Annotated in this window: 94 protein-coding genes and 2 riboswitches (2 of these 96 cut by a window edge); of the genes, 59 read left to right on the top strand and 35 right to left on the bottom strand. The window is 65.1% G+C overall.

All coding sequences use genetic code 11. The annotated features are described in order from the left end of the window. A protein-coding gene (locus tag VO57_005940) for a TIGR01244 family sulfur transferase (protein ID XBL70876.1) crosses the window boundary here: on the top strand, positions 1–106 show its 3' end. The gene continues 224 nt to the left of window position 1, outside the view; only the last 106 of its 330 coding nucleotides appear in the window; its start codon lies beyond the left edge, outside the window; its stop codon occupies positions 104–106. A 42-nt stretch (positions 107–148) separates the two neighbouring features. On the opposite strand, the gene VO57_005945 is transcribed toward VO57_005940, so the two are convergent. The 4 genes from VO57_005945 to VO57_005960 all read right to left on the bottom strand — a co-directional run bounded on the left by VO57_005945 (position 149) and on the right by VO57_005960 (position 7,922). Further along, complete coding sequence (locus tag VO57_005945) at positions 149–3,532, bottom strand: FG-GAP-like repeat-containing protein (GenBank protein XBL70877.1); 3,384 nt, start codon at positions 3,530–3,532, stop codon at positions 149–151. 146 nt (positions 3,533–3,678) lie between these two features. After that, positions 3,679–4,839: a glycosyltransferase family 1 protein gene (locus VO57_005950; protein XBL70878.1), complete on the bottom strand. Its 1,161-nt coding sequence runs from the start codon at positions 4,837–4,839 to the stop codon at positions 3,679–3,681. A gap of 192 nt (positions 4,840–5,031) precedes the next feature. After that, positions 5,032–6,618 carry a hypothetical protein gene (locus tag VO57_005955; GenBank protein XBL70879.1) on the bottom strand — a complete coding sequence of 529 codons (1,587 nt, stop codon included), beginning with the start codon at positions 6,616–6,618 and terminating at the stop codon, positions 5,032–5,034. Further along, positions 6,615–7,922, bottom strand: coding sequence for a Coenzyme F420 hydrogenase/dehydrogenase, beta subunit C-terminal domain (locus VO57_005960; protein XBL70880.1), 1,308 nt, complete (start codon positions 7,920–7,922; stop codon positions 6,615–6,617). Before VO57_005960 ends, VO57_005955 begins: the two co-directional genes overlap by 4 nt. Positions 7,923–8,147: 225 nt before the next feature. Between VO57_005960 and VO57_005965 the strand changes: the two genes are divergently transcribed. Genes VO57_005965 through VO57_005975 form a run of 3 tightly spaced genes read left to right on the top strand, consistent with a single transcriptional unit; the run spans position 8,148 to position 11,795 of the window. Beyond that, positions 8,148–9,137, top strand: a complete 990-nt coding sequence (locus tag VO57_005965; protein XBL70881.1) for a glycosyltransferase family 2 protein — start codon at positions 8,148–8,150, stop codon at positions 9,135–9,137. A gap of 28 nt (positions 9,138–9,165) precedes the next feature. Then, positions 9,166–10,104, top strand: a complete 939-nt coding sequence (locus VO57_005970; protein ID XBL70882.1) for a lysylphosphatidylglycerol synthase transmembrane domain-containing protein — start codon at positions 9,166–9,168, stop codon at positions 10,102–10,104. Then, a complete protein-coding gene (locus VO57_005975; GenBank protein ID XBL70883.1) occupies positions 10,101–11,795 on the top strand; it encodes a hypothetical protein in 1,695 nt (564 codons plus the stop codon). Before VO57_005970 ends, VO57_005975 begins: the two co-directional genes overlap by 4 nt. Positions 11,796–11,832: 37 nt before the next feature. Here VO57_005975 and VO57_005980 read toward each other — a convergent pair whose 3' ends face one another. From VO57_005980 to VO57_005990, 3 genes are all read right to left on the bottom strand, one after another. After that, the gene (locus VO57_005980) at positions 11,833–15,417 is read right to left on the bottom strand and encodes an ABC transporter permease subunit (GenBank protein XBL70884.1); all 3,585 of its coding nucleotides are present in this window, start codon (positions 15,415–15,417) and stop codon (positions 11,833–11,835) included. A gap of 14 nt (positions 15,418–15,431) precedes the next feature. Continuing rightward, positions 15,432–16,325: an ABC transporter ATP-binding protein gene (locus VO57_005985; protein ID XBL70885.1), complete on the bottom strand. Its 894-nt coding sequence runs from the start codon at positions 16,323–16,325 to the stop codon at positions 15,432–15,434. A 119-nt stretch (positions 16,326–16,444) separates the two neighbouring features. Then, positions 16,445–16,852: a nuclear transport factor 2 family protein gene (locus tag VO57_005990; GenBank protein ID XBL70886.1), complete on the bottom strand. Its 408-nt coding sequence runs from the start codon at positions 16,850–16,852 to the stop codon at positions 16,445–16,447. Positions 16,853–17,028: 176 nt separating this feature from the next. Between VO57_005990 and VO57_005995 the strand changes: the two genes are divergently transcribed. The 4 genes from VO57_005995 (at position 17,029) to VO57_006010 (ending at position 19,375) form a co-directional block, all read left to right on the top strand. Then, positions 17,029–17,490, top strand: coding sequence for a VOC family protein (locus tag VO57_005995; GenBank protein XBL70887.1), 462 nt, complete (start codon positions 17,029–17,031; stop codon positions 17,488–17,490). Positions 17,491–17,493: 3 nt separating this feature from the next. After that, the gene (locus tag VO57_006000) at positions 17,494–17,844 is read left to right on the top strand and encodes a Rieske (2Fe-2S) protein (GenBank protein ID XBL70888.1); all 351 of its coding nucleotides are present in this window, start codon (positions 17,494–17,496) and stop codon (positions 17,842–17,844) included. Positions 17,845–17,931: 87 nt separating this feature from the next. Next, positions 17,932–18,360: a nuclear transport factor 2 family protein gene (locus tag VO57_006005; protein XBL70889.1), complete on the top strand. Its 429-nt coding sequence runs from the start codon at positions 17,932–17,934 to the stop codon at positions 18,358–18,360. A 4-nt stretch (positions 18,361–18,364) separates the two neighbouring features. Continuing rightward, positions 18,365–19,375 carry an NADP-dependent oxidoreductase gene (locus tag VO57_006010; protein XBL70890.1) on the top strand — a complete coding sequence of 337 codons (1,011 nt, stop codon included), beginning with the start codon at positions 18,365–18,367 and terminating at the stop codon, positions 19,373–19,375. A 72-nt stretch (positions 19,376–19,447) separates the two neighbouring features. On the opposite strand, the gene VO57_006015 is transcribed toward VO57_006010, so the two are convergent. Together VO57_006015 and VO57_006020 are read right to left on the bottom strand one after the other, a co-directional pair. Continuing rightward, complete coding sequence (locus VO57_006015; GenBank protein ID XBL70891.1) at positions 19,448–20,215, bottom strand: glucose 1-dehydrogenase; 768 nt, start codon at positions 20,213–20,215, stop codon at positions 19,448–19,450. 66 nt (positions 20,216–20,281) lie between these two features. Further along, on the bottom strand, positions 20,282–22,570 hold the full coding sequence (locus VO57_006020) for a TonB-dependent receptor (GenBank protein XBL70892.1): 2,289 nt from the start codon (positions 22,568–22,570) through the stop codon (positions 20,282–20,284). A gap of 142 nt (positions 22,571–22,712) precedes the next feature. Between VO57_006020 and VO57_006025 the strand changes: the two genes are divergently transcribed. Next, a complete protein-coding gene (locus VO57_006025) occupies positions 22,713–23,726 on the top strand; it encodes an NADP-dependent oxidoreductase (protein ID XBL70893.1) in 1,014 nt (337 codons plus the stop codon). 28 nt (positions 23,727–23,754) lie between these two features. Here VO57_006025 and VO57_006030 read toward each other — a convergent pair whose 3' ends face one another. Further along, on the bottom strand, positions 23,755–24,516 hold the full coding sequence (locus VO57_006030; GenBank protein ID XBL70894.1) for an SDR family oxidoreductase: 762 nt from the start codon (positions 24,514–24,516) through the stop codon (positions 23,755–23,757). A 144-nt stretch (positions 24,517–24,660) separates the two neighbouring features. Between VO57_006030 and VO57_006035 the strand changes: the two genes are divergently transcribed. Continuing rightward, positions 24,661–25,464, top strand: coding sequence for an SDR family oxidoreductase (locus VO57_006035; GenBank protein XBL70895.1), 804 nt, complete (start codon positions 24,661–24,663; stop codon positions 25,462–25,464). A 22-nt stretch (positions 25,465–25,486) separates the two neighbouring features. Here the strand turns inward: VO57_006035 and VO57_006040 are convergent, their stop codons facing one another. Continuing rightward, positions 25,487–27,106 carry an AMP-binding protein gene (locus VO57_006040; GenBank protein XBL70896.1) on the bottom strand — a complete coding sequence of 540 codons (1,620 nt, stop codon included), beginning with the start codon at positions 27,104–27,106 and terminating at the stop codon, positions 25,487–25,489. A gap of 147 nt (positions 27,107–27,253) precedes the next feature. Here VO57_006040 and VO57_006045 point away from each other — a divergent pair, with 147 nt between their 5' ends. The 3 genes from VO57_006045 to VO57_006055 all read left to right on the top strand — a co-directional run bounded on the left by VO57_006045 (position 27,254) and on the right by VO57_006055 (position 30,359). Further along, on the top strand, positions 27,254–28,441 hold the full coding sequence (locus VO57_006045; GenBank protein ID XBL70897.1) for an SRPBCC family protein: 1,188 nt from the start codon (positions 27,254–27,256) through the stop codon (positions 28,439–28,441). A gap of 155 nt (positions 28,442–28,596) precedes the next feature. Further along, a complete protein-coding gene (locus VO57_006050) occupies positions 28,597–29,955 on the top strand; it encodes an aromatic ring-hydroxylating dioxygenase subunit alpha (GenBank protein ID XBL70898.1) in 1,359 nt (452 codons plus the stop codon). Then, positions 29,952–30,359, top strand: a complete 408-nt coding sequence (locus VO57_006055; protein XBL70899.1) for a nuclear transport factor 2 family protein — start codon at positions 29,952–29,954, stop codon at positions 30,357–30,359. The genes VO57_006050 and VO57_006055 overlap by 4 nt, the downstream gene beginning before the upstream one ends. Before the next feature lie 33 nt (positions 30,360–30,392). On the opposite strand, the gene VO57_006060 is transcribed toward VO57_006055, so the two are convergent. Genes VO57_006060 through VO57_006070 form a run of 3 tightly spaced genes read right to left on the bottom strand, consistent with a single transcriptional unit; the run spans position 30,393 to position 32,748 of the window. Continuing rightward, positions 30,393–31,169, bottom strand: a complete 777-nt coding sequence (locus VO57_006060) for an SDR family oxidoreductase (GenBank protein ID XBL70900.1) — start codon at positions 31,167–31,169, stop codon at positions 30,393–30,395. Then, on the bottom strand, positions 31,166–31,969 hold the full coding sequence (locus VO57_006065) for an SDR family oxidoreductase (protein ID XBL70901.1): 804 nt from the start codon (positions 31,967–31,969) through the stop codon (positions 31,166–31,168). The genes VO57_006060 and VO57_006065 overlap by 4 nt, the downstream gene beginning before the upstream one ends. After that, positions 31,966–32,748 carry an SDR family oxidoreductase gene (locus VO57_006070; GenBank protein ID XBL70902.1) on the bottom strand — a complete coding sequence of 261 codons (783 nt, stop codon included), beginning with the start codon at positions 32,746–32,748 and terminating at the stop codon, positions 31,966–31,968. The genes VO57_006065 and VO57_006070 overlap by 4 nt, the downstream gene beginning before the upstream one ends. Positions 32,749–32,899: 151 nt before the next feature. Here VO57_006070 and VO57_006075 point away from each other — a divergent pair, with 151 nt between their 5' ends. Next, positions 32,900–34,333, top strand: coding sequence for an aromatic ring-hydroxylating dioxygenase subunit alpha (locus tag VO57_006075; protein XBL70903.1), 1,434 nt, complete (start codon positions 32,900–32,902; stop codon positions 34,331–34,333). Beyond that, positions 34,330–35,130 (top strand): ThuA domain-containing protein, encoded by an 801-nt coding sequence (locus VO57_006080; GenBank protein ID XBL70904.1) that lies wholly within the window; start codon positions 34,330–34,332, stop codon positions 35,128–35,130. The genes VO57_006075 and VO57_006080 overlap by 4 nt, the downstream gene beginning before the upstream one ends. A gap of 27 nt (positions 35,131–35,157) precedes the next feature. Here VO57_006080 and VO57_006085 read toward each other — a convergent pair whose 3' ends face one another. Beyond that, positions 35,158–36,255, bottom strand: a complete 1,098-nt coding sequence (locus tag VO57_006085) for an acyl-CoA dehydrogenase family protein (GenBank protein XBL70905.1) — start codon at positions 36,253–36,255, stop codon at positions 35,158–35,160. Between the two features lie 127 nt (positions 36,256–36,382). On the opposite strand from VO57_006085, the gene VO57_006090 reads away from it, so the two are divergent. Then, on the top strand, positions 36,383–37,156 hold the full coding sequence (locus VO57_006090; protein XBL70906.1) for a LuxR C-terminal-related transcriptional regulator: 774 nt from the start codon (positions 36,383–36,385) through the stop codon (positions 37,154–37,156). Between the two features lie 15 nt (positions 37,157–37,171). Here VO57_006090 and VO57_006095 read toward each other — a convergent pair whose 3' ends face one another. After that, entirely contained in the window at positions 37,172–38,782 is a 1,611-nt protein-coding gene (locus tag VO57_006095) for a GMC family oxidoreductase N-terminal domain-containing protein (GenBank protein ID XBL70907.1), read from the bottom strand. 127 nt (positions 38,783–38,909) lie between these two features. Here VO57_006095 and VO57_006100 point away from each other — a divergent pair, with 127 nt between their 5' ends. The 10 genes from VO57_006100 to VO57_006145 are packed head-to-tail and all read left to right on the top strand — an operon-like array spanning position 38,910 to position 49,232. Next, positions 38,910–39,305 (top strand): OB-fold domain-containing protein, encoded by a 396-nt coding sequence (locus VO57_006100; GenBank protein ID XBL70908.1) that lies wholly within the window; start codon positions 38,910–38,912, stop codon positions 39,303–39,305. Next, positions 39,302–40,447: a thiolase family protein gene (locus VO57_006105; protein ID XBL70909.1), complete on the top strand. Its 1,146-nt coding sequence runs from the start codon at positions 39,302–39,304 to the stop codon at positions 40,445–40,447. Before VO57_006100 ends, VO57_006105 begins: the two co-directional genes overlap by 4 nt. Next, positions 40,448–41,656: an acyl-CoA dehydrogenase family protein gene (locus VO57_006110; protein ID XBL70910.1), complete on the top strand. Its 1,209-nt coding sequence runs from the start codon at positions 40,448–40,450 to the stop codon at positions 41,654–41,656. Between the two features lie 19 nt (positions 41,657–41,675). Further along, complete coding sequence (locus VO57_006115) at positions 41,676–42,647, top strand: thiamine pyrophosphate-dependent dehydrogenase E1 component subunit alpha (protein XBL70911.1); 972 nt, start codon at positions 41,676–41,678, stop codon at positions 42,645–42,647. 13 nt (positions 42,648–42,660) lie between these two features. Continuing rightward, positions 42,661–43,671: an alpha-ketoacid dehydrogenase subunit beta gene (locus tag VO57_006120; GenBank protein ID XBL70912.1), complete on the top strand. Its 1,011-nt coding sequence runs from the start codon at positions 42,661–42,663 to the stop codon at positions 43,669–43,671. Between the two features lie 13 nt (positions 43,672–43,684). Continuing rightward, a complete protein-coding gene (locus tag VO57_006125) occupies positions 43,685–45,124 on the top strand; it encodes a 2-oxo acid dehydrogenase subunit E2 (GenBank protein ID XBL70913.1) in 1,440 nt (479 codons plus the stop codon). 39 nt (positions 45,125–45,163) lie between these two features. After that, positions 45,164–45,697: a VOC family protein gene (locus VO57_006130; protein ID XBL70914.1), complete on the top strand. Its 534-nt coding sequence runs from the start codon at positions 45,164–45,166 to the stop codon at positions 45,695–45,697. A 25-nt stretch (positions 45,698–45,722) separates the two neighbouring features. After that, positions 45,723–46,931, top strand: a complete 1,209-nt coding sequence (locus VO57_006135; protein ID XBL70915.1) for a cytochrome P450 — start codon at positions 45,723–45,725, stop codon at positions 46,929–46,931. A gap of 40 nt (positions 46,932–46,971) precedes the next feature. Beyond that, entirely contained in the window at positions 46,972–48,165 is a 1,194-nt protein-coding gene (locus tag VO57_006140; GenBank protein XBL70916.1) for an acyl-CoA dehydrogenase, read from the top strand. Continuing rightward, positions 48,162–49,232 (top strand): phosphotransferase, encoded by a 1,071-nt coding sequence (locus tag VO57_006145; GenBank protein XBL70917.1) that lies wholly within the window; start codon positions 48,162–48,164, stop codon positions 49,230–49,232. Before VO57_006140 ends, VO57_006145 begins: the two co-directional genes overlap by 4 nt. Positions 49,233–49,258: 26 nt before the next feature. Here VO57_006145 and VO57_006150 read toward each other — a convergent pair whose 3' ends face one another. Continuing rightward, positions 49,259–50,617, bottom strand: coding sequence for an alkaline phosphatase PhoX (locus VO57_006150; GenBank protein ID XBL70918.1), 1,359 nt, complete (start codon positions 50,615–50,617; stop codon positions 49,259–49,261). A 276-nt stretch (positions 50,618–50,893) separates the two neighbouring features. On the opposite strand from VO57_006150, the gene VO57_006155 reads away from it, so the two are divergent. From VO57_006155 to VO57_006185, 7 genes are all read left to right on the top strand, one after another. Beyond that, the gene (locus VO57_006155; protein ID XBL70919.1) at positions 50,894–51,379 is read left to right on the top strand and encodes a DUF1826 domain-containing protein; all 486 of its coding nucleotides are present in this window, start codon (positions 50,894–50,896) and stop codon (positions 51,377–51,379) included. Continuing rightward, positions 51,376–51,783 (top strand): MerC domain-containing protein, encoded by a 408-nt coding sequence (locus tag VO57_006160; GenBank protein XBL70920.1) that lies wholly within the window; start codon positions 51,376–51,378, stop codon positions 51,781–51,783. The genes VO57_006155 and VO57_006160 overlap by 4 nt, the downstream gene beginning before the upstream one ends. 66 nt (positions 51,784–51,849) lie before the next feature. Beyond that, a complete protein-coding gene (locus tag VO57_006165) occupies positions 51,850–53,982 on the top strand; it encodes a S9 family peptidase (GenBank protein XBL70921.1) in 2,133 nt (710 codons plus the stop codon). 143 nt (positions 53,983–54,125) lie between these two features. Next, the gene (locus tag VO57_006170) at positions 54,126–54,758 is read left to right on the top strand and encodes a TetR family transcriptional regulator (GenBank protein XBL70922.1); all 633 of its coding nucleotides are present in this window, start codon (positions 54,126–54,128) and stop codon (positions 54,756–54,758) included. After that, positions 54,751–56,436 carry an MFS transporter gene (locus tag VO57_006175; protein ID XBL70923.1) on the top strand — a complete coding sequence of 562 codons (1,686 nt, stop codon included), beginning with the start codon at positions 54,751–54,753 and terminating at the stop codon, positions 56,434–56,436. The genes VO57_006170 and VO57_006175 overlap by 8 nt, the downstream gene beginning before the upstream one ends. Positions 56,437–56,585: 149 nt before the next feature. After that, positions 56,586–57,551, top strand: a complete 966-nt coding sequence (locus VO57_006180) for an HlyD family secretion protein (GenBank protein XBL70924.1) — start codon at positions 56,586–56,588, stop codon at positions 57,549–57,551. A gap of 4 nt (positions 57,552–57,555) precedes the next feature. After that, positions 57,556–58,920, top strand: a complete 1,365-nt coding sequence (locus tag VO57_006185) for an efflux transporter outer membrane subunit (protein XBL70925.1) — start codon at positions 57,556–57,558, stop codon at positions 58,918–58,920. A 23-nt stretch (positions 58,921–58,943) separates the two neighbouring features. On the opposite strand, the gene VO57_006190 is transcribed toward VO57_006185, so the two are convergent. The 4 genes from VO57_006190 to VO57_006205 all read right to left on the bottom strand — a co-directional run bounded on the left by VO57_006190 (position 58,944) and on the right by VO57_006205 (position 61,536). Continuing rightward, positions 58,944–59,606 carry an SCO family protein gene (locus VO57_006190; protein XBL70926.1) on the bottom strand — a complete coding sequence of 221 codons (663 nt, stop codon included), beginning with the start codon at positions 59,604–59,606 and terminating at the stop codon, positions 58,944–58,946. Further along, entirely contained in the window at positions 59,599–60,144 is a 546-nt protein-coding gene (locus VO57_006195; protein XBL70927.1) for a copper chaperone PCu(A)C, read from the bottom strand. Before VO57_006195 ends, VO57_006190 begins: the two co-directional genes overlap by 8 nt. A gap of 74 nt (positions 60,145–60,218) precedes the next feature. Beyond that, a complete protein-coding gene (locus VO57_006200) occupies positions 60,219–60,629 on the bottom strand; it encodes a DUF2946 family protein (GenBank protein ID XBL70928.1) in 411 nt (136 codons plus the stop codon). 67 nt (positions 60,630–60,696) lie between these two features. Beyond that, entirely contained in the window at positions 60,697–61,536 is an 840-nt protein-coding gene (locus tag VO57_006205) for a LysR family transcriptional regulator (protein ID XBL70929.1), read from the bottom strand. A gap of 98 nt (positions 61,537–61,634) precedes the next feature. Between VO57_006205 and VO57_006210 the strand changes: the two genes are divergently transcribed. Then, positions 61,635–62,615: an aldo/keto reductase gene (locus VO57_006210; GenBank protein ID XBL70930.1), complete on the top strand. Its 981-nt coding sequence runs from the start codon at positions 61,635–61,637 to the stop codon at positions 62,613–62,615. 4 nt (positions 62,616–62,619) lie between these two features. On the opposite strand, the gene VO57_006215 is transcribed toward VO57_006210, so the two are convergent. The 4 genes from VO57_006215 to VO57_006230 are packed head-to-tail and all read right to left on the bottom strand — an operon-like array spanning position 62,620 to position 68,335. After that, complete coding sequence (locus tag VO57_006215; GenBank protein ID XBL70931.1) at positions 62,620–63,918, bottom strand: TolC family outer membrane protein; 1,299 nt, start codon at positions 63,916–63,918, stop codon at positions 62,620–62,622. Next, positions 63,911–66,328, bottom strand: a complete 2,418-nt coding sequence (locus tag VO57_006220; GenBank protein XBL70932.1) for an ABC transporter permease — start codon at positions 66,326–66,328, stop codon at positions 63,911–63,913. The genes VO57_006215 and VO57_006220 overlap by 8 nt, the downstream gene beginning before the upstream one ends. Positions 66,329–66,341: 13 nt before the next feature. Then, the gene (locus tag VO57_006225; GenBank protein ID XBL70933.1) at positions 66,342–67,022 is read right to left on the bottom strand and encodes an ABC transporter ATP-binding protein; all 681 of its coding nucleotides are present in this window, start codon (positions 67,020–67,022) and stop codon (positions 66,342–66,344) included. A gap of 17 nt (positions 67,023–67,039) precedes the next feature. Then, positions 67,040–68,335 carry an HlyD family efflux transporter periplasmic adaptor subunit gene (locus VO57_006230; GenBank protein ID XBL70934.1) on the bottom strand — a complete coding sequence of 432 codons (1,296 nt, stop codon included), beginning with the start codon at positions 68,333–68,335 and terminating at the stop codon, positions 67,040–67,042. A 99-nt stretch (positions 68,336–68,434) separates the two neighbouring features. Between VO57_006230 and VO57_006235 the strand changes: the two genes are divergently transcribed. The 4 genes from VO57_006235 to VO57_006250 all read left to right on the top strand — a co-directional run bounded on the left by VO57_006235 (position 68,435) and on the right by VO57_006250 (position 74,049). Continuing rightward, complete coding sequence (locus VO57_006235; GenBank protein XBL70935.1) at positions 68,435–69,697, top strand: response regulator; 1,263 nt, start codon at positions 68,435–68,437, stop codon at positions 69,695–69,697. Continuing rightward, positions 69,694–70,845: a HAMP domain-containing sensor histidine kinase gene (locus tag VO57_006240; protein XBL70936.1), complete on the top strand. Its 1,152-nt coding sequence runs from the start codon at positions 69,694–69,696 to the stop codon at positions 70,843–70,845. Before VO57_006235 ends, VO57_006240 begins: the two co-directional genes overlap by 4 nt. Before the next feature lie 90 nt (positions 70,846–70,935). Further along, on the top strand, positions 70,936–72,018 hold the full coding sequence (locus VO57_006245; protein XBL70937.1) for a DUF2855 family protein: 1,083 nt from the start codon (positions 70,936–70,938) through the stop codon (positions 72,016–72,018). A gap of 78 nt (positions 72,019–72,096) precedes the next feature. Beyond that, positions 72,097–74,049, top strand: coding sequence for a diguanylate cyclase (locus VO57_006250; GenBank protein ID XBL70938.1), 1,953 nt, complete (start codon positions 72,097–72,099; stop codon positions 74,047–74,049). 3 nt (positions 74,050–74,052) lie between these two features. Here VO57_006250 and VO57_006255 read toward each other — a convergent pair whose 3' ends face one another. Further along, positions 74,053–75,048, bottom strand: coding sequence for an NAD(P)H-binding protein (locus tag VO57_006255; protein XBL70939.1), 996 nt, complete (start codon positions 75,046–75,048; stop codon positions 74,053–74,055). Positions 75,049–75,107: 59 nt separating this feature from the next. Continuing rightward, positions 75,108–76,340, bottom strand: a complete 1,233-nt coding sequence (locus VO57_006260; protein ID XBL70940.1) for an FAD-dependent oxidoreductase — start codon at positions 76,338–76,340, stop codon at positions 75,108–75,110. A 237-nt stretch (positions 76,341–76,577) separates the two neighbouring features. On the opposite strand from VO57_006260, the gene VO57_006265 reads away from it, so the two are divergent. Further along, positions 76,578–77,873: an Nramp family divalent metal transporter gene (locus tag VO57_006265; protein XBL70941.1), complete on the top strand. Its 1,296-nt coding sequence runs from the start codon at positions 76,578–76,580 to the stop codon at positions 77,871–77,873. Between the two features lie 111 nt (positions 77,874–77,984). On the opposite strand, the gene VO57_006270 is transcribed toward VO57_006265, so the two are convergent. The 3 genes from VO57_006270 to VO57_006280 are packed head-to-tail and all read right to left on the bottom strand — an operon-like array spanning position 77,985 to position 82,587. Continuing rightward, a complete protein-coding gene (locus tag VO57_006270; protein ID XBL70942.1) occupies positions 77,985–78,947 on the bottom strand; it encodes a hypothetical protein in 963 nt (320 codons plus the stop codon). Then, on the bottom strand, positions 78,944–81,238 hold the full coding sequence (locus VO57_006275; protein XBL70943.1) for an AAA family ATPase: 2,295 nt from the start codon (positions 81,236–81,238) through the stop codon (positions 78,944–78,946). Before VO57_006275 ends, VO57_006270 begins: the two co-directional genes overlap by 4 nt. 5 nt (positions 81,239–81,243) lie before the next feature. Further along, complete coding sequence (locus VO57_006280; GenBank protein ID XBL70944.1) at positions 81,244–82,587, bottom strand: hypothetical protein; 1,344 nt, start codon at positions 82,585–82,587, stop codon at positions 81,244–81,246. 175 nt (positions 82,588–82,762) lie between these two features. On the opposite strand from VO57_006280, the gene VO57_006285 reads away from it, so the two are divergent. Then, on the top strand, positions 82,763–83,998 hold the full coding sequence (locus VO57_006285; protein ID XBL70945.1) for a patatin-like phospholipase family protein: 1,236 nt from the start codon (positions 82,763–82,765) through the stop codon (positions 83,996–83,998). Positions 83,999–84,137: 139 nt separating this feature from the next. Here the strand turns inward: VO57_006285 and VO57_006290 are convergent, their stop codons facing one another. Then, positions 84,138–85,232: an oxygenase MpaB family protein gene (locus VO57_006290; GenBank protein ID XBL70946.1), complete on the bottom strand. Its 1,095-nt coding sequence runs from the start codon at positions 85,230–85,232 to the stop codon at positions 84,138–84,140. A gap of 155 nt (positions 85,233–85,387) precedes the next feature. On the opposite strand from VO57_006290, the gene VO57_006295 reads away from it, so the two are divergent. The 8 genes from VO57_006295 (at position 85,388) to VO57_006330 (ending at position 97,649) form a co-directional block, all read left to right on the top strand. After that, positions 85,388–86,062 carry a TetR/AcrR family transcriptional regulator C-terminal domain-containing protein gene (locus VO57_006295; protein XBL70947.1) on the top strand — a complete coding sequence of 225 codons (675 nt, stop codon included), beginning with the start codon at positions 85,388–85,390 and terminating at the stop codon, positions 86,060–86,062. A gap of 207 nt (positions 86,063–86,269) precedes the next feature. Further along, the gene (locus tag VO57_006300) at positions 86,270–86,800 is read left to right on the top strand and encodes an RNA polymerase sigma factor (GenBank protein XBL70948.1); all 531 of its coding nucleotides are present in this window, start codon (positions 86,270–86,272) and stop codon (positions 86,798–86,800) included. Between the two features lie 38 nt (positions 86,801–86,838). Next, positions 86,839–87,771, top strand: a complete 933-nt coding sequence (locus VO57_006305; GenBank protein ID XBL70949.1) for a FecR domain-containing protein — start codon at positions 86,839–86,841, stop codon at positions 87,769–87,771. A gap of 35 nt (positions 87,772–87,806) precedes the next feature. Beyond that, a complete protein-coding gene (locus tag VO57_006310) occupies positions 87,807–90,152 on the top strand; it encodes a TonB-dependent receptor (protein XBL70950.1) in 2,346 nt (781 codons plus the stop codon). A gap of 93 nt (positions 90,153–90,245) precedes the next feature. Continuing rightward, positions 90,246–93,446, top strand: coding sequence for an autotransporter outer membrane beta-barrel domain-containing protein (locus VO57_006315; protein XBL70951.1), 3,201 nt, complete (start codon positions 90,246–90,248; stop codon positions 93,444–93,446). Between the two features lie 197 nt (positions 93,447–93,643). Next, on the top strand, positions 93,644–95,758 hold the full coding sequence (locus tag VO57_006320) for a TonB-dependent siderophore receptor (protein ID XBL70952.1): 2,115 nt from the start codon (positions 93,644–93,646) through the stop codon (positions 95,756–95,758). Continuing rightward, positions 95,758–96,336, top strand: coding sequence for a hypothetical protein (locus tag VO57_006325; GenBank protein ID XBL70953.1), 579 nt, complete (start codon positions 95,758–95,760; stop codon positions 96,334–96,336). The genes VO57_006320 and VO57_006325 overlap by 1 nt, the downstream gene beginning before the upstream one ends. After that, positions 96,333–97,649 (top strand): PepSY-associated TM helix domain-containing protein, encoded by a 1,317-nt coding sequence (locus VO57_006330; GenBank protein ID XBL70954.1) that lies wholly within the window; start codon positions 96,333–96,335, stop codon positions 97,647–97,649. Before VO57_006325 ends, VO57_006330 begins: the two co-directional genes overlap by 4 nt. Positions 97,650–97,673: 24 nt before the next feature. Here the strand turns inward: VO57_006330 and VO57_006335 are convergent, their stop codons facing one another. Genes VO57_006335 through VO57_006345 form a run of 3 tightly spaced genes read right to left on the bottom strand, consistent with a single transcriptional unit; the run spans position 97,674 to position 100,179 of the window. After that, positions 97,674–98,969 (bottom strand): cobyrinate a,c-diamide synthase, encoded by a 1,296-nt coding sequence (locus VO57_006335; GenBank protein ID XBL70955.1) that lies wholly within the window; start codon positions 98,967–98,969, stop codon positions 97,674–97,676. Beyond that, positions 98,966–99,580, bottom strand: a complete 615-nt coding sequence (gene cobO, locus VO57_006340) for a cob(I)yrinic acid a,c-diamide adenosyltransferase (GenBank protein ID XBL70956.1) — start codon at positions 99,578–99,580, stop codon at positions 98,966–98,968. Before cobO ends, VO57_006335 begins: the two co-directional genes overlap by 4 nt. Further along, positions 99,577–100,179 (bottom strand): hypothetical protein, encoded by a 603-nt coding sequence (locus VO57_006345; protein XBL70957.1) that lies wholly within the window; start codon positions 100,177–100,179, stop codon positions 99,577–99,579. Before VO57_006345 ends, cobO begins: the two co-directional genes overlap by 4 nt. A 208-nt stretch (positions 100,180–100,387) precedes the next feature. After that, positions 100,388–100,597, bottom strand: a riboswitch (cobalamin riboswitch). Between the two features lie 72 nt (positions 100,598–100,669). Beyond that, positions 100,670–100,862: riboswitch (cobalamin riboswitch) on the top strand. Positions 100,863–101,033: 171 nt separating this feature from the next. On the opposite strand from VO57_006345, the gene VO57_006350 reads away from it, so the two are divergent. The 9 genes from VO57_006350 to cobU are packed head-to-tail and all read left to right on the top strand — an operon-like array spanning position 101,034 to position 109,505. After that, positions 101,034–102,953, top strand: a complete 1,920-nt coding sequence (locus tag VO57_006350; GenBank protein XBL70958.1) for a TonB-dependent receptor — start codon at positions 101,034–101,036, stop codon at positions 102,951–102,953. A 2-nt stretch (positions 102,954–102,955) separates the two neighbouring features. Then, a complete protein-coding gene (locus VO57_006355; GenBank protein ID XBL71301.1) occupies positions 102,956–103,360 on the top strand; it encodes a DUF1636 domain-containing protein in 405 nt (134 codons plus the stop codon). After that, positions 103,357–104,373, top strand: coding sequence for a nicotinate-nucleotide--dimethylbenzimidazole phosphoribosyltransferase (gene cobT, locus VO57_006360; GenBank protein ID XBL70959.1), 1,017 nt, complete (start codon positions 103,357–103,359; stop codon positions 104,371–104,373). The genes VO57_006355 and cobT overlap by 4 nt, the downstream gene beginning before the upstream one ends. Beyond that, positions 104,370–104,945: a histidine phosphatase family protein gene (locus tag VO57_006365; GenBank protein ID XBL70960.1), complete on the top strand. Its 576-nt coding sequence runs from the start codon at positions 104,370–104,372 to the stop codon at positions 104,943–104,945. Before cobT ends, VO57_006365 begins: the two co-directional genes overlap by 4 nt. Beyond that, complete coding sequence (locus tag VO57_006370; GenBank protein XBL70961.1) at positions 104,942–105,652, top strand: adenosylcobinamide-GDP ribazoletransferase; 711 nt, start codon at positions 104,942–104,944, stop codon at positions 105,650–105,652. The genes VO57_006365 and VO57_006370 overlap by 4 nt, the downstream gene beginning before the upstream one ends. Continuing rightward, a complete protein-coding gene (gene cobD, locus VO57_006375) occupies positions 105,649–106,632 on the top strand; it encodes a threonine-phosphate decarboxylase CobD (protein XBL70962.1) in 984 nt (327 codons plus the stop codon). Before VO57_006370 ends, cobD begins: the two co-directional genes overlap by 4 nt. Then, complete coding sequence (gene cbiB, locus VO57_006380; GenBank protein ID XBL70963.1) at positions 106,625–107,560, top strand: adenosylcobinamide-phosphate synthase CbiB; 936 nt, start codon at positions 106,625–106,627, stop codon at positions 107,558–107,560. The genes cobD and cbiB overlap by 8 nt, the downstream gene beginning before the upstream one ends. Next, positions 107,548–109,005, top strand: coding sequence for a cobyric acid synthase (locus VO57_006385; GenBank protein ID XBL70964.1), 1,458 nt, complete (start codon positions 107,548–107,550; stop codon positions 109,003–109,005). The genes cbiB and VO57_006385 overlap by 13 nt, the downstream gene beginning before the upstream one ends. Then, positions 109,002–109,505 carry a bifunctional adenosylcobinamide kinase/adenosylcobinamide-phosphate guanylyltransferase gene (gene cobU, locus VO57_006390; GenBank protein XBL70965.1) on the top strand — a complete coding sequence of 168 codons (504 nt, stop codon included), beginning with the start codon at positions 109,002–109,004 and terminating at the stop codon, positions 109,503–109,505. The genes VO57_006385 and cobU overlap by 4 nt, the downstream gene beginning before the upstream one ends. Before the next feature lie 228 nt (positions 109,506–109,733). Here cobU and galE read toward each other — a convergent pair whose 3' ends face one another. Beyond that, a complete protein-coding gene (galE, locus tag VO57_006395; protein XBL71302.1) occupies positions 109,734–110,747 on the bottom strand; it encodes a UDP-glucose 4-epimerase GalE in 1,014 nt (337 codons plus the stop codon). A 533-nt stretch (positions 110,748–111,280) separates the two neighbouring features. Here galE and VO57_006400 point away from each other — a divergent pair. Further along, positions 111,281–111,775 carry a GAF domain-containing protein gene (locus tag VO57_006400; protein ID XBL70966.1) on the top strand — a complete coding sequence of 165 codons (495 nt, stop codon included), beginning with the start codon at positions 111,281–111,283 and terminating at the stop codon, positions 111,773–111,775. Between the two features lie 3 nt (positions 111,776–111,778). Then, positions 111,779–115,343: the 5' portion of a PAS domain S-box protein gene (locus tag VO57_006405; GenBank protein ID XBL70967.1), read on the top strand. It continues 821 nt past the right edge of the window; the window shows 3,565 of its 4,386 coding nt (coding positions 1–3,565); its start codon is at positions 111,779–111,781; the stop codon falls past the right edge of the window.

The following is a 115,343-nucleotide window of genomic DNA, read 5'->3' on the forward strand; positions in this document are numbered from 1 at the left end:
CAAAGACGATTTCGCGCAGGCACTGGCCGAGATGCCGGGACCGGTGCTGGCCTTCTGCCGCTCCGGCGCGCGCTCTGGCCGCCTCTACGAAGCGGCGCAAGGCTAAGCGACAGGTCCTAAGCCTGCGCACCGCGCAGGCCCGCGGCGATCAGTACATTTGCAGATGTTCGAGGCCTGCGTCCGGCAGGGTTACTCGCAGCATGGGCCAGTCGCCTGATCCGTTTACGGCAGACTGCGCGAAGGCTGCGGGGAAGTTCTGCATATCAGGGCCGCCAGCCCCGGTCGCATCATCGAACTGCGCCAGCGCGCGGACCGCATCATCATACGCGTGTCCGCTCCAGCCATCGTCGAAGCGATATTCGTACGCAGCCTCCTGCGACACGACTGCGGCGGAGCCCGACCCATCGGGGGCGTAGCCCAGTTCGGTCGCGCTCAGGCTGTCCGGTGAGACGCCGACCAGCCTGAAGATGGTCGCAAAGGCGTAGTTCTCGCCCGAAGCACCATCGCGGTCGTACTGGATCAGCGTGTCCTCGCCCTCAGCGACCAGTTGCAGGTGCCCGGTGGCGAAGGGATTGGAACCGGTCGGCAAGTTCTGCGATGCCGAGTTCAGGAAGCCTGTGAGCGAGAGCCGGTCTTCTCCCACGGTGAAATCGGTCACCACGACCTCGCTACCGAGGCTGTAGGCAATCGTGTTGAGCAGCGACTGGACCGTGATGGCGTCGCTTCCGGCCCCCAGGGTCACGCTCTGCGAGCCCCCGAATATGCTGATATTGACGGAATCATCGCCTTCGCCAGCATCGATCAAGCCCAACCGGACCCCGCCGACATAAATCTGGTCGGCGCCCGTCCCATCGACCACCGTGACATCATCAATGTAGCGCACGGAATTGAAAAAGATCCGGTCTTCGCCCTGGCCGCCATCGAGAAGGAGGACGCTGGAGGCCTGAGTCAGGCGTGAGACGAACAGGGTGTCATTGCCCCGCTGGCCGAACAGCCGGTCGTTCCCACCGCCGATGTCGTCGAGAATATCGTCCGATATATCCGGCCCAGCGTCGTTGAAATTATTGCCGTAGAGCGTGTCGTTGCCCAACCCACCGTTGAGCTGGTCCGCACCTTCGCCGCCTTCGATAAGGTCGTCGCCCGCTCGGCCCCAGATCGTATCGTCTCCGGCAAGACCGCTGAGAGTATCGGCTCCATTGCTGCCGCTCAGGATTTCACGCGCGGATGTACCGGTAAACGTCTCCCCGACCGGGGCGTCGCCATTTATTGGGTAACCCAGCTCGCGCGCAGTCATTGTGGCGGCGGTTCTGCCGGTGAAGCTCACCACGGACTGCGGACTATAGGCGCTCTGGGATGCACCGTCCCGGTCGATCTGGAGAGTCGCGGTGCCGTTCACATCGACCAGTTGCAGGTGCCCGCTCGCGAAGGGGTTGGTCGCCGGATCCCAGCCGATCAGGTACTCGGGGAGATATTCCTCAAGAGCCAGGCGATCCTCACCGGCAGTCATATCCGTGATGATAATCGTTGCGTCGGGTGAGGCGACCGGGTCTCGGCGCCCCAGCCAGATGATATCATTCCCCGTCCCGAGAGTGATCGTCTGCACCCCCCCACTCGGATTGATCACGACGAAGTCGTCACCCGACCCAGCGTCAACCGTGCTTTGCGAGACGGCGTTGACGATGATCTCGTCATCGCCGGATCCGCCGAGGATGGTGACGGTATCAACATAGCGGGTGCTGGAAAAAACGATCGAATCGTTTCCGGCTCCGCCATCGAGCAGCAAGACATTGGCCGTCTGGCTGGAGCGACTGACACCGATATGATCGTTTCCGTCCTGGCCGTAGAGGCGGTCATTTCCGCCCCCATCGTCGAAAAGGACGTCGTTACCGCCATCGTCGAAACCGGCGGCGTCTCCATAGAGGATGTCATCGCCCGCTCCGCCGTAGAGCGTGTCGTTTCCTGCACCCCCTTCGAGGAAGTCGTCCCCGCTACCGCCATATATGAAGTCCCCCCCTCCGAGTGCGCGGATCAGGTCGCCCGCTTCGGTCCCGTACAAGGACTCGAATTCAGAGGTTCCGGTAATCTCGTTGAGATTGGTGACATACAGCGTGACGGCGAAGGAACTGGCAAGCACGCCGTCGGTGGCGGTCACTATGATCTCGTAAGTATTGTCGCCGTTCCCATCAGCCGGGGCCTCGAAATCGGCGGCTTGGCGGAAACTGACCGCGCCGGTTCGGGCGTCGATCGAGAATGCCTCCGCATCCTCGCCGCTCAGCGAAAAGAACAGCGTGTTGTTGTCCGGATCGCTCGCCGTAACGGTATATGCGAGCACCGATCCTTCGAGGAGCGTCACGGCATCGCTGCTGGTGATCGTCGGCGCGCGATTGCCGCTGAGCGAGACATAGGTGAAGTCGCCACCGAAGCCGACGATGTCCGCCTGGCCGTCTCCATTCACATCGGCCAGCGTGCGGTAGAACCGGTCGTTCGAAAACCAGCCGCCGCCCGCATCGCTTGCGCCGAAGGACCGCAGCGCGAGGGTGGGATCCGCGAAGGTTCCGTCGCCATTGCCGATCGCGACGTAAGCGCCGAGCCCGCCGAAGCCGACGATGTCGGCATACCCGTCGCCGTTCATGTCGGCGAGGCGGCGCGGATAGGTATCGCTGCTGGTCCAGCCGCCGCCTTCGGGTGCGAAGCCGAAGCTGGCGAGGCCGAGAATGGTCGGGCCGAAGCCGCCACTCTCCTGCGCCAGCGCAACGAACACGCCATTTGCACCGAAGCCGACGATGTCCGCCCGGCCATCTCCGTTCACGTCCGCCATTTCGCGCGGATAGTGCTCGGACGAGGCCCAGCCGCCGGCAACATCGCTTGCGCCGAAACCATTATAGGCGAGCGTCGCCTGAGCGAAGGTGCCGTCCTCCCGGGCGAGGGAGACGTAAACCCCAGCCGATCCGAAGCCGACGAGATCTGCCCGTCCGTCGCCATTCACATCGGCCGCGGTGCGCGGATAGATGCCTTCGTTGGTCCAGCCGCCTGCCTCGTTCGCGGGGCCGAACCCGTTATAGGCGAGCGCAACGTCGCCGAAGCGGACCGGCTGCTCAGCCGTCGGCGCGAGGCCGAGCGCGACATAGACGCCCGCCGATCCGAAGCCGAGCAGGTCTGCGCGGCCATCTCCGTTCACATCTGCAAGCATTCGCGGATAGAAGGAGTTGTCAGCCCACCCACCGGCCTCGGCGCTGGCCCCGAAGCTGTTATAGGCGAGCAATGTCTCGCCGAACCCGCCGGCCGGATCGGCCAGCGCGACGAAGACGCCAGCAGCGCCGAAGCCGACGATGTCCGCGCGGCCATCGCCGTTCACGTCGGCCATGCGGCGCGGAAAGGTGGTGTCGTCGGTCCAGCCGCCGGCGACGGAGTTGTAGCCGAATCCGCGATAGGCAGACACAGGCGGGCCGAGGCTCACCTCGCCGCTTCGGGCGAATTCGGCATCCCGCACTTCGTTACGCGCAAGCATCCGCGCATCTCCGCGATACGTCATCCCAGAACCCCTCGTCTCGCCTCCGGAGCGCAGGATGAAGCTTCTTGCAGCCAACCGCGTTCACGATCCGATAACGGTTTAACGCCTGCCGGATCATGAGAACAGGATTTTCGGCAAGTCCGGGGAGGGTGTCCCCCCGGTCGGCGTCAGGCCGCGAAGGCCGCGCGGCGCTTTGCCGCGACGGCGGCGACTTTGGGGTCGCGCAGGTGGGGGCCCTCGGCAATCGCCTGGCGGTAGCTGGCGATCACATTGTCGAGGATCGCCGACCAGTGATAGCGCTCGCTGAACGCGATCCCCGCATCGGCCAGGGTTTTCCGGTAGGCGGGATCGTCCGTCAGCCGCTCGATCGCATCGGCATAGGCGCTGGCATCGCGGGGCGGCACGATCAGCCCGTTCTTGCCATCCTCGATCAAGGCCCGTGCTGCCGGAGCATCCGCGCTGACCACCGCCAGGCCGGAGGCCATCGCCTCCAGATTGACGTTGCCGAACGCCTCGGTGGTGCTCGGATTGACGAGGATGTCCGCGCTGCCGACCGCGCGTGCCAGTTCCTTACCTTCGACATGGCCGGTGAACACCGCCTCGCCGATCCGCCCGGCGAGATCGTCGCCCGCAGGCCCGGCGCCGACGATCAGCGGGCGGACCTTGCGTCCACGCTCGCGAAGGGTCTTCACAACCTCTTCGAACACGTCGATGCCCTTTTCCTTCACCAGCCGCCCGAAGAACAGCAGCACCGCTTCGTCATCGGCGTAGCCCTTGGCCCGGCGCCATTCCGGGTCGCGGCGCGAGGGGTTCCACAGCTTGTGGTCGACGCCCCGGCTCCAGGTGTGGACATGATCGCCAAGCTGCGTCGTCTGGCGCAGTTCATCGACAAGATAGGGGTTGGGGGCGAGCACGATGTCGCACCGGCCATAGAAGCGGTCGAGATAACGCTCCGCATAGCCCCGGAAGATGTCGAGCCCGTAATAGGTGAAGTAGGTCTGGAACAGCGTGTGCAGGCTGGCCACCACCGGCACTTCGATCTCGGCGGCGAAAGTCTGCATCTGGCGGCCGAGCCGGTCGGGCGCGGACAGGTGGACCACGTTTGGCGCGAAGGCGCGGATGTCTTCGCGCACAGCCTTTGGCAGGCCTAGCGCCAGGCGGTATTCCTTGCGCGTCGGGATCGCGAAGGAGGGGACCGAGACAAGATCGCCCGCAGGCGCGAAGGCAGGCTCCGCAATGGTCGGCGAATAGACCCGCACCTGCGCGCCATGCTCCAGCAGGTAGCGGACCAGCCGGTTGAGCGCCTTGTTCGCGCCATCGCGAACCATGTTGTAATTTCCCGAGAACAGCGCGACCCGCAGACCGGCGGCCTTGCCACCCGTCGGGTCTGAATCGAAGACCGCGGTCTTCGCGCTATGCTCGGTCTGTGCGATCGCTTGTTCCCTCGTCCCGCAATCTTCCTGGCGGACCCTACGCGCCCTGAACGGGCCGCGCGGCGGTGCGCCTGTTTGGCTGCGCGGTTAGCACGGGGTGATGCGCGTGACGATAGTGATTGCGTCGGGCGTAGCCGAGCGCTCTTCGGACAGCTCGAATTCGCGGATCGGCCCAAGATCCTGCGGATGATAGCTGTCGGCACTGGCGACGTGGCGCTTGGATGCGCGCGGCGCGCGCAGCAGGCGGTCGGTGGTGCGCAGGCCCTCGATCCGGTCTGTGATCTCGACGCTGCCGTCGCGATGCGTGATCTTGCGGTTCAAGACCGGCTCTGATTGCCCGCCGCGCTTGAAGATCAGCACGCGCTTTAGGATCGGGATCAGCCGCTTGCCGAGCACGAATGCGAGGCAGCGCAGCACGATATGCTGGAACGGGTTCGACAGCTTCTCGCTGTGGGAGAACATCCGTCCTGCAATCGCGATACCGCCATCGACCGGCTGGAACGACCAGTCCGCGCTCCACCAGTGCGACACATATTGCGTATCGCCGCGCTCCACGATCCAGCCGAAATCGCTCGCCTCGCCGGAGGGGCCGCTGAGGGTGAGGATGCCGCCCTTGCGCGGCGAGACGATCAGCCCGTCTGCCAGATAGTGGCCCGATCCCTCGAACAGGCGCGGCGCGGACGTGGCGGCATCGCTGGCCAGCGATGCCCGGCCTTCGAGCAGGGCGAGCGCGCGCATCACCGAGTGGCCGATATAGTGGCAGATATAGCGGTCGTCGGTCGCGGCGTAGGTGTGATCCTCGCTGTCGGCGCTGGCGAACGCCCACTGCGCGACCCGCGCCGCGTCCGCGCGCTCAGCGTCAGTGCCCTCGATTGCGGAGCGGATGATACCGTAGGGCACGAGGTAATCGGTGTTGCGGCTGTTGTGCTGGCCGACCCCCTTGGGCGCGGCAGCGGGAAACGCGGCCATGAACCCGAGCGCGCGGGCGATGGCGTCGCGGTAGTCCGCATCGCCGGTCGCGTCGTAAAGGTCCCACAGGCAATCGATGGTGACCGCGAGATAGCCCAGGTCCGGCCCGTCATATTCCCAGAACCAGCCTTCCGCGTGCTGCAAATCCAGCGTGGCGGCCTTTACCTGCGCGAAGGCTGCAGGATCGGCATCCTGCGGCAGCACCTTGTCGATCCATGCAAGCGCGGCGAGCCCGGCGACCTGCTGGTTGCCCGCCTGCGCTTCGAACCGGGTGCGTAGCTGGCGCGCCGCGATCCGCAGACCGTCGCGCACGTCCTCCACCGCAACCACGCCCTGATCCGCCAGCTTGGCGACTGCGAGGGTGGCGAAGGCGAGCGGGGGGTATCCCTGCTCCCACGGGTAATATTCCTCGAACGCATAATGCTTTTGCGCGCGCGCGTTCCAGAACCGGGCGCTGGCGGCAGCGATGGCTTCCAGCGCCTCTCGCTGGTCGTGCCACTGCGGGAGGCGCGCGGCCTCGTGCAGCGCGTAGCCGGCCTGCTGGAGGATGATCGAGGGGAAATCGCGGATCTTGTAGTGCCACCAGTTGCGGTCCGCGCAGCCGAACAGCGGGGAGGTGGGGTCGCGGCACACCTGGGTCAGGATGCGCGGCATCCAGCGCTGCGCCACGCGAAGCAGTGGGGCATGCAGATCGGGCGCGCTCATTCCTCGTCCACGATCATGCGGAAATCGGCCAGCCCCTTGCGCTTGGTCGGCTTGCTCGCCTTCTTCCAGCTGAGACGCAGCTTGTTGAAGACCGGGCCGATCACGCTTTCGGGGATCTGCCGCAGCACGAAGCGGGCAGGGGCCGTGCTGCCGATCACGAACAGGGTGGAGATGACCAGTTCGGCAATCTTGCGCGAGGGCGGAATTGTCGCTGGCTCCATGCCGTAATCGGGGGCAGCCAGCCCGATCTTGCGCCGCCACTGGTTACGGATGAAGCCGCCGCGCTTCTTGAAGTCGATCATGTGGCCGTGCATCTCGGTCGCCTTGAGATCGTCCTCGCGCTCCAGCACCAGCGCGCCTGCGGCGATCATCTCCTCGACCAGCGCCTCCATCTTCGCACTGCGCGTGACCACCACCGAGTGCCCGCCGCCCTGCGCTTCGAACGCGGGGCTCCATGCATCGCCGACCGAGAGGTCGCAGAACTCGTTCGCGAAATCCATGCTCTGCAGGCTGGCGCGGGTGACGAAGAAGGGGATCAGGAAGTTGTAATAGACCTTCTTGGATCGCAGCACCTTGCCGCTCTGCGTCTTGATCTCGAGATAGCCCGGCCACTCGCCCGCGCGCCATTCGAGACTGGTGACGGGATCGCTCTTCGCCACGCCATGCGCGCGCACGAAACTGTCGATCGCGGCGGGGTAGAGCGCGGTGCCGGTATAGGGGCCGAGGACGTAGTCGATCTGCTGCGCCTGCGGGTGCCCCGAATGCTGCAGCCGCCGAAGTGCCGCCGCCTGTTCGGGCACCAGCGTGATCGCATAGCGCTTGCCCGGCTCCAGCCGTGAGAGGATGTCGAGCATCGCGACCGGGATATAGACCGATTGCGCAGCGTCGAGGATCTCCTCCGCCGTGCTCGCAATAACCGGGCTCGCTTCGAGTGGGGCGGGTACGCCCTGCCGCGCGACGATTGCCGCGTCGATCCGGCCCGATTGCAGCAGGTGGAGCAGCACCGCCGTGGTCACACCGCCCGATGCACCGCGTGCGCGCACCGACGGGTCGCCCGCATAGCCGGTGCGGGTCGCGACGATGTGCCCGACCAGCCAGGAGTCCGGCATCCGCCCGTAATGGTCGAGGTAGAGCTGCGGGTAGTCGATGCCCTTGCCGGGGCACGCGTCCCACGCGAGTTCGGGCAGCGCGGTGCCGGGCGCGAAGACCGGCTTGGGCCCGGTCGCGGTGCGCTCCATCGCCGAGCGCCCGCTGGCATCCAGCGCCACGCAGGCCCCGCAGCCCACGCAGATGGCGCGCCGCACGACCTTGTCGCGCAGGCGCTGGGCGACCTCGGCGATCGGTGGCGTCGGGCTTTGTGATGGCGCTGGGAGAGAAATCGTGACTACCTTTGTCCGGTTGAGCCAAACTGTGCGAGCCCATAGAGGGGGAGCGCCGATCACGGCAACATTTCTTCTGGCCATCAACGGGTCTAGGGGCTTTAGCGCCCCGCACAATCCCGTGAGACCCATCGATCAAAGAGCGCGCCTGTGAAGCTGATCATTCAAATCCCCTGCTACAACGAGGAAGAGACGCTTGGCGAGGCGCTGAGCGATCTGCCGCGCGAAGTGCCCGGCATCGACGTGGTCGAATGGCTGATCATCAATGATGGCAGTACCGACCGGACGGTGGAGGTCGCCAAGGCGCACGGGGTCGACCACATCGTCGATCTGCCGGTGAACATGGGGCTGGCGCACGGCTTCATGGCCGGTGTGCAGCGCGGCCTTGCCGAAGGCGCGGACATCATCATCAACACCGATGCGGACAACCAGTACGACGCGTCCGACATCCCCCAGCTGGTCGAGCCGATCCTGAAAGGGCAGGCGCAATATGTGATCGGCGCGAGGCCGATCCCCGATATCGAGCATTTCAGCAGCACCAAGCGGTTCCTGCAGAAGCTGGGCAGCCGCGTGGTCCAGATCGTTTCAGGGACGGACATCGCCGACGCGCCGAGCGGTTTTCGCGCCCTGAGCCGCGAGGTTGCACTGCGGATCAACGTGTTCGACAGCTATACCTACACGCTGGAATCGATCATCCAGGCGGGGCTGAGCGATTTTCGCATCGTCTCCGTACCGGTCGGCGTGAATGGGGAGACGCGTCCCTCGCGGCTGGTCCGCTCGATCCGCGACTATGTACGCCGCTCGATGATGTCGATCCTGCGGTCCTTCTTCGTCTACAAGCCGGGCAAGACGTTCTTCCTGCTCAGCCTGCTGCCCGCTTTGCTTGGGACGGGTCTGATGATCCGCTGGCTGGTGCTGTTCTACATGGGGACCGAGCGCGCGCATGTGCCCAGCCTGGTCGTCGCGGCGGTGATGCTGATCGCGGCGCTGATTTTCTGGGTGGCGGGCCTGCTGGGCGAGCTGTTCGCGATCAATCGTCGGCTGCTGCAGGACCTGCAATATATGAAGCGCAAGGAACTGGCGGACGCGCACCTGCGGCTGCGCGATCGGGAGCCGCCCGCCCCGCCGCCTGCGGGGTGAGCACCCCTCCGATGAGGGAGACGGCACAGTGAAAAAGGCGATCGGGGCACTGGTCAGCCTGATCCTGCTCGCGCTGATCTGGTGGCAGGTCGATCTGTCGTCGATCCGCGCCGCGCTGGCGGCTGCGGATGGCTGGTGGCTTGCCGCGGGCCTCGCGACGATCGTGCCTCTGACGCTGGTCACCGCGATGCGTTTCGGCATGCTGACCCAGACGCCGATAGGCCTGTGGTCCGCCACCCGGCTGATCCTGGGCGCATCCTCGCTCAACCTCGTGCTGCCATCCAAGCTTGGCGATCTGGCCAAGGCGGTCGCGCTGACCGGTCGCCACGGGTTCGACCCGAAGCTGGCGGTGGGCGTGGTGGTAATGGAGCGCTCGCTCGACATGGCGGCGCTGCTGTTCTGGGGCGTGCTTGCGCTGCTGTGGGTCGGTTGGGGCGATGCCTGGCTCATGCTCGGTGCGGCGGGGACTGGCGCATTACTGGTGTTGCTGGTGATCCTGCTCTCGCCGCTGCGGTTCGCGAGCCGGCTCCTCGCGCTCGCCGGGCGGATCGCGCCGGGTCGGATCGGGCGCTGGTTGTCGGGCTTTGGCGAGACCTGGCAGCAGGCGGTCGGCTGGTTCTGGAGCGACCGCAGGCGCGTGGCCAAGGTTGCCGCCGTAAGCCTGCTGATCTGGGGCGGGCATCTCGCCCAGTTCTGGCTGTTCGCGCAAGGATTGGGCAGGGTGCCGTTCCTCGACAACATGGCCTTCGCCACGCTTGCCATCCTGGCCGGATTGCTGCCGTTCACCATGGCCGGGGTCGGCACGCGCGATGCGGCGATCGTGCTGCTTTACGCGCCCTATCTCTCGGCAGGGTCCGCCGCCGTGCTCGGCGTGCTGGCGACCTTGCGCTATCTCGTGCCCGCAATCGCGGGCCTGCCCTTCATGGGCGACTATCTGGTCCAGGTCCGCAAGGAGCGCGCCGCATGACGATCCTTCCCGCACTCGACGACGCACGCGGCTGGCGCACCCTGCTGTTCGCCGCGACCGGCGTGACCGCGCTGATCTATCTCTACCTTGCCTTCTTCGTGCCCGGCACGCTGACTTACGCGCCGCTCACGATCCAGGACGATGCCCGCCAGTTCCTCACCTGGATGGCGCGGCTGAATGCCCCGGACGCGACGCGCGGCGACCTGCTGGCGGATTACTGGCAGTCGGTCGGGCCGTGGGCCTACCGGATGCTGTTCACGGCGGCGAACATGCTCGGCCTCGAACCTCTGGTCTTCGCCCGCCTGCTGCCGGTGCCGCTGCTGTTCCTTTCCGTCTGGATGGCCTGGCGCATCGCGCTGCTGCTGACCCAGCGCCCGCTCGCGGCCTTTGCTGCTGCCGCGCTGCTGGCGGGCTTCGTGCTGCACGAGGATTCGATCTACTCGGCCACGCCGCGTGCATTCTCGGCGCCGCTGCTGCTGGTGTTCCTCGACGGGCTGCTGCGCAATCGCGGGTGGCAGATGATCCCGACGCTGTTCGTGCTCGGCCTGCTGTACCCCACCACCGCGCTGGTCGCCCTGACGATGATGGGCCTGTCGCGGGTCGGCTGGCGGCCGTTCCGGATCGATTTCAGGCTCAGGACATGGGTGCTGTGCGGCCTCGGCGCGATAGCGGTCGGCGCGGCGGTGATCCCTCTGGCTGGCGCAACCGATGGCTGGGGGCCCACGCTGACGATCAGCGATGCGCTGGGGATGGAGAACATGAACACCGGCCTCGCACGCAGCGCGGTGGTCGGCCTGTCGGGCAAGGTCGATCTGGTGTGCCAGGCGCGCACCGGCCTGCTGCCCGAAATCGTCCCCTGCTGGTCGACCCGGTGGGCCTGGCTGCCCAACCTGCTGCTGCTGGTCCCGATGCTGTGGCTCGCCTTCGCGGCAGTGCGGCGCGGCACTTTTCGCGTCGACGGGGAGCCGGGCAATTTCATCTATGCCTGGGTGCTGATCGCGGGGATCGCGTGGTGGGCGGTGGCGGTCGCCTTCGCCTTTTCGCTCCACCTGCCCAGCCGATATACCCAGCGCACGCTCTCGGTGCTCGAGTTCATCGCGATCGGGCAGGTGGCCGGCATGTGGCTCGATGCGCGGCTGCGGGCAGGGGCGATCGACGCGCGCGTCTATGCGGGCGGCGGCCTGCTGGCTGCCTTCCTCGTCGCATCTTTCCTCTCGCCCACCCCGGGGCTGACGCGCCCCGCCGATCCCGGCGCGATCGCGCGGATCGATAGCCTGCCCGATTCAGCGGTGATTGGCGGAGTGAGCGAGGAGCTGGACTTCATCCCCGCGCTGACCGGCCATCGCACGCTCGCCAGCGCAGAGCATTCAATTCCCTATCACATGGGCTATTTCGGCCCGCTTCGGGACCGGCTGGAGGATGCGCTGGCGGCGGTTTCTTCATCCGATCAGGCGGCGCTGGAACAGTATGTCGAGAAATATGGTGTCACCGTCATCGCGGTCGACCGTGCCTTCCTGACGCAGGGAACCTTGCCCGAGCGGTGGGATCTGGTCGTGCCCACGGCGTTCCGCGCGGCACAGGCGCGGCTTGCACGCCAACCTTCAGCCCTGCGCCGCGCTGCGCCCGGCTGCATCATCCACGACGGCGAACTGATGCTGCTCGACGCCGCCTGCCTCGTCCGCAGCCCGTAAGGCGGGAGTGGAGAGGCAGGCTGAGCGCCGCATATCGCTAGTCGATCGCGACGATATTATCGTCCGAATTGCGGTCGATATACTTGTTGTACGGATCGATCCCCGCGAAGCTCGGCCGTGTGTCGGTGACGATCCGGATCGTCTGCGAGCCGGAGTGGACGGGGTAGCGGCGCAGCGCCAGCACGTCCTTGCGCTCGAACGCGCCCAGACCGGGCTTCTGCGCAAACACGCCCACTTCGATCTCGTCGCTCAGCAGCGCCTTGCGCTCCTTGCCCTGACCATCGGCGTAGAACTTTTCCGCATCCACGGTGATCTCGGTCTCGAACTTGCCGTCCGCGCGCTTCGTCACCTTGGCCTCGTCCGCCTTCAGATCGTACAGCGTGATCCGCTGAAGCAGGTCGGTCACCAGATCGCGTTCCTGCTTGTTGCGCGCCAGCGACAGGTAACCGCCGACCAGATCGTTGGCGTTGGCGTAGGGCGGCCCCTTGAACTTGAAGCGATCGAGCAGGCCGGAAAGCATCGTATTGACGCGATCCTCGCCCAGCCGGTCCTGCAGCAGGTAGGTGACCACCGCACCCTTGCGGTAGTGGATGTAGCCCTGGTCTTCGACCCGTTCGAGCGGCAGTTCCTCGATCGCCTCGCTGCCGCGCGCGGCAAGGTAGTTGTCCAGCTCGTATTTCAGGAAGCGGCGGATGTTATCTTCGCCGTACAGGTGCTTCATCACCATCAGCGCAGAATACTGGGCCATCGTTTCGACCAGCATGGTGCCGCCCTGCTGGTCGGAACTGATCAGCTGGTGCGCCCAGTACTGGTGGCCCAGTTCGTGCGCGGTGACATAGGTGACGTAGTCAATGCTCTCCGCATCGCCATTATCCGCGATGAAGCCCATGTCTTCGGAATAGGGGATCGTCCCGGCAAAGGCCTGCGCGAAGGATGCGTAGCCCGGGAATTCGATGATCCGCGCATAGTCGAACTGGTAGGGGCCGAAATTGGCCTCGTAATAGTCGAGGCTGACCTCCATCGCGTCCAGCATCCGCTCCACGTTGAAGTCGTGGTTGGGGTGGTGGTAGATTTCCAGCGTGGTGCCGTTGTGCACGCGCCGGGTCACTTCGTAATCGGCCGACTGGATCGAGAAGAACGCCAGGATCGGCTGCTTCGACACGAACCGCGCCACGCGCCGGTCGCCGCGGACCTCGTCGGACACGCGGTCGCCGGGGGCGACCGGGGTCTGGCCGGCGACGGTCGAGACCGTGATGTCCGAAGTGACCCACGGCGAATTGCCCACGTAATTGCGGTTGCGCGCGCTCTCGTCCTCCAGCTTGGCCTGCCGCAGTTCGCCGGGCAGGTCGTATTTGCGCCGGGTTGCCCGGTCGCTCAGCAGGCCGGAGCGGCTCATGCCGATCTGGGGCACGAACTCGCTGTTGCTGAGGAACGTGCCGTTGCGCACCAGCCGGGTGTCGTCGCCACCGGCACGCATGCCCTGCTGCCAGCGCCGCGTGGCGAAGGTGAACGTGCCTGTCGCACCCGGGGCCAGCGGCTGATCGAAGCGATAGATGCGGTACTTGTTCTCCTCGTCATCCATGTCGAGGGTTGCGCCCTCGACTTCGATCGAGCGGATTTCCGCGTCGGAATCGGCCATTCGCAGATGCAGCTGCTCCAGCGGCCTGCCGGTGTTGTTGACGAAAGTGATCGTCCCGCGCGCTTCCATCCGGGTTTCTTCCGGATAGAGGTCGACGGCGAGCTTCATGTCGGTCGCGGTCGGCTGGGGCAGGTTTTCGTATTTGAGATATTTCTTCTCGTACGCAGCCAGCTGCGCCTCGACGTCGTCCTGCGTGCGGTACTCGTCGACCACATTCATCTGGTAGAAGATCCATCCGCCCGACACCGCGGCCACGGCCAGCGCACAGACAAGGATGGCACCCGACGGCGAGGCGAGCCTGCGCGGCAATTGCCGCAGGCGGGGCAGCAGCGCCCCGTCCGCTCCGCGCCGCCACAGCATATGGGCGAGCACCGCCAGCACCAGCGCGATCGCGCCCCAGTACAGCCGCAGCCACCAGCCGGTCGACCAGCCGACATTCGCGCCGTTGATATCGGACACGCGCATCGTGCCGGTGCTGCCGTAGAGGTAGAGCGGATGCTCGAAGCCGAGGCTGGAAAGCACGATGGTGCCGATCAGGTAGATCACCATGATCCCCCAGCCGACGAACTTGTTCGGGCTCAGCGCCTGGATGAAGATCGACAGGATCGCGAGCAGCACCATGTCGACCGACATCGGCAGCACGTACCAGGCGAGATACTTGCCGATCTCGAAATCGGTATAGCCGCGGAAGGCCTGGATCAGCATCGCCGCGACCACGGAGATCAGCAGGGTGGCGATGAGCACGAAGGCGACCGCAATCGTCTTGGGCACCATGTACGACCACCCGGGGACCGAGGTTGAATCGATGATCTCGTTGAACTTGCGCTCCCGGTCGCGCCAGACCAGCTCCCCGCCGTAGTAGATCGCGATGATGATCGGGATCAGCGCGAAGGTGCCCATCAGCGGCTCGATCAGCGCGAAGGTGAGGGGGCGTGCGGGCGTGCCGTAAATCTCGTTACCGAAGAACAGCCCGGCGAAGGCGTTGAACAGGCCTATCAGCAGGAGCACGAAGAAGGCGGGGCTGCGCAGCACCTGACCCATCTCGAACCGGGTGCGTGCGACCAGCCGGGCCCAGCCGGCACGCTCGGGCGTCGGCTGGGGCAGGGTGTCGACCAGCCGCGGCTCCTTCGCCGCCAGTTTCGCCTGCTTCCTGTCGGCCTTGCGCGCCTTGCGTGCCGAGATCGATTTGCTCGCGAAGCTGAACCGCCAGTAGGCGAGTGCCAGCATGAGGGCGGAAAAGCCCAGCCAGATCGCCCGGTTGGCCAGCAGAACACCGTCGATCGGCGGGATCAGCGTGTTCGATTCCGCAGCCGTCCAGTAACGGGTCGCATTGCCGAACGCGGCCAGTCCGAAAGGCTCGATATAGCTCGCCAGGTCGCGGTATTCGGGCTGGCTCGACATCACCGAGTTGAGGACGATGTAGAGCACCAGAAACAGCACCACGGCGACGTAGGTGTACATCATCGAGCGGGTGATGGTCGCCACTGCAAAGAACAGCGCGCTGACCATGAAGATGCTCGGCAGGGCGAACACGAAATAGGCGAACGCGTAGTAGGAGAAGCGGTTGGGCCCGATCGTTTCGGGGTCGAGCCACGGCATCAGCGAGCCGATCCAGATGCCCAGCGGCACCACCAGGAAGGCGCATGCGGCGGCGACGAAAGCGCCGGTGAAGCGCCCGAACAGGTAGCTGAACTTGCTCACCTGGGTGGACCGGATGAGCGGACCGAACCCGCTTTCCTCGTCGCGAACGATCACATTGGCGACGAAGGCGGTGGTCACGAACATGAAGAACAGCGTCAGGATCATGTGGGTCGTGACGATCGCGACGGGGCTGTTGGCGTTGACATTGCCACCCCCGCCGATGGTGATGTCGTCACTCGCCATCGCGCCATAGGTCAGCAGGAAGAAGATGACCGTGGCGACCCAGAACACCGGGTTGCGCAGCTGGTAGCGCAGTTCGAACAGCGCGATTTTTGCAAACATGGTGCTGCTCCCGCTCAGGCGGCGATGTCGGCAGGCGCGCGGCGCGAGCTGGCGAGGGCGGAGAAGTAGACATCCTCAAGCCCGCCTTCGACGGCCTGGAAACCAGGCCCCGGCGCACCGTCGGACAGGACGTGGATGATCGTCTGGCCCGCGAACAGGCGGGTGGAGATCACCTCGTATTTCTCGCGCATCTCGTCGAGTTCGGAACGCTCGATGGTCTTGGCCCACACGGTGCCGCGTGCCTTGTCGATCAGCTCCTTGGGTGCGCCTTGCAGGCTGATCTTGCCGTCGATCAGCACCGCCATGCGCGGGCACAGGTCGGCGACATCCTCCACGATGTGGGTCGAGAGGATCACCACCACGTTCTCGCCGATCTCGGCCAGCAGGTTGAGGAAGCGGTTGCGCTCTTCGGGGTCGAGCCCGGCGGTCGGTTCGTCGACGATGATGAGGTTGGGGTTGCCGATCAGCGCCTGCGCAATGCCGAAACGCTGGCGCATCCCGCCGGAAAAGCCTGCGATCGCCTTCTTGCGCACGCCCCACAGGTTCACCTGATTGAGCAGCGTCTCGACCGTCGCCTTGCGATCCGAAGCGGAGGAGATGCCCTTAAGCACCGCCATGTGATCTAGCATGTCGTATGCGGAAACGCGCGGGTACACGCCGAAATCCTGCGGAAGGTAGCCGAGCTGCTTGCGCAGTTCCTCGGGATTTTCGAGGATGTCGATCTCGCCGAAGCGGATGCTGCCCGAACTCGGCGTCTGCAGCGTCGCAACCGTACGCATGAGGGTCGACTTGCCCGCGCCGTTGGGGCCCAGCAGGCCGAACATCCCCTTCGGGATCGACAGGGTGACATCGTCGAGCGCGCGCACTCCATTGGGATAGGTGTGCGTGACGTTTTGCAGTTCGAGCATTGGTAAGCTGACTCCCCTCAAGCTGACCAATGCCTAGCATGAGATCGGGCAGCGTGCCCTGACGCCAATCGAAGCGCTGATGTCGCTGGTCGATGAGGCGGCTGACCGCCCGTCGGCTCTCAGGCGTTGCCCGCCTTCTTGGCCGCCACCGCAGCATCGAACGCGGCGGGGTTGTAGTAATAGGGCTTGATCTCGCACACCTTGCCGTCGCGGAAGCGGAACATCTCGCAGGTCTCCGCCGGGGCCAGTCCTTCCTGCGCGAACTGGATTTCGAGGATCACCACCGCGTAGTCGCCGCCGGTGGTGGTCTCAATCCGCTTGATCCCGCTGGCATCGACCATGGTGAAGACCAGCGTGTAGAGCTCTCTCAGCCCGCCGCGACCGGTGAAGCGGCCCTTCATCGGCAGGTGATCGGCCTCGCTGGCGAAGAAGTCTTCGGTCAGCATGGACTCCGCGCGTTCCCAGTCGCCCGCTCCGGTGGCGGCGTAAAGGTCGTCGATCAGCTTGAGCTTTTCATCGTGCGTCATCACTCTCTCCCGGTTTCTCATCGGGGGCATTCTTTCGATCAGCCCGCGCGGGGGCACCTGCCGAAATGGTTAGCCTGCGCCGCTCAAGCGTGGCTGCTAGGCCGGTGGATATGGGAGACGTCGCAAGTCCGGTTCGACAAATCGCGTATTTCTGTGAGGATGTCCGCGCAGCGGCGATGGACCACCATCGGCTGTTCGGCTCCGGCCCGTTCTTCGTGCTCGACCGGATTACGCTTGCCCATGCGACCTATCGCGGGGCCGACAGCGATCTGGTCCACAGCTCCGCCTATGGCCAGTGGGGGCCGGTGATGGTGGAGTTCGTCCAGCAGGATAGCGCTGGCGTGTCTCCGTTCCGCGAGATGTTCGCGGAGGGGGAAACCGGGCTGCACCATATCGCGCTGTTCGAGGACGATCTGGAAGCTGCGGTCGCGCGATTTGCCGACCAGGGCCACGCGGAGGCGTTTCGCGGGACGATGGAGGACGGCTTCCAGTTCGTTTTCATCGACACCGTCGCCAGCCTTGGGCACATGGTCGAACTTTACCGGCCTGTGTCCGCGCTGGTCGGTTTTTACGACATGGTTGCGGACGCGGCGGCCGGGTGGGACGGCAGCGACCCCGTTCGTGTTCTGGAAGGGTGATGAATGAGTGCCACGTGGTTTGAGGCTGTTGCGATCGACGCGTTCCCCGAGGATGGGAAGCTCGCGACGAAGCTGGGTGAATGGAATGTCCTGATCGTGCGCGAGGATGGTGCGTTCACCGCGTTCAACGATTGCTGCACCCACCAGGCCTCTGCCCTTTCGACAGGGCGTGTCCGTCGCGGCACGATCATGTGTCCGCTCCACGGCGCGCGGTTCGAGGCGCGCACGGGCAAGTGCATCGGCGGGGCCTATCCTGCCCTGCGCATGTTCGAAACGCGCGAGAGCGAGGGCATGCTGGAGGTCGCCGTACCGGATCAGCCACCCGCGATTGGCGAGCGGCCCAAGTTCGGCTGAGGCCTGCTACCCCCTCCAATATTGCACAGCTGGCCCGCGGCCTCGCAGGCTGTAGGGTCCGCCGAACAATAATGGAGAGGAAATTTCATGAGCTATACCGGCCCGGTCGAGGACCGGCTCGCTATTCGCGAGCTGATCGAAGCCTATGCGGACGCGGTGACGCGACGCGATGCGGATGATTGGGGCGCTTGCTGGGCACAGGATGCCAAGTGGGAAATGCCCGATTACCCCGAATTTCCGCCGCAGGAAGGTCGCGATAACATCGTCGCCCTGTGGAAATCGGCGATGGAGCAATATCCCGGCATCATGTTCCAGGCCTGGCCCGGCGCAATCGAGATCGACGGCGACCATGCCAAGGTCCGCAGCTGGACCGCGGAAGTCTACGACCAGGGCGACAACACCGTGCGCGATCGCGGCGCCTATGACGACGAATGCGTGAAGGTGGACGGACGCTGGGTGTTCTCGCGCCGCAGCTTCCGCAATATTCACAAGCAAATCCAGCCGAAGGGGTGCTGAGGCGATGAGCACCCGTCGCCACTGGCGTCTCGATGCGCGGCCCGAAGGGCACGATTACGAAGCAGCACTGTCGCTGCAGGAAGAAACCCTGCCCGAACTGCCCGAAGGGCAGGTGCGGGTTGCCGCACAATACCTCTCCATGGATGCGGGCGTGCGCGTGTGGATGAGCGCGCGGGAGGATGGCTATTCACCGCCGATCCCGCTCGGCGCCACGATGCAGGGTCAGTTTATCGGCCGCGTCGAAGCCTCGCGCAGCGATGCCTTCGAAGAGGGCGATCTGGTTCGCGGCTTCGGCGACTGGGCGACCCACAGTACGGTCGACCCGGCGCTGGCCGGGCTGACGAAACTGGACGCGGATATCGACGATGTCCGCCAGCATTTCGGCGTGCTCGGCCTCAATGGCATGACCGCGCTGTGCGGGCTGACCGATGTGATCGGCGGTCTTGAGGAAGGGCAGACCGTGCTCGTCTCCGCAGCTGCCGGGGCGACCGGCGGAGCGGCCTGCCAGATCGCGCGCAACATGGGCTGCAAGGTCTACGGCATCGCGGGTTCGCCCGAGAAGTGCGAGTGGCTGACCGGCACGCTCGGCATCGACGGTGCGATCGATTACAAGCGGCAGAATGTCGCCGAGGAGATCGCGAAGATCGATGGCGGGATCGACGTCTATTTCGAAAATGTCGGCGGCCCGATCCTTGATGCGGCGCTACCCAACATGGCGCTGGGCGGCAGGATCGGCATTTGCGGGCTGCTTTCGGGCTATACCAGCGAAAGCGGCGAGGCTGGCCCGGCGCGGTTCGACCAGATCCTGATGAAGCGGCTGACCGTGAAGGGCATCTTCCTGCCCGACTATCTGGCCCAGGGCTACGACTACTACCCGCAACTGCGCACCTGGTACGACGAGGGCAAGCTGGTCGGCGATATCGACGAGACGCGCGGCATCGAAAACACGCTGCAGGCGTTCCGGCGCATGCTGACCGGCGACAAGTCGGGCAAGGTCATCGTCGCGATCGACTGATCCTGTGCGAACAGGAAAAAGGGGGCGCAGCCGAACCCGGCGCGCCCCCTTTTTTGTGCTTGATCTGATAGCTTACTGCGCGGTCATCCCGCCATCGACCACCAGTTCGGTCCCGGTGACATAGCGACCCTCGTCGCAGCTGAGGAACAGCACCGCATTGGCGATATCGACCGGATCGCCCATCCGGCCCATCGGGATCGAATCGACCACCTTGTCGAAGAATTCCGCATTATCGGACCGCGCGACGTTCTGCATGTTGGTGTCGATCATCCCCGGGTGGATCGAGTTGACCCGGATGTTGTCGCGCGCGCATTCGATCGCGATGGTCTTGCCGAACATCCGCACCCCGGCCTTGGCCGCAGCATATGCCGAACAGGCAGGCACACCGACGAGCCCGGCGACCGACGACAGGTTGACGATCGATCCGCCTTTCCCGGCCTTGCGCATGATCTCCACCGCCCGCCGCGTGCCGAAGAACACGCTGTCCAGATTGACGGTCAGCTGCTTGTTCCAGTCCGCGCTGGTAAGGTTCTCGATCGGGCGCAGTACGGCGATCCCGGCATTGTTGACGAGGATGTCGAGCGAGCCCCATTCCTGCGCAATCCGGTCGAGCACGCTGTCCCAGTCGGCTTCATCGGCGACGTCCTGCTTCAGCGCCATCGCGGTGCCGCCCGCATCGCGGATGCCTTTGGCGACCGCTTCCGCGCCGTCGAGATCGATGTCCGTCACGCAGACCTTCGCACCCTCTTCGGCGAGGCGCTGCGCGGTTGCACTGCCCAGACCGGGTACCGACGCGCCGCCGGTGATGAGTGCGATCTTGCCATCAAGGCGTTTGGTCATGATTTCATCCTGCCTGAATAGAAAAGAGGCCGGGCGTGATGCCCGGCCTCGATGGAATGGCGATGCTCAGAAGTCGAAGCCGACCGATGCGCCGAAGATGCGCGGTTCGCGCGCCGACGAGAAGGAGAACAGCCCGGCCACGGTGAACGCGGCGTTCGGTCCGCGATCGTCGAGCAGGTTGCGCACGAAGACCGAGGCATAGGCGCGTGCGCCACCGATTTCGAAATTCGCGCGGATGCTGGCGTCGAGCAGGGTCTGCGCATCGGAGCGAACCCGCGGGTCGTTTCCGTTCACGATCACCGGCCCGTTGGCCAGGTCGCCGCTGAGCGGCCCGAGCGAAATCTGCTGATCGTACGGATCGATGTACCGGAAGGTGACGTTGCCGACCATGCTGCCGAAACTGGTCGGCTGGTCGTACGTCGCGCCGATCGATCCGGTGATCTTCGGGTTGTAGATCAGGTTGTTGTTCGAATAGTCGAATGGGATGATGTTGCCGTTCACCGGCGAGACGTTGCCCACGATGAACCCGTCGACCTCGTTGTTGAGGTAGCCCAGGGCACCATTGATGGTCAGCTCGCTGGTCAAACGCGACGTGAAGTCCGCTTCCAGGCCCCAGATGGTTGCCGAGGCGACGTTATCGGTGATCGTCTGGTTGCCCGTCGGACCGCCGGGGATGGTCGTGTTCGCCTGCAGGTCATTATACTTCGAATAGAACCCGGCGAAGTTGAACTGGGTGCGGCCGAAACTCAGTTTGGTGCCCAGTTCGAAGCTGTCGACGACCTCGGGCTCGTAGGGGCGGCTGGCGGTCGCGGCCGTCGCTGCACGCGGGGAGAACCCGCCCGAGCGGAAGCCCTGCGAATAGCTGGCATAGACCATCAGATCTTCGTTGGGCCGCCAGTCGACCCCCAGCTTGGGGGTGAACTTCTTGAACGTGGCTTCGCCCTGGCCGACGAGCCCGGTCTGGGCGAACCCGTTGCTGAGCTCCTTGGTGTCGGTCGTGTACCGTCCGCCGAACGACACGCGGACCGTATCCGACAGGCTGAGGTTGAAGTCGCCGAACACGGCGAAGCTTTCCACCGAGCCGATAACCGATTGCGGATTGTTGTCCGTGGTGCTCGCATCGACCCCCGGCTGGAACCCGAAGACCGAGGTGTACTGGATCAGGTCGTAGTTCGAGTTGAAATAGTACCCACCGATCACGAAATCGAAATTGTCGGTGAAGTTGCCGGCGGCGCGCAGCTCCTGGCTGAACTGGTCGTAGTTCTGAAGGCGGCGGACCTTGTACAGATCTACGCTGGAACCGTCGAAATCCTGGCCCTGGTTCTCTTCCGATTTGCGATAGCTGGTGATCGAGGTAAGCGCGAGGCTGCCCAGATCGAGGTTCATCTCCAGCGTACCTGCCGGGGCCTTGTAGGTCGATTTGAAAGGCTCGGTGAAGACCGTGTACAGGTCGCTCGTGGTGTTACGATTGCATTCGATCGCGGGCATGAAGCCGCAGAAGACTTCCCCCGTCTCGGTGATTGGCGCGTTGACCACGTCGAAGGACTGTTCCTGCTGTTCCAGCGTCAGCAGGGCTTCGAAGGGGCCGCCATCGCCAACCTTGATCGCTACGCCATAGTTTTCGTTGTTGCTCCCGCCGCGACGGTCGCCGGTGTAGTAATCGGTGTAATAGCCGTCGGATTCGGTGTGGAAGTAGAAGAACTTGCCCGACACCGTATCGCCGAGCATCGGCGTGTTGACGACCGCGCGGGTCGCAAAGGTGCCGTACTCGCCATAGCTTGCTTCCGCCTTGACGCCGAACTGGCCGGTCGGGCGGGTGCGGCGGATGTTGATCACGCCGCCGATCGTGTTGCGGCCGAACAGCGTGCCTTGCGGGCCGCGCAGCACTTCGACCTGTTCGATATCGAAGAAGTCGAGGAACTGGCCGGTGCTGGTGCCGATGAATACGCCGTCGATCACGACGCCCACGGTCGGTTCGGCGGATTTCTCGACGTCGGCATAGGTGAGGCCGCGAATGGAGAGGTTCGCCGCAGCCGCGCCGCTGTTCTGGTTGGTGATCAGCAGGTTGGGCGACAGCCCCTGAATATCGCCGATGGTCGTGGTGCCGCGATTATCCAGCGTCTGGGTATTGATCGCGGTGATCGCGACCGGCGTATCCTGCAGCGCTTCGTCGCGGCGGCGGGCGGTAACGATGATCTCGCCGTCCATGTCGCTGTCATCGGCCTGGTTGCCGACATAGCCATCGGGCGAATCGTCCTCCGGCGTCTGCGCCTGTGCCTGCGCGGGCATCGCCCACATCAAGGCGGAGGTGCCCAGCGCGGTTGCCAGGACCGTACGATAGGTCGAAACAGTCATCCTCTAATCCCCTCGTGAGTTCGCCATTCACCGATGGCTTCAACCTCAGTGTTTTCCCTGAGCTGCCGTCCGACTTGAACTGACAATTGGTAGAGGTGCCGTTGCACAGCCTATTTGTGAGGAATGGGAAGGGGAGATATTCATGACCGATAACAAGCGTTTTCTTCTCCGCCGCCGCCCTGAAGGCGAGCCGGTGGAGACCGATTTCGAGCTGGTAAGCGCCGCAATTCCGGCCCCGCCCGCGGGTGGTTTCGTGCTGCGCAACCGCTTCGCCTCGCTCGATCCCGCACAGCGCGGGTGGATGGACGACGCGCCCAGCTACATGCCGCCGATCGCGCTGGACGATCCCGTCCGGGCGACGACCGTGGGGCAGGTGCACGCGAGCGACCATCCCGATTATGCGCCCGGCGATTGGGTGATGGGATTGAACGCGATCGAGGAATATTCCGCCGTGGTGCCCGACGGGTTCACTGCCAAGGTCGATGTCTCGGCAGTCGACAGCCCCTCTCGGTTCCTTTCTGCTTTCGGCGCGGTCGGGTTGACCGCTTATTTCGGGCTGCTCGAAGTCGCGAAGCCCCAGCCGGGCGAGACCGTGCTGGTCTCCGGCGCGGCTGGCGCGGTCGGGTCGGTGGTCGGGCAGATTGCCAAGATCCACGGCTGCCGCACGGTCGGCATCGCTGGCGGACCTGAGAAATGCGCAAGGCTGGTCGAGCGCTATGGCTACGACGCGGCGGTCGATTATCGCGGCAAGTCCACGGAGCAGCTGGCCGACGCGATCCGCGAGGTCACACCCGATGGAGCGAATATCGTGTTCGAGAATGTCGGCGGAACCGTGTTCGATGCCGAACTGATGAACCTCGCCAAGCATGCCCGGATCGTGCTGTGCGGTCTGATCAGCGAGTATAACAGCGAGACCAAGCACGGTGCGCGCAACCTGTGGCAGGTGCTCGCGCAGGAGGCGACGCTGCACGGATACCTGATCTCTGCCTATGTCGATCGCTTTGCCGAGGGCGGGGCGCAGATGGCCAAGTGGATCGCCAGCGGCGAGGTGGTGATGGACGAAGACATCCAGCACGGGATCGACAATGCCTATCCCGCATTCATGCGGCTGTTTTCCGGCGCCAACACGGGCAAGCTGATCCTCGCACTCGACTGAGGATCAGCTCGCCCGGCGGTGCGCGCAATCAGAACTGGTTGCGCTTGGTGATCCCGCTGTCGACCACGATGTTCGCGCCGGTCATGGTGGAGCATACCGGCGAGGCGACGAAGGCGATCGCCTTGGCCAATTCGGTGCCGTCGGTCATCTTGCCCAGCGGCATCTGGCCCATGATCTGGCCGAAGAAATCGGGCATGCCTTCCTTGATCTGGGGCCACGGGCCGTCCTCGGTCCACACCGGGCCAGGGGTGATGCAATTGACCCGGATGTTCTTGGGCGCGAGCGCCTGCGACTGGGCGGAGGAATAGGCCATCACCGCCGCCTTCAACGCGTTGTAGGGCTGCACGCCCATGAACTCCTCGACCGCGCCGGTAGAGCTGATGCACAGCACGCTACCCGCGCCGGATTTTTCGAGATGCGGAAGAGCCGCCTCGATCCCGCGCCGCATCGGGAGCACGTCGGTCGCCAGAATGGTCTGCCATGCCTCGTCGGTATCCTCACCCGGGTTGGCCGAGGTGAAGCTGACGAAGATGTCGCACCCGCCCAGCGCGTCTGCGGCATTGCTGACGAAAGCGGGCACAGCGCTCGCATCGGTCACGTCGAGCGCTTCGGAATAAACCTTCGCGCCCTTGCCTTCGCATTCCTTGGCGGTGGCGGAAACCTTGTCCGCGCTGCGTCCGCAAATCGCGACGTCGCAGCCTTCTTCGGCGAGCACGTGTGCGACTTGCCGCCCGATGCCGCCGTTTGCACCGACCAGAATCGCCTTCTTGCCCTTGAGTTGCAGGTCCATTGTCGTCTCCCGGAAAATTGCTTGAGATTATCTCCATCCCACCGTGTTCGAGCGGACCGGTGCACACCACTGCGTTTTGTAACAGGCCCGGCGCTTCCGGGGCTCTGATACGCTCGATCCGATAACTAAAGCAGGAGAGCGGATATGAAACGGCTGGAAGGCAAGCGGGCGATTATTCTGGGCGCGAGCAGCCGGGACAACATGGGCCAGGTGATGGCGCGCAGGTTCATGAATGAAGGCGCACAGGTAATGGTCTCGGGCCGCAAGGCCAATGTGCTGGAAGACTTCGCGAAGGACACCGGCGCTGTATGGCACGCGTGCGATATCACGCAGGAAAGCAGCCTTGCCGAGCTGGCCGATGCGGCGATGGAGCAGATGGGCGGGATCGACATTGCGGTCAATTCCACCGGCTGGGGCCTGCTGGAGCCGTTCCTCGACACGACCCGCGAAACGCTCGACCAGATGACAGCGCTGCAATTCATCGGGCCATACCAGTTCTTCCAGGCGATGCTGCGCAAGATGGCCCGCAGCCATGGCGGGCAGGGCGGCTCGATCATCCAGATCAGCTCCGCCACCGCCGTCATCATGCTGGAAAATCACGCCGCCTACATGGGCACCAAGGCCGGGACCGATCATGTCGTGCGGTGCGTCGCCAACGAGTTCGGCGTCGAGGGCGTGCGCGCCAATTCGATCTCTCCCGGTCTCACCGACACGCCGATGAACGCGGACGCTGCCAAGGTGCCCGGCCTGTTCGAGAGCTTCCGCAAAGGCTATCCGCTGGGCCGGTGGGGGACCTCGGAAGACGTTGCCGAAGCGGCTGTTTTCCTCGCCAGCGATGCCTGTTTCATGACCGGCGAGAACCTGCAGGTAAACGGCGGGCTGTGCCTGCGCCGCAACCCGACGCAGGAAGAGATGCAGGCCTCGATCGAGGCGGCCTCGGCGGACTGAGACGCGCCGCCCGCAGGCCCGCCTAGGCGTCGGCGAGCTTGCGGGCGATGTCCTTGCGCAGCTGATCCTTGCGCACCTTGCCGCTCGCCGTGCGCGGGAAGTCGGTCACGAACTCGAACCGCTCGGGGATCTTCTGTTTGGCGAGGCCTGAATTGATCACATGATCGACCAGATCGCCGATTGCGGGCGGTTCGTCCCCGGCGATGCAGTAGGCGCACACGCCTTCGCCAAGGCGATCGTGCGGCATTGCCACCACGCTCACATCCTGCAGGCCGGGGTGGGTGCGCAAGACGTCCTCGATCTCGACCGCGCTAATGTTCTCGCCGCCGCGGATGATCAAATCCTTCTTGCGCCCGGTCACGGTCAGCGCGCCGTCGGCGGTCAAGCGGCCCAGATCGCCGGTGCGGAAGAAGCCGCGCTCGTCGATCGCGGCGCGGGTCTGCTCCTCGTCCGAATAGCCGAGCATCATGGCAGGGCCATGGGCGAGGATCTCACCCTCTTCGCCCGGCGGCAGATCGCGGCCCTCGTCGTCGACGATGCGGACCTGATAATCGACGACCTCGCCATCCGTGGTCGCGGCGAGTTCGGGATTGTCGGGCCAGCCATAGGTCACCAGCGGCACTTCGGAGGCACCGAACACGCGAAACGCGACGAGATTGTCGAACGCTTTGCGCGCGCTCGGGATCAGTTCGGGCGGCACCGCCGCGCCGCCGCAGGCGAACCAGCGTAGCGAGGGCAGGCGAGTGCCCGCCTTGCGTGCGGTATCGGCGAGCTCGACCAGGAATGGCGTTGCCGCCACCGTGCCGCTGACCCGATGCCGGTCGATCAGCGCAACCGCCTCGGCCGCGTCCCAGCGCTCCATCAGAATGGTTCGCGTGCCCCGCACCAGCGGCATTTCCAGCCCGTTGGCGAAGCCCGAAATATGCGTGACGGGCGAGGGCATGATCAGCGTATCGCCCGCGTCCACCCCCCAGTGCGCTGCGCTATGATCGAGCACATGATCGAGCGTGGTGTGCGAATGGAGCACGCCCTTGGGCCGGCCGGTGGTGCCCGAGGTGTAGAGCACCATCTTGACCCCCTTCGGGTCGACCTCGACCTCTTTGAGGTCGAGCTGTGCACCTTGCTGTACTAGCGAGGCGTAGTCTTCGCCGACGGTATCGTCCCCGCGCACGACGAAGATATCCTCCAGCTGGGGCAGGTCCTGCTGCACGCGCGCGGCCATTGCGGCGAAGTCGTAATTGCGGAACTCGGCGCAGGTGAACAGCGCGCGGGCTCCGGAATCCGCCAGCATCAGGCCGACTTCGGCATCGCGGTAGATCGGTACGATCGGGACGATCACCAGTCCTGCCAGCGCCGCGGCGAGATCGATCACCGCAGTCTCGTGCCAGTTGGGCAGTTGGAAGGCGATGACGTCGCCCGCCGCATAGCCGCGGTCCTGCAACGCAGCGGCCAACGCGCGCGCCTCGTCCAGCCACTCGCGCCGGGTGAGATCGCGGTGTTCGTCGCTGATCGCGATGAAGCCGGGGTCGGCCTGCGCCAGTCCTTGCGCGCGATTGGCGATTGTCGTGTCCCGCCAGTCGCTGTCTGCGTGATGCGCGGGCGGAATGGCGAGCCAGTTCCAGGCTTTGCGCGGGTCGGCCATGAAAGCCCCTCTCTGTTTCGTTCTTATAGTTTCGCGTCGAAATCTAGCAGCCGGGCGAAGGGCGGCACCTGTTACCTCTCCCAGCTTGTCCACGTGCGCGTAGGGCGGCACTGTGGCTGGCAAAACCATAAAGGCTGGAGAGACCCCATGGGCAAGATCGATCGCATTGCGAAGGTTGGCGACGTCGCCGAAATCATGCTCGATTATGTCGAGAACAAGAAGACCCACCAGACCTCCGAGGTCATGCGGGTCCCGGCGGCGGCCTATGTCGATCCCGAACAGTACCAGCGGGAGATCGACCTGATCTTCAAGAAGGTGCCGCTGATGCTGGCCTTCACTGCGGAAATGCCCGAGCCGGGCGACTACAAGGCGATGGATGCGGTCGGCATGCCGGTGCTGATCGCGCGCGACAAAAAAGGCGCCGTGCGCGCCTTCCTCAACGTATGCGCCCACCGCGGTGCGCCCGTTGCAGAGGCCGGGCGCGGCAATTGCTCGCGCTTCACCTGCAAGTATCACGCGTGGACCTACGGCCAGGACGGCAAGCTCCTGGGCGTGGCGGAAAAATCGCTGTTCGGCGATGTCGACAAGCAGGACCGCTCGTTGCGCGAACTGCCGTGCGAAGAGCGTGCGGGGATGATCTTCGTCAGCCTCGACCCGGAAGCGACGATCGATCTCGACGAGTACTTCCAGGGTTACCTCAATGATTTCGCCGATCTCGACCTTGGCAGCTGGACCTATATGGGCAGCCGCGAGATCGAAGGCGCGAACTGGAAGATCGCCTTCGACGGCTATCTGGAAGGCTATCACTTCGGGTCTCTGCATCCCGAGACCATTTTTCCGCGGACCCCATCCAACCGGATGCATTACGAGGCATTCGGCCCCAACCTGCGGATCGGCTTCCCCCACCATGCGATCGCAGAGAAGCTGCGCGAGCATCCGCGCGACAAGTGGGGCGAACAGGAAAACAACGGGTTCGACTTCGTGCGCATCCTGTTCCCCAATGTCTCCGCCTTCATCGCGCCCGAGATCACCCAGATCGCGCAGCTGTTCCCTGGGCCGACGCCCGACAAGAACCGCACCGTGCTCAACTATCTGCGCCGCGAACCGATCAAGGACGATGCGGATCGCGAGGCGGTGGAAGGGGCGATGAACTTCTTCCGCAACGTAACCTACGAGGAAGACTATCTGATCGGGATGGAAATCCAGAAGGGCCTGGCGAGCGGCGCGCACGAAGACCTGGTCTTCGGCAAGAACGAGCGCGGCAACCAGTACTTCCACGAGTGGGTCAACTGGTATCTCGCCAATGATCCGGACGCGCCCAAGCCCGAACTTTAGGGGCAGGGGCCGGGCGGGCCGCTCGCGTCCGCATTATCCGGCGCTAGCTGGATAAACGGTTAGTGGTCCCGCCCGCCCAAACGGCGCATCAAAGCGAAAACGGGGAAAACCCTGACAAGCCGGACCGCTACGAGTCAGGACATGAAGAGGACGCTATGAACATCGAGAAGGGCATCTCGCGCTATTCCGAAGGCTTCGATCAGGAAGTGCGCGGCGACACGATCACCGCGGATCGGTACACCTCAAAGGAGTGGCTGGAGAAGGAATTCGCCAACCTGTGGCCCAAGGTCTGGCACCTGGGCGCGGTGACCGCCGAACTGGAGGAGGAAGGCGACATCGTGCGCCACAACTTCGCCAATGAATCGGTGATCATGGTCAAGCAGGCGGATGGTTCGATCCGTGCCTTCTACAATGCCTGCCCGCACCGCGGGAACCGGCTGGTGCTGGGCGATGTCGCTGCGGTCGATCGGATCGTGTGTTCCTACCACGGCTGGCAGTTCGATCCGGCGGGTACGCTGGTCGAAGTGCAGGACGCGGACGATTTTCCCGGCGGCAACCCGTGCGGCAAGGTCCACCTCACCGAACTGCGCTGCGAGACGTGGGGCCCGTTCGTCTTCTGGTGCATGGACGACGACGTGCCACCGCTGCTCGAATGGCTGTCCCCCTATCCCGAGCGGCTGGAGGGATATGGCCTCGAAAACTGGGTCAGGGTGCTCAACATCTCCGCCGACGCGGAGTTCAACTGGAAGATCATCCGCGACAATTTCAACGAGAGCTATCACCTGCCCACGATCCATCCCGAACTGGCGACCTTCATTAATGACGGCCTGCCCGACACCGTGTTCGAGATGTACGATAGCGGTCACAATGCGATGTGGATGAAGGGGCATCAGGCGACCACGCGCCAGCACTTCGAAGCGGTGCCGACCCCGCTGGACGAGATTGCCAGGCAGTGGGATGTCGATCCTGACGAATACGAGGGTCGGCCTGCGGAAATCCGCGAGGCGATCATCGAAGCCAAGCGGCGGCTGGGGCCGGGGCGGGGCTTCACCAATTACCACCAGATGTCGGACCAGCAGCTGGTCGACTATTTCCACTGCACGATGTTCCCCAACCTGACACTGACCATGTCGCCCGAGCAGTGCCAGATCCTGCGCACCGAACCGCACCCGACCGACCCGGCCAAATGCGTGTTCCAGCACTGGTGCCTCTATCCGCCGGTCGAAGGTATGGAGACCGTGGTGACCCCGGTCGGCGAACTGCCGCTGCGCCATGATGCCGAGGCGCGTCATTCGGTCTATGGCGATGGGCAGTCGCTCGGCTTCGTGGCCGATCAGGATCTCTCCATCGGGACCACGCAGCAGCAGGGCCTCAATTCGCGCGGGTTCAAGGGCTGCATCCTGACCCACCAGGAAAAGCGCATCCAGCGCTTCCATGAACTGCTCAACGACATCGTCCTGGGCGGGCCGACCGAGCCGCAACAGCATTTCGGCGGCATGGACAAGGCGAAATGAGCGGAACTGGGATCGAGGAACGTCTCGCCCTGCAGGATATGCTGGTCGGCTATTGCCGCGCGATCGACCGCCGGGCGAGCGCGGACGATGCGGCCGCCTACTACGCCGAGGATGGCGTGCTCGACAATTCAGCGGTTGGCGCGCCCGTTGCCGAAGGTCGCGCGGCGGTACGCGCGATGATCGACGGCATGTTCACGAGCTTGGCCTCCTTGGAGCACTACCTGTCCAACTTCCTCGTCGAGACCCGCGATACGGAGACCGCGCAGCTGAGCGCCTACGTGGTCGCGCATGGCATGCCGAACGGGGGCGATGCCTTCTCGATGCGCGGAGCCTATGCGGTGGATGCGAGCAAGGTCGATGGAGCCTGGCGGATAGCGCGACTGACCTTCACGCCTTTCGGCTGAGGGACCGGGCCGCTCGCGCGGCCCGGTAGCCGATCAGGTGAAGACGTAGCCCCCGTCGATGTTCAGTTCCTCGCAGGTCATGAAGCTCGCTGCGTCGGAGCACAGGAAGACGACCCCGCCGGCCAGTTCGTCGGGTCGGCCCATCCGCCCGATCGGGTGGCGTGTGGCGACATTGGCCAGCGCGGTGTCGACGTCGGGGGCAGCGCCCAGCTCGACATAGCGGGCCGCGATCGAGCGCATCATGCCGGTATCGATCCCGCCGGGATGCACGCTGTTGACGCGGATATTGTAGCCTAGCGCGGCGAACTCCGCGCCGGTGCACTTGCTGAGCATCGCGACCGCGGCCTTGCTGGTGCAATAGGCCGCGTTGAACGGCGCGCCGCGCTGCCCGCCGACACTGGAGAAGTTGACCACCGCTGCGCCGCTTTCGCGCCGCTTGCCGCCCGCCTTGAGCATCTCCATCAGGGCCTGTGTGCCGATCACGGTACTGTCGAGATTGACCGAATTGATACGGTGGAACTCGCTCAGCGGCGTCTCCTCGAACGAGGCTACGGTCGAGATGCCGGCATTATTCACCAGCGCATCGAGGTGGCCGAACTCCGTCTTCACGAAAGCCGCGATCTGCTGCCAGTCTTCCGGCTTGGAGACATCGTGGCGGAAGTAGTGGTCTGCGCCGCTTTCGTCGGTATCGGCCAGATCGCTGGCGATCACGGTGGCGCCTGCCGCCTTCATTGCCTTGACGACTTCGCGGCCGATGCCGCCGTTCGCGCCGGTGACCAGCGCGACGATTCCTTCGAGTGCGATTGTCATTGTGCGGTCCATCCCCCGTCGATCACCATTTCCGATCCGGTCATGTAGCTGGCGTCCGGCCCCACCAGAAAGGCGATGCCCGCCGCAATCTCGCGCGGCTGGGCGAGCCTGCCCATCGGAGTCGCGGCATTCATCGCGTCGACCAGATCCTGCGGCTTTTCGGCCACGCCCTTGTCGACCCAGCGCTGGAAGCCTGCCTTGAGCAGCGGCGTCTCGACGAAGCCGGGATGCACCGAATTGGCGCGGATCGGCATGCCCTTGGTCGCGAACTCGATCGCGATACCCTTGGTGAACAGCCGCACTGCGCCCTTGCTGGCATTGTAGGCGGAGACTTCGGCATATCCGACCAGCCCCATGATCGAGCTGACGTTGACGATGCTCGACCCGCCTTCGACCGCGCTGCCGCTTTCAGCCATCAGCGGGACGAAGCGCTTGGTGCCCATGAACACGCCATCGACATTGATCGCCATGATCCGCCGCCAGTCTTCCAGCTCGAGCGTCTCGACCGCACCGGTCAGGTCGATCCCGGCATTGTTGACCAGGATGTGGCACGCATCGTGCGCCTGCTTCACATGGTCGAGCGCGCGCGCCCAGTCGCCTTCGTCGGTCACGTTGGCCTGCACGTAGCCGACCCTGTCGGCCAGATCGCCAAGCAGGTCGTGCGCGTCGCTTTCGGAATCGAGATCGCTGACGATCACGGTTGCGCCATCGTCAAGCATCCGCGCGGCAGCCGCATGGCCGATTCCGCGCAGGCCCCCGGTGACGAAAGCAACGCGGCCCGCGAGCCTGCCCGCGCTCACAGCCCCATCATCCCGGCGGTGCTGGCACCGTCGATGGTCAGGTCTGCGCCGGAAATGAACGCTGCCTCGTCCGATCCGAGGAACGACACCAGGGCCGCGATTTCCTCGACCTCGCCCATGCGCTTGAGCGGGGACATGCCGGCGTAACCGGCACGCATTGCGTCGGGGTTTTCGTTGCTGGCGATCAGGTTGGAAATCAGCGCAGTCTCCACCACGCCGGGCAGGATCGCATTGACGCGGATCTTGTAGCCCTGGTTGCCGCAATGGATCGCGGCAGACTTCGCCAGCGCCACCACCGCCGCCTTGGTCACCGAATAGGCGACGAAATTGCCCATCGCGCGGTTCGCGTTCATCGAGGAATTGATGATGATCGAGCCGGTCGGCCCATCGGGATTGTCGCGCATTGCGCGGATCGCGTGCTGCACGGTCAGCATCACGCCGGTCTGGTTGACCGCGAGGATGCCGTTCCACCCGTCGAGCGAAATGTCCTCAACACTGCTGTCGCCGCGTTCCATGCCGGCATTGGCAAAGGCGATGTCCAGCCGGCCATGCGCGTCGCGAATCTGCGCGATCACATCGGCCCAGCCGTCCACATCGGACACTTCGTGGCGGATGAATGTTGCGCCGGTCTGCCCTGCGATCTCGCTGCCGGCGTCTTCGTTGCGGCCGGTGAAAAATACCTGCGCCCCATCGTTGCGAAGGCGCGCAACCGTGCCTGCGCCGATGCCGCTCGTCCCGCCGGTAACCAGCGCGACCTTGCCTGCCAGCCGTTCAGTCAAATCCTACTCTCCCATTTTCTTATTCAGGCGATCCTGCCGCGCACGCCATGCTCTGTAACCTATGATTTCGGCAAGGTGACGACATGGGCCCCGGTCGGCATTACGGATGCAAACGAGAAGCCGCACGCAGACGGCACGAGAGGACACTGACATGGCCGAACAAGACCCTCAGGTAGCTCCGGGCCAGGATCGCAGCGAAGGCGATACCTGGGTCGATTTCATGAAGCGCGATTCGCGCGAGGTGCCCGATTTCCTGATTGAGGAAAGCTACGAATATCGTGGCTCCGAACCGATCCCGGCGGAGCGTTACACCAGCGAGGAATTCGCCCGGCTGGAGCGAGAGCGGATGTGGCCTTACGTGTGGCAATTCGCCGCGCGCGAGGAAGACCTGCCCGAACCCGGCGATTACATCGTCCACGAGATTGCCGGTCGATCCTGGCTGGTCGTGCGTCAGGAAGACGGATCGGTCCGCGCGATGCACAATGTCTGCCTGCATCGCGGCCGCAAGCTGCGGACCGAGGATGGCAGCGCGCCCGATGGCTTTACCTGTCCGTTCCACGCGTTCTCGTGGAACAAGGACGGCAGCTTCAACAAGGCGCCGTGCCAGTGGGATTTCCCGCATCTCAAGGACAAGAACCTCGACCTGCCCGATGCCGAAGTCGGCCATTGGCAGGGCTATATCTTCATCCGCGAGGAGAAGGGCGGCCCGAGCCTGGAGGAATACCTCGCGCCGCTACCCGATCACTTCAAGCGCTGGCGGCACGACGAATGCGTCACCGTGATGCGCGTGGCGAAGGAGGTTCCAGCCAACTGGAAGGTAACGGCCGAGGCCTTCATGGAGGCCTGGCACACGGTCGTCACGCACCCGCAGCTGCTGCCCTTCACCGGCGACTGCAACGGTGCCTACTGGACTTATGGCGATCACGTGAACGTCAACCTGGTGCCGTTCGGGGTGATGAGCCCGCACGTTGCCGAGGGGCAGGGCGAACAGTGGATCGTCGACGAGTTCATCAAGTATAACGGACGCAGTTCCGACAACTACGACCCCGATGCCGATCCGATGGCGATCGAGGTGCCCGAGGGGAAGACCGCGCGCGAGGCGCTGGGCGACCGGATGCGCGAGGTCTATACCGAACAGACCGGCTACGACCACTCGCACGCGACGGACGCCGAAGTGCTCGATGCGCTGGTCTACAACGTGTTCCCCAACTTCGCGCCCTGGGGCGGCTACATGCCCAACATCGTCTACCGCTGGTATCCCGGAAAGACGCCCGATACCTGCGTGATGGAAGTGCGTGTGCTTGCCCGCGTGAAGAAGGGCGAGCCCAAGCCCGCAGGCGCGCCGCTCAAGTATCTCACGATCGACCAGAAATGGACCGAGGCGCCCGAGCTGGGCGGGCTGGGCGAAGTGTTCGAGCAGGACATGGACAATCTGCCCTACGTTCAGGAAGGCCTGAAGGTGCACAAGACGGGCGAGGTCCAGCTGGGCAATTATCAGGAAATCCGCCTGCGCCAGTTTCAGGATACCATGATGAAATATATCGACGGCGAACTGGGCGGCGCTGCGCCGGGCAAGACCGCATGAGCGATACCGATCACGGACCCGATCCGCTGGCCCACGCGACCGAGGACGACCACCCCCAGCGCATCGACTGCGTGCTGGTGGCCGGCGGGCTCTATCACGATATCGACTTCGCCCGGCTCGAACTGCTCAAGCTGCTGGCCGAGCATCCCGAGATCCGTACCCGCGTGTTCGAGGATTACGAAAATCTCGACGCCCTGCGCGAAGCGGACATGATCATCTCGTATACCTGCGACGTGGTCCCCTCGCTCGCCGCGCAGGAGGTCTTGCGCGACTGGCTGGATGCGGGCGGGCGCTGGTATGCGCTGCACGGGACCAATTCGATCCTGCGCCTGATGGACGACGGCGTGTGGGAGGCCCCGCGCTGGGCCCCGCTGATGATGGACCTGCTGGGCAGCCAGTTCGTCAGTCATCCGCCGATCGCGCCCTATACGGTGACGGTCGCCGATCCCACGCACCCGCTGGTGGAAGGAGTGGAGCCGTTCGAGACCACCGACGAGCTCTACCATCTTGAGACGCACGGCGACCTGCATGTGCTGCTGGAGACCGAGACTGCAGAGGAAGGCACCGGCTTTCGCGAGGCGTCGGATGCGCCGGGCAAACATCCGGTTTTCTATCTGAAGCCGCGCGGGAAGGGCGGGGTGCTTTACAACACGCTGGGCCATTGCCGGGGGCATTACGACCTTCAGCCGCTGGCGCCGTGGTGGCCCACGCTCGATCGCTGTGCGTGGGATCTGCCGGTGTTCTACGACCTGCTGCGGCGGGGTATCGGCTGGCTCAAGGATCGCGAGCCAGCCTGATCTTCAAGGCTCCCGGGGAACCCCGGCCTAGCTGGCCAGGGCGAACCGGTCGAGCGCGGCGTCGGGCGCTTCGGGCCAGCGCGACAGCACCATCAGCCGCTTGTGCCCCTGGCCGATCGACAGTTCCTGCGTGATTCCCATCGCGCCGTGCAGCTGGATCGCCTCGTGGCCCAGCTCGATCCCCGTTTCCGCGATGAAGGCGCGCGCGCCGTCCAGGCGTTTTGCATAGTCCGGCGTCCCCTCGCTCACGATCGCGAAGTCCAGCAGCGACTTGGCCTGTTCGAGCTTGGCGTACAGCGCGGCCATGCGATGCTGGATCGCCTGGAAACGGCTGAGCGGCTGGTCGAACTGCTCGCGCTGACGCAGGTAGTCGAGAGTGTGTTCGAACAAGCGCTCCATGATCCCGACCATCTCGGACGAGCGGGCGAGCGAGGCAGTCTGCTCCACCTGCGCGAGCAGGCGCGCGCCGTTCTCGATCCGCGCGATCGGGCGCACGTCGGTCAGCCGCAGCATGGCCGCCATCGACCCGTCGGCGACCCGCCAGGTTTCGACATCGAGGCCATCGGCATCGGCAGCGACGAGATAGAGCGCGCCGGCGTCGGCGGCATCGTCATCGAGCGCGCTGACCAGATAGAGATCGGCCCCGCAGCCGCCCATCGTGAACGGCTTGGTGCCCGTGATCTGCACGGTGTCGCCCGCCTTGCGCGCCCGGGTGCGCAAGCCGCTCCAGCCGCCCGGGGCGTCGAATTCGTTGTGGGCGAGGGCTGCGCGCTTTGCCCCGCTCGCGAGATCGTCCGCCCATTGCCCGGCAATCTCGTCCTGCGCGCGCACGAGAATGCCGCCTGCCAGCAGCGCGCAATCGATCAGCGGCTCAACCGCGAGACCGCGCCCCATGGCGTGATGGATCAGCGAGATCGACGTCGCGCCGAGGTCCAGCCCGCCAGCCTCTTCGGGATAGCTGGCGGCGAGAATCCCCAGTTCCCCCAGCAACGCCCAGTTGCTGGGTTCGAAGCCGCACGGCTGTGATTGATACTCGCGTCGTTCCTCCCCCGCATACTGGTTGTCCAAAAAGCGCTCGGCGACGGCCTTCAGCATCTGCTCGTCTTCCGTCAGGTCGAAATTCACGTTTTCTCCTTCTCCCGTCAGCTGCTGAAAATAGCCGAGCCGCAATCGCGCTGCCTCTCCCCAAAAGGCTAGCTGTGCGAGGTTGCTGGGCGGGGCCGCAGGCCGTATTGGGGGTGTCGGAGAGAACATGTCTGAATTTCAATTGAAGGATCTGGCTTCGGTCAGGATCACCGACCAGGACGACATCCGCCCAGCGGCGGAGGCCCTGCACGCAGTCGCGCTGGAGCGTGGCTATCGCGTCGCCCCGGCGCACGATATCGCCGACAAGCGAACCCCTGTGGACAAGGACGGCAATGTCCTCGCCATGGAGGTGTTCGGCTGGGCGGGTGATGAAAGTGCGTGGTGGCGCAATTCACGGATCGCGCTCGACAGTCCGATCACCACCGCGTGCCGGTTCGAGAACGAACCCTACTGGGTGAACGAGGACGGTTTCCGCACCCGCCTGCCCAACGCCTATCTCGAGAAGATCGACCTCACCAACTTCACCAAGCGGGCGATGACCCGCGCGGCGATCGTGGTGCCGGTGCACATGGCCTTCGGGCGGATCGGCGCGGTCAGCTTCAACCCGCTGGATGAGGACAGGATCGATCTGGCCGCAGATTACGAGGAATATGCCGATCTGTTCGCGATCCTCTCGCGCGCGTTCATCTCCAGCTACACCGTGGTGATGACCTCGCCCGAGCCGCTTCCTGCGGGCTCGCGCCTGTCGAAGCGGGAGGTCGAATGTCTGCGCTGGGCGGCGATCGGCAAGACCGATCTGGAAATCAGCATGATCATGTCGCGTAGCCGTGCGACCGTGCGGTTCCACATGCACAATGCTTCGATCAAGCTGAACGCCGTCAATCGCAGCCAGACGGTCTTCAAGGCCGCGCAGTTGGGTTATATCTCCCAGAACAACTGAGCCCCGCCAGCCGGATCAGGCTCCCATCCGCTCCGCTGCCAGCAGGCCGAGCGCCATTGCCGGTGCATTGGTATTGCCTGTGACATGGCCCGGAATGACCGAGCAGTCGACGATGCGCACACCCTCGACCCCGCGCACGCGCAGGTCCGGATCGACCACGGTATCGTCGCCCGAGCCCATCCGGCAGGTGCCGATCCCGTGCAGTCCGCAACTCGAATAACGGCGGAAGAAGGCTAGGATGTCCTCGTCGCTGTCGACTTCGCGGCCCGGCAGCATTTCCTCGCCCACCTTGTCGCCCAGCGGTGGCGCGTCCACGAAAGCGCGCATCTTGCGGACCATCGCTATGGCGCTCGCCCGGTCGTGCTCGGTCGAGAGAAAGTTGGGCGTGATTTCGGGCGCATCGTCGAGGTCCGGCCCACCGATCGCAATACTCCCCTCGCTGGTCAGGCGCAGCAGCGAGCCATAGATGGTCAGCCCTGGGCGCCGGTCGATCTTGTCGAGCGGGACGGGGTTGTTCTCGTCTCCGACCTCGAAGGTGTAGCCCCCGAGGTAGAACTGCGCGTCGGTTCGCCCGTCGGGGTGGTGGACGTTGAGGAACGCGCCGACCTCGAACGGGCCGGTCGCCATGATCCCACCGCCGGTCAACAGATAGCGCGCCATCGCCAGCGCCGCGCCGGTTCCGTAGAAATGCCGGTTGGTGCCTTTCCCGCGGTCGAGCCGGTAGGGCATGGAGAGCGAGAGATGTTCGTTGAGGTGCTGCCCGACATGGGGATTGTCGACTAGCGGCGCGACGCCTCGTTCCTGTAACATGGTGGCATCGCCGATCCCCGAACGCTGTAGCAGCAGGGGGCTTTCGATGGCGCCTGCGCACACGATCACCTCGCCCGCGCACGCGAAATGCCGAAGCTCTCCGTCCACAGCCACTTCGATCCCGTTTGCGCGGCGTCCGTCGAAAGTAATGCGCTGCGCGCGCGCGCCGGTGGCCACGGTCACGTTGTCACGCTTGCGGGCAGGGTGCAGGAAAGTCTGCGCCGCACTTTCCCTTTTGCCCTTGCGGATATTGTGGCTGTAATAGCCGACCCGCGCGCCGGGGCGGGCATTGAGTTCACGCACGCGCGACAATTGCAGGCTTTCACCCGCCGCAATCATGTCTTCGGCCAGCGGATAGGTGAAAATCTCGGGCTCGACATGGACCCGCCCGCCTGAACCCAAGCGGTCGGTCGGGCCATCGGCGTGATCTTCCAGCCGCTTGAAGGCACCCAGCATTGCGGCCGCGTTCCACCCGGTTGCGCCGTGATCGCGTTCCCACGCGTCGTAATCCTCGTCCTCGCCGCGGCTCCAGATCATGCCGTTGACCGAGCTCGATCCGCCGACGCCCTTGCCGCGAATCCAGAATTCGCTGGCCTCGCCTTCCGGAATGCGTGGCTGGGTGACCTTGTAGGCCCAGATCTTGTCGGGATTGGTGACCAGCTTGGCGACCCCCTTGGGCACGCGGTTCCAGAACCCGCTCTCGCCGCCGGCCTCCAGCACCAGCACCCGATGGCGGCCGCTCGCGCTCAGCCTTTCGGCCATTACGCAGCCGCTCGAACCTGCGCCAACCACGATGTAATCCCACTCGCCGGCCATGCCGCTCTCCCTTTTGTGGTGTCATCCCACGCATGGCGGCCTGGTGTGACCTAGCACTTTGGGGAATGGGATAGGCTGCGAAGACACGACTATCGTTGCCTCCAAGATGAGAGGGAAAGAGGTGTCGATGCGCGCGATAGCCGAAGGGCTGTTTACACAGGACGTGCCGCCGAGGCTGATCGGCGGGCGCAATCGCCATACCGGCCGGATCGTGTTTCCCTGTCCGGAAAACGGAGATTTCGAGCCGCATCCGCTTTCGAGCGAGGGCAGCTTGTGGTCGTACACGATCCAGCGTTTCCGCCCCAAATCTCCGCCTTATGAAGGGCCTGAGGATTTCAGGCCGTGGGCGCTCGGCTATGTCGCATTGCCGGGCGAGACGATCGTCGAGGCGCGGCTCGTCAACGTCGCGTTCGAGGATCTGGCGATCGGAATGCCGCTGCGCTTCACGCTCGCGGCCTTGGACGACGAGGCGGAACAGCCGCGCGCGATTCCTGCGTTCGAACCGGTGGAGACCGCAGCATGAGCGATGTGTGCATTATCGGCGTGGGGATTCATCCCTTCGGGCGAACCGACGGGGTCGAAGGGATCGACCAGGGCGTGTTCGCGGTACGCGAAGCGCTTAAGGATGCCGGGGTCGAGTGGCCCGACATCCAGTTCGCCTATGGCAGCTCGGATGCGGCGGGCAATCCCGATACGATGGTCGAGCGGCTGGGCCTCACCGGGGTGCAGTTCATCAATGTGCGCAATGGCTGTGCGGCGGGCGGATCGGCTCTGTTCAGCGCGCAGATGGCGATCAAGTCGGGCGATTTCGACCTCGGCATCGCGGTCGGCTTCGACAAGCATCCGCGCGGCGCTTTCGATGCGAAGCCCGCCGAATACGGCCTGCCTGACTGGTATGGCGAAGCCGGCTACATGGTCACCACGCAGTTCTTCGCGATGAAGATCATGCGCTACATGGAACTGCACGGCATCTCGCGCGACAGCCTGGGCCGCGTGGCCGAAAAGGCGTTCCGCAATGGTGCCCACGCGCCCCATGCGTGGCGGCGCGAGCCGGTCGATCTGGAGACGATCCTCCAGGCACCGATGATCAGCGATCCCTACAGCAAGTACATGTTCTGCTCGCCCGCCGAGGGCGGGGTCGCGCTGATCCTGGCGAGCGAGCGCAAGGCGCGTGAACTTGGCTGCAAGCCGATCCGGCTGAAGGCGGCGACGATGCGGACCCGCCCGCCGGGCAGTTTCGAGGTCTTCGCCCCGTCGATCGATATCGAACGTGGCGGAACCGCCACCGCGCTGGCCAGTGCGGCGGCGTTCGAGGCGGCGGGGATCGGTCCGGACGAGATCGACATCGCGCAATTGCAAGACACCGAAGCGGGCGCAGAAATCATGCACATGGCCGAGAACGGCTTTTGTGCCGACGGCGAGCAGGAGGCCTGGCTGGCCGAGGGGGCGACCGCGATCGACGGGCGGCTTCCGGTCAACACCGATGGCGGCTGCATTGCGTGCGGCGAACCCATCGGGGCGAGCGGCCTGAGGCAGGTCTACGAAAATGTCATTCAGCTGCGCGGCGATGCCGGGGCGCGACAGGTGCCGGGCGATCCCAAGACCGCCTACAGCCATGTCTATGGCGCACCCGGCGTTTCCGCCGTGACGATCCTGGAGCGATAGATGGATATTGCGCTGACCAAAGAAGAAGAGCGCTTCCGCAGCGAGCTTCAGGAGTGGCTGAAGGCCAATCTCACCCCCGAGCTCAAGCGTGGGGCGAGGCTTTCGCCCGGCGTCTTCGCAGAGCCCGACGTGGCGGTTCCGTTCATGGCGAAGCTCAACGAAGAAGGCTGGCTGGCCTACCAGTGGCCCGAGGCGCATGGCGGGACCGGCTGGTCCGCGACCAAGAAGTATATCTTCGAAAAGGAACTCGCGCTCGCAGGCGCGCCCAACTCTGCGGTCATGGGGACCAAGCTGGTCGCGCCGGTGCTGTGGACTTTCGGCAGCGATGCGCAGAAGGACTATTACCTTCCGCGCATCCTCTCGGGCGAGGACTACTGGTGCCAGGGTTTCTCCGAACCCGGTTCGGGTTCGGACCTCGCCAGCCTTTCGTGCCGCGCGCGGCGCGACGGCGACAAATATGTGGTCGACGGATCGAAGATCTGGACCACCCACGCGCAGTTTTCCAACCGCATGTTCACGCTGGTGCGGACCGATAACAGCGGCAAGAAGCAGGCGGGTATCAGCTTCCTGCTGATCGATCTCGACACGCCGGGGGTCAGCGTGCGCCCGATCCACAACATCGCCGGCGATCACGATGTGAACCAGGTCTTCCTCGAGAATGTCGAGGTGCCGGTCGAGAATCTCGTCGGGGAAGAGGGCGCGGGCTGGACCATCGCCAAGTTCCTGCTGGAGAACGAGCGCGGCGGATCGTGCCATGCGCCCAAGCTGGGCCATGCGCTCGACGTGATCGAGCGCGCGGCAGCCGACATGCCCGATGGTGCTGGCGGCATGCTGGCCGATGATCTCGCCTGGCGGCGGCGGGTCGCGCGGCTGCGGTTGCGGCAGGAGTCGCTCGAAATGATCGAGCTCAAGATTCTCGCCAATGTTGCCAAGGGCCGCGATCCCGGTCCGCAGACGTCGCTCACCAAGCTCATCGCATCCAGCCTCAACCAGGACATCGATCTGCTGGCGGTGGATCTGTACGGCCCGCGCGCCTTGCAATTGCCGGTCGAGAGGCCGCTATACGGCGAGGATGTGCCCGAGCCGATCGGATCGGAGGACGCGCAGGTTGCGATGGCACGCTATCTCAACAGTCGTGCCTGGAGCATCTTCGGCGGCACCAACGAAGTGCAGTCGACAATTATAGCAAAAACCGTGCTCGGCATGTGAGCGCGAGGGAGAGAGAACCATGCAATTGAGCCGTGAGCAGCTGCTACAGGCCTATCGAAGGATGGCCACGATCCGGGCGTTCGAGGAACGCCTGCACGATGTGATCGCCACCGGCGAGGTCGCCGGGTTCACCCACCTCTATTGCGGCCAGGAAGCGGTCGCCGTGGGCGTGTGCGAACATCTCGATACCGAAGACAAGATCGTCTCCACCCATCGCGGCCACGGGCACTGCCTCGCCAAGGGCTGCGATGTGCAGGGGATGATGAAGGAAATCTGGGGCAGCACCGAAGGCCTGTGCAAGGGCAAGGGCGGCTCCATGCATATCGCCGATGTCGACAAGGGAATGCTGGGTGCCAACGGCATCGTCGGCGCAGGCGCGCCGATCGCGGTTGGCGCGGCGCTGTCCAACAAGCTCGACGGGGAAGGGCGCGTCGCGATCGCCTTCTCGGGCGACGGGGCGTGCAACCAGGGCACTACCTTCGAAGCGATGAACATGGCGGTCGTCACCAACGCGCCGTGCATCTTCGTGTTCGAGAACAACCACTATTCCGAACATACCGGCGATGACTATGCGGTCGGCACCGCCAACGACATCGCGAGCCGCGCGGAGGCCTTCGGCATGCGCGTGTGGCGCGCGGACGGCTGCGACTTCTTCGCTGTCTATGAGACCATGCGCGAACTGCTCGAATATGTCCGGGCGGGCAACGGCCCGGCGGCGGTCGAGTTCGATACCGAGCGCTTCTATGGCCACTTCGAAGGCGACCCGCAGAACTATCGCGGCGATGGCGAGCTCGACCGGATCCGCAAGGAACGCGACTGCCTGCAGATCTTCCGCCGCCGCGCCACCGAAGCGGGGCTGCTGGAAACCGACGCGCTCGACGAACTCGACAAGGCGGCGCACGCCGATGTCGAGGCGGCGGTGGAGGCGGCACGCGCCGCCCCCCGGCCGACCGCCGAGGATGTCCTCACCGATGTCTATGTCACTTATTGAAGAGCGCTGAGCTATGGCTGAAATGATGTATCGCGACGCGGTTCGCGAAACGATCCGCGAAGAAATGGCCCGCGACGAAAGCGTCGTGGTGCTTGGCGAAGACGTGGTCGGGGGCATGGGGACCGCTGGCGGGCCGGAGGCGATCGGCGGTATCTGGTCGACCTCTACCGGGCTGTTCGAACAGTTCGGCGCATCCCGCGTGATCGACACGCCGATCTCCGAAAGCGCGATCGTCGGCACTGCCGGCGGCCTCGCGCTCAGCGGCAAGCGCCCGGTGGCAGAGCTGATGTTCGCCGACTTCATCGGGGTCAGCCTCGACCAGTTGTGGAACCAGATCGGCAAGTTCCGCTACATGTTCGGCGGCAAGACGCGCTGCCCGGCGGTGATCCGGATGGCCTATGGCGGCGGGTACAACGCCGCGGCGCAGCACAGCCAGTGCGTCCACCAGATCCTGACCGGGATGCCGGGCCTCAAGGTGGTGATGCCATCCACGCCCGAAGATGTGCGCGGCCTGCTGCGCACCGCCATTCGCGGCGACGATCCGGTGATGTTCCTTGAGCACAAGGCGCTTTACGGCGTCTCGGGCGAAGTGCCCGAAGGCGACTACACGATCCCCTTCGGCCATGCGCGTCAGGTGACTGCGGGCGAGGATGTGACGGTGATCGCCACCGGCATGATGGTCGGCGTGGCCGAGGCCGCAGCCGAGCGGATGGCCGAAGACGGCATCGGCGTCGACCTGCTGGACCTGCGCACGACCAGCCCGATGGACGAGGAAGCGATCCTCGACTCGGTCGAGGTGACCGGGCGTCTGGTGATCGTCGACGAGGCCCCGCCGCGCTGCAATCTGGCGACCGACATTGCCGCGCTGGTTGCGCGCAAGGCGTTTTCCAGCCTGCGTGCCCCGGTCGAGATGGTCACTGCGCCGCACTCGCCCGTGCCCTTCGCGCTCGAGCTGGAGCAGGCATACCTGCCGTCCGACGACCAGGTCGAAGCCGCGGTTCGCAAAACACTCGATTATCGCTGAGGAGGCGGATGGAATGACCGATCTGCGCGCCTTTTGCATGCCCAAATGGGGCATCGAGATGACCGAGGGAACGCTTGCCGAATGGATGGTGGGCGAAGGCGACGCCTTCAAGAAAGGCGATCTGCTGTGCCTGATCGAAACCGACAAGATCACCAACGAGGTCGAGGCCGAGAAGGACGGCGTCGTTGAACGGATCGTGGTGAAGGCGGGCGGCGATGCCGAAGCCGTCGGCAGCCTGCTCGCCGTGTTCGGCGATGGTAGCGCCGATGCGGAAGCGATCGACAGCTTCGTTGCCGGGTTCAAGCCGACCTCCGCGCTGGGGAGCGTCCGCAAGAAGAAGCCCGCCGCACAGAAGGTGGCGGACGATCAGCCCGTGCCGCCCAAGGATGCGAGTGGCGGCGAAAAGAAGCCGGTAAAGATCGACACCAATCGCCCCATCAGCCCCGAAGCGCTCAAGTTCGCCGAGGCCGAGGGCGTGGACATTTCGGGCATCGAGGGGTCGGGTCGCGAGGGCCGGATTACCTTGCAGGACGTCCAGCAGGCGGCGCGCCCGGCGCGTACGCCGCAACTGCGCGGTCCGGTCGATCATCCGGAGGAGAACCTTGAGGTGTTCGCCTCTCCGCTCGCCCGGCGGATCGCCTCGCAGAACGGGGTCGATCTGGCCCCGGTTGAAGGCACCGGCCCGCGCGGACGGATTCGCAAGGCCGATGTGCTCAAACTGCTGGAAGGGCAGGGCACCGCCAGCGACGCGCCGTTCGTGCCGGTCGACAACAGGCCGGATATCGAGCCCTTCGATCGCGTGCGCAAGGTGGTCGCCAAGCGGCTCACCGCGGCCAAGCAGGACATCCCGCATTTCTACCTGCGGACGTCGGTCTGCGCCGATCCGGTTATCGCGCTGCGCCGTCACGCCAATCTGGTGCTGGGCAGCAAGGCCTCGCTCAACGATTTCGTGGTGATGGCGGCGGCGCGTGCGCTGCGGCGCCATCCAGAGGTCAACGTGCAGCTGCATGGCGAGGAGATCCATCGTTTCCCCCACGCCGATGTTTCGGTTGCGGTTGCCTCGCCCAATGGGCTGATGACGCCGATCGTGCGGCAGGCCGACCGGCTCGGCATCGGGCAGATCGCAAAGGCGACCCGTGCGCTGATCGACAAGGCGGAGGCGGGCCGGCTGGGCTACGACGATCTCGACGGCGGGACTTTCACCGTGTCCAACCTCGGCATGTTCGGGATCGAGAATTTCGATGCGATCATCAATCCGCCGCAGGCCGCGATCCTCGCGGTCGGAACCGCCTCGCGCGTGCCGACCGAGGGCGAGAATGGGGCAATCGCGTTCGAGACGCGTATCTCGCTGACCCTGTCGGTCGATCACCGTGCGATCGATGGCGCAGCGGGGGCGAAGTTCCTCGCCACCTTCAAGACCCTGTTCGAGAACCCCGAGGAATTGTTCGCCTGAGCAAAGTCCATCGGGGCGTGATCTGCTGGAGAAGAACCAATGCCCAAGCCTGGAAGTCTCACCGCTCTGGGGCCGTGCGAGCAGCTCGCCTACGTGCCGAGCGATTTCGACGCGGCGCTGAAATACTGGACCGAGACCATGGGGGTCGGCCCCTTCTTCCTGTTCGAGAACATCACGCTGGAGAACATGCATTATCGCGGCGAGCAGACCGATGCGCGTTTCTCTGTCGCGATGGCCTATTGGAACGACATCCAGATCGAGCTTTTCCGGCCCGAGAACGACGCGCCTGCCCATTATAACGGCGAATACGGGGTGAAAGACCGGCTGCACCACACGCTGGTGATCGTCGAGGATTTCGAGGCGGCGAAGAAAGCGGTCGGCGATGCGGGGGCCGAGATCATCGTCGAAGGCACCTTCGGCGGCGCGCGGGTCTATTATGTCGATCCCGGCGCGGGGCCGGGCGGGCTGCTGGAGATCCTCGAAAAGTCCGAGCAGGGCGAACAGCTTTTCACGATGATGCGCGATGCCGCGCGCGACTGGGACGGCAACGAGCCGCTTCGGACACTGGGATAGGCCCACGGGCCGGGGGAGTGGGACGATGAGCGCGCAGCCAATACCGGATCACGTCCCGGCAGACCGGGTGGTCGATTTCAACGTGTTCGCGCCGCCCGGTGGGGAGCAGGATTTCTTCGCCGCGTGGAAATCCCTGCTCGGCGGCCCCGGCCTCGTCTGGACAACCGAAAACGGCGGGCACTGGATCGGCGCCTGCGGAGAAGTGGTGCGCAGCCTGTGGGGCGACGCGGAGCGCTTTTCCAATGAAGCGCTTGCGGTGACTCCTGGCCTCGGCGAGGTGATGGAGTTCATCCCGCTCCAGCAGGACCCTCCCGAGCACAAGCCGTTCCGCATGGCGGTGATGAAGGGCTTCGCGAATAACCACGTCGTCGCGATGGAGCCGCTGGTCCGCGAACAGGCGCGCCTGCTCATCGAAGGGCTGATGGGCAAGGGCGGGTGCGAGTTCATGTCGCAATTCGCCGAAATCCTGCCGATCCATATCTTCCTGACGCTGATCGGCGTTCCGCCCGAAGACCGCGCGAAGCTGCGCCCGCTGGGCCAGCAACTGACCCGGCCCGACGGATCGATGACGGTGGTCGAACTGCGTGACGCCGCCGATGCCTATCTGGAGCCCTATATCCGCGAACGGCTGGCCAATCCGGGCAGCGACCTGTTCAGCCGGATCCTCTCGGTCCCGATCGAGGGGCGCGCCTGGACTTTCGACGAGGCGCAGCGGATGTGTCGCAATCTGCTGTTCGGCGGGCTCGATACGGTGGTCGCGATGATGGGCAACATGATCATGCACCTCGCGCGCCATCCCGACGATCAGGATTACCTGCGGGAGGATGCCTTGCGCATTCCCGCCGCAGTCGACGAACTGATGCGGCGCTACCCCACGGTTTCTGTCACCCGCAACTGCGTCGAGACGACCGAGGTCGACGGGGTGGAAGTGCGCGAGGGCGATCTGATCTATCTGCCCAGCGTGCTGCACAATCTCGACCCGGCCTGTTTCGACGATCCGGAGAAGGTCGATTTCGATCGCGGCCTGTCGCCGGTGCGCCATACCACCATGGGGGTCGGCCCGCACCGCTGTGTCGGCGCGGGGCTCGCCCGGCTGGAAGCGATCGTGGTGCTGGAAGAATGGCTCGCCCGTGTGCCGCATTTCTCGCTGGCCGAAGATGTGCAGCCGACGTTTCGTGGCGGCAATGTCGGCTCCTTGCTGCAGCTGCAGCTGGAGCTGCGCTGGGCCGAATAGCCGGGTCCACCCATCACTGAGATAATCTGAAGGATTGAGAATGATCGAGGTTTCGCAACGCGCCCGGGACATCGGCGATCGGGTGGAGGACTTCGTGCGGAGCAAGATCGCGCCTTACGAGCACGATCCGCGCCGCGACCATCACGGCGCGCCGACCCGCGAACTGGTCCGCGAAATCCGCGCGCTCGCCCGCGAGGCAGGGCTGATGACACCGCACATCATGGGCGATGGCAGCCACCTGACCCAGGTTGAGACTGCCTATGTGCTGATCAAATCGGGCCTCTCCCCGCTCGGCCCGCTGGCGCTCAACACCAACGCGCCGGACGAGGGCAACATGTACTTGCTGGGCCATGTCGGCAGCGACCACCTGAAGGAGAAATTCCTCTCCCGACTGGTTTCGGGCGACGAGCAAAGCGCGTTCTTCATGACCGAGCCTGCCGACTGGGGCGGGGCCGGGTCCGATCCTTCGATGATGAAGACCACCTGCAAGCTGGACGGCAATCACTGGGTGGTGAACGGGCGCAAGCGCTTTATCACCGGGGCCGACGGCGCAGGCGTGGGCATCGTGATGGCGCGCGCCGAGGGCGTGGACGAAGGCGGCGGGGCCTGCATGTTTCTGGTCGACCTGCCCGATCCCGCAATCCGGATCGAGGGCGCGCCCAACACGATCGACAATTCGATGCCCGGCGGCCATGCGGACGTCACGATCGAGAACCTGCGCGTGCCTGCCGACCAGATGCTCGGCGCGGCGGGCGAGGGCTTCCGCTACGCGCAGGTGCGCCTGTCGCCGGCGCGCCTGTCGCACTGCATGCGCTGGCTGGGCGCGGCGATCCGGTGTCAGGAGATCGCCAGCGACTATGCCTGCCGCCGTCAGGCCTTCGGCAAGCCGCTGATCGATCACGAAGGCGTGGGCTTCATGCTCGCGCAGAACCAGATCGACCTCAAGCAGGCCGAACTGATGATCTACTGGTGCGCCAGCGTGCTCGACACGGGCGATCTGGGCACCACTGAAAGCTCGATGGCGAAGGTCGCGGTCTCCGAAGCGCTGATGCGGGTGGCCGACAACTGCGTACAGGTGATGGGCGGCACCGGAGTGACCGACCAGACCATTGTCGAGCAGGTGTTTCGCGAGCTGCGCGCGTTCCGGATCTACGATGGCCCGACCGAGGTGCACAAATGGTCGCTCGCAAAGAAGATCAAGAAGGCCCACCGCGAGGCCGCCGCGTCGGCATGAGCGCCGCAGCAGAGGGGAATACGGGCACCACGGCTGTCCGCGCGGGCTACGAACTGGACCGTGCGGCGCTGGAGGCATGGCTGCGCGGCCATGTCGACGGGTTTGCCGGACCGTTGGAGGTGGACCAGTTCAAGGGCGGGCAGTCCAACCCGACCTATCGCCTGACCACACCGACGCGCAGCTACGTGCTGCGGCGTAAGCCTCCGGGCGAAATCCTCAAGGGCGCGCACGCGGTGGAACGCGAGGCGCGGGTTATGGCGGCGTTGGGCCAGACCGGCTTTCCCGTTCCCGCAATTCACGGTCTGTGCGAGGACGAGAGCGTGCTCGGCACGCCGTTCTTCGTGATGGAGATGGTCGAAGGGCGCATCTTCTGGGATGCGACCTTTCCCGATGTGCCCCTCGATGCGCGGCCTGACTACTTTGCGGCGATGAACGGCGTGCTCGCCCAATTGCACGGGGTCGATCCCGAGGCGGTCGGGCTGGGCGACTACGGCAGGCCCGGCAACTACTTCGCGCGCCAGATCGCCCGCTGGTCGAAGCAATATCTGGCCGACGAAGAGGCGGGCCGTAACGTGGACATGGACGCGCTGGTCGAATGGCTGCCCGAGAATATCCCGCCGGGTGAGGAAACCGCGATCGTCCATGGCGATCTGCGCTGCGACAACATGATCTTCGCGCCCGACGAGCCGCGCGTGCTCGCGGTGCTCGACTGGGAGCTCTCGACGCTGGGCCACCCGCTCGCCGATTTCGCCTATAACGCCATGATGTACCGGATGCCGCCCGACATCGTGGCGGGGCTGCGCGGCGCCGATCTGGCCGCGCTCAATATTCCGAGCGAGGCGGAGTATGTCGCCGCCTATTGCGCGCGGACCGGGCGCGAGAGCATTCCCAACTGGGATTTCTACATCGCGTTCAACTTCTTTCGCCTCGCGGCGATCTTCCACGGGATCAAGGGCCGGGTGATCCGCGGCAATGCCGCCAGCGCGCAGGCGGCGGAGCGGGCGACGAAGTTCCCAGTCCTCGCCCGGCTCGCGCGCGAGGCGATGCCGGCCTGCGAGCAAGGGTGACCCTTCACCCCGGCGAGTGATCCGGCTCAGGTCATGAACCGATCCCACGGGCCGGTGATCGCCACCGTGCGCGTGGGCGAATAGGCGTTTACGAAGAGCCATTTGCCGTCGGGTGAGAAGCAGGCCCCGGCCAGTTCGGTCTGCATGGTCAGTCGTGCAAGCGTGTAGGCGCGGCCATCGGGCGTGATCCCGCGCAAGTGGTTGTCGACCACATCGGTGTACTGATCCTCGCACACGATCAGGTGGCCGTTGGGCGAAACGGTCAGGTTGTCGCCGAAATTGAACTGGTCCTCGCTTTCGCTCTCGAAGAAAAGTTCCACCATGTCCGGCCTGCGTCCACGACCGGGGACGAAGCGGAAAATCTGCCCGAGCCCCTTCTGCCCGCCGCTGGTCGAGCACACGAACAGGTCGTCGGTGCCCATGTGGATGCCTTCGCCGCGTGCGACCAGCGCCGCGCCCTTCGCGACCGCGCGGATGCGCAGGTCGTCAAGCGGAGCCTCCACCGCGTCGAGATCGATCCAGCGCGCTTCGTACGGCTTTTGCACCGGCATGACCGGCGCATCCCAGTTGCGGGTATCGGCGAGGCCGTCGATTGCCATGGCCTGCAGCTGTCCGCCCGCGCGCAGGTTGCCGCGTTCCTTCGGGATAAAGCGGTAGAGCACGCCGTCGTCGCGGTCCTCGGTCATATAGACCATCCCAGTCTCCGGATCGACGCAGGCAGCCTCGTGGTTGAAGCGCCCCATGGCGGTCAGCGGGACGGGATCGACCAGCCCGGAGGCATTGGCGGGCACTTCGAACACCCAGCCGTGATTTTGCGCCAGGCCCTCGCCATAGCGCTGGCCGGGGCCGGTCGGCGACTCCTCGCACGTCAGCCAGGTATTCCATGGCGTGACCCCGCCCGAGCAATTGCGGATCGTGCCGCCCAGCGTGCGGAACTGGCGCTTTGCCTCCAGCGTGTTTGCGTCGAGCACGATATTGGTCGTCCCACCCGGTACGATCTCGCCATTACGGGTGCCGAAGCCCCTGGCGATCCGGCCACCCGCGCCGTCGCCCGGCACCAGTTCGTGGTTGCGCACGAGGGCGATCTCACCATTGCCGAGGGCGAAGCAGCCCATGCCGTCTGCCTTGTCGGGCACGGTCCCGCCATCACTCATGGCCTCGCCGAGGCTGGACAGCAGCCGGTACGAGAATCCGGCGGGCAGATCGAGCATTCCGGCGGGGTCGGGTTGCAGCGGGCCGTAGGCGGGCAAGCTCGCGGTGCCAGCTGCCGTCACCATCCTGTTCGTGGTGCAGCCACTCGCCAGCAGCGCGCCGAATGCGGCGCCGGTCCCAGCGAGAAACTTGCGGCGATCGGTCTGGATCGGGGCGGTTTGGATCGCGGGCATCGGGTCTTCCTGTGAGCGGGATAGGGAATCGGTGGCACGCGCCATAACCGAAAATGAGCACGATCGCAGCTTGAAACAGATGATATAATATCACATCTAGCAGTTCGCGCGTCTCGGCGCATCCCGACGGATGCCGAGCCAACACCAGTGTCGAAAGAAAATCGCCCGATCATGCAAGTTGCCGCATCTCTCCCTCGTCCGCCATCGCCCTCGAACGTCACCGACTACGCGTGTTTCACCGATGAGTGGAGCGCGATACGGCGACCGGAACATCCGATGGTCGTGGAGCGCCGAGCGGTGCCGCGGTGCGACAGGTATCTGCTGACGCGCGATCCGTTCACGTGGCGCGCGAGCGGTGCGCCCGATCGCGCGGCCGCCGCACTGGGCGATCTGCCTGGTGCGCTGGCGGAGGATATCGCCACGCTCGCCACGCGTCTTGCGGCGTTGATGCTCTGCGACGAGGTGCGTCTTCGGCTTGAACTGGTCGATGATGATTCCTGCCGCAAGCTCCACGCCGATTTCACCGACCTGCGGCTTATCACCACCTATGCGGGGCGCGGCACGCAATTCGCCTGCGACAACGTGCCTGGCGGGGAGGTGTGGAATATCGACGCGGGCGATATCGCACTGGTCAAAGGCTGGCAGTTCGGGGAGGGGCACGATCCTTGTCTTCACCGGTCCCCGCCCATCGCGGGCACCGGTGAACGCCGCCTGCTGCTGGCGATCGATACGCCGCGGATCGACCCGGAGCCGGGCGCGTGAGGCCGCGTAGCAGAGGTGTCGCCGCCGCGATGGATGGTGCCGGCGTGACGCTGTCGACCGCCTGCCTCATCCATTGCCTCGTCTTCCCACTGGCCATCGCCATCCTGCCGAGCTGGAGCACTGCGCTCTCGCTACCGGAAGGGTTCCATCTCGTCATGGTGCTCATCGCGGTGCCGCTGACCAGCTATGTCCTGCTGAAATCGCGGCATGGTGCGGGCGGGGCGGGTTCCCGGCTGGCCCTCGGCTTTTCCGGGCTGGTGCTGATGATCTCGGGCTTGTTCGCCAATACTGTGGCGCTCGAAACCGGGCTCACGACACTTGGCGCGGCACTGGTTGCCGGGGCCCATATTCTTAACTGGCGAAGCCGGACCAGACCATGCCGGTCGGCGGAGGTAGCCGACTGATTGACACGGGGCCTCCCGCTGGCCCAGCGTGGGCGAGACATTTCAGGGTCCGGGGAGAGCATTGGTATGAAGCTGCTGGCAATTTTCATCGGGGCGAGCGCGGTCGCTCTGGCACCGGCGACCCTCGTCGCCCAGAACACGCCACCGCCCGAACCCGCTGCTCAAGCCGAGGCGCCGCAGTCCGCATCCGCGGAGGGCACTGTCACCCCGGGGCCGGACCGCCGTTTCACTGGCGCGGACCTGTTCGACCTCGCCACCGCATCCGACCCCCAAATCAGCCCCGATGGATCGCAGATCGCCTATGTGCGCCAGTCCAATGACGTGATGAGCGACAGCACGCGCAGCGCAATCTGGCTGGTCGACGCCCGCACCGGCGAGGAAAAGCCGGTTGCCGGGCAGGATGGCAATGCCTTCTCGCCGCGCTGGTCTCCCTCGGGCGACCGACTGGCTTTCGTGTCGACCAATGGCGGCAGCGCGCAGCTGTGGGTGCGATGGATGGATGGCGGCGAAGCGGTCCGCCTGACCGGATTGCCGACCAGCCCGTCGAGCATGGCGTGGTCGCCCGATGGACGCTCCATCGCGTACACCATGCTGGTCAAGGACGATGCGCCCAAGCTTGGCGCTGCCCCGGAGAACAAGCCCGAAGGAGCCGAATGGGCAGAGCCGCTCCAGATTTACGACCTGCTGACCTACCGGGCGGACGGGGCGGGCTATCTCAAGCCCGGGTTCGAGAAGATCTTCGTCATTCCCGCCGATGGCGGTGCGCCGCGCCAGCTGACCTTCGGCCCTTCGCATGATGGCGGCCCGCTGTCCTGGTCGCGCGATGGAAGCACGATCTATTTCGGCGCCAATCGCAAAGCCGACTGGCAGAGCGATCCGGTCGAGAGCGAGATTTACGCGGTCGATCTTGCCAGTGGCGGGATTTCCCAGCTGACCGATCGGGACGGGCCCGACCACAGCCCCCGCGTCTCGCCCGATGGGAGCCGGATCGCCTATCTCGGCTACGACGATGCGCTGCGCGCTTACGAGAACGACGATCTCTACGTGATGGACACCGATGGCTCCAACCGACGGATCCTGACCGAGAGCTGGGACTTCAGCCCGACGGGTATCGAGTGGGACGCCGACGGCCGCGCGATCTACGCGCAGTACGATGTTTCCGGCGAAACCCGGGTGGCGCGCATCGGGCTCGACGGGTCGATCCGCGATGTTGCGACAGGCCTTTCGGGTGGTGGGCTCGACCGGCCCTATACCGGGGGCAGCTTCTCGGTGGCGAAGACCGATGCGATCGCCTCGACCGGCGGACCCGCGACGCGTCCCGCCGAACTTCGCCTGACCCGCGGCGGCGACACCCGCATCCTGACCGACCTCAACCGGTCTTTGCGCGAAGTGAAGACGATGGGCGAGGTGCGCAAGATCACCACCGCGTCCAGCTATGACGGGATACAGATCGAAGGCTGGCTGACCCTGCCGCCGGGCTATGTCGAGGGGCAGCGCGTACCGCTGATCCTTGAAATTCATGGCGGCCCCTTCGCCGCCTACGGCCCGCATTTCGCGAGCGACAACCAGCTCTATGCAGCGGCAGGCTACGCCGTGCTATCCGCCAATCCGCGCGGTTCGACGAGTTACGGCGAAGGCTTCGCGAACGAGATCGACAAGGCCTATCCCGGCAACGACTATTTCGACCTGATCAGCATCGTCGATGAAGCGATCGCGCAGGGAATTGCCGATCCGGACGCGCTGTTCGTCACCGGCGGATCGGGCGGCGGGGTGCTGACCAGCTGGATCGTCGGCAAGACAAACCGCTTCAAGGCTGCAGCGACGCAGAAGCCGGTGATCAACTGGACGACGCAGGTCCTGACCGCGGACTCGCCAGCTTTCTTCGGTTCGTACTGGCTGGGCGCGCAGCCGTGGGAGAACCCGCAGCTCTACTGGGATCGCTCGCCCCTGTCGCTGGTCGGCAATGTCGAGACGCCCACGCTGGTGGTGGTCGGGAGCGAGGATTATCGCACCCCGGTGAGCGAGTCCGAGCAGTATTATACCGCGCTCAGGCTGCGCGGCGTCCCTACCGCGCTGGTGAAGGTGCCTGGCGCCAGCCATGGCAGCATCGCCGCGCGGCCATCGCAGAGCGCCGCGAAGGCCTCCGCCATTCTGGCCTGGTTCGAGCGGTACAAGGACGGCTGGTCGCCCGATAACTGAGGCTATGTGACGGCACGTACACCGCACCATCCGTCGGATCGGTCGATCTGCGGTCCGGCAGGTGCTGCCTCCTCGAATATATTCAACGCCTATTGAATATATTCGAGGAGGCTCCTAGATCGCGCTCCTGACAGGAGCGTAGAGTGACCAAGCGACGCGGGCCGGGGCGGCCCAGAAAAAGCGATACGGATACGAGCGCGGCGATCGCCGACGCCGCCCGGCGGCGCTTTGCCACGCGGGGCTACGAAGCGACCTCGCTGCGTGAAATTGCCTCGGACGCGAACATCGACGTCGCGCTGATCGCCTATCGGTTCGGCGGCAAGGCGGGCTTGTGGAAGTCGATCGTCTCGCAATCGGCGAAGGATCTTCAAGCAGCGCTCCACCAAGCGATGACAGACACGCAGGCGAAGCCCGCCCGCGAACGTTTGCGCCACGCGATGAGGGCCTTCATCGACTACCAGCTTGTGCACCCGGATATGCCGCGGCTTCTGTTGCGCGACATCACGATCGATTCTGATCGCAACGACTGGTTGCTCGACGAACTTTCCCTGCCGCTGCACCGCTATTTTTTCGATCTTGCCCAGGCGGCTGCGGCAGAGTGCGAGGGCGATGTGCACCACCTGCAATTCAGGGTCGCCAATTTCATCTATGCAGCGGCGAGTACGGTCGCCCGGCGCGAACGGCTCGCCAAGCTGGTCGATAATGTTGCGGACGACCGGGCGTTCGAGGCGGCGCTCGAAGACACTCTGATTGACAGAGGATTGCGCTGTGACTGATCGCCAACCGCTTTTCGACCACGCGGCGGGCTATCGCTTCAAGCCGCACGAGATGCCGATTCTGCCCGGGTCGCCCGCCAATCCGGACCACCCGGGTGCCAGGCGTGCAGCCTATCTTGCCATCGGTATTTTCATCGGGCTGCTCGGTGGCAGTCAGAACGGCTTCCTGCTGGCGAATTCCGGCGCCGTCCAAGCCGAATTCGCCCTTACACCGGTGGAGGCGGGCTGGCTCACGGTCGCATTCTATTCGACCTATTCGTGCTTGAGCATGCTGCTGTTCCGGGTGCGGCAGCATTTCGGTATCCAGCCCTTCGTGCGCTGGGCGATGGCAGGGCTTGTGGCTGCCAATTTCGTGCAGATGATCGGGCCGGGCTATTACCCCGAACTGGTGGCGCGCGCCGTCGCCGGGATTACGGCCGCAGGATTGTCGGCGCTGACGATCTACTACCTCATGCAGGGCCTGCCTGCGGCAATGAGGGTTGGGGGACTGGTGATTTCGCTTGGCCTTACGCAGATCGCGTTTCCTCTGACGAGGGCGCTGTCGCCGGTGCTGCTGGTGGATAACGACATGGATCATGTCTTCCAGTTCCAGTTTGCCCTGTCGCTTCTCGGTTTCGGGCTTGTGTACCTGCTGCGGCTTCCCCCGGGCGAGCGCAAGGAGACGTTCGAACCGCTCGATATTCCCAGCATCGCTCTCTTCATAGTCGGCATCGGCGCCTTGTGCGCGTTCCTGATCCAGGGCCGCATCCAGTGGTGGGATACCCCCTGGCTCGGCTATGCGCTGGCGGTCGCCATCCTTTGCCTCGGGGGCTGTTTCCTGATCGAAGCCCACCGGAAGACTCCGATGCTTGACCTCAGCTGGCTGTCCAGCCGCGCGATCCTGAGCCTTGCCGCAATCGGTGCGACGGTGCGCGTGCTGGTCGCCGAACAGGGCTTCGGCGCAAGCGGAATGTTCTCCGCGCTGGGCTATGGCAACCAGCAGCTCACCGGCTATTTCTGGGTGCTGACCGGCGCGACCTTCGGCGGCATGGTGCTTTCGGTGGTGCGCCTGGACCCCAAGGATCTGACACGCCCGGTCCTGTTCGCGGTCTTCGTCATCTGCATCGCCGCCTTCGCCGACACCCGGTCAGGTGTCATGTCGCGCCCGCAAGATCTCTACTGGACCCAGGCTGCAATCGCTTTCGCCGCGGTGTTCGCCATGGGCCCTATCATGATGGAAGGCATGCTCCGCGCGCTGGCTGCCGGGCAGAGGTTCGTCATCAGCTTTATCGCGATCTTCTCGCTGTCGCAGTCGATGGGCGGTCTGGCAGGCAGTGCGCTGCTCTCGGCCTTTCACGCGATACGCCTCAAGACGCACCTGATCGATGCCGGTAGCACGCTGACGCTCGGCAATATCCAGTTTGGGCAGGCCCTGTCCAACGCCGCGCGGCGGGTCGCGCCGGTGCAGTCGGACCCCGCTCTGCAGCAACAGGTGGCATCCTCCAGCATCTCACAGTCTGTCTCGCGCGAGGCGGCTGTGCTGGCATTCAACGACGTGTTTTTCCTCGTCGGCACTCTCGCGGCGGTGACCTTCGCCGTGATTTTCGTGCCGTGGCTCATCAACAAGATTCGCGGGCGCAATCCGCTCGCCAAGGAACTGGCCTCGCTGGAGGCCATGCTCTCAAGGACCAAGCAATGACAAATTCCCCTTCACAGAGCGAGGCTCAACCCGAGGTTTCCGAAGACACGCCCGTCGAGGCGGAATCAGGGAAAGGGTGGTCTCCCAATGTTTCGCGGCGGCGCATCATCGTTGCCGTCTTCGTTATCCTCGCTGGGGTCTTCGCGGCCTTGTACGCTTGGGATCTTCCGCCATTCGCTGGCGGCGACGAGACGACGAACAATGCCTATGTGCGCGGCCGTACTACGGTGGTGAGCCCGCAGGTCGCCGGCTACCTCACCGAAGTGCCCGTCACCGACTTCCAGCGGGTTGAGGAGGGCGACCTTCTCGCGCGGATCGACGATGCGCCGTTCCAGCAGAAGGTCCTGCAAGGCTCGGCGAATTCCGCCGCCCAGCAGGCCGCACTGGCCAACAGCGCTCAAAGCCTGCGCTCTGCCCAGGCACAGCTCAAGCTGCAGACCGCCGCGGTGACGAGCGCGCGCGCCGCGCTGCAGAAGGCGCAGGCGGACATGAACCGCATTGCCGAACTGGTCGACGAAGGATCGGTCTCTCTGCGTGAACGCGATCAGGCGCGCGCTGCCTTGCAACAGGCGCAGGCAGGTGTGCAGCAGGCAGAGGCCCAGCGGGCTATCGCTGCCGAGAACGTGCGGTCGGTCACGGTCGGTCGCGGTGGGCTGGAAGCGCAGGTTGCCGGTGCCGAGGCATCGAAAGACCTCGCCGAGATCGAGCTTTCCCGCACCGAAATCCGCGCGCCGCGTTCGGGCCGCCTGAGCGAGATTACCGCGCGTGTGGGCCAACTCGTCAGCGCGGGTACCCAGCTGATGTACATCGTGCCGGACGAGCTGTGGGTGGTCGCGAACTTCAAGGAAACCCAGACCGCCGAGATGGCGGTGGGCCAGCGGGCGACACTGGAAGTCGATGCGCTGGGCGGGCTGGAACTGACCGGCCGGGTGCAGAGCATCGCGCCTGCCGCCAGCAGCGAATTCAGCATCGTCAAGCCGGACACGGGCGCGGGCAATTTCGTGAAGGTGCCGCAGCGCATCGCGGTGCGCATCGTCCTCGACAAGGGCCAGAAGGCTGCAAAGCGGCTTGGCCCGGGCATGTCCGTCGTCGCAACCGTTCACACCAAGGATTGATGCGATGCGCAAGTCTTTCGCTCTTCTGGTCACTTCCGTTCTGGCTCTGTCGGCCTGCGCACCCGCCTTGCAGGAAGCCCCTGTGGGGACCGCCGTCGCACCGCCGATCGAATGGCGCACCCAGCTGGGCGCGGGTGCCCCGGTCGAGGCGCGCTGGTGGGAAAGCTTCGGCGATCCGCAGCTCTCGCGCCTCGTGGAGCAGGCGCGGATCAATAATCCCGATGTCCGCATCGCGGCGGCACGGGTGGACGAGGCGCGAGCAACCGAGCAAGCTTCGCGCGGTTACCTGCTGCCATCCCTCGGCGTGGGCGTCGAAGGCGGGGTGCAGCGCGATGTGTCGGCGCTGGGGCGGCCACAGGAGTCGGTTGCGGCCCAGCCGACCTTTCGCGCCTCCTACGAACTCGACCTGTTCGGCAAGAACGCCGCGCGCGTCGATGCGGCAGAGGCAGGCGTCGCGGCGAGCGCTGCGGCTGAGGAAGCCGCTCGCCTCGCAGTGAGCGCGGCCACCGCCACCGGCTATATCACGCTGCTCGCGCTGGATGCCCGGCTCGCGGTGCTGGAAGATACGCTGGCGGCGCGTCAGGAGGCGCTCAAGTTCGCCCGTGACCGCGCCGAGGTCGGCTATACGTCGCAGCTGCCCTTGCGGCAGGCGGAGGCCGAATATCAGGCGACCGCGCAGCTGGTCCCGCAATTGAAGGCGCAGATTGCGCGGCAGGAGAATGCGCTGTCGGTCCTGACCGGGGAACTGCCCGGCGGCATCGAACGTGGCGGGACGCTGGACGAACTGGTGGCTCCGGCACCGCCCGCAACGCTCCCTTCCGAACTTCTGCGCCGTAGGCCGGATATCGCGGCGGCGGAATACCGGATTGCCGCAGCCGACGCCAAGATGCGCGTCGCGCGCGCCGATTTCATGCCGTCGATCGATCTCGGCGCGAGCGCGGGTTTGGCCCTCTCCGATCTGCTTGCCGATCCGATCAGCGTCTGGTCGCTCGGCGGAAGCATCCTTGCGCCGATCTTCCAGGGCGGGCGGCTGCAGGCCCAGCTCGACGGAGCAACCGCGCAGCGTGATCAGGCGGCCTGGGCCTATCGCTCAACAGTGCTTGGTGCTTTCCGCGAGGTGGAGGATCGCATGGCGATCCTGGCCAACCTCGGCGAACAGCAGACGGCGCTGGAGGCCCAGCAGAGCGCGGTCGCGGATGCGCTGCGCCATGCGCGCAACCGCTACCGCGCGGGATACACGCCCTATATCGAGCAGGTCGATGCCCAGCGCGCTCTGCTCGGCGTCGAACTCTCACTGGTTCAGGCGAAGGCCGACGAACTGACCACGCTAGTGGGTCTGTATCAGGCGGTCGGCGGCGCTCCGCGCTAGTTGCGGGACACCGCCGAACCCGTTCACGTCTTGTCGACCAGCCGCTCCAGCTTGGCGAGCGAGGTCTTCGGATCCTCGTGATAGTCGATGATCGACTGGAGCTTCCCGTCGGCATCCATCAGGTAGACCGAGGCCGTGTGGTCGATGGTGTAGTCATCGCCCTCGGTCGGCACCTTCTTGTAGAAGGCGTGGTAGGCCTTGGTGACCCGGGCGATTTCCTCGTCCGAGCCGGTCAGGCCGATGATCGGCGTGCCGAACAGGTCGACATAGCGCCCGATATCTTCCGGACTGTCGTAGCCGGGATCGACCGAGACGAAGACGATCCGGAACTTGTCGCCATCCTCACCCATCTGCTTGCGCAGTTTGGCGAGGCTCGCGAGCGTGGTCGGGCACACGTCCGGGCATCGGGTGAAACCGAAGAAGATCGCAAACGGCTTTCCCTTCAGTGTCTGGTCTGTGACGGTCGAACCATCTGCGGCGGTCAACGAGAATGCGCCGCCCACCGTGTCGGCATAGCCGGTCGGCTGATCCGCCGCAGGCTGCCTGTCTGGCCCGAACAGAGCGAACAGACCCATCCCGGCGACGAGCGCCACGAACAGCCAGACGATCATCCGGAAGGTTCTCAAACCCGCCGCGCGTTCCTCCGGCGTCTGCTCTTCTTCAAGCTCTGGAAACCGGTCACTCATCGCCCTCTCCCGCCTCATCAGGCCCCTGCGAGCCGACCGGCTCGACAATGAGTTCCACCTCGACCGGACCGGCCTTCTCGAAGGTGAGCGTCAAGGGAACGGTTTCGCGCCGTTCCAGCGGACGCTTGAGGCCCATCAGCATGATGTGGAAGCTGCCCGGCTTCAGCGTGACCGTGTCGCCTGCGGGGATCTCCAGCCCATCGGACAGCTGGCGCATGCGCATCACGCCGTCGGTCATGTCGACCGTGTGCACCTGCACGTCGCCCGCCACCGGGGTCGACCCGCCGGTCAGCCGGTCGGCACCGCTGCCCTCGTTGGCGATGGTCATGAAGGCGCCGCCCGCGTCCTGGCCCTTCGCGGTCTCGCGCGACCAGGGGGCGGTGATGACGAGCTCGCTGCTGGCGTTTTCGCTTGCCGCGCCCTCAGGCTGGGATTGCGAGCTGCACGCTCCGATCGAAAGGATGAGCGCTGCGGCGCCAGCAGCGGCAAAGCCAGCGTGGATGGTCCGCCCCAGCGGGCGGGTCGTCTTGAATTGCATTTTCTATACTCCGAAAGGCCGCGCTGCGCATTCCGGGCGCGCGACGGCAGAACCGACAGGTCAGGCTAGGATTGTCAGGCTGCTGCCGGAGGGCCGCGCAGCGGCGGTCGGAGGTAGGAGTTTCGCTGAAACGCAAGGTGCCGCACCGGCGCTAGGCCGAGCACGAGGATGAAGGCGAAGGCTAGCGCCAGCAGTGCGGCGTCGCCCGCGCCGCCGGCCGCCTTTGCGAGGCCGGAGAAGGCGCAATGCTGGGCCTTCTCCATGCCATCCGAATGCCCGCTGGCCGGCTTCTTGCCCGGGATGACCAGTTGCATCTGCTTGAGGCCGGCGGAGGCATCGGAACAGATCGTTACCGAAAGAACGGTGTCGCTGGCGGTGGACACCATGAAACCCGCGGGGATTATTGCCCGGATAAAAAACGCCACCAGCAGCAGCGCGAGCGCAAGGTGGCGGTATTCCCGAATCAAGGCGCGCAAGGGTTTCATCCGCCATGTGCCCTAGAGCGCGGTCGTCGCTTTGTCAGCCAGCCGCCTTCGCCGCTTCGCCGCAGCGCTATGCACCAAATGCCTCCACCAGCATGTCCGCCACTGCGCGCACGGCTGGCGCGTGGCGCAGGTCGGCATGGATGACCAGCCACACGGGCCGCGGCTCGGGCTGGTCCGGTGCGACCCGCTCAAGATCGGCGCATGCGTCGCCCATGACGCAGGGCAGCAGGGCGACGCCGAGCCCCGAACGTGCGGCTGCGAACTGGGAGTGGAAATCGCCGGTGAGCAGATCCAGCGGTCGCGCACCAGCGAATTCTGCCAGCCAACGCTGCTGCGGCACATGGGCGAGGGTCTCGTCGAATGCGATGAAGCGCCAGTCCGACGGCGGCTGCCCAGCGACCGGGGCGCTCGCGTAGAGCGCGAAGCGAACCTCGCCGATGCGACGGACGATATTCTGCCGCCCCTGCGGCTCGACCATGCGCACTGCGAGGTCCGCCTGCCCGCTATCGAGCGAGGCGAGGTGCGAATTGGCCGACAGCGCGATCAACAGCTTGGGATGAGCAGTGCGCAGGTCGCCCATCGCCGGAATGATGACTTCGCTCACCAGTACCGGCGGTGCGGTCAGGCGCACCATGCCGGTCAGCGTTCCTTGCGCTGCATGGCTTGCGCGCTCGATCTTCTGCGCACCCCGTTCCATCTCCTGCGCGATGGCGGCAATTTCGCGGCCCTTCTCGGTCAGCGGCGTGGAGCGGGCGAGGCGGCGGATGAGCTGCTGGCCCACAGACTCTTCCAGCGCGGCGATGCGGCGCGAGACCGTCGCATGGTTCACACCCAGCCTGCGCGCGGCTGCGGCCAGCGATCCCTCGCGCTCCAGCACGGCGAGCACTTGCAGGTCATCCCACTTCATCTGATCGATCTTGCACAGATGGAGTGCAAACGCATTCAATTTTGCGGATTTGCTCGGGTGCTATGGTGGGCAGCGAAACCATCACAGGAGTCTTCATCATGATCGCCCAACTTCCCCTCGGCACCGAAGGCCCGCAACTCCCGCAGCTTGGCCTGGGTTGCATGGGCATGTCCGAATTCTATGGCGAGACCGACGACGCGCAGTCGCTGACCGTGCTCGATCGCGCCTACGAGCTTGGCGTGCGCATGTTCGATACTGCCGACATGTACGGCAATGGTCATAACGAGGAACTGCTCGCGCGCTTCCTGAAGAATGGTCGGCCCGAAGCCTTCGTCGCCACCAAGTTCGGCATTCGCAAAGCACCGGGCGAATATGCGCGCACGATCGACAACAGCCCGGACTATATCCGGCAGGCTTGCGACGCGTCGCTCCAGCGGCTCGGGGTGGAGCGGATCGACCTCTACTATGTCCACCGCGCGGAGGCCGGTCGCAATGTCGAGGATACGATGGGCGTGCTCGCCGATCTGGTCGCAGCGGGCAAGATCGCGCGCATCGGCCTGAGCGAGGTCTCTGCCGACACCCTGCGGCGCGCGCATGCTGTCCATCCGGTTGCGGCGGTGCAGAGCGAATATTCGCTGACCACGCGCGATATGGAGGTCGAGGTGCTGCCCACTTGCCGCGAGCTGGGCATTGCCTTCGTCGCTTACAGCCCGCTCGGCCGTGGGCTCCTCTCCGGCGCGCTCGACCGCGAAGCCCTCTCGGAAGATGATTTCCGACGCCATACACCGCGTTTTTCGGAAGATGCGCTGGAAGCCAACACCGCGCGGCTCGGCACCCTGACCGCCATCGCCGATCAGCGTGAGGCCACCGCAGCGCAGGTCGCGCTGGCATGGGCGCTCGCCAAAGGGGTGTTCGCGATCCCCGGCACCAAGCGGCTGACCTATCTGGAGCAGAACATCGCGGCCGCCAGCCTGACCCTGTCCGATGATGACATTGCCCGGCTCGACAGCGCCTATGCCCCCGGCACCTTCGTGGGCGAACGCTATACTGCCGAGGGCATGAAAGGCGTAAACGCGTAAGTACTCACCCCGCGACCGTGCCATCTCCTTCCCGGCCATCCAGAAAGGCCGCACGATCGAGATGGCCGGTTGCCCTGAGCAGTGCGGCCTGCGCCATCAGCACGTCGCTGCGCGCCCGGGCGAGGGCGAGCTGGGCAGAGCGATAGCTCTGTTCGGCAAGCAGAATGTCGATCGTCGAGCGCAGGCCGAATTCGTATTCCGCGCGCACCCCGTCGAGCGCGATCTGTGCGGCTTCCAACCCGTCGCGGCTGGCCGTTTCGCGTTGCTTTGCGGCTTGAAGGGTGGCCCAGGCGGTCTCGACCGAACGCATGGTTTCGCGCAGCTCTGCCTGGACGGCGTAACGATCGGCGCGCGCGGTCGCTTCCGCCTCGCGCACTCTCGATGCCACCAGCCCGCCGGTCAGCAAGGGAATGCGCAAGGTGACACCGACGCTCGCGGCACTGTCGTAATCCCGCAAGCTGCCTCCCGCGTCTTCCACGCCGCGGCCATAGGCGCCCGCAAGCTCGATGCTTGGTGCGCCGTCTGCTCGAGCGCGGTCGATCCTGGCTCTGGAGGCATCGACGATGCGGAGACGTTCGAGCAGACGGGGATTGGCGAGTTCGGCAGCGGCGCGCGCATCGGCGAGGTCGGCGGGTAGCATCCCGGGTGGGGGCACTTCGTCCTCCAGCGCGCCCGGTTCCTCTCCCACCACCGCGCGATAGGCTGCGCGCGCGCTTGCAAGAGCGGCCTCTGCATCGGCGAGATTGGCGACGACGCTCGATCGCTGGGCCTGCAACTGGGCAACGTCGGTCCGCGTTGCTTCGCCCAGATCGAAACGCGATTGTGCCTCGCCTATCTGCCGGTCGAGCCGCTCGATCCCGATCCGGGCGACCTCGACCGCTTCATGTGCGAACAGCAGGTCGGCATAGGCCGCGACCACCTGCTCGAGCACCGCTGCCTCATTGTCGCGCACCACCTGTGCGCCCGCCGCGACATCTGCCGAGGATGCTCGGACGGCTGAGGATACGCGGCCGCCGGTCCAGATCGGCATGGCCGCTTGCAGATCGGCGCTACCCGCGCTCCCGCGGCCGAGATCGTCGTAGCCTGCGCCGGCAACTGCCGAGAGCGAGGGCCGACCCTCGGCCCGCGCCTGTTCGGGGGCCTCCTCAAGCGCCTCCTGCCGGGCCTGCGCCTCGGCCAGCGTGGGATTGGTGGCATAGGCTGCCGCAATGGCATCGCGCAGCGTGTCGGCCTGGGCGGGAGCGGTGCCGAGCAGCGCCGCTCCGCCGAGCAGCGCGGCTCTTGTCATGATGCCTCTAGTCATGGCGCAGCGCCCATGCCGGAGCGGTACGACTCGCGCGGAGCGACTGGCCGAGGACGGTGAGCACCGCGATCGCGATCGCGACCAGACTGGCCCCGATGAAAAACAGCGGAGAGAGGGCGATCCGGTCATCGAAGCCTGCCAGCCAGGTGCGCATCGCAAAATAGGCGAGCGGCCATGCGATCAGGTTCGCGATCAGCACGGGACGCATGAACTGGCCGACCAGCAGCTTGACGATATCGGTTGCCGAAGCGCCCAGCGATTTACGGATGCCGATCTCCTTCACCCGGCGCGCGGTGTTAAAGGAGGCGAGGCCCCACAGCCCGACCATCCCGATCAGGACCGCCAGCCCGGCGCCGATGGCGAACAAGCGCGTGGCGCGATCATCGTCTTCGTAAAACCGGGTCAGGCGCTCGTCGGCCGTCTGTGCGTTGAACGGTACCTGCGGAACGATCCGCTGCCACACCTCTTCCAGCTGGTTCTGAAAAGTGCGCGGATCTCCGCTGAAGCGGATCGAGGCGACGATATTCCCGGTCCTCAGTGGATCGGCGTAGTAGTTGTAATAAGTCGGATTCACCGGCTCGCGCGGGCCGAAGAAGCTCAGATTGTCGATGACGCCGATGACGACATCGCCGCCGACCGTCTTGCCGATTGCATCCTGAGGGTCGGCAAAGCCGAGAACACCCACTGCCTGTCGGTTGATCAGGATATTCTGCGGCTTGCCTTGATCGGATCTGCCGTTGTCGTCAGCCTGCCGGCCATCGAACAGGCGACCTGCGATCAGTCTGGGGGCGTACACGTCGAAGAAGTCGGGGCCGACGATCTCCCACATTACCGACGGGCCATCACCGGGCACTCCGGGAAGCGGGACGTTGTCCGCATTGCGCGTCCCACTGCCGCCGACGACCGTGTTCGCCAGCGCGACGCTTTTGACATTCGGCATCGCGCGTACGGCTTCGGTAAATGCGCGGCGCTGGCTATCGTCGACGAGACTGTCCCGTAGCGAAAGGACCGTCATCAGTCCGTCGCGCTGGAACCCGACATCCGACGATCGGACATGCTGCGTCTGCGCGACCAGCACGGCGGTGCCGATCAGGAAGGCGATAGCGAGCGCGAACTGCACCACCACCAGGGCCTCCCTGATCCTCGCGCCGGCCCGTCCTCCGCCGGGGGAACGCGACGCGGCAAGCACAGCTGCGGGCTGATATCGCGACAGCACGATCGCGGGATAGATGCCGGCAAGCGGACCCGCGATCAGCGTCAACACCGCCAGCGCGGGGACGACGAGGGCATAGGGAATGGCAAGCGAAAGCCCGCCGGCAGCATTGATCAGCGGCAGACCGAGCTCGGCCAGGATCAGGCCCATCAGGCTGGCGATCGCCACGGTCAGAAGCGCTTCGGCGAGGAACTGGCGCATCACGGCATGGCGATCGGCACCGAGGACCTTGCGCATGGCGACTTCGCGGGCGCGCAGTCCGGCGCGGGCCGTTGCCAGATTGATATAATTGATGAGCGCGATGAGCAGGGCAGATGTCCCCACCAGGCCCAGCGTCAACAGCGTCATCTTCGCGCTCGAGGCCGAATTGCCGGTGGGCGTCAGATGAAGGTCCGACAGCGGCAACAGGCTGAGGCCGACAACGTCGCTGGCATTCTCCCCCATATCGGCGCGACCGCGCCGTTCGACGAAATCGGGCATTGCTGCGTCGAACCCTGCAGCGTCCGCAGCGTCGGCAAAGCGCAGATAGGTCTCCAGACTGGTGCTGCCCCAATGATACCAGCTCGAACTGTTGGCTTCCATGTCGTCGGGCAGAGGAATCAGAACCGAGAGTTTGTAATCGCTATTGGCCGGAAGGTCGGCGAAGACGCCTTCCACGCGATAGGTTTTGGCCTCCCACATGGACACCGTCAGGGACTTCCCGACGGGATCGCCCTTCCCGAAATAGCGTTCGGCGGCGCTCTGGCTGATCACCACGCCATCGGGCTGGGACAATGCGCCCTTGCCGCGGCCCGCCACGATCGGCAGGTCGAACACCTCGAAGAAGGAGGGGTCGACCATCGCGACATCCTCCGTCACGGCGGTATTGTCGTACTGGACGACCCCGCCGCCCTCGCCACCCATGATCCGCGTGCCGACGAGAGCCGGAAAGTCCTCGCGCAGCTGATCGAGCAAACCGCCCATGCTCTCGTTGTAGAACCCGGCAAACGGGCTCGACTGGTCCTTCCATTCCGTGCGGACGGCGTAGACTTCGTCGTGATCGGGCAGCCAGGTCTCGTAACTGGTCTCGAACCGGACATAGAGGCCCAGCACGATGAACACGGCGATCCCGATCGCCAGCCCCCCGATATTGAGCGTGGCGTAAAGCTTGTGCCGGGTGAGCGAGCGATAGAGCGAGAGCAGGGCGAAACGGTTCATGAATGCGTTCTCCTCAGATCGCGCGCATGGCGCTGGCGACGATGCGGCCGTCGAGCATGTCGATCCGGCGTTTCGCCATGTCCGCGTGGCTGGGTGAGTGGGTGACCATCACGATGGTCGCACCACCGGCGTTGAGCGCGGTGAGGATGTCCATCACCTGCTCCCCATTGGCGGTGTCGAGATTGCCGGTCGGTTCGTCGGCGAGGATCAGCTTGGGCTGGCCCACGATGGCACGAGCGATGGCAGCGCGCTGCTGCTGGCCGCCCGATAGCTGGTGCGGGAAATGGCGCGCACGGTGGGCGATGCCGACCGTGTCCATCGCCGCAGCGACCCGCTCCGCCTTGTTGCCGGACACATCCTTGCGATAGGCGAGGCCCAGTGCGATGTTCTCCTCGATCGTCAGTTCGTCGATCAGGTTGAAGCTCTGGAAAACGAAGCCCAGCTGCGCAGCGCGGAACTTCGCCAGCGCTTTTTCATTCATGGCGGCAAGGTCTTCTTCGCCGAACCAGTAGTGGCCCGAGGTCGGCCGATCGATCGTCCCCAGCGTGTTGAGTAGGGTGGATTTGCCGCAGCCAGAGGGCCCCATGATGGCGAGGAATTCGCCCTCCGCCACCTCCAGGTTTACATCGACCAGCGCGGTCGTTTCGACTTCGTCGGAGGCGTAGCGGCGTTCGATATTCTCGAGCTTGATCACGAAATTCATCCCTCTTTTCAGCGGATATTGATGGTGTCGCCCTTCACCCGGGCGAGATTGCTGGTGACGATGCGCTGGCCCGGTTCGAGGCCCGACAGGATTTCGACCTGGCGTGGATTGCGGCGGCCCAGGGTAACGGCGACCCGGCGGGCATGCTTGCCATCGGGATCGATCACGAAGGCCGCGGAGCCACCTTCGGTCAGCCATCCGCCCGTGGGGGCGATCAGCGCAGGCTTTGCCGCGCCGAGCGTGATCCGCACGTCGAGCGTCTGGCCGCGATTGAGGCTTTGGCTGGGCATTTTCTCGAAAGTCAGCTCGACGCGGAAACGGCCATCGGTAACGGTGGGCAGCACCTTGGATACGGTCAGCGTTGCGCCGTCGGAGGTGGTCGCCTTCTGACCGACCTCGACCCGGCCGAGATAGTATTCGTCGACCTCGGCCTCCAGCTTCCAGTCGCCTTCGCTGTCGACCTGTCCGGCAGGATCTCCCGGCGCGAGCGTCTGCCCCGGCTGGAGCGGGAAATTGGTCAACCGCCCGGCCATCGGCGCGCGGATCGTCAGGGCATCGAGGCTGCCGCGCACGGCGGACAGGTTGCTCTGCAAACGCGCGCGGGTGGCGTCGAGCATGCGGCCCTGCGTGGCGGTGATTCCGGCCTCGGTGGCGCGGCCCTGACGCAGCTGGGCGAGGCGCTGCGACTGGTAGTCGACCTCTTCCTGATAGCTTTTGACCCCGGCATCGGAGACGAAGCCCTTGTCGTGCAGCTGCTGGCGGATATCGAGCTCGCGCCGTGCGCGGACCAGATCGTACTCCGCCGCTGCGACTTGCCCCGCGCGATCGACGCGGGAGCGCTGGATACCCAGGTTCTCGCCCGCGACACCGCCCAGCTGGCTGGCGATCTGTGCTTCCTGGCTGAGCACGGTGAGTTCGAGATCGGGATTGGCGAGCCGGGCGAGTGGCTGGCCCTTGGTGACCAGCGCGCCGTCCTGCACGAACAGCTCCTCCACCTGACCCCCGCTCATCACGCCGACGAGGGTGGTCGTGGCGGGCACCACGCTCGCGCGGACCGGCAGGTAATCGTCGAAGGCGGCGCGGGTCACTTCGCCTGTCTGGATGTCGTCCGCATCGACATTGGTCGAACCGCTCGCGGGGATCGCGCGCCATCCGACAAAGGCGATCGCGATCACCGCGATGGCGATCAGCAGACGCTTGTCGCGCCACCACGGCACCTTCTTCTTTTCGACCTTGCGATCCATCGCGGCACCGGGTGCGGGCGTAGACAAACTGTTGGACTGTTCGGCTGTGTGCGTCATCATGTCGCCAGTATCGCCGAACAGGGCTGAAAGACCTAAGTTGTTATGATCGCACGAAAATCCAGTAGCGCCTCTGCATCCGAGCGTCCGTCGCCGGACACTGTGTCCGCAAATGGACAGCAGGGCGAAGCGTCAAGCGCAAAAGCGGGGCTGGCGATTCTGCTGATCGACGACCGGCCGGAAGTCGCCAGCGCGATGGAGATCGCATTCCGCATGGCCGGGCACAGCCTGACCGTGGCGCACGAGCCGGAGGAGGCGTTCTCGCAGCTCGCGCGGTCCCGCTTCGATGGGATCGTGCTCGACCTCAATTTTACCCCGGGGAAAAGCGACGGCAAGGAAGGGCTTGCCTGTCTCGCCCGGATCATGGCGGACGACCCGGCGGCGTGCGTCGTGGTGCTGACTGCGCATGGCGGGGTGCGCATGGCGGTTGCCGCGATGCAGGCGGGCGCGCGCGACTTCGCGGTCAAGCCGTGGAACAATGCCGACCTGATCGGCAAGGTGGAAGCCGCAGTGGCGCGCGAGCCGACGGCGCCCGCTGCGGGCGCGACTGCTGCCGAGCGCAGCACCCCGCCAGCGCGCATCCTTGGCGAAAGTGCGCCGATCGAGGAATTGCGCCAGCTGATCCGCCGGGTCGGGCCGACGATGGCGGGGGTCGCCATCACCGGACCTTCAGGGGCAGGGCGGATGCTGAGCGCGCTCGCGGTGCATGCCGCTTCTGCGGATGCGCAGAACATGCCGCTGCGGATCGATCTGCGCGAGGAAGGCGCGCTTGACGCAATCGGGGACGCGTCGGGCAGCGTGATCCTGCGCTATCCGGACCGGCTCGGCGAACTGGCGCAGGATCGCCTCGCCGCAAAGCTTGCAGAGAACATTCGCCCGATCGCGATCGTCGACCGGCCAGATGCGCTGACCCCTGCGCTCCGCCGACGGATCGCGACGATCGAGTTTGCCCTACCTCCTCTCGCGCAGCGGCGCGCGGACATCCCCATCCTGGCGCGCCATTTTGTGACCGATGCAGCGATTCGCTTCGGCCGCGCCATCCCGCGCATTACCGAAGCGGCCGAGACGGCCTTGCGTGAGGCGGACTGGCCGGGTGAGGTACGAGGGCTCGCCGCGGAAATGGAGCGCGCCGTGCTGCTGTGCGATGACGGGACGATCGATACCGCAGCCTTATCGATCGGTACGCCCGTTGCGGCCAGCGCTCCTGCCGAGAACGACGCGCCCAGCTTCGATCTCGACCGCACGGAAAAGGCGATGATCGCCGCTGCGCTGGCGGAGCACCATCACAATGTCAGCCATGCGGCCAAGGCACTCGGGCTCAGCCGCGGGGCGCTGTACCGCCGGATGGAGCGCCACGGGCTATGAGGTTGTACCACGGGCGCGGCTGGCGGGCGGCGGGGCTGGGGCTGGCGCTGCTCGCCAGTGCAATCGTGGCGACCTTCGCCTGGTACACCGGTCGATGGGGGCTGCTGACCGGCGCGGTGCTGGCGGGGATCTGGACCCTCGCGCTCGCGTGGTGGAACGCTGCGCTCGTCCCTCCGCGCCCGCTTGCAGACGGCGGCGAGGCAGAGGACGGAGATGCAGCGGTGCATCGCCTGTTGCTGGACGCTGCGCCGACCCCATTGCTTGCACTCGATCGCGATACGGCCCGCGTGCTCAACCGCGCGGCGCGCGCGATCTTCGGCGCCGACGACCGGATCGTTCCGGCCCCGCCCGGGCTGCTCGATCCTTCGGCACCCACCTTTCGCCACGAAGGGCGCCTGTGGCGGATCGACCGGGTGGAGGCGTCTTCGGGCGTGACGGTCGCCGCACTGATCGATGTCGAGAGTGAGGAACTGGCTGCCGAGGCGCGCGCCAGTGCGGACCTGATCGAAGTGCTGGGGCACGAACTGCTCAACGGCCTGTCGCCGATCGTGTCGCTGGCCGAGAGTGCGCAGACCGCAGCGGCGCAGGAGCCGGTGGACACCGCCTTGCTGGCGGAGATTCTCGGCCCGCTTGCCCGGCGTGCCGAAGGCTTGCAGCGCTTCGCCACCGATTATCGTGCGCTCGCCCGGCTGCCCGAGCCGATCCTTGCACCCTCGTCGCTCGATCAGTTCGCGCGCGATCTGGCGCAGCTTTTCGCCCAGCGGTGGCCTGCCACGACGCTCACGCTGGATATCGGCGCGGTCGAGCAATGGCGGATGGATCGCGATCAGCTGCACCAGGCGGTCTGGGCGCTGCTCAACAACGCCGCCGAAGCCACCAGCACGACCAGTGAACCGTGCGTTAGCCTCTCCATCGAGCGTGAGGAGAACCGGCTCGCGATTACCGTCACCGACAATGGCGTGGGAGTGGACCCGGAAAGCGCAGCGCTGATCTTTCGGCCTTTCCACACGACCAAGCCGAAGGGGTCGGGCATCGGGCTGTCGCTCGCGCGCCAGATCGCACGCGGCCACGGTGGATCGCTGGAGCTGACGGGGGCGAACCCTACCGCGTTCAGGATCAGCCTCCCGGCAGGAAATCCCGCCGATTGATTGACCTGAAGGGGGCTTTCGGTCTCATGATGGCGAAGAGTACTCAGGGCGCTGTCAGCAGCCCATCCACACAAGGCAAAGAGCCCGCATATGACGACAACCAGCCAGTTCCTGGTCCAGAAGGACAATATCCGTGAAGGCCGTATCGACACGCGGGAAGTGCCGCCGCTCAGCGATGGAGAGGTCCTTGCCCGGATCGACCGCTTCGCGCTGACCGCGAACAACGTCACCTATGGAGTGATGGGGGATCGCATCGGATACTGGAAGTTCTTCCCGGCCGAAAGCGAGGGGGAGGGCGTCATTCCCGTATGGGGTTTTGCCGAGATCGTTGAATCCGCGCATCCGGAGGTGCCGGTTGGAGAGCGGATCTACGGCTTCTTCCCCATGGCAAGCCATCTCGTCATGCAACCGGCAAAGGTCAGCGAAGGCCGCTTCGTCGATGGCGCGGAGCATCGCGCCGGGCTGCCGCCCGTGTACAATTCCTACACCCGTGTCGGCGCAGAGCCCGATTACGACGGCGACCTGGACGATGCGCGCATGGTGCTGTTCCCACTCTATGCGACATCCTTCTGCATCTACGACTTCATGCAGGACCATGACTGGTACGGTGCCAGACAGCTTGTCGTGCTGAGCGCGTCCTCCAAGACCGCGATCGGGTGCGCCTATGCGATCTTCGCCGATGCGTCTGCGCCCAGGACCGTCGGCGTCACCTCGCCCCGCAACGTGGCGTCGGTCGAAAAGCTGGGCCTCTACGACGAGGTCCTGACCTACGACGCGCTGGACAAGATCGACGCGAGCATTCCGACCGTTATCATCGACATGTCGGGCGATGGCGGCGTGCTCGGGCGGCTGCACGAACATCTGGGCGACAGCATGAAATACACCTCCAACGTGGGCGTCACCCATTATGACGCGAACACCATGCCGCCCGGCTTCATTCGGGAGCGCAGCGAGATGTTCTTCGCGCCCGGCCATATCCAGAAGCGTCACAAGGAGTGGGGCCCGGGCGTGTTCGAAAAGCGCGCGCACGACTTCTGGAAAGATACCGCGCTGAAATCGCGCGACTGGCTGACGATCCACCGCGAGGAGGGCGATGGTGCCGTGAAGCAGGCGTGGAGTGCGGTCGCTCTGGGCAAGACCCCGGCGGACGAGGCCTGGGTGGTCGGCTTCTAGAGCCGCCCGATCCTCACCCGATCTTAACCATGTTTCCATAGCGCTCCCCAGTCTGATGGACCGGAGCAGCGGATACTTGTGAAGCACGAAGGGGATATTTCTCCCGGCGAGCGGGATGGCTACGCCGAAGAGGTATTCAGCCGCCCGCGCGTGTCGTTTACGCGCAAGGTGGCCTTGCGGATGATCCTGCTCGCGTTCTGCGCGGCGGGAATTCTCGCGCTGTTCTCGTTCCATGCTGTCAAGAACGAGGCGGAGAAGACGCTGGTCGCCGAGTGGAAGATGCAGATCGAGCTGCGCGGGCGCTATGAAAGCGGGCGCTTTCTGCTCGCCGAGACACTGGCGGATCGCATGGCCGAGAGTTTCCTGGCGCTGTATTCCAACCCTGCTGTCGTGCCCTCGGCACGGTTCTCGGATTACTTCTACGAGCCGGGTGACGGAACCATCCGCCTCCGCCCCGAATATTTCTCGGGGCAGGACGATGCGCGAGCCGCTCCTGGCGGCGTATCGGGATTCATCGCGCGCGATCGGCCGCCGCTGACGGATGAATTGCAGCGCCGGCTCATCCTCACTTACGAGACCGTGGCCAGGTTCGGGCCGGGCGGATCGGCGAACTTCGCCAACGTGCATGCCAGCCTGCCCGAAAACGCGCTGATCATGTATTGGCCGCAGGCGCCATGGGGCCTGAATGCCGCGAGCGATCTGAACATGACCGAAGGCTCCGTGCTTCAATCCACCCTGCAGGCCTACAACCCCGATCGCCGGCCCGTGTGGACCGGCCTCTATTACGATGCCACCGCATCCAACTGGACCATCACGTACCAGAAGCCGGTCGATCACGCTGGGCGCCATCTTTTCACGCCGAGCCTGGATGTCAGCCTGACCGACCTAATGGGAGAGGTGGCCGACGGCGGGCCTGGCGGCTCCTTCGACCTGATCCTCTCGCGCGATGGAATGCTGGTGGCCTATCCGAAGGGGATGGACGGGTTGCCCGAGGACGCCGGCCAGATCGATATCGCGGAGGCGGACAATCCCGACCTCAGCGCGATCTATCGCCGCCTGCTGGAAGCCGATCCGGATGGAGCCGCTCAGGCAAAGGTCGTGTTCGACGAAGACCTGAATGCCTATATCGCCAGCGCACGCATCGACGGGCCGGACTGGTGGCTGGTGACCGTGCACCCTAAGTTGCAAGTCGAGGCACGGGCGTTGCGCTCTTCCGGGGCGATCCTGATCCTCATCGCCCTGTTGTTCGCAGCGTTCATCCTGACGGCGGTCATCGTCCTGCGGACCAGCGTGTCTTCTCCGATCCGGAAGATGACGCGGGCGACCCGCCATCTGGCCGATGGTAACTACGAATCCGTTGCTGGCAGCGACCATGGTCTGCCAGTCGACCGGAACGACGAGATCGGCATGCTCGCGCGCAGCTTCCGGCGGATGGCCGACAAGGTCGAGGATGCGCGCGCCGGGCTCGAGCGCACGGTCGCCGAACGAACGCTTGAGCTCGAACTCGCCAACCGGCAGCTGCTCGACCAGAGCCGCAGGGATGCCCTGACCGGCGCGCTGAACCGGCGGGCGTTCGATCAGGATCTGCGCCAGGCGATGGTGGACGCGAGAGCAGGGACGTCGATCGCGCTGGCGCTGTTCGACGTCGACTTCTTCAAGCCTTTCAACGATCACTATGGCCATGTTGCAGGCGACAGGGCGCTCGAACGGGCGGTGTCCGCGATCGGCGCGGCTTTACCCGGCGCATCGATCTACCGCTATGGCGGGGAGGAGATCGCCGCGATCATTCCGGCTTCCTCCACCAACGGTTCGCGTAGTGCGGTCGAAGGTGCGGTGGAGGCCGTGGCGCGGATCGGAATCCCGCATGCCAAAAGCGACCTCGGAACGCTGACGGTAAGCGCGGGGGCGATGACGATCCCGCATGATGCCGATGACAGCGAGCGGGGGTGCCGGACCATTCTGGAGGCCGTCGACAAGGCGCTCTACGCTGCCAAACATGCCGGGCGAAACCGCTCCGAGTGGCTGTCTTAGCCTCTAGAACACGGCATGCTCGCCGCGCTCGGCCTGCGCCTCTCCGCTGAGCAGCTGCGCGTAATAGTCGAACAGCTTTTCGGAGCCGGTCGAGGGCGTCGCCTCGGCATCGTAGAGGCCGGTTTCGGGGTTCAACACGAGCATGGACTCGGTCGCGTAGTAGCGTCCGATGCGCGCAAGTTCGGCCTTGGCTCTTAGCGAAGGGACGACGCGCCCCATGGTGCCGAGCATCAGGACGATAGCATCCAGCAACGCGACGGGCACATGTTTGAAGCGCGGCGGCTGTCCGAGCATGGCGAACAGCGCCTCCCCCTGCATGCGCGGCGTGATCGCCGGTCCCGGGCCACCGATCGGCAGGATGCGGTTGCGCCGCTCTGGGTTGTCGATGCAATCGGCGAGGTATGCGGCAAGGTCGCCGTCGCTGATCGGCTTGCAGGCGGTCAACGTGCCGTCCCCGAACATCACGAAGGGCTTGCCCTGCCGCACGCGCTCGACCTGCCCCGACAGTGATTTGAAGAAAGCTGTAGGGCGCACGATGGAATAGTCGATCCCCGATGCGATCAGCGAGTGCTCGAATGCCAGCTTGGCTTTCTGGAAAGCCAGTTGGGGCTTCTGCACGCAGATCGCGGACAGCAGGATCATGTGCGGAATGCCCGCCGCCTGTGCCTGTCGCAGAGCGTCCAGATGGGCGTCGTGGTCGATCCGCCAGGCATCGTCCGGTGCGCCGGTACGCGATGCGAGGCACGAGAGCACAGCATCGAACCGTTCGCCCCGGATGCCGTCGCGCGCCAGCGAAGCCGGGTCGGTCACATCGCAGGCGCGAAGCTGGGCCCCGGAGAGGTGAGGGGGCGCGGATCGCTCAGATGTGCGTCTCGCCAGACAGACCACCTCGTGCCCGCGCGCGACCAGTGCGTGCACGGTTGCACGTCCGATCGTGCCGGTCCCGCCAAGGACGAGAATGCGGCGCGGCTGCACACCATATGTTCGATCGGCCTGCATCGGATCAGGCTAGGCGATACCGCGGCAGGTGGCGAGGAATTGCTGACGCAGTCCCTGCGTCAGGACGTCGCGAGTTCCTTCAGCGGGGTACCGGTATCGGCGACCGCCTTGGGGTCCGGCGAAACGCCCTGCTCGACCAGCTTCCGGCCTTGGACGAAATCCTTCATCGCATTGACGCAGTCGAGCGCGATCACCTGTCCATCGCGCAGGTAGACGACCGAGAAGGAGCGGGTGGCAGGGTCTCCGCGCAGCACCGTCGCGTCGTAGCCTGTCGAGAGACCGGCGGTCTGAAGCTTCAGGTCATACTGGTTGGACCAGAACCACGGGAACGCGGCATAATCCTGCGGGTCGCCGCAGATCGCCTTCGCCGCGGCGGTGGCCATGTCGTTGGCGTTCTGCACGGACTCGATCCGCAACACCGCATCTTGCGCCCAGCGGCTGCGATGGGCGGCGCAGTCGCCGATTGCGAACACGTCTTCGAGCGAGGTGCGGCACGACCCGTCGACATCGACGCCGTTCGAACACACCGCGCCTGCCTTCGCCAGTGGTTCGACCGAAGGCACGATCCCGATTCCCACGATTACCAGATCGGCGTCGATCGCGCTGCCATCGTGCAGGCGTACGCGTGCGACCCGGCCATCCTCGCCCTCAAGACAGTCGACCATCGTCTCGAGCCGCAGATCGACCCCGTGGGCGCGGTGTTCTGCCTGGTAGAAGGCGCTGAGTTCCTCGCCCGCCACTCTCGCGAGGACGCGCGGCTGGGCTTCGAGCAGCGTTACCTCGCAATCGAGCTTGCGCAGCACCGCCGCCGCCTCCAGCCCGATATATCCGCCGCCGACCACGACCGCCTTCTTCGCGCCGTCGCCCAGTTCCTGCATCAGGGTATCGACATCGCTGCGGGTGCGCACCGCGTGAACGCCCTTCAGGTCCGCGCCCGAGCAGGTCAGCGCGCGAGGCGCGCCGCCGGCGGCCCAGATGAGCTTGCCGTAGCCGACGCTCTCGCCGGTCCCCAGCGTCAGCTCGTGCTTCGCAGGGTCGATCGCGACGACCTCGGTGCCAAGGCGCAGCTCGATGTTCTTGGCGCTCCAGAACTGTTCCGGACGGATCAGGATACGCTCGAACGGCTTGTCGCCGGAGAGATATTCCTTGGACAGGGGGGGGCGCTCGTAAGGCAATTCGCTGTCCCGACTGACCATAAGGACCGATCCTTCGAACCCGTTCTGCCGCAGCGCGATAGCTGCCTGCGCTCCGCCATGGCCCGAGCCCACGATGATGACGTCTCTGGTTTCCATTGCAGACTGCCGTAGCGCTCCGTTTCGATTGAGGTGCAAGGTCGTGACAGGCGGTTATATGGACGACCGCCGGAATTTTCGCCTCACCAAACAACCTGGTTGGCGAAGCAGACCGCACTGACCGCGCCCGATTCCACCGGTCAAATGCACTGCGGCTGTTTCAGGGCACGCGCCCCGCGTATATGCGGCGCGCTTGGGCTTTCGCATCGGGGGGGCCGAAAGAGGGAGAGCGCAATCATGAGCGACCAGGGCGAAATGGCGCAGCACCATCATGCGAGCGATCTGGAAGGACCGGATGCCGGGCATGCTCCGCCGACGCGCGGCCGGATGTGGCGCCATCTCGGCCCCGGAATCGTGGTCGCGGCGACCGGGGTGGGGGCGGGCGATCTGGTCGCCACGCTGATTGCCGGGTCGCGCTTCGGCTATGCCCTGCTGTGGGCCGCGGTGCTCGGTTGCATCGTCAAGATCGCGCTGTCCGAAGGCTCCGCCCGCTATCACCTCGCCACAGGCTCGACCATCCTTGCGGGCTGGCGATCGCTGGGCCGATGGACCAGCTGGTATTTCGGCGTTTACGTCATCATCTGGGGTTTCATCTACGGCGCCACCGCGATGAGCGCGACCGCCCTGCCGCTGACCGCGCTGTTTCCGGGCCTGTCGCTGCGCGCCTGGGCGATTATCGCGGGCCTGTTCGGCTTCGTATTCGTGTGGTTCAACAAGTACGAGACCTTCGAGACGGTGATGAAACTGCTCGTGGGGACGATGTTCGTCATCATGGTCGGGCTGGCGATCCTCGTCGCGCCAAGCCTGCCGGACCTTGCCCGCGGCATGACCTTCACGCTGCCCGAAGGCTCGCTGTTCTACACGCTCGGCCTGATCGGCGGGGTCGGCGGGACGATCACCACCGCCGCCTATGGCTATTGGACGCAGGCCAAGGGATGGCGCGGCACGCCGTGGCTGCCGATGATGCGGGTGGACAATTCAACCGCGTACATCGTGACGGGTATTTTCGTCATTGCCATGCTGATCGTGGGTGCCGAACTGCTCCATTCCGCCGGTATCGCGCTACAGGACAGCGACCAGGGGCTGCTGGGCCTATCGGGCGTGCTGGAGGAGCGGTTCGGCGCGACGATCGCGACCCTGTTCCTGATCGGCTTCGCTGCGACTTCGGTCTCATCCCTGCTCGGTGTGTGGCAGGGGATGAGCCTGTTTTTCTCCGACTGGTGGTATCAGATGAAGGGCCGCGAGGAGGGCGGGCACGAGGGCAGCAACGCCTACCGTTTCTACCTTGCCTGGCTGACCTTTCCGCCGATGCTCCTGCTGTTCGCGGACCGCCCCTTCCTGCTCGTAATCATCTATGGCGCGTTCGGGGCACTCTTCATGCCGTTCCTCGCCATCACGCTGCTGATGCTGAACAATTCCGAACGCCTGCCGGCAGAGGCCCGCAACGGTGTGGTTTCGAACATCACGCTGGCGGGATCGGCGATCCTGTTTATCGTGCTGGCGGTCCAGCAGGTCGCGAAGCTTGTCGGATAGGTGGCGGATATCCGGAGTGGAGCAGCTTTGCGCGGTGGCAGAAGGCGGGAATAAGCATCGAAAATCAGGCGTGTCCATTACAGCTCCAGCTAACCGGCTCCGGAAGCCTCTCTACGCAGCGTCGGGATCCGCCACTCTGGACGCGAAGTGGTCCAGCCAGGCCGCGACCATCGCCGAATAGGGCCGTGCCGGATCGGCCATCGCTCTCATCTCGACCAGCAAGCGGTCGGCAAATCCGGAGACGGCCCGTTCCGCCCGACGAACCGTCTCATCGGGCGGCGCACCCGCGAGGTCCTGCGCCAGCGCCTTCAGGTCGATCATCAAGGCGCCGAGAAACTCGAGCCGTCGAAGAACTTCGGTGCGGGCCTGGACCAGGCCGATACGGTTGAGCCCGTAGACGTGGATCGAAGTCGCGCCTTTGAGGCTGAGGGAGTGGTCACCGGCGAAGTCCGGGTCGCCCCCCACCAGCTTGCGCGCAACCACGAAGGAGACAGGGTTGGCGGGGTCGAACAGGTATTCCAGATGCTCCCCCGGATCTTCCTCGCACGGGTTCAGCAGCAGCGGCTTTTCGGCAGACAGGGAATCGTCGGCCCGGGTCGCGCGAACCCCGCCTGCAGCGAGCGGGAAGCTGTCTTTCTTGCCGGTGCCTACCGTCGAGGACCTGGAGAAACCGAGCGTGGCTTCGTGCAGCCGGACCTGGCTGACATCTCCCCTTGGCGTGATCTGATAGCGCTTGCGATTGCAGTCGATGCAGCTCGGCAGGAGATTGTCCCATGCCATCGCGATCCACCAGTAACCTGGATGCGCGTCGTCGCCCTCCACCGCACCCTTTGGCCGGTAATGCTCGACGTCCATCGACTGGGCGCTCGCATAGAAAGTCTCGCAGTAGGCGCACTTTCCGCGAAACAGCCGTTCCAGCTCGTTTTTTACTTCCTTGTGCTTGTAGATCGCAAACGGGAAGGCCTTCGCGGACGCCCTCGGCGGCCCGAAGTATCGCACGGCCTTCTTCCGTTCCTCGGCACCCTTGGTCGTGAGAATTTCGGGCACATCGGCGGGTCGCGGCACCGGCCTCATGTGGCGCTCCGCAGCGCTTCGACGATAGCTTGGCGGGTCTCCTCTTTCAGGCCCTTCAATCGCTCGCGCGTTGCGGTGCGCTGCTCGGCGAGGAACATGGCGACAGCTTCCTGCACCAGCCGGTGGACCTCGCTGTCGCCGATCGGGAGCGCGCCGCTGATCTCATTGAGGTAGGCCTGCAATTCCGGATCTTCAGCCGGTGTCACTCCGAGGGCGAGCTTGTCCTGCATGCGCGCGAGACGGCGTTCTGCATCGGCGTTTTCGGTGCTTCGCAGCTGGAAGAAGTCGGCGGTGAGCAGTTGTTCGATGGTCCAGTGACTATTGTCGGGAAGATCGACCAGCGATTGGGTGAACACCGGAAGCTCGGTGTCGGCCTGAGCACCCGGAATCCGTTCGAGGACCAGCACTTCTCCAGGCTTCATGCCGCGCAGGCACAAGGGATCGTGCGATGTGGCGATGAAGGTGACCTGCGGTAGCGCGCGCCGCAGGCCGGTCATGATCGCCATTTTCCAACGGGGGTGCAGATGCGCCTCGATCTCGTCGATCAGGACGATGCCCCGCGCGGTCTCCAGCGTTCTGAACTCCGGGTTCACACGCTTGTCCATCAACCCCTGCATGATATCGCACAACATGGCGAGCACGGCCCGAAATCCCGAAGAAACGATCGTCAGCGGCGTGTGCTGGAGCGGTCCGGCTTCACCTTCGCCGAGCTTCTGGACCACGAATACGCGGTCGTCCCGGCGCTCGAGCACATCGAACTCGCCATCGATGCTGAACACATCCCGCATTGCGCGAACGGCCATGTTGAACTCGGCTCTCTTCAGGCCGAGCAGCCAGCGCTCCGGATTGGAGAGCAGCTGATCGGTCTGGAACATGCTGCGGACATGCTTGTGCTTGGTGTAGCGCCGTTGGGCGTGCAGATATTGCCGGAAGGCACCATAGGCGAACAGCGGGATGGAGTTCGGCTCGCCTTGGGTGCGAAAGTCCTGTTCGATGAAATGATCACTGCTCGCTAACGCGCTGGGCGCGATCGACAGATGCTGCTTTTCGCCTTCCGCATAGTGTAGTTCCACCTCGGCCTGCTCGGGGCTGTGCGCTCCGCGCGCGCCGAGATACCGGGGATTGAGCACGAGCTGCCCGGCTTTCAGGTCCAGCATGTGACGTGTTTCCGTATCCATCAGCGCGATCGCGATGGCTTCGAGGATCGTGCTCTTGCCGGCCGCATTCTCCCCCAGGATCAGGAGCGCGGCAGCATTAGGTTCGCCGCTGGTCGAGGGAGCTGGAAGACGGACCTCGATATTCTCCAGCGATTTGAAATTGCGGATGACGATCCGCCGAGGCTCTCGGGGAGCAGAAGGCTCGTAGTAGAGCCGCTCGCTGTTCCACGCCTCTTCTGGCTCCGGCGGTGCGAAGAGGGCTTCACGGGCGCGCTCCAGGCGACCCCTCCAATCGCGATGTTCGCGCAGAACGAGCAGTTGCCGTTCGACATCCTCGCTCGCGCGTCGATTGAGCGCGCGCGCGAGGAGATCGCGAAGGTATATGCGCCAACCGCCGCTAAACGGGCCCCTGTGGGGAAACAGAGAGCGGCCATCGTCATAGTCCTCGGTTTCCAGACCTTCCCACAACTGAGCGAAATACCGCTCGAACATGACGACCCGCTCTTCTCTCAGAGATCGACGATCGAGCCGAAACTGTCTGATTGTGGCGCGTCCTCGGCGACTGTTGCTGTACGCGCCGATGCTTCCATCGCTCCAGAAACGGAGATGTCGCCAGAGATCCCGGTCGTTGCAGGGGTCCAGGAAGATCGTTTTCTCGTCGAGAGGATAGAACGGCCAGCGACCATCGCCGCGGTCGATATATTCGCTAAGCTGCCCGGGGTTTGGGATCGGGCTTCGTCGACGGTCGGCGACCGGGAAATAGAACGGATCCTCTGGCATGCACTCCCAGCAAATCGGATACAGGTTCTGCCAGGCATCGGCGAGCCAGGCATAATAGAGGTGTGCGAAGTCGCGGTCGGTGACGGGGTGCGCACCCTCTGCAGGCCGAAACCGGAACACCCTGGGATCATCGATGAGGGTCTCGCAAAAGGCGCAGGAATGGTTGAACAGGTCCGCGAGCGCGCGGCGCACCTCGGGATGATCGGCGATTGATCGGCTACGGTCGGAACGGGTTTGCAGCAGGGTTTCCGGGCCGCTCATGAAAAGATCGAGCACACGTTGGCGGCTGATCCGCGCATCATCGCTCCCGAACACGGCGGGCGGCTCTATCCGGTCGCGTTCGACATATCGCATGGCGGTCAGTCTCCTTGCATTTCGGTGCCGGCGACGATCTCGTCCTTGCCGGCCGCCTCGCCCCACAATGCCTCGTCCGTGTCCCGCGCCCTCAGATTGAGCGCGCGACGAAGCGCCGCGATAGTTGGGTGCACGGGCTCGGCGTCGGGGTTTTTCCAGTAATCGAGGTGGCGGAAACCCGGCGGCTTGCCAATCGGAAGCCGGACATCGAGCACTGCCGGCCCAAAGAGCTGCCGCAGCGGACCGGACACGATGTCGCCAAACCAGATGAGATGATGTGGATGGTACAGGTTGGTCCACACGGTTGGGCCGAAAACGGCCCCATGGTGCGGACGCCGGACCTTGTTCGCGGGTGGATAGGAAAAACGACGGTTGCCCTGCTTTCCTTCAAGCACCGGCGGCGACGACGGTATCTCCCGGCGCGCGATACGGGCCTCCAGATCTTCGGCATCGCGACCGATCAGCAGGGCGGCCTTGCTCAGCGGACTGCCGATGGTCACAAGGTCGCTCACGATCCAGAGCGGTGCCTCGCCCTTGGCAAGCGTCTTGTGATAGAGGCGCTGCGCATTGCGATAGGCGGTTCGCCTTGCAGGTCGATCGGCTGGCGATGCATCCACAAGGTCGCGTGCGGCAGCTTCCAATGCTGAGAGAGCTTCCATCGCCGCGCTGTCGGCCGCATGGATCGCGGATATTTTCGACCGGTCGAGGCGGTTCCACGCGAAGTTCAGAAGGTCATGAGCGATGACCGACCCCAGGCTGTGCCCGGCGACGACGATGCGGTCATACTCGCCACTTGCGGTCAGCTTTTCGATCAGCGAGACGCCGTCCTCGCGTATCTGCTGGCGAATGGCGACATTGTTCGGCTCCGGGCTTAGATATCGCGCGGCATCGCCCGCCTGTGGCAGGATGATCGCATGAAGGATGAAGCTGCCCGCTGCGAGAAGCAGAGGCGCGCTGATGACAATCCAGCGCGGAATGCCGAGGCTGGCCATCAAATCGCCCTGCCAGGCGAGGATCGCCAGCACAGCGGCTGCGACCAGCAACCCGACCCCGATACCCCAGGCGAGAAAGAGGCCCTTTGGCACTTGGGAAGGCGCGCGCAGGAAGAGTTTCAGGGTCCAGCGCAGCAGGCCGCCGAGGGTATGCCCTTGCATACGGTGCGCCCAGTAGAACTCGAAGAAATCGAAGCGGCGCTTATCGCCGTAACTTGCTTCCCGGGTAGTAATCCGGCGCAGCTCGAACGAACCCGTCACCAGTTCCGGCTTCGACCAGACCTCGTTCCGGGTCGCATGCACAAGCTCGGCGTCGTGGGTCCATGCTGCTCGGACAAAGCCCCACAGCGTATCCATCGGCCGCTGTTCGCCAATTCCATGGATCAGGACGACTGCTGTCTTCGGCTTTCCCACATCTGCCCCCTTGGTAAAGGCAGACTATCGAGTATCGACTGGTTGTCGATGGCCATTCAATTCACCGTGCAGGGCCGAGGCTGGGCTCTTGCCGATGATCAGGCCAGGAGGAGCGCAAATGGCAATGAACCATAGGCCGATAAACGTCACACCCATCCAGACGCGCCGGGCGGTGCGTCTTTTCGCGCTGCTCGTACTCGCCGCGGCATTGCCGCTGGCCGGGTGCGCAACCATCGAGCGCGAGCCGTTCGAAGCAACGCAGGTCGATGCCGCGCAGCCGCGCGACATGCCGCGCGTGCGGTATTGGGCCGACGCGCCCGATCTTATCCAGCAGATGTCGCTGCCCGCACCGGCTGACGGAGAGCCGCTGCGCTTGCTCGCCCTGTCGGGCGGCGGCGACAAGGGGGCCTATGGCGCAGGCTTTCTCAACGGCTGGAGCCAGTCTGGCACGCGCCCGCGCTTCTCGATCGTGACGGGGGTCAGCACCGGGGCTCTGATCGCGCCGTTTGCCCTGCTCGGGTCCGACTACGACGACGAGATGAAGGCGGCCTATACTCAGATCACGCCCGACGACGTGTTCGAAATGCGCTTTCCGCTCGCGATTCCGTTTTCATCGAGCGCCGCGACCACCGGCCCGCTCGAACAGCTGATCGCCCGCTTCGCGACCAACGCCGTGATCGATGCGGTCGCGGAGGAGCATCGCGCTGGACGCAGGCTGTTCGTCGGCACGGTCAATCTCGATCGTCCCGGCAATGCGATCTGGGACATGGGTGCGATTGCGGCAAGCGATGCGCCAGACCGCTATGCTCTGTTTCGCCGGATCCTGCTGGCGAGCAGTTCTGTTCCGGTCCTCTTCCCTCCCGTCCTGATCGAGACGCAGGTCGAGGGCCGACAGATCAGCGAATTGCATGTGGACGGCGGCGCGATCGCCACGCTGCTGGCCTCTCCATCGGTCGCGGAGGGGCAGAGCGGGCGAGCCGGTCTGCAGACAGAGCTTTATCTGCTGGTGAATGGCAAGATGGCCGGCGAATTCGAGATGATCGACGGATCGGTGCCGGATATCGCCGCGCGCACGATCGATGTGATACTCTTCGCCAGCCTGCAGGATCGTGTGAATTCGGCCTATACGTGGTCGCAAGGAAACGGGGCCGCCTACCATCTGACCTACATCGCCCAGGACTATAAGATCGAAGACCACGATCTGTTCGCGCAGGACTTCATGCAAGATCTGTACGACTACGGCCTGGAGCGCGGGCGAAGGGCCGCGTGGGAGGAACGTCCGCCTTCGCCCAAGCCCGAGGTGGAGAGCGGGGTCGAGCCAGGCGACACCGACACAGCCGGCAACCGCCAATAGCCGGGGACACTATCGCTAACAGTGTTGCGGACGCGACTGGAGCTTGGCCCGAGCAGGGCGATCACGTTACCGACGATTGGCTGCTCATGCTTGTTGGCGTGCGCCAACCGAAAAACCGAAGTCGGTAGTCGATCTTTCGTCAGGCGAGCTCCGTCTGTCGCATCCGAGCCTTGGCCGCAGCGTGAAGCTTGCGGGCCTCCTTGATCAGCTTGACCGAGTCCGGCCCCCACATCATCCGCATGAAATAGCGCTCTACCGGGCCCTGCTGGACCAGCCAGATAATCGGCATCATCAGTTTGCGCGCGCACAGGATGCGCTTTTCCGTCGCGGGAGAAATCCCGGCGTTACGCCGGGTCTTGCCCGAAACTGCGGCCATGGCGGGCAGCTTGAGCAGCTTGTCCTGAAGGAACAGCTGGATTTGCACGCGAAACTGCGAGGGATGGTAATTCTTCTTGATCGATTCCGCGACGAGTTTCGGGAACTGCTGCCCGGTTGCGGGGATGATCGTCATCAGCTCCGAGCCGCCAAACAGATTGGCATCGCGTTCGTACAGCGCGCGCAGCTCGGCCATGGAGTTGGGCAGGTCTTCCTCGTTATGCGGGAACAGGCGGCAATATTCCTTCACTTCGCGGATATATTCGTCCCGCTGTTCGTCGGACAGGCGCTTCGGCAGGCCATTGCGGAACGCCAGCCGCTCATAGACCCACAACATCGTGTGCATTTCGGTCAGCGCTGCCCACATGGAGTCGCGCGGCGAGTTGGCCGCATAGCCGCCCAGTTCGGGCTCCCCGACATCGATCAGGTCGCCTTTGACCTTTTCGTGGATGCGGATGAGGTGGCCCGACACGCGCTTTGCCGTGTCTATGTCGCCCAGCCACATCGGCGCGTGGATGCCCGAATTGCGCTGCCCCCGATCGAAGATGTCGAACAGCGAGAGCGTGCCGGCACGTGCCTTCTTAGAAATGGGGTCATTGTCCCGAACACCTGCGGAAACCGGCTTGTAGGTCAGTTGCAGGATGAACTGCGCCGCCGACTGAAAGACGATCGTGGCGGGGTGCAGCAAGACATCCCAGGCGAGCGACCCCGGTCCGAACACCCCATCGTCGATATCCGGGCCGGAACCGGCGAGCGTCGGCTCCCCGTGCCTGCGCCATCGTGATGTGGGGCCGCGAAGCCGTTCGCGGCTCACGACATTGGGGTTTCTACGCAGATTGGCATGGGCTTGATCGGTCATGAGCGGCATCCTTTATATTCCCGTGCGGGAATAAGCTTAAGGTGGCGTGTCATGTCAAGTCTGCAAGATGCGCGGGCAGCCAAAGTGTCTGGGCTTGGCTTCGGCGATGCTTTGCGACAGGATCGGGGCATGAACAGCAGGCACCGAAGCATCCGATGAAGCGTCCACAGACTGTCCGGTCACGCGGGCAACGAGCGGGACTCGATCTCGATCAGATCGTCGAGACTGCGCAGAGCTTCGAGGTGGAAGATTTGACGATGCAATCGCTCGCCAAAGCGATGCAGGTCGATCGTAAAGCTTTGAACTATTACGTGAAAGATCGTGAGGCCCTGCTCACCATCCTGGCTCACAAGGCTTTTGCGGACGAATTCTCACCCGACGCGATTCGGGCTGCCGAAGACTGGCGCGATGCCTCTCGCATCTATGCCAGTAGCTTCTTGGAGCGAGCCCTGTCGCTGGGGAAGCTGTCCGAGCACCTGTGGTTCGACGAGCCGCTGACCACGTGGTCGCTCGAAGCGAACGAGAGTCTCTTCGCGCGTTTTTTCGAGGCCGGATTTACGGACGAGGCGGCCACGCGACTGGTGACCATGCTTTCCACCCTGTGCCTCGGCCATGCCCGCGATGTGATACAGGCGACGGGTTCGATGGAGAAACCCCGCCCAAAGGCGCTGCGCGCTGCGCTGGAGCGTCTGAATCCGGAAAAATTCGCCAATCTTCTGCGTATTCTCGATCATGGGTACGACACGTATGGCGATGAACAGATCGACTTCAGTATCGACGTTTTTCTCATCGGTGCGGAGGCAGTGCTGAAACGCGACCTCCGCCGCTAGGAAAGTCCGCTCGGCACCCAGGCCCATCGACCAAGTTCGCTTGTGCCAACGCCACGCGATAGCTTGCCAAACCTATTGCCAGACACTCGGGATGCCCATACCTCACCTCGCGAATTGCGGCATCGACGCGACCGATAAGTCCCGCTGGGGCGTCTGCCCTGGGGTATGTTTATCGGTCATCCGCCCACGCAAGCGAGTAAACTGACTTTGCCAGACTCCGGCGATTCCCCTGACGGACTAGAGGCCGTCTTCCTGGCGAACCGGGACAAGCTTCTGCGCTTTCTCGTCGCGCGCGGGGCGGGGGAGGATGCCGAGGACATTCTGCAGGAAGTCTGGCTGAGAATTTCGCGGGTGGAAGCCGGCCCGATCGCCGCACCGCTCGCCTATCTCTATCGCGCGGCCAACGCGGCGATGATCGACCGCTATCGCTCCGCAAAGCAGGCCGAACAGCGTGATGCGGCCTGGGTCGAAGGGCATAGCGGGGTAGCGATCGGCGTGTCCGACAGTCCCTCGGCCGAACGGGTGGTTGCAGGCAGGCAGCTTGCGGCACGGGTTGAGGAAGCGCTGGCGCCACTGCCGCCGCGCGCGGTGGCAATCTTTCGCCGCAGCCGGATCGACGGCATCGCCCAGCGTGTGATCGCCCAGGAATTCGGCGTGAGTATCAGCACGGTCGAGAGCGATTTGCGGCAGGTCTATCGTGTCCTGATCGAACTCAGGGAGCGGCTGGATGAGGTATGAGCGCAACGACTCCGTCATGTGGCCAGGAGCATTCGTGAATGGCGGTTGATCAGCAAATCCTGGATGAAGCCGCGATGTGGGCGGTGCGCACGTCGGAGCCGGACTTCGACGACTGGGCTTCGTTTACCGAGTGGCTCGAAGCCTCGCCTGCCCATGCGCAGGCTTACGACCGGGCGATGCTCGCGGTGGAGGAGGGGGCCGAGGCGCTAGCCTCGCTCCCTGCGAACGATCCCGACTGGTCGGATGAGGATAGCGATGAGGGCGGGCACAGGTCGCCTCGTCGCTGGTTCGCGCCCGCGCTTGCCGCCTGTCTCGCCCTTGTTGCAGCGTTGTGGCTGTGGCCCGCCGGTGATGCCGATGCGACCTACCGCACGGCGGCGGGCGAGACGCGCACTGTCGAACTCGGCGATGGCAGCGCGGTCGTGCTGGCGGGTGGCACCGAACTTGTCGTCGATGGCGAGCGGGAGGCACGCCTGAACAGCGGGCGCGCCGTGTTTGAGATCCGCCATGACGATGCCGATCCCTTCCGCCTCGCGGTGGGCGATGCGACGCTTGTGGACGCAGGGACCGTGTTCGAGGTGACCATCCGTGACACCGCAGTCGCGGTGGGCGTGGCCGAAGGCGCGGTGATCTACGAGCCGGATGGCCCGGCTGCCCGGATCGATCCGGGGCAGGTGCTGAGCTTCGATCGGGCAAAGGGCAGTTACCGGATGGAGAGCGTGCCGGTCGATCAGGTGGGCGAATGGCGGGAAGGGCGGTTGACCTTCCGCAACGCCCCGCTGGCCGATGTGGCGGACGACCTGTCGCGAGCGACCGGCATTACCTACCGTGTTGCCGACGCGGGAGAGGCGCGCTCGATTTCGGGGAGCGTTGCGATCGATCCGCTACGGCGCGATCCGGGTGCGCTGGGCCCCCTGCTCGGGATCGACGTGCGGCAGGACGGTGATGTCTGGATACTCGGCGGACGCTGACGATGCGCGTGTACCCGGTTCTTGTTGCGGCCCTGGTGGCGAGCGCGGCATATCCGGCCAGCGCGCAGGAGCGCCGCGTCGATGTGCCTGCCGGAACGGTCGCGGATTCCGCGATCGCGCTGGCCCGTCAGACCGGGTCCAGCATCGTGGTCAACGGTTCCAGCCTGTCGTCGCGGCGGGTCGCGCGCATTCGCGGGACCATGTCCGCCGAGGCCGCAGTGCAGCGGCTGGCGCGGCAGGCGAATGCCCGCGCGGTCCGCATCAGTGCAATGGCCTGGCGGCTCGATCCGCTACCGGCCCGTGCCGCTCGCCCGCGCCGGGACGCACGCGTAACGACGACCGAGCGCGGACCACGCGCCGGCCCCGCGCCGACTCCCGCCGCACCTCTGCCGGAAATCGTGGTGACCGCCAGCAAGCGCGAGCTTCCGCTGAAGGAAATGCCCGCGCAGGTCTCGATGCTCGATGGCGAGGAACTGGCGCTCGGTGGGGTCGGCGGGACCGAGAAGATTACCCAGCGCGTCGCCACCGTTTCCTCCACCTATCTTGGCAGCGGGCGCAACAAGCTGTTCATCCGCGGCATCGCGGACTCCAGCTTCACCGGTCCCACGCAGGCGACGGTCGGGCAGTATCTCGGCGATATCCGGCTGAGCTACAACGCGCCCGATCCCGACCTCAGGCTTTCCGACCTCGAACGAGTGGAGGTGCTGGAAGGGCCGCAGGGTACGCTATACGGCGCGGGCTCGCTCGGCGGGATCATCCGGCTGGTGCCCAACACCCCCGAACTCGGCCGATCCTTCGCGAGCGGAACGCTGGGCGGGGCGCTGACCGAGCATGGCGACGGCAGCGCCGATCTCGGCCTGATCGCCAACCTCCCGCTCGCGAGCGACAAGGCGGCGCTTCGCGTGACACTCGATGGGGTGACGGAAGGGGGCTATATCGACAAGCCGTTCCTCGACCGGACCGACGTCAACCGGACCTCGATCCTCTCGGGGCGGGCCATCCTGCGCGCGCAGCTGGCACCGGACTGGACGATCGACCTCATCGGCCTGGGCCAGACCACCCACGCGCAGGATAGCCAGTACGTCACCCGCAACCAGCCCGGCTACGACAGCGCGGCGCGCGTGCGTGAAGGGTCCGATTCGGAATACCTGCACGGCCAGATAGTGGTCGATGGTCGCATCGGTGCGGTGCGTCTGCGGTCCTCGACCGCAATTGCCGATCAGACCCTGGAAGAACGCTACGATGCGTCGACCGAGCAGGAGCAGGAGCGGTTGTTCGTCCAGCGCAATGAAACGCGGATGATCGCGCACGAAACGCGCCTGTGGCAGCCGATAGATGACCGGTTCGGGTGGGTCGCGGGGCTGAGCCTGGTCGACAACCGTACCCAGCTCAACCGCAGCCTGCAGCAGATGACCCTGCGCGCGGCCACCACCGGCGTGCTCAACACGGTGACGGAAGCGACGATCTATGCGGAGGGGTCCTATCGCCTGCACGACAATCTGATCGCCACTCTGGGCGCGCGCTATTCGCTGGTGCGACTGGGCGGCAGTGCGGAGGATGTGGCTCCTGCACTGGTGATCGAGCGTGCGGCGGTGACGGCGAAGCGGGACCAGTCGGCCTTTCTTCCATCGGCATCGCTGATGGCCCGGCTTGCGCCCGAAACCAGCCTCTATCTTCGCTATCAGGAGGGCTTCCGTCCGGGCGGCCTTGCGATCGAGGGCGAATTCGTCCGCCGGTTCGATCGCGACGACGCGCAGACCTTCGAGGTTGGCGTTCGCCACGGAGTTCCTGGGCGCGATCCGTTCGATCTGGCGCTCAACCTATCCTACACCAGATGGAACGACATTCAGGCCGATTTCATCGATGTGGCCGGGCTACCCAGCACGGCGAATATCGGCGATGGTCGCGTGTGGACGATCAGCGCGAGCGCAGGCGTGTATCTCACGCCCGAACTGAGGCTGACGGGCGGTGCCAGCATCAATCGCAGCTCGATCGACGAGCCACCCTTCAACCTCATCCTTTTGATGGGCCGCACCTCGCACGTGCCCAACATCGCAGAATTTTCGGGGCGGCTGGGGCTCGAATATTCGCGCCCGATCGGCGGAAACCTCGATCTCGATGCGCGTGCCTGGGCGAGCTATATCGGCAAGTCACGGCTGGGCATCGGCCCCGAACTTGGCGATCTGCAGGGGGACTATCTCGACAGCGGGCTGACGTTGCGGATCGGCAATGATCGGATCGGCGGCACGCTTTCGATCACCAATCTGGCCGACGCGAAGGGCAATCGGTTCGCGCTGGGCACGCCGTTTGCGGTCGTCCGCGCACAGGAAACACCGCTGCGCCCGCGCACCATCCGGATCGGCGTCGACTTCGCGTTCTAGCGGCCTGGCCGGGCGCACGAGATTTTTCTCGACAGGACCAAGGCAAGTTACCGTCGGCTCCGTCCTCCCGTCTGACTCAAGACGGAGGAATGCATGTATCGTTATCTTCTGGCCGGAACCGCACTTGCAGCGCTGGCGGCGCCCGCGGCGGCGCAGACCACGGTCGACGCGAAGCGGACGCAGCCGGTTCGCACGTCGCAGCTCAAGGATGGGGCTGGCGACGATGTAAAGGTGACCAAGAACGGTTCGATCGAGCTGACCAGCGGCTCGGGGATCGTCGTCGACAGCGATCACGATGCGACCAATGAAGGCAAGATCGTCGTCACGAATGTCGATGGCGGGAGCGGTATCGAGACGACCGGCGACCGGCAGTCCGACATCGTCAACACCGGGACGATCACGGTTGATGAAACCTACGAGCCGACCGATATCGACAACGACAAGGATCTCGATGGCCCCTTCGCGGTCGGCACCGACCGGGTGGGCATCCGTATCCGCGGCAATCTGACCGGTAACATCGTCAACTCGGGCAAGATCACCGTCGAAGGCAATGATTCTGCCGGCATCTGGGTCGCCGGTGTGGTGGACGGCAAGCTGGTCCACGATGGCGAGACCGTGGTTCTCGGCGATCGCAGCGTGGGTATCGACGTGCAGGACGTAACCGGCGACGTGCGGCTCGCCGGAACGGTGTCGGCGAAGGGCGAGGATGCGATCGCAGCGCGCTTCGCAGGCGATCTGGATGGCACTTTGGTAGTGCAGGGCACGATCGTGTCGACCGGCTACCGCGCGGTGACCGCGCCCGCCGATCTGAGCAAGCTCGACGATGACGACGTCCTCCAGGGAGGCAGCGCGATCGTTATCGAAGGCGACGTGGCCAAGGGCATCCGCTTCGCAGTACCGCCTGCCGATACCGACAAGGACGACCCGGACGAGGACAAGGACGGGATCGACGACGCGAAGGAAGGCAGCGCCAAGGTCGTCTCCTATGGTGCCGCGCCGGCAGTGGTGATCGGCGCTACCGACAGGGACATCGCGATCGGCGCTCTGCCTGCGACCGGGACCGGGTTCGGGATCATCGTCGACGGATCGATCGCGGGTCAGGGCGTATATAGCGGGATCGACGGAAACGGAATGGTCGTTGGCGGGCGCGGCGGCAATGTCACGATTGCCGGCGGGATTGCCGTTAATGGTTCGATCGCCGCGAGCTCGATAGACAGCAATGCCACCGCACTGCGTCTGGGGGCGGGAGCTTCGACGGCCGAATTGCGTAACGCTGGCACCATCTCCGCCTCGGGCGGAGGCAGAGATGCGACGCGCGCGACCGCAGTTTCGGTCGACGTCGGGGCGAACCTCCCCTATGTCCGCAATAGCGGGACGATCAAGGCGACCGCTCTCAAGGATACGAGTACGGCAATCGCAATCGTCGATCGCAGCGGTACGATGCGTCTGGTCGAGAACAGCGGCCAGATTATTGCCAGCGGCGCGAAGGCCGATACGGGCCGCAACATCGCGATCGATCTGACCGCCGTGGTCGCCGGTGCGACCGTGCGCCAGACGTTGGTCGGCTCTGGCGTAAACGCGCCCGGTATCAAGGGCGACATCCTGTTCGGCAGCGGGGAAGACAGGCTCGAACTGCTCGACGGAACGGTCGCGGGCGATGTGTCGTTCGGCGCAGGGCTAGATCGGTTCGTGCTGTCGGGCGATGCGAGCTTTGCCGGGAAAGCGAGCTTCGGTGGTCAGGCCGACGAGCTGACCCTTTCTGGCACGTCGGGCTTCGCGGGCACGGCCGATTTCGCCGGCGGAGCGGGCAAGCTCACGCTGGCCGACAAGGCCCTGTTCAAAGGGCGTCTGGTCGGCAGCGAAAACCTGTCGGTCATGGTCAACGGCGGCGCGCTCGATCTGACTGGGCCCACCACTCTTTCGACACTTGCCGTCGGCGCGAACGGCGTGGTCGTCACCACACTCAGCAAGGATCCGGCTGCAGGCAGCGGGATCACCGTGACCGGCAATGCCAGCTTTGCAGACGGTGCAAAACTCAAGCTGCGGCTGACCGATATTGCCGAGGCCGAAGGCATCTACACCGTCATCGACGCGGGTACGCTGACAGGCGCTGGATCCCTGAAGCCGGACGTCGCGCTGGTCCCCTTCATGTACAAGGCGCAGCTTGCCGTGGATCAGGCTGCCGGTCTGGTGAAGGTGGATATCGACCGCAAGGCGACCGACGAACTCGGCCTCAACCGTGCGCAGACGACCGCCTATGATGCGCTTTACGCAGCTCTCGCCGAGGATGACGACGTTGCGGGCGTCTTCCTAGGCATCACCGAGAAAGACCCGTTTCGCGCCGCCGTCGCGCAGACCCTGCCCGATCACGCGGGCGGCGCGTTCGACGGCCTGAGCCTCGGCATCCGGACCTTCGCGCGCAGGCTCGCGGAGCCGCAGGGTCCGTTCGAACGCAAGGAGAAGCTGAGCATCGTGTTCGATGCGGCGGGGTGGGATTCGTCAAAGGATGAAGGAGACACGGCGCAATACGACCTCGACGGTCTGGGTTTCTCGGGCGGTGCCGAATTGCAGACAGGGCTCGGCACCGTCGGTGCCACGGCCACCTGGCTGTGGAACCGGCACGATACGCTGGCCGACAACAGCCTCATCTCCAACACCTACGAAGGCGCGCTTTACTGGCGCGGGAAATGGGGCGCGCTGTCCGGCTTCGCCCGAGGTTCCTACAGTTTCGCGAACTTCGATGGGGCGCGCTATTTCAACGGCAAGGACGGCGATCAGACCATCACTCGGACGATGGACGGCGAGTGGTCGGGCAACGCGACCAGCTTCATCGCGGGTGTCTCGCTCGAAGCCGGATCGCAGTTCTTCTTCTTCCGGCCGTCGGTAACGCTCGACTATATCCGCCTAAGCGAGGACGGCTATGTCGAGACCGGCGGCGAGGCACTGAATCTCACGGTTGAAGATCGGACCAGCGATGAACTCGCGGTCAATGTCGGCAGTGCCGTCGGTGTCGATCTGCTCGGCATGCGCAGGCGCGACAAGAACTGGCTGCGGATCGAGGCGGAAGGAGGATGGCGTGAAATCCTCTCCGGCGAACTTGGCGCGACAACCGCCCGGTTCGGCGACGGCGACAGCTTTACTCTGACGCCCGAGGAGCGAACCAGCGGCTGGTTCGCGCGGCTGCGCGGTGTGGGAGGCGATGCTTTCTACACCATCTCGGGCGAACTTTCAGCGGAGGAGCACAACGACAAGATCGGCTATGCGCTGCGAGCATCGGTCAGCTTCGCAATGTAGCCGGGCCCCAAGGTGTCTGGGATGGGTTCGGCAACCGGTCTAAAACCGCAAGTCCCCTGATGGACCGATCGGACCCTGAACCCGGGCGTCTCACCGGACGCCCGGGTTCTTCTTTTTCGCGCGCTTCCCCAACCACCCATTGCAATTGAGAATAGGTTTCATTAGCGGGCGGTCAGATTGTGTTCAGGGAGCCAAATGTGAAGCCAATTTTCGCCGCCACGACCGCAACGCTTGCACTGATTGCCGCGTCGCCCGCGTTCGCTCAGGATGATGCCGCCGAGACCGGCGATCCGCGGGATGGAACCGATGAGCGCATAATCGTCGTCACCGGCGCGCTGACCGATTTCGGAGCGACCAAGTCCGACACGCCGATCGTCGAGACCGCGCGCTCGATCTCGATCGAGACCGCGCAGGATTTCGATGAGAAAGGCGCGCAGTCGCTCGACGATGCGCTGACCTACTCGGCTGGCGTCACCGCCGAGCCCTTCGGTTTCTCGACCCGCGGCGACTTCGCCAAGGTCCGCGGGCTCGCCGCGCCCGAATATCGCGACAACCTCCAGTACCTGTTTGGATATTACAACACGACCCGGCAGGACATCTACACGCTGGAGCAGGTGGAAGTGCTCAAGGGCCCGGCATCGGTCCTCTACGGTGCAGGATCGCCCGGCGGCATCATCAATGTGGTCACCAAGCGCCCCAAGGGCGTGACCGAGGGCGAGGTGCGCCTCGATTACGGCAGCTTCGATCGCAAGCAGATCGCGACCGACATCAACATCGCCATCCCCGGTGCCGAAGACGAGGCACAGTTCCGCTTCGTCGGCCTGCTGCGCGATTCCGGCACCCAGATCGACGAGGTCGACGACAACAAGTTCGTCATCGCCCCGGCGCTGACCTTGCGCCCGGCCACGGGCACCGAGATCACGATCCTCGCCAATTATTCGGACCAGGATTCGGACACCGCGCACCAGTTCCTCCCCGTCACCGGCACCCTGCTGCCCTCGGCCAGCGGCGAGGAAATCGATCCCTATGAATACATGGGCGCGCCGGGCTTCAACGCCTACGACACCGAAAGCTTCGCGCTGACCCTGATCCTCGAACAGCAGCTGAGCGATGCGTTCTCCTTCGAGGCGGTAGGGCGCTACGTCGATTCCAAGGCCGATTATCGCCAGGCGTGGATCGCGTTTCAGGGCAACGGCGTGCCGCGCATCGACGCCAATGGCGACGGGGCATGGACCTTCTACCTGGCGGATAACCGGAGCGAGCAGCTGGCGCTCGACGCGCGTGTGCGCGGCGAGTTCAACACCGGGCCGATCCGCCACGAACTGCTGGTCGGCGTGCAGACGCAGGACGTCTTCACCGATTCCGATACCGCCTATGTGTTCAACGCGGGCACGCTCAACGTCTTCAATCCGCAGTACACCAACGCCCCGACGGTCGAGCAAATCCGCGACTTGCAGGTTAACGGCCCGCGCAACTACGTCGATTCGACCGGCTACTACATTTCCGACCAGATGAGCTGGGGCGCGCTGGTCGCCAACGCGGGCGTCCGGTTCGACGATGTGACCAACCGGGTCGAGAACGGAACGACGCAGAAGGACGATGCGACCAGCCTGAGCTTCGGCCTCCTGTGGCGCGGTCCGGCGGGTATCTCTCCCTATGTCAGCTACGCGGAGAGCTTCGAGCCGGTCGTCGGGGTCGACAGGATCACCAGCCAGCAGCTCAAACCCCAAGAAGGCCGCCAGTACGAGGCCGGGATCAAGTGGCAGCCGACCGGTATCAACGCTCTGGTCACCGCGTCGGTCTTCGATATCGAGGTTTCCAACCTGCCCAATCCCGCCGCGCTGGCGGGGGCCGACAGCCAGCAGGAAGGCATCTCGAAGGTGCGCGGTGCGGAGCTGGAAGCCAACGCGCTGATCGGCGGCCTGCGGATCGACGGCAACGTCACCTATCTGGATGCGGAAGATCCCAACGGGCTGCCGCTGACCTCGATCTCCGACTGGCAGGCCTCGCTCTTCGCGCTGTACAATTTCACCGGTGCGCTGGAGGGGCTGAGCTTCGGCGGCGGCGTGCGGTACGTCGGCGGGAACGAGAGCAACGGCATCTCGGCGATCACCAATAGCCTGCTGACCTACCGCGTGGACGGCCACACGGTGGGCGACCTGTCGCTCGGCTACGACTTCGACCGGTTCAGCCTGCGGATCACCGCGCGCAACGTGACCAACGAGGAATACTACTCGGTCTGCCTCGTGCGCGGAGATTGCTACCCGGGTGAAAAGCGCAGCATCAACGGCTCGCTGACCGTCGCGTTCTGATGGCGGGCGATGCGTCGATGTGGCTTGCCAGCGCGCTCGCAATTGCGGGCGTGGCTGTGCTGCGGGTGTCGTGGGGGCGGGCGAAACGCTCGCTCCCCCTCAACCTTGCAGGTTGGGCGGCGCTGCTTGCGGCGCTGGCCGTCGCGGATCGCGCCGCGGGCGAGTGGGGCATCACGGTCGCCATCCTCGTCGCGACCGGCGCGGCCTTCGTCGCGCTCGCGTTCGCGGCTACCGAGAAGGTGCGAAAGGGCCGGGCGAAAGCGGTCCGCACGGTGCATCGCGGGAGTGACGAAGCGGCCGGGCCACGCCGCTCCGGCTGGCTGACCTTTTTTATCACCGGCCCGCTGGCTCTCGCGGCCAGCCTGTTGCTGGCCCTCGCGGTGCGCGCGCTGATTGTCTCGGCAGGTGGGGCCGAGGCGGACGGCAATGTCGCGGTGCTCGCCGTGGTCCCGCTCGCGTGGCCGATCCTTGCCTTCGCGCTGCTGATGATGGCGCGCCGTCGGGCCCAATTGGGCTGGGTGCTTGGCATCGCCGCGCTTTCCGCGCCGTTTCTCATGTTGCAGGGAGGCCCGGCATGACCTTCGCATTCTCCAAGGACACCGTCCGCCAGGCAATCTCCGCCCACTCCGCCCTGGGCCTGATTTGCTGCGCGCTGCTCTATCTGATCTGCGCCACCGGCACCGCGATCGTGCTGTACGAAGAGTTTCAGCGTCTCGAACAGCTCGACGCGCCCGAGATGAGCGCCATCGACCCTGCCAGCGTCCAGCGCGGGATCGAAAACGTGCTGGCGAGCGAGAAAGGCAAGCCGGCAACGACGCACCTCTATGTCCACCTGCCGAGCGAGGCCCTGCCGCGCACGACGATCACCACCGATACGCAGGCCGTCCATATCGATCGCCAGGGTGAAATCGTTGTCCCGGAAGAGAATGCCTGGGCGGAATTCCTGCTGGCGCTGCATTACCGGCTCAACCTTCCGGCGCTCTACGGCATGACGCTGGTCGGCCTGTTCGGCGCGATGATCGTGGCGCTCTCGGTCTCCGGCATCGTCGCGCATCCGCGCATTTTCCGCGATGCCTTCCGCCTGCGCGCGCGCCGGGGGGACGACGTGGCGACGCTCGACTGGCACAACCGGCTGGCGGTCTGGACGCTGCCCTTCGCGCTGGCGATCGCGCTCACCGGGGCGATGATCGGGCTCTTCTACGTGTCGGGTGGCGCGGTGGCGACCGCGGCCTATGGCGGCGACAGCGAAGCGGCGCTCGCCCCGGTGTTCGGCGGCGAGCCGGAAGGCGATGCGGCCCCGGCGCCGGTGCCCGACGTCGCGCCCGCGCTTGCCTACATGGAACGCGAATATCCCGAGGTGGATCCCTATTACGTCATCCTGCATGATCCGGGGACTGCGGGCCAGCACGTGCAGGTGATCGCGGAACATCAGCGCCGGCTGATTTTCGGCGAGTATTATGCATTCTCCGCAGGCGGCGAATTTCGCGGCACTGTGGGCCTGGCCGACGGCACGGTGGGGCAGCAGGTTGCCGCTTCGATGTACAATTTGCACTTCGGCAATTTCGGCGGACTGCCGGTGAAGATCGCCTATATCGTCTTCGGGCTGGCGCTGACCGTGGTGGTGGCAACCGGCACCTTCATCTGGTTCGACAAGCGGGAGCGGCGGGGCCAGCGCTCCACCTATCTGCGGGCCGCCTGGTGGGGCCTCGTGGCGGGTGTTCCGCTCGGCCTGGTGGCCACGCTTCTGGCGCGTTTTGCGCTGGGCAACGGCGCGCCCTTCGTGGCGATCTTCTGGACGGCCTGTCTGATCGCGATCACTGTGCCGCTGCTGCTTGCCCGGCGGACCGGCGCGCCCGCCAAGACAACGCCGGAGCCCGTGCCGGCAGAGTGAGGGTCGCCGAAGGCTGAAGTGGGCCTAACTGTTCCGGAAGAGCGATGCCGCTGCTGCAATGTTCGATCTGAAATAGGAATGGACATAGCTCGCGCACAGCGATCCGTGCACGAACAGCGCTTCGGTGCGTCCGCCGTTGGGATTGCGGGTCTGGGCGAAGGGCGCGAGATCGGTCTCGATCCGCGAATAATGAAAGCCGTGCCCGCGCAGAGTGCCGCCAGGCCATGGGCATTCCTGCAGGCCGAGCCCGCCGAGGCGCGACTGCATGATCGTGCGACCGGGCAAGAGCCCCGCCATAACGTGGGTCTGCCCGTCGATCGTCTCCAGCTCCTGCGCACAGACCATCATGCCCCCGCATTCGGCCAGAATCGGCTTGCCCCGTTCGTGATGGGCCCGCAGCTCATCCAGAAACGCGCCATTGTTCGCCAGCGCTTCGGCATGGAGTTCGGGATAACCGCCGGGGAGCCAGAGCGCATCGAAATTGGGCAACGAGTCTCCTGCAAGCGGTGAGAAGAAATGGAGGTCCGCCCCCAGCTCGCGAAGCACCGCCAGATTGTCGGGATAGATGAAGGCAAAACAGGCATCGCGTGCGATCGCGATGCGTTGTCCTTTAAGGTCTGCCGGCAGCGCGGCGTAATCAGTTCCGGGGGTGAAGGTGACCGGCGGCGGCAGGTCGTTCACTGCGGCTGGAAGCCCCCGCGCGCACGCTGCAATCCGTTCGTCCAGGCCGGCGATCTCATCCGCTATCAGCAGGCCAAGATGGCGCTCGGGCAAGGCGAAGTCGGCGCTGCGCTCCACTGCGCCCAGCCAGCGCACCGGCGCGCGTACGCTGTCTTCCAGCATGGCGGCATGGCGCGCGCTTCCCACGCGATTGGCGATCGCGCCGTGCAGCGCGATGTCGCTGCGGTAGGTGGCGAGGCCGTGGACGATCGCGCCGAAGCTTTGCGCCATCGCCGAACCGTCGATCACCGCCAGCACCGGCAGGCCGAAGCGGGCGGCGATATCGGCAGCCGACGGATCGCCATCGAACAGGCCCATCACGCCTTCGACGAGGATAATGTCCGCCGCGCACGCCGCCTCGTAGAGCAGGCGGCGGCAATCATCCTCGCCCACCATGAACAGGTCGAGCGACAGGACGGGATGCCCGCTCGCCCGCTCGAGGATCATCGGGTCGAGAAAGTCTGGCCCGCACTTGAACACGCGCACCCGCAGGCCGCGATCGCGGTAGCGGCGCGCGAGGGCGGCGGTGATCGTGGTCTTGCCCTGTCCCGATGCGGGCGCGGCGACCAGCAGCGCGGGGCAGCGCGCGCTGCCGGTCAAAGATCAATGCCTTTCTGCGCGCGAACCCCGGCACGAAAGGCATGCTTCACGTCGCGGATCGAGCTGACCGTGTCGGCGGCCTCGATGAAGTCATCATGCGCCGCGCGGCCCGTGATCACCACATGCTGCATCGGCGGGCGGGCCTCGATCGCGGGCATGATTTCTTCCAGCGAGAGATAGCGATAGGTGACGAGGTAGGTCAGCTCGTCGAGCACCACGAGATGGATCGAGGGATCGGCGAGCGCCTCCTTCGCCTTGTCCCACCCCGCGCGGGCGGCGGCGATGTCGCGGTCGCGGTTCTGCGTTTCCCAGGTAAAGCCTTCGCCGCAGCGTTCCCAGCGCATGTTGGGATCACGAGCGAAATACGCGCGCTCGCCCACTTCCTCCTTGCCCTTGATGAACTGGAACACGGCAGCCTTGTGGCCATAGCCGAGCGTGCGCGCGACCATCCCGAAGGCGGAGGACGACTTGCCCTTGCCGTTGCCGGTCAGGACCAGCAGCAGGCCCTTGTCCTCCTGCGCAGCCGCGATCCGCTTGTCGACCACCGCCTTGTGCTTCGCGGTGCGGGCACGGTAGCGGCGGTCGATCTCTTCCTTGTCGGCGTCGCTCACCGGGCGCTGTCCGGCACGCGCTGACCCGTCAGGCTGCGCACCGCGACATGCGCGACCACCGCGATGCCGGTCCAGCTCAGCGTCGCGATCAGCGTGCCGGGGAAATAGCGTTCGAGGCGCGGCAGCCAGCCGGCCAGCGTCGCATCGGGGAAATGCCCGCTGAGCGCATAGAACCCGCCGCTGGAAAAGGCGTTGGAAACGAACGCTGCGCCTGCGACGATGGCGATCAGCGCGGGCAGATGCGCGGGCTTCACCTCGAGCCGCGCGGCGGCAAAGCGCCCCGCCAGCCACATCACGCCATAGGCGGGCAGCAGCATCCAGTAGGCGATGGTGAAGCAGAAGCTCTCGCCACCCTCAATCCCGATCACCGCAAGATCGATCGCGAAGGCCAGCGCGAACAGCGCGGGGAAGGCGAGGCGCGGGCGGATGTAGAACCCGGCGACGAGGAAGCTGGCGAGGCTGGTTTCGGGCAGGTGCACGAACTCGCTGAGCGAATGCGGCCGGGTCGCCAGCATGACCACGACAAGCGCGGCGAAGACGAGAATGTCGAACCGCCGGATCGCGTGATCGGACGGCGCGGTGATGGATAGATCGGACATCATTGGACTCCCTTGAAGTTGCAACGATGCGTTGCCCGAAGCGCCCAGCCGGAAAGGCAAGGGCCACGGGACAGAAGGCCATGACCGGGGGCCATGGCGCACAAACAGGATCGCGAGTGCCGGATGGCGGCCCTCCCTCTTCAACGCACACACAGGTGTCGTCCACCAAGGGATCGGACCCTCTTTCGACCGGTACATCCCGCCCGGGCGAAGAACGACGGCAACGGGCCGGTTTCCTGACTTGCCGGTTCGACGCGAAATCCGCCGCCTTCTCGAAAGGGCGATGCCCTTGCAATGGCGCGATGGCGGTCCGCTCACCGGTTACAGTTGCGGGAGCAGTGCCGGATTGAGCTGGCGTCGCCAGCCTGCCGGACTTCCCGATTAAGCCCTTGCGGGCACCCGTTACGCCGCCCCTGATATGGAGGATCGGCAGCGCAGGCAAGGCTTCGCGATTGCACAATCAGCTTGCCACGCGCTTCGCCCCCGCATATCCGGCGGCCAAGCTTCAGGTTCCCCGAGAGGGGATTGAAAGGGAACGCGGTTAAAGACCGTGGCTGCCCCTGCAACTGTGAGCGGAGAGCCATCGGCCATCATGCCATTGGGGCGCGCAAGCGGCCCGAGAAGGCGGCCCGACCGGCATCGACCCGCGAGCCAGGAGACCTGCCTGACGCCGTCGTTCTTCGTCCGGACAGGGTGTGCCGGCCGAACGGGGTTTTCCTCGAGAAACGACAGCCATTGCCTCGTGCGGCGCGTGCCGGACGGGATGGCTGGTGCGTGCGCCTCGCGGTGCCTGTTCCCGTCATTCCCCCCGACACGATCCGCGCGGAGCGTCGTGTCACTTCTGGGGAATATTCATGCCCAAAAACTACTGTGTTTCCATCCTGGCGCTTGCCGCCGTGCTGTCGCTGTCCACCGCCGCCCATGCGGAGGATGCCGACGATACCATTGTCGTCTCCGCGCTCAGAACCCCGGTCGAGACCGATCGCGTGTCGTCCTCGATCACCGTGCTCGACCTCGAGCGGATCGAGCAGGATCAGCCGATCGCGGTGTCCGACGTGCTCGTGCGCACACCGGGCATCAGCCTCTCGCGCAACGGCGGCTATGGCACCTCCACCTCGCTACGCATACGCGGGGCCGATGCGGGCCAGGCCGTGCTCGTTGTCGACGGGATGCGGCTGGCCGACGCCTCCACCACCGATGGGGGCGCGGATTTCGGCAACCTGTTCGCCGACGATATCGAGCGGATCGAGATCCTGCGCGGGCCGCAGTCGATCCTGTGGGGCAGCAATGCCATCGGCGGCGTGGTCAACGTGCTCACCAACCGCCCAACCGCGCCACTGGAAGGCCGCGTCTCGATCGAGGGCGGATCGCGCAACACGCTGAATGCGCGTGCGGGTGTCGGCGGCAGCGGCAAGCTGCTCGACTGGCGGATCGCGGGCAGCACCTTCACCACCGACGGCATCTCCGCGCGCACCAGCGGCACCGAGCGCGACGGGTTCGAGCGCCAGTCGGCCAGCGGCACGCTGACCGCCAGGATCGCCCCCACGCTCTCGGCCGACCTGCGCGGCTATTACTCGCATGGCAGCAATGATTTCGACGGGTTTTCAGGTGACAGCCGCGCTTTTGGCGTGACGCAGACCTGGGCGACCTATGCCGGGATCAATGCGACCGTGCTGGATGGACGGCTCGCCAGCCGGCTCGCCTTCATCGAGACCCGGACCGACCGCGACAATTTCGATCCCGCAAGATCGGTCCGCACCAAGACCTTCGACGCACAGGGCCGCACGCGCCGCTACGAATACCAAGGCGATCTGACCCTGTCCGATAGGGTGCAGGTCTCCTTCGGGGCAGAGCGCGAGGAACAGCGCATGCGCACCGCCTCTCCGCGCGACAATAATGCGCCGATCGATGTCACCCGCGCGCAGGCGGACACGAACAGCCTGTATGCGCTGGCGCGCGTCACGCCGGTGGCCGGGCTGACGATCGATGGCGGGGTGCGCTACGACGATCACACGCGTTTTGGCGACAACACGGTGTTCAGCGCAGGCGCAAGCTTCGAGCCATGGAATGGCGGCACGCGGCTGCGGGCGAACTATTCGGAAGGCTTCAAGGCGCCCTCGCTCTACCAGCTGTTCAGCCAGTATGGCTTCGCGGACCTCGACCCCGAACATGCCAAGGGCTGGGAAGCCGGGATCGAGCAGGATCTGCTGGATGAGCGGCTGACGTTCTCGGCGGTGTATTTCGAGCGCGACACCGACAATCTGATCGATTTCGCCTATTGCCCGACCTCGGCCCCGCTGCCGCCCGAATGCTTCATTCCGGGCAGCGATGTGGAGCGCTTCGGCTATTACGCCAATGTCGACCAAGCCCGCGCGCGCGGCGTCGAAGTTGCGGGCGACGCGCGCTTCGGCGCGATCTTCGCGCGCGGTAATTTCAGCTGGGTCGAGGCCGAAGATCGCACGCAAGGGTCCACCTTCGGCCAGCAATTGCCGCGCGTGCCGCAATACCTCGCCAATGCCGCGATCGGCTATCAGGCGCGGCAGGGCCATTCGCTGAGCATTGCGCTGCGCTATTCGGGCGAAAGCACGGACCGGGCGGGTGGCGACATGCTGGACGACTACCTGCTGACCGATCTGCGCGGCGAGTTGCACGTGAGCGGGCCGCTGATACTCTATGGCCGGGTCGAGAACCTGTTCGACACCGACTACGTCACCGCCAAGGGGTACGGCACGCTCGGCCGCAGCGTTCATATCGGAGTTAGGACGCGGCTGTGACGCTGGCGCCTGCCAGCAGCGGCGCGTCTGTCGTCGTGTGCAGCACCTGCCGCCTGTCCGCCGATCGTCGCGAAGACGACGACGGGCAGCGCGGCGGCGCGCGCCTCGCGGAGGCGCTGCGTGCGGCACAGGGCGCGAGCGAGCGCTATGCCGACATCGCGATCGAGGAGATGCCCTGTCTGTTCGCGTGCCAGCGGCACTGCACCGTGCATGTGCGCGGGCCGGGCAAGATCGGCTATGTGCTGGGCGACTTCGCACCCGACAGCGAGAGCGCCGAGGCGATCCTCGAATACACCGCCCATCACGCTGAAAGCGAGCACGGCAAGGTCGCCTATGCGAAATGGCCCGAAGGGGTGAAGGGCCACTTCATCGTGCGCGTGCCGCCCGAAGGAAAGGTCGCGACATGATCGCTTTCGCCGATCCCGCCGCGTTCGCCCATGCGCTTGCTACGCTGCCCGAGCCCGATCCGAAGGTGCGTGCCGCTGCGAGCGCGCGGCAGGCGGAGCTGACCAAACCGGCGGGTTCACTCGGCAGGCTGGAGGAGATCGCGGTCTTCATGGCGGGTTGGCAGAACACGCCCCGACCCACGCTCGAACGGATTGATGTGGTGGTGTTCGCGGGCAATCACGGCTGCGCGGCGCAAGGCGTAAGCGCCTTTCCCACCGAGGTGACCGCGCAGATGGTCGCGAACTTCCAGCACGGCGGGGCTGCGATCAACGCGCTCAGCCATGCCTGCGGGGCGAGCCTTGCCGTGATCCCGCTCGACCTCGACAGGCCGACCGCCGATATCTCGCGCGCACCCGCGATGAGCGAGGCGGAATGCCTCGACGCGCTGAACCGCGGTGCGGCTGCGGTGCCGGACGGATGCCAGCTGTTCGTCCCCGGCGAGATGGGCATCGGCAATACCACCCCCGCAGCTGCGTTGTGCGCCGCCGCGCTTGGGGGCGAGGCCGAGGCATGGGTCGGCCGAGGCACCGGCGTCGACGATACGATCCTCGCCCGCAAGCGCGCGCTCGTCGACAATGCGCTGGCCCTGCATGGCACTGCATGCACCAATGCCTTTGAAACGCTGCGCCGGCTCGGCGGGCGCGAGATCGCGGCGATGGCGGGGGCGGTCCTCGCCGCGCGCCACAAACGCATACCGGTGATGCTCGACGGGTTCATCGGCTGCGCGGCCATCGCGCCGCTCGCGGCAGAGGCACCGGGCATCGTCGATCACTGCCTCGCGGCGCATCGCTCTGCCGAGAATGCGCATGGTCGCCTGCTTGGCGCGCTCGGGCTCGTTCCGCTGCTCGCGCTCGACATGCGGCTGGGCGAAGGCTCCGGCGCGGCGGTGGCGGTGCAGATCGTCCGCTCCGCACTGGCCGCGCATGAGCGGATGGCGACTTTCGCCGAAGCTGCGGTGGCAGGGGCGACGTGAAGCCCTTCGACCTCCATCTGCTACGCCACGGCCCCCCGCTGCGCACCGGGCTGATGCTGGGTCATCATGACGAACCGGCGGCCCCGGGCGCACACCGTGCGCTGGTCGACCATGCGCAGGGTCTGGGCGCGGCGGAAGTGATCTCGTCGGACCTCAGCCGCGCGAGCGATGGCGCACGCGCGATTGCCGATTCACGCGCCCTTCCGCTGCGGATTGATCCGCGTTGGAGGGAGCTCGATTTCGGCGAGTGGGACGGCAAGCCATCCGCCGCGCTGGACCCACGGCAGCTCGAGGATTTCTGGGCCGATCCCGATGCCAACCCGCCGCCCGATGGCGAGCGGTGGAGCGACCTTCGCAGCAGGATCCGCGAGGCCATCGCCGAGCTGGACACAACCGCCATCGTGGTCTCGCATGCCGGGGCGATGCGGGCGGCGGTCTCGGTTCTCACGGGGCTGGATCATCGCGCCGTCTGGGCGTTCGACCTTCCCTATGGCGCCTTGCTCTCGATCCGCGTCTGGCGCGGCGAGGGGAGCGAACTGGCAAGCGGACAGATCGTCGGCCTGCGGACATGAAATCGCTCGTCCTCGCCATCCAGTTCATGACGCGCGTGCCGCTGCCTGCGGTCGACGCGGACATGCGCGATATGGCGGGCGCGATGCGCTGGTTTCCGCTGACAGGCGTGATCGTGGGGCTGGCGGTGTGGGGCGCGGTTTGGGCGGGCGGATTGGTCGATCCGCTGGTCGCGGGCGCGGCGGGGCTTATCGTCTGGGCGGCGATCACCGGCGCGCTTCACCTCGATGGCCTGGGCGACGTGGCCGACGCATCGGGCGGGGCGCACAAGGACGCCAGTCGGATCTCGGAGATACTTGCCGATCCGCATATCGGCAGTTTCGGAGTGGTCGCCATCGGCTTGCAGCTGTGCGCCAAGTTTGCGCTGCTTTCGGGGCTTTCGAGAGGGAGCGATTTCTGGGTGTTGCCCGCGATCTGTTGCATCGCCCGGCTGGGCCCTCTGCTGTGGGCCAAGTGTTTGCCGCCGCTGCATGAGGGTATGGGGACCCAGTTCGCGAGCGCGCTGCGCTGGTACGACCTGACAGGCTGGATCATTATCGCCGCGGTCCTGTGCTGGCTTGCGCCCGCATTCCTGGTGGCGGCTCCTGCGATAGGGTTGTGGGCGCTCTGGGTCCGTTCGCGCCTGGGCGGCATATCGGGCGATAGCCACGGCGCGGGGATCGAAATCGTCGAGAGCGTGCTGCTGCTCGCCTGGCTCGCCGCATCATGAGCGGCGCGTTCGACTGGCATGGCGGCAGGCTCGACGCGGCCTGCGCGCATTTCGGTGGAGCGCGGGAAGAGTGGCTCGACCTGTCGACCGGGATCAATCCGTACCCCTGGCCGGTGCCGGTCGATCTGGCGCCCGACTGGCATGCTCTGCCCGATCCTTCCGCACTGGCCCGGCTGGAGGGCGTGGCCGCGCAGTATTTCTGCGTCGATCCCTCGCTCTGCTGCGCGGTGCCGGGCAGCGAGATCGGGTTGCGGCTGATTGCCGCGATCCTTGGCTTGCCGGGGGGCTATATCGAGCCGACCTATCGCACGCACGCCGCGATGTTCGCGCAGGCGCAGGCGGTGAAAGCTCCACGCGCCGACGACTTGGCGAATGCTCTCGTCATCGCCAATCCCAACAACCCCGATGGCCGCGTCACACCACCCGAGATGCTGCGCGAATGGCTCGCGCTGCAGGAGACGGCGGGCGGCTGGCTGATCGTGGACGAGGCTTTCGTGGACACCATGCCGCAGATCAGCATCGCGGCGCAAGTCGACCCCGCGCGCCGACTGATCGTGCTGCGATCCTTCGGCAAGTTCTTCGGGCTGGCGGGCGTGCGGCTGGGCTTCGCGATCGCGCCGCCGGACGTCATCTCCGCACTGCGCAATCTGCTGGGCGACTGGCCCTTATCGGGCGCGGCACTCGCAATCGGTGAACGCGCCTATGCCGATAGAGCTTGGATCGACGCGACGCGCACCGCGCTTGCCACGCGCGCCGCGCAGTTCGACCGCATTCTGTCGCACCATGGCATGGCTCCGCAGGGCGCCTCGCCGCTGTTCCGGCTCGTCCGCGCTGAAAACGCGGGCGCGCTGTTCGATCGCCTCGCCCGACATCATATCCTGACGCGACCCTTCGCCGATCGCCCGGACTGGCTCCGCTTCGGCGTCCCGGCCGACGAAGCGCAGATGCAGCGCGTTGCTAGGGCGCCGGGCGATGGCTGATCCGGTGCTCGCCGCAGCGATGGCCCTGGATGCGGCGTTCGGCTGGCCCGGCTGGCTCTACCGGCGCGTGGGCCATCCGGTCGGAGGGTTTGCGCGGATCATCTCGGCTGGCGCGGAGATGCTCAACCGCCCCCAGTACAGCGCATCGCAACGACGGCTCGGGGGGATCGCGACCTTGCTCGCGGTCGTGACGACTGCCGGTCTGATCGCGTGGGCCGCGCAAGCCATCGTCCGGCAGATGCTGGGCGACAACGGCTGGCTAGTCGTCGCGCTCCTCGCCTTTCCCGCCATCGCCCAGCGCAGCCTGATCGACCATGTGCGTGCGGTGTCTAGCGCGCTCGCCACCGGCGATCTTACTGCCGCGCGGCAGGCGGTGGCGATGATCGTGGGCCGCGATACCGCAGCGCTGGACGAGGCCGGCGTGGCGCGCGCGGCGATCGAGAGCCTCGCGGAAAGCTTTTGCGACGGAGTGATCGCGCCCATCTTCTGGTTCGCGGTCCTGGGCCTGCCCGGCATCTGGATGTTCAAGGCAATCAACACCGCCGACAGCATGATCGGCCATATCGAGGAGCCGTGGCGCGATTTCGGTTGGGCGGCTGCGCGGATCGACGATGTCGCGAATTTCCTGCCCGCACGCCTCGCCGCGATCTTGATCTGCCTCGCCGGGCTTGGCGGCTGGCGGATCATGTGGCGCGACCATGCGCGCCACGCATCTCCCAATGCGGGTTGGCCCGAAGCGGCGATGGCAGGCGCGCTTGGCGTTCGCCTTGCCGGACCGATCAGCTACGACGGGGTCGGGCATGACACGCCCTTCATCGGCAGCGGCGGCGAGGCGACGCCCGGCGATCTCCGCAGGGCGATCCGGATCGTCTCGCTCGCCTGGGTTATCACCTTCTTGATTGCGGGAGCATTTGCATGGCTGGCCTGATGCTGCAGGGGACAGGCTCCGACGTGGGCAAGTCGGTGCTGGTGGCGGGCCTGTGCCGCGCGCTCGCCAATCGCGGGATCGCGGTGCTGCCGTTCAAGCCGCAGAATATGTCCAACAATGCCGCCGTCACGCCCGAAGGCGGCGAGATCGGGCGCGCACAGGCATTGCAGGCGGTGGCCGCGCGGGCGGAGCTGCATGTCGACATGAACCCCGTGCTGCTCAAGCCGCAGGCGGACCATACCTCGCAGGTCGTGGTCCATGGCAGGATGCGCGGCACGCTGGGTTCGGGATCGTTCAGGCAGGCGCGGGGTGCCCTGCTGGGCGAAGTGATGGAGAGCTATCGTCGCCTTTCGGCGCGGTGCGATATCGTGGTCGTCGAAGGCGCCGGATCGCCCGCGGAGATCAATCTGCGCGCGGGCGACATCGCTAACATGGGCTTTGCGCGCGCCGCCGAGGTCCCGGTCGTGCTGGTCGGCGATATCGACCGCGGCGGCGTGATCGCGGCGCTGGCCGGAACGCGCGCCGTGATCGACCCTGCCGATGCGGCGACGATCCGCGGCTTCATCGTCAACAAATTCCGCGGCGACCCCGCGCTATTCACCGATGGCTATGCCGCTATCGAGCAACTGACCCGATGGCGCGGCTATGGTGTGGTTCCGTGGCTCGCCAAGGCACATCATTTGCCGAGCGAGGATGCGGTTGTCCTCGAACGCGCAGCCGCCGCCAGTTCCGGCCCGAAACGCATCGCCTGCCCGATCCTGCCGCGCATCGCCAATTTCGACGATCTCGATGCGCTGAAATCCGAACCCTCGGTCGAACTCGTGATGGTGCCGCCCGATGCGCCGATCCCGGTGGTCGATATGATCGTGCTGCCCGGCTCCAAGGCGACCATCGCCGACCTTGCGTTCATCCGCGAACAGGGCTGGGACATCGACATTATCGCCCACCACCGGCGCGGAGGCACGGTGCTGGGGATTTGCGGCGGCTACCAGATGCTGGGCCGCTCGATCGACGATCCGCGCGGCATCGAAGGCGCGGCGGGGCGAGCGGACGGGCTCGGCCTGCTCGACGTGGAAACCGTGCTGACCGGCGACAAGCGGGTCAGCCAGGTGCAGGGCAGGGCGCTCGACGCCGAGTTTGCCGGTTACGAGATCCACATCGGCCAGACCACCGGCACTGATACGACGCGCCCCTTTGCCATGCTGGGCGAAGGCCATGCAGACGGAGCGCAGAGTGCCGACGGCACGGTGATGGGGACCTATTGCCACGGATTGCTGGAATCGGGCCCCTTGCGCCGCGCGCTGCTGGCGAAGATCGACGCTCCCTCGCACGCGCAGCCGCATGCGGACCGGGTCGACGCGGCGCTGGAGGATATCGCGGCCACGCTGGAAGAGGCGCTCGACGTCGACGGTCTCATCGCGCTGGCAAGGGAGAACGCCATATGACGAGCCTGCTGGTCTTAGGAGGCGCGCGCTCGGGCAAAAGCCGGTACGCGCAGCAACGCAGCGAAGCGATCGACGGACGCCTTGCCTATATCGCGACGGCGGAAGCGCGCGACGACGAGATGCACCAGCGGATTGACCGTCACCGCGCAGATCGCGGCGAACGGTGGTTCACCATCGAAGCTCCGCTCGACCTGCCGGCCGCGATCGCGGAGGCGGATGCAAAGGCCGATGCAATCCTCGTCGATTGCCTGACGCTGTGGCTGTCCAACCTCATCCTCGCCGATCGGCCGGTGCCGGTCGATGCGCTCGAGCGTGCGATCGGCGAATGCCGTCATCCGATCGCCCTGGTCGCGAACGAGGTCGGCTTTGGCATCGTGCCGGACAATGCCCTTGCCCGCCGCTTCCGGGACGAAGCGGGGAGGCTCAACCAGCGGATTGCCGGCGTCGTGGACGAAGTCGTCCTGGTGGCGGCGGGGCTGCCGCTATCTCTGAAAGCATGAGTCGCCAATGGCGTATTTCCGGCCGGGGAAAGGCTACCTCACAGGCCGTGTTGTATAACCAGCGGGCATCGTAGTCGGAAAATGGCGGAGACGAAGCGGTTCTGCCTTCTCGTCCAAGTATGTTCTACGCAGGGTCACTCAAGCCGATGCGCTCGATATTTCATTTTGGTCGCTTCGGTCGACGGCACTGCGGGCCGACGTGTTGCGCGGTGTCAGGTCTTGAAGCCGCTAGGAGGTGCGCAATTCGGTGAGTCTCTTTTCCCACATCAGCGCATGTTCGATGATCTTGTCGAGATTGTCGTAACGCGGCGTCCACGGAACGGTCGCGCGCAGCAGCGAACTGTCGGCGACGAGCATTGCCGGGTCGCCCGCGCGGCGCTCGCCAAAGACGCGTTCGATCTGGCCTCCCGTCACCCGGTCGACCGCGTCGAGCACTTCGAGCACGGAGAACCCGCGTCCGTAGCCGCAATTCATCGTCATCGACCGTTCCGGCTCGGCGATCAGCGCATCGAGCGCCAGCACATGCGCTGCGGCCAGATCGCTGACATGGATATAGTCGCGCACGCCGGTGCCGTCGGGCGTGTCGTAATCGGTCCCGAACACGCTCACCGCATCGCGCTTGCCCAGCGCGGCTTCGACAGCGACCTTGATCAGGTGTGTCGCTCCCGCGGTCGACTGCCCCGTGCGCGCTTGCGGATCGGCCCCGGCCACGTTGAAATAGCGCAGCGCGCAGAAGTTGATCGGATGGGCATGGGCGGTATCCGCGAGCATCTGCTCGGTCATCAGCTTGGACCAGCCATAGGGGTTGATCGGCACGGTCGGCGTCTGCTCCGTCACCGGCGAGACATCGGGCACGCCGTATGTGGCGGCAGTGGAGCTGAACAGGATATGCGGCACGCCAGCCGCCACCGCAGCCTCGATCAGGCCACGGCTCTTCACCGTATTGTTTTCGTAATACCACAATGGCTTGGCGACCGATTCAGGCACGATGATCGAGCCTGCAAAGTGCATTACTGCGCCTTTGCCATCGCCCATGCCCTGTTCGGCAAAGACACGTGCAAGCAGATCGCGGTCGGCGATATCACCTTCGTAGAAAGGGACGTCCTCAGGTACCGCGAAGCGGAAGCCGGTCGAAAGGTTGTCGATCACCACCACCGGGCGGCCGGCGTCGCGCAGCGCGTGAACGGCGTGGCTACCGATATAGCCTGCACCGCCGGTTACGAGGGCGGGGCTTTTATCCATTCTCTCCATGGGTTCTCAAATACGTCCACTTGGGATCAGATCAAGCGAAGCCTCTATTCACAATACCTATGCAGATTCGTTAATTCATCGCGGTCGGTTTGTTTCAACCATTCTCATCTTTCTCGACCGTCACGCTCCGCTATGCCGATTTCGGGCGCGATGCGGGTTCGGGCTTCAATCCGGGGGTCGATGGTGCCTCGAGGGCTTGCAATTGATTGTTTTTAAGGGATGGTTTACCATCTTTCCTCGAAACCGGAGCGCTACGCAGCGGGTCTTTCCAAGCGAGGCCAGATATCTTCTGACTTGCGAATTGAATCTCAATTACTGTGCTGCCTGGGACTCTTACGCGCTCGGGACAGAGCGATTTCTTGAATGCCACTATTTGGAAAAATCGGCGTGAGGCGGCTATTGGAAGAAGAGGACCGCGCGCGTTCGTAGACCTTAGCATCGGGGGGCTTGCTGAAGGTCCTCGCTTAATGGTTCGGAAACCGCTGCCCTGTACCAATCTAGAAGACCTAAAGTTTGGAAATACCATGGAAGATCGTGAAAAAAAGCGCCTGCAGACGCTCCACGGCTACCGTTTGCTCGACACCCCGCCCGAGCCGGAATTCGATGATGTCGTAAGGCGGGCCGCAGAGCGCTTCGGCACCCCGATTGCGCTCATGTCGCTGGTCGACGCCGACAGGCAGTGGTTCAAGGCGAAGGTCGGCCTCGATGTCGACGAGACGCCGCGCTCGGTCGCATTCTGTGCCTATGCCATTCAGGGCGATGACGTGATGGTGGTGGAAGATGCCAGGGACGACGAGCGTTTCAGCCGCAATCCTCTGGTCCTCGATGATCCATCGATCCGCTTCTACGCGGGCGCTCCGGTGACCGCAGAAGGTGGAGACAAGCTGGGCACGATCTGCATCATCGATCGCAGGCCGAGGCATGATTTCAGCGAGGCGGACAGGGAAGCCCTGACCAAACTGGCGGCTGAAGTCAGCCGGATGCTGGGATCGGCCAAAGAAATGGCCCGCACTGGCTAGGACATGAGCGGTAGCGCATCCATCCGCGCAGGCGGAGCATCGGGTCCGTTGATTTGGGGCGGGCTGCTGGCCAGGCTCCCGGTGCAAATCCTCGGCCTTGCGCTGGGATATGGCCTGCTCGGCTGGATCGGCCAGCAGCTGGCACCGCCGCCCGGCTTTGCTTCGCTCATCTGGCCGGCAGCGGGGCTCTCCATCGCGGCTATCACTGCTCTGGGCTACCGTGTCTGGCCGGGCGTGTTTTTAGGCGCGTGGTGCGTCAATGCACTCGCGGCTGGTTCGGGCGAGCTTCAAGCCGATGTGACCGTGGCGCTCGATGCCACTTTGATCGCGACCGGGTCGACCCTGCAGGCCCTTCTGGGGGCTTACTGGATAAGGAGCCGCGCGGGTTTCCCGCTCAAGCTGGAGGGGCCGCGAGAACTCGTGCGGCTTCTCCTGTTGGTCGGCCCGTTCACCTGTCTTGTCGGCGCCACCTTCGGAACGGCGACGCTCTTCGCGAGCGGCGTCGTGGCGCAGAGCAACCTGATCAACTTCTGGCTGCGCTGGTGGGGCGGCGACATGGGCGGCGTTCTGATTGTCGTCCCGCTTCTGTTCCTCGCACCCTGGAGTCGTGGCGCGATCCATTGGCGGGGGCAGAGGCTCGCGCCATTCTCGACCGTGGCTTTTATCGCCATTCTGGTGCTGTTGTTCGCGACCTTGGCCGCGTGGCGTCTGAACATGGAGGCGGCCTACGAACGCAGCCAGACGTCGTTCGAATCGCTTGCGGCAGATAGCCGGCAGGCGCTCGACCATCGTCTGCAATCCTATCGTCAGGCGCTGGATGGAGGCGCTGCACTTTTCGAGGCATCCGATGAGGTCACACCGGAGCAATGGCGCATCTATGCCTCGCTCCTCGACCTTCCGCAGACCCTTCCCGGCATCAGCGGTATCGGTTTCATCGAGCCGGTACGCGCGGGTGAGGAGCAGGCATTTCTCGATAGCCTGGCCGCCAGAGGACGGGATGATCTCGAGATTCATCCGCTGACCGATCGTGACGAGAGGTTCGTCATCGTGGCGATCGAACCGCTGGTCGACAACATCCAGGCCATCGGCCTCGACATTGCGTTCGAGGATAATCGCCGAGCTGCAGCAAGCAAGGCGCGCGATACGGGCAAGGCGACGATCACGAGGCGCATCCTCCTCGTGCAGGACGAGACGGAGAGCCCCGGATTTCTGCTGCTGCGACCTTTGTATAGGCCGGGTTTGCCGACAGATACGGTCGAAGAGCGCCGCTCGGCTTTCGATGGGTGGATCTACGCACCCTTCGTCGGCCCGCGTTTCATGTCCGACCTTACGCCAAGTCAGGGAAAGCTGTTCGACATCGCCGTCTACGATGGCGCGCGGCCCGATCCCGAAGAGCTGATTTTCAGCAGCTCCGAAGCACCCGCAGGCGATGGGGCGTCCGCTTTTACCGTCCAACGCACGTTCAAGGTAATGGAACAGACTTGGACGGTGGTGTGGACCAGCACTCCAGCGTTCGAGCGCGGCGTGGTGACGCGTGAGGCCAGTCTCGTACTGATTGGGGGCCTGCTGCTTACGCTCATTTTTGCGGTGTTGCTGTTCAGTGGCTCGCGCCGCGAAGCCTATATTGGGAGGCTGGTCAAGCAGCGCACCCGCGAGCTTGAGGAGACTGTGGCCGCGCTCGAGGAAAGCGAGCGGCGGTTCGGCGATCTTGCAGGTCTCTCCCCCGCAGGCATATTCCGAACGGATGCCTATGGGTTCTGCACCTATGTCAACGAAGCGTGGCTCAAGCAAACCGGGCTGGGCGCCTCGCACGCATTGGGCGCAGGCTGGCTCGATGCGGTGCATCCCGACCTGAGAGATGACGTAAAGCGGGAATGGCTCGATGCCGTGCAGGCCGGTACGGAGTGGCGCTGCAAGCTACAGTTCTTGAAGCCCGATGATGTTGTCTCATGGGTGGACCTGATCGCCGCCCCCCGGATCGGCGACGATGGCGAAATGCAGGGCTTCATCGGCGTTGCGATTGATATCACCGAACAGAAGCTGGCGACGGACGCGCTGAAGGAAAGCGAACGGCGTTTCCAGTCGCTGGCGAGCTTTTCTCCAGCAGGCATATTCCGCACCGACAGCGCAGGCGTGTGCAACTACGTCAACCCCGCGTGGTGTCAGATGGCCGGCCTGACAGAGGCAGAAGCGATGGGCACGGGCTGGAGCAGGGCCGTCCACTACGACGATCTGGACGGCTTGCTCCAGCGCTGGGCTGCCGCCGTGGATCGAGGGGAACCATACCGGGGCGAGTTTCGCTGGCTGCATCTGGACGGTTCGATCGTTTGGGTCGACGCCGTCGCGCAGCCCGAATTCGACGATGACGGAAACGTGCGCGGATATATCGGCGTCGTCATCGACGTCACCGACCGCAAGCGCTTCGAGAAGGAGATCGCCGAGCGGGACAAGCAGCTGGCCATCCTGGCAGAGAATGCCACCGACGCAGTATTCCGCGTCGAGCTGGACGGAACATGCCTCTATGCGTCGCCCTCGGCAAAAGACGTGCTGGGCGTGCCGAGCGAGCACTTGATCGGCACCAACGCACTCGATGGCTTTCACCCGGACGATCAGGACCGAATGTGGTCCTTGTTCGACGATCTGCGTTCCGGTCGGATCAAGCAGATTGTCGCTGCCTACAGGTGGCGATCGACCAAGGATGACGACTATCGCTGGCTGGAAGCCAATGCGGGGCTGGTCAAAGACCAGCAGAGCGATGAGGCAAAAGAGGTTTCGGTATCTATCCGGGACATTGGCGACCGCAAGAAGATGGAGCTGGACCTGGTCGCTGCCCGCCAGAATGCAGAGACTGCCGCGGCTGCCAAAGCCACTTTCCTGGCCAATATGAGCCATGAAATCCGTACGCCGATGAATGGCGTGGTCGGCTTTACCGAATTGCTGCTCGCCGGGGAGCTGTCGCCCGAACAACGAGAGAATGCGCAGCTCATCGCGGATTCGGGCCGGGCGATGATGCAGATTCTCAACGACATTCTCGATGTTTCCAAGATCGATGCGGGCCAGATGACGATCGTCAGGGAGCCGATCGACCTGCGCCACAAGCTGCAATCTTGCATGAGGCTCCTGGAGCCGACCGCCCGCCAGAAGGGGCTCAAGTTCGAACTCCTGATTGATGAGGATGTCCCCTCGCGTGTGATGGCCGATCCACTGCGGCTGCGGCAGATTCTGACCAATCTGGTCGGCAACGCGATCAAGTTCACGGCCAAGGGCATAGTAAATTGCCGCGTCTCGATTGAGCGGGGCCCGGAGGATCAGGAAACGCTCTGTATTGCAGTGGAGGATTCGGGGATCGGCATACCTGCGGACCGGCTCGACGCCATTTTCCGTGAGTTCAGCCAGGCCGATGAATCCACCGCTCGCATATATGGAGGCACCGGCCTTGGCCTGACGATCAGCAACGAGCTCGCGAAGATGATGGACGGCGAATTGCTGGTCAGTAGCGAACTAGGCCATGGCTCGGTCTTTACCCTGCGGCTGCCTCTTTTGAGGGCGAATGGCGACCGGATCGAGT

The organism is Citromicrobium bathyomarinum, from assembly GCA_001306305.2.
Lineage (GTDB): Bacteria > Pseudomonadota > Alphaproteobacteria > Sphingomonadales > Sphingomonadaceae > Alteriqipengyuania > Alteriqipengyuania bathyomarina.

Excerpts from the sequence above, each read along its gene's own strand:
- VO57_006190 (XBL70926.1), bottom strand. The coding sequence starts at position 59,606 with ATGAGTGACCGGTTTCCAGAGCTTGAAGAAGAGCAGACGCCGGAGGAA.
- VO57_006010 (XBL70890.1), top strand. The coding sequence starts at position 18,365 with ATGAGCACCCGTCGCCACTGGCGTCTCGATGCGCGGCCCGAAGGGCAC.
- VO57_006095 (XBL70907.1), bottom strand. The coding sequence starts at position 38,782 with ATGGCCGGCGAGTGGGATTACATCGTGGTTGGCGCAGGTTCGAGCGGC.
- cbiB (XBL70963.1), top strand. The coding sequence starts at position 106,625 with ATGGCTGATCCGGTGCTCGCCGCAGCGATGGCCCTGGATGCGGCGTTC.
- VO57_006145 (XBL70917.1), top strand. The coding sequence starts at position 48,162 with ATGAGCGCCGCAGCAGAGGGGAATACGGGCACCACGGCTGTCCGCGCG.
- VO57_006020 (XBL70892.1), bottom strand. The coding sequence starts at position 22,570 with ATGACTGTTTCGACCTATCGTACGGTCCTGGCAACCGCGCTGGGCACC.
- VO57_005950 (XBL70878.1), bottom strand. The coding sequence starts at position 4,839 with ATGGTTCGCGATGGCGCGAACAAGGCGCTCAACCGGCTGGTCCGCTAC.
- VO57_006205 (XBL70929.1), bottom strand. The coding sequence starts at position 61,536 with ATGAAGTGGGATGACCTGCAAGTGCTCGCCGTGCTGGAGCGCGAGGGA.
- cobU (XBL70965.1), top strand. The coding sequence starts at position 109,002 with ATGACGAGCCTGCTGGTCTTAGGAGGCGCGCGCTCGGGCAAAAGCCGG.
- VO57_006035 (XBL70895.1), top strand. The coding sequence starts at position 24,661 with ATGAAACGGCTGGAAGGCAAGCGGGCGATTATTCTGGGCGCGAGCAGC.
- VO57_006315 (XBL70951.1), top strand. The coding sequence starts at position 90,246 with ATGTATCGTTATCTTCTGGCCGGAACCGCACTTGCAGCGCTGGCGGCG.
- VO57_006370 (XBL70961.1), top strand. The coding sequence starts at position 104,942 with ATGAAATCGCTCGTCCTCGCCATCCAGTTCATGACGCGCGTGCCGCTG.
- VO57_006120 (XBL70912.1), top strand. The coding sequence starts at position 42,661 with ATGGCTGAAATGATGTATCGCGACGCGGTTCGCGAAACGATCCGCGAA.
- VO57_006075 (XBL70903.1), top strand. The coding sequence starts at position 32,900 with ATGGCCGAACAAGACCCTCAGGTAGCTCCGGGCCAGGATCGCAGCGAA.
- VO57_006005 (XBL70889.1), top strand. The coding sequence starts at position 17,932 with ATGAGCTATACCGGCCCGGTCGAGGACCGGCTCGCTATTCGCGAGCTG.
- VO57_006350 (XBL70958.1), top strand. The coding sequence starts at position 101,034 with ATGCCCAAAAACTACTGTGTTTCCATCCTGGCGCTTGCCGCCGTGCTG.
- VO57_006040 (XBL70896.1), bottom strand. The coding sequence starts at position 27,106 with ATGGCCGACCCGCGCAAAGCCTGGAACTGGCTCGCCATTCCGCCCGCG.
- VO57_005995 (XBL70887.1), top strand. The coding sequence starts at position 17,029 with ATGGACCACCATCGGCTGTTCGGCTCCGGCCCGTTCTTCGTGCTCGAC.
- VO57_006345 (XBL70957.1), bottom strand. The coding sequence starts at position 100,179 with ATGTCCGATCTATCCATCACCGCGCCGTCCGATCACGCGATCCGGCGG.
- VO57_006400 (XBL70966.1), top strand. The coding sequence starts at position 111,281 with ATGGAAGATCGTGAAAAAAAGCGCCTGCAGACGCTCCACGGCTACCGT.
- cobD (XBL70962.1), top strand. The coding sequence starts at position 105,649 with ATGAGCGGCGCGTTCGACTGGCATGGCGGCAGGCTCGACGCGGCCTGC.
- VO57_006045 (XBL70897.1), top strand. The coding sequence starts at position 27,254 with ATGGGCAAGATCGATCGCATTGCGAAGGTTGGCGACGTCGCCGAAATC.
- VO57_006325 (XBL70953.1), top strand. The coding sequence starts at position 95,758 with ATGGCGGGCGATGCGTCGATGTGGCTTGCCAGCGCGCTCGCAATTGCG.
- VO57_005990 (XBL70886.1), bottom strand. The coding sequence starts at position 16,852 with ATGACGCACGATGAAAAGCTCAAGCTGATCGACGACCTTTACGCCGCC.
- VO57_006265 (XBL70941.1), top strand. The coding sequence starts at position 76,578 with ATGAGCGACCAGGGCGAAATGGCGCAGCACCATCATGCGAGCGATCTG.
- VO57_006150 (XBL70918.1), bottom strand. The coding sequence starts at position 50,617 with ATGCCCGCGATCCAAACCGCCCCGATCCAGACCGATCGCCGCAAGTTT.
- VO57_006050 (XBL70898.1), top strand. The coding sequence starts at position 28,597 with ATGAACATCGAGAAGGGCATCTCGCGCTATTCCGAAGGCTTCGATCAG.
- VO57_006100 (XBL70908.1), top strand. The coding sequence starts at position 38,910 with ATGCGCGCGATAGCCGAAGGGCTGTTTACACAGGACGTGCCGCCGAGG.
- VO57_006105 (XBL70909.1), top strand. The coding sequence starts at position 39,302 with ATGAGCGATGTGTGCATTATCGGCGTGGGGATTCATCCCTTCGGGCGA.
- VO57_006140 (XBL70916.1), top strand. The coding sequence starts at position 46,972 with ATGATCGAGGTTTCGCAACGCGCCCGGGACATCGGCGATCGGGTGGAG.
- VO57_006210 (XBL70930.1), top strand. The coding sequence starts at position 61,635 with ATGATCGCCCAACTTCCCCTCGGCACCGAAGGCCCGCAACTCCCGCAG.
- VO57_006030 (XBL70894.1), bottom strand. The coding sequence starts at position 24,516 with ATGGACCTGCAACTCAAGGGCAAGAAGGCGATTCTGGTCGGTGCAAAC.
- VO57_006195 (XBL70927.1), bottom strand. The coding sequence starts at position 60,144 with ATGCAATTCAAGACGACCCGCCCGCTGGGGCGGACCATCCACGCTGGC.
- VO57_005955 (XBL70879.1), bottom strand. The coding sequence starts at position 6,618 with ATGAGCGCGCCCGATCTGCATGCCCCACTGCTTCGCGTGGCGCAGCGC.
- VO57_006080 (XBL70904.1), top strand. The coding sequence starts at position 34,330 with ATGAGCGATACCGATCACGGACCCGATCCGCTGGCCCACGCGACCGAG.
- VO57_006215 (XBL70931.1), bottom strand. The coding sequence starts at position 63,918 with ATGACTAGAGGCATCATGACAAGAGCCGCGCTGCTCGGCGGAGCGGCG.
- VO57_006200 (XBL70928.1), bottom strand. The coding sequence starts at position 60,629 with ATGAAACCCTTGCGCGCCTTGATTCGGGAATACCGCCACCTTGCGCTC.
- VO57_006330 (XBL70954.1), top strand. The coding sequence starts at position 96,333 with ATGACCTTCGCATTCTCCAAGGACACCGTCCGCCAGGCAATCTCCGCC.
- VO57_006245 (XBL70937.1), top strand. The coding sequence starts at position 70,936 with ATGACGACAACCAGCCAGTTCCTGGTCCAGAAGGACAATATCCGTGAA.
- VO57_005985 (XBL70885.1), bottom strand. The coding sequence starts at position 16,325 with ATGCTCGAACTGCAAAACGTCACGCACACCTATCCCAATGGAGTGCGC.
- VO57_006275 (XBL70943.1), bottom strand. The coding sequence starts at position 81,238 with ATGCGATATGTCGAACGCGACCGGATAGAGCCGCCCGCCGTGTTCGGG.
- VO57_006255 (XBL70939.1), bottom strand. The coding sequence starts at position 75,048 with ATGCAGGCCGATCGAACATATGGTGTGCAGCCGCGCCGCATTCTCGTC.
- VO57_006060 (XBL70900.1), bottom strand. The coding sequence starts at position 31,169 with ATGACAATCGCACTCGAAGGAATCGTCGCGCTGGTCACCGGCGCGAAC.
- VO57_006130 (XBL70914.1), top strand. The coding sequence starts at position 45,164 with ATGCCCAAGCCTGGAAGTCTCACCGCTCTGGGGCCGTGCGAGCAGCTC.
- cobT (XBL70959.1), top strand. The coding sequence starts at position 103,357 with ATGATCGCTTTCGCCGATCCCGCCGCGTTCGCCCATGCGCTTGCTACG.
- VO57_006125 (XBL70913.1), top strand. The coding sequence starts at position 43,685 with ATGACCGATCTGCGCGCCTTTTGCATGCCCAAATGGGGCATCGAGATG.
- VO57_006230 (XBL70934.1), bottom strand. The coding sequence starts at position 68,335 with ATGATGACGCACACAGCCGAACAGTCCAACAGTTTGTCTACGCCCGCA.
- VO57_006385 (XBL70964.1), top strand. The coding sequence starts at position 107,548 with ATGGCTGGCCTGATGCTGCAGGGGACAGGCTCCGACGTGGGCAAGTCG.
- VO57_006015 (XBL70891.1), bottom strand. The coding sequence starts at position 20,215 with ATGACCAAACGCCTTGATGGCAAGATCGCACTCATCACCGGCGGCGCG.
- VO57_006305 (XBL70949.1), top strand. The coding sequence starts at position 86,839 with ATGGCGGTTGATCAGCAAATCCTGGATGAAGCCGCGATGTGGGCGGTG.
- VO57_005945 (XBL70877.1), bottom strand. The coding sequence starts at position 3,532 with ATGACGTATCGCGGAGATGCGCGGATGCTTGCGCGTAACGAAGTGCGG.
- VO57_006055 (XBL70899.1), top strand. The coding sequence starts at position 29,952 with ATGAGCGGAACTGGGATCGAGGAACGTCTCGCCCTGCAGGATATGCTG.
- VO57_006025 (XBL70893.1), top strand. The coding sequence starts at position 22,713 with ATGACCGATAACAAGCGTTTTCTTCTCCGCCGCCGCCCTGAAGGCGAG.
- VO57_006090 (XBL70906.1), top strand. The coding sequence starts at position 36,383 with ATGTCTGAATTTCAATTGAAGGATCTGGCTTCGGTCAGGATCACCGAC.
- VO57_006240 (XBL70936.1), top strand. The coding sequence starts at position 69,694 with ATGAGGTTGTACCACGGGCGCGGCTGGCGGGCGGCGGGGCTGGGGCTG.
- VO57_006220 (XBL70932.1), bottom strand. The coding sequence starts at position 66,328 with ATGAACCGTTTCGCCCTGCTCTCGCTCTATCGCTCGCTCACCCGGCAC.
- VO57_006110 (XBL70910.1), top strand. The coding sequence starts at position 40,448 with ATGGATATTGCGCTGACCAAAGAAGAAGAGCGCTTCCGCAGCGAGCTT.
- VO57_006295 (XBL70947.1), top strand. The coding sequence starts at position 85,388 with ATGAAGCGTCCACAGACTGTCCGGTCACGCGGGCAACGAGCGGGACTC.
- VO57_006270 (XBL70942.1), bottom strand. The coding sequence starts at position 78,947 with ATGAGGCCGGTGCCGCGACCCGCCGATGTGCCCGAAATTCTCACGACC.
- VO57_006185 (XBL70925.1), top strand. The coding sequence starts at position 57,556 with ATGCGCAAGTCTTTCGCTCTTCTGGTCACTTCCGTTCTGGCTCTGTCG.
- VO57_005980 (XBL70884.1), bottom strand. The coding sequence starts at position 15,417 with ATGTTTGCAAAAATCGCGCTGTTCGAACTGCGCTACCAGCTGCGCAAC.
- VO57_006115 (XBL70911.1), top strand. The coding sequence starts at position 41,676 with ATGCAATTGAGCCGTGAGCAGCTGCTACAGGCCTATCGAAGGATGGCC.
- VO57_006155 (XBL70919.1), top strand. The coding sequence starts at position 50,894 with ATGGTCGTGGAGCGCCGAGCGGTGCCGCGGTGCGACAGGTATCTGCTG.
- VO57_006165 (XBL70921.1), top strand. The coding sequence starts at position 51,850 with ATGAAGCTGCTGGCAATTTTCATCGGGGCGAGCGCGGTCGCTCTGGCA.
- galE (XBL71302.1), bottom strand. The coding sequence starts at position 110,747 with ATGGATAAAAGCCCCGCCCTCGTAACCGGCGGTGCAGGCTATATCGGT.
- VO57_006280 (XBL70944.1), bottom strand. The coding sequence starts at position 82,587 with ATGGATACGCTGTGGGGCTTTGTCCGAGCAGCATGGACCCACGACGCC.
- VO57_006285 (XBL70945.1), top strand. The coding sequence starts at position 82,763 with ATGGCAATGAACCATAGGCCGATAAACGTCACACCCATCCAGACGCGC.
- VO57_005975 (XBL70883.1), top strand. The coding sequence starts at position 10,101 with ATGACGATCCTTCCCGCACTCGACGACGCACGCGGCTGGCGCACCCTG.
- VO57_006260 (XBL70940.1), bottom strand. The coding sequence starts at position 76,340 with ATGGAAACCAGAGACGTCATCATCGTGGGCTCGGGCCATGGCGGAGCG.
- VO57_006290 (XBL70946.1), bottom strand. The coding sequence starts at position 85,232 with ATGACCGATCAAGCCCATGCCAATCTGCGTAGAAACCCCAATGTCGTG.
- VO57_006000 (XBL70888.1), top strand. The coding sequence starts at position 17,494 with ATGAGTGCCACGTGGTTTGAGGCTGTTGCGATCGACGCGTTCCCCGAG.
- VO57_006135 (XBL70915.1), top strand. The coding sequence starts at position 45,723 with ATGAGCGCGCAGCCAATACCGGATCACGTCCCGGCAGACCGGGTGGTC.